The organism is Streptomyces fumanus (genome assembly GCF_014655295.1).
Taxonomy (GTDB): Bacteria; Actinomycetota; Actinomycetes; order Streptomycetales; family Streptomycetaceae; genus Streptomyces; species Streptomyces fumanus.
The window spans coordinates 398,992-514,334 of record NZ_BNBI01000004.1; the positions used below are offsets into that span (position 1 = coordinate 398,992).

Genomic DNA, 115,343 nt, shown 5'->3' on the forward strand with positions numbered 1-115,343 from the left:
CGGGACGGGGGCGGGACGACAGCTTTCGGTCTTGTCGCGGCTGTCTCACCGAGCGCCGGAATGTGTTCGTCCATCGACGACAACGCGGCCTGGTGGCAGGTGTAAGACGTGCCGCTTCATCCGGCGGTAACCATACTCGCTCCGCGGGTTCGTCCGTCCGGCTCTGTCCTGTCATCCCGCGGCGTGATGTCGACTCCCGCCACTGAGCTGCGTGTTCATGAAGAGCCGCGTCTCCCGGAGGCGTGGAAACCAGCACCGCAGGTTGCTGAAACTTACCGCAATACTTTTCATCCCCTGCTGGGCCCTCGTACTCTGAGGGCGTCCGTTCAGCAAGTGAAGGGGAGCACTCTGATGAAGCGGTTTGTGCGTTCAACTTTCGTTACCTGCGCGATGGCTCTGGCCCTGGCGACCCCCGCCACGGCGGCCCACGCCGAGTCCCAGGAGGGTGCGGAGAACCAGACCCCCGCACCCTCTTGCCTGACGTACAGCCCGGGATGGCGCTACACGTTCGTGATCAACGACTGCTCGACCGCCTACACGGTGAAGGTCCTTTACGGCGACGGAACGGACGTCCCCTGCCAGGAGGTGGCTCCGCGGAACTGGTTCACCTTCCCGGGCTACGGAACCGAGGGGAACACGGTCGAGGGCATCGTCCTGTGCGACCACGCCGACGGCGCCTGACCGCGGTCGCACAGCACAACGAGCGTGCGCTCCCGGCCGGCCGGGAGCGCACGCTGTCTGCACTTGTTCTCCGGGCCGGTCCGGCCCCTGTGAGCGCCGGAGAAGCGGTCGCCCAGATGAGACGACCGGCCGCCGGCCACGGATTGTCAGTGCCCTGTCTTACGCTCCCGCCTGGCCAGTTACGGGCAGGAGGGGTGCAGTGGAAGCTATTCGCCGGGGTGACAGAGGCAAGCAGAAGGCATGGGTGTGGCTGATGGTGCTGACCGCGCAACGTGGCCTGTGCGTCTATTGCGGCCGCTCCCCGTCCACCACACTGGACCACGAACGGCCGATCGCCGGGGCGGGCCACGACATCTGGTGGAACTTCGTCCCTGCCTGCAAGCCCTGCAACCTCCGGAAGAGCAAGCACGAGAGCGCCGCGCATTGGGCCGCGGACATGGACATCTGCCACCGGTATCCGGAGTTGACGCGCTCCAAGTGGAGGATGAGCCCGAGGGTCTTCGCCGGCATCACAAGGCGCGTGGAACGCGTCCAGCGAGAGATCGCCGACGCGGATCGCCGCGAGTGGTTCGAGCTGCACTACGGCGAGGAGAAGTGGGGGAACAAGACTGATCTGTTCAAGATCCTTGATCGCTGCAAGGCGGAACTCAAGAGGTACCCGCACTACCCATGGCGGACCCCGAAGGTCAGGGAGCTGGAGGGGTACTGCACACGTCTGATCTGCTGCGGTCACTTCCATCCGCAGGCGAGGCTTCTGCCCGCGTTCCTGGAGCGGGAGGAGGTCAGGGCCTTTCAGCGGGCCGTCTTCAACGAGCGCGCGCACGAGGGCGAAGTGCTCGGCCGCCTCATCCGGGAGTACCTCGCTGACAGGGGACGCGCTCTCGACGACGAGGCATAGCCGTGCAGGCGAGAGAAGAAGGCGGCACAGCACGTCGCCGCCACTGACCCGCACGAACACCAGGGTTGACTGGCCCTTCCTCGGAGCTGCCGCGTTCGACCTGTGAACCCCGTCGTGCGGGGACACGGTCGGGCAAGGAATACTGGCGGGCGCCGGGGCCGAGGGCTATCCATCACATAGTCCTCGGCCCCGGCGCCGGGCATCAGCGCCAGGTGTCGTTGACGGTCAGGGTGCCGGTGGACGGGGTGACGACGGTGCGATGGTCACCGTTCTCCCAGGTGACGGAGCCGTCGGGATTTTTCGTGAGGTACTTGTACTGCACGGTGGTGTTGGGCGGCAACTGATGGGCGCCGGTCCACAGCGGGTTGGTGGCGGAGTCGGTGGTGAGGGGAACGGCCTTGGCCGGGTCCCAGTTGCCGAGGTCGGGCAGGTTGCCGGCGACGTAGAGGTTCTGGCCCCAGGTGGTGGCGGCCGTTACGCGGAACGAGGCGGAGACGGGGCTGACGTTCCAGATGTCGTAGTTTCCCGGCGCGTCCGGCGAGACGGTCAGGGTGCGGTTGGGAATGCTCTCCCACGTCACTGTGCCGGTGGGAGAGCGCTTGAGGTACTTGTACTGCACGGTGGTGCCGACGGGGAGCTGGACACTGGTCGACCAGTTCGGATAGGAACTCGCGGTGGTGCCCAGGGGGACGGCTTTGGCCGGGTCCCAGGATCCGAGCTGCGGAACATCGCCGGTGACGAGGAGGGTCTCCCCTTCCGTGGTGGCCTGCACATGGAAGGTGACCGAAGTGTCCTGGGCCGTGGCCGCCCGGGCGTGAGCTGCCGTGCCGGCGAGCAGTCCGGCGAGGAGCACAGCGAGCGCGAGCAACGGCCGCAGGGCGGCGGGCACGCGGTGACGTATCGAAAGCATGACATCCCTTCGATGGAACGTGGCGGCGGATCCACGCCCGCCAACCGCGCACATCCCAACACAAGTTGAAGCCAAAGGGTGACTGCCTGCGCTCGAAGCGTTCAATCATGCATGTGATTCGGCCGCGATACCCGCCTCGCCTTGCGGCTTCCTTAAAGGTCTGAATGAACTCCCGGGTGCAGGGGCGACGAGCCGATCAAGCTGGTCGCGGAAGGAAGCGACCTCCTGCGGTCACCCGCGGCTTCACCCACAAGCCGCCTCACGTCGGTGACCAGGCATCCGCGTAGACCGCCCTGGCCTTGCGCAAGATGACGCAAAACTTTTCAAGCACACCGGACGGCCGTCGAGCCCCTTCGGTGGCCGGTTCGCCGTACACCGTGGCAGTTGTGCGCACGGCCCGCTCTCCATGTAGTCGGCGTAGGCGTGCCCCGGCCGGGGCCGTACGGGTCTTATGGTCCGTCACCCGGGCGGAGTTGACGTCGTTCTCGCGGGGAACGACGTCAACTCCCTGACGGGCCGGGCGCGGTCGCTGCAGCCGGCGGAAGAACGCCGCAAAAGTCACTCCAGGTTCGGCATCACGACCCGCTCCGAGCCCTCCTCGTCGCCACAGTGCTTCCCGGCACACCTCTGTCGCGGAACCCCCCGAACCGGCCGGGCGGTCCCGCGACAAGCCCTTGGTGATGCTCAGCAGGACGGTGAGTTCATGATCTTGATGGCGGTGACGACCCAGTCGTTGTTGTCGACGATGGTGTTCGGCGCCAGGCAGAGCGTCCCGCCGTGGGCGTAGTACAGCAACGCCCCGTCGTCGTTGCGCGAGTTGAACACCCACTCGGAGTTGCGGCTGCGCGCTCCGAGATTCTGGGGACTGCTCGTGATGTCCTTATAGGTCGCGGTGGGCTTCTTCGCATTCCAGTCGGCGTCGGTCAGGTAGAAGCAGACGCGCGGATAGGTACACCCATGGGCGGTGTTCGCGGAGGCCGTGGGAGCCGTGCTCAGGCCGACGGCGGCGAGCGAGGCCGCTGCCGCGCCGATGATGCCGATGCGCTTGATGACGTTCATGATTCCTCCTCGTCGTTACGGCACGCTACTGCCCGCTGCCGCCCGGGCGGGCCGGGTCGGTGGTGGGTTCACCCCGTCGAAGGAGCGGCTCCGGCGCACCGCGGCCGACGGCGCGCGGGACCTGTCGGAGTGATGGTCCTGGGGTGCCTGCTGGGGCTCGAGGTGGTCATGTGCGGGCGTGGTGGAGGAGTCGTCCGCCACAGGCGATGCCCCGGCGGGCCCGGGCGGTGTCGCCGAAGTCGGACAGGGGCCGACCGGCGTCGACGGAACGGCCCGTGCAAGCGGGGCTGGAAACCCGCAGCTCTACGGCGTCAGTCGCCACCTTCAGCACCCTCTGCGTGACCGAGGCGCGGGGCCGGGGCGAAGCCGGCGCCGGAGTCCACCGCGCCGCACTCATCCTCTGGCTCCGCTGACACCCGGTACTGCGAACAGCAGTCACTCTCGATGTGGGTGCTCGCCGCGTCGAAGGGTGCCGACTGGCCCGTGTTCAGCGGTCGGTGGACCGTGAAGCCCGAGCCGCCGCGACGCGGTCCGCGATGTGGTCGATGACCACGGTGACCGCGCGGCGGTACGGGGTGGCGTCCTGGTTCACCTGCGACAGGAGCATGCCGCCCTGGATCGCGGCCAGCAGCGCGACCGCGAGCGCCGTGACGTCCTCGTCGGCTCCGAGGTCGCCGCGCTCGCGCATGCGGGCGAGTCCGGACTCGATCGCCGCCTGCCACGCGGCGAACCCCGTCGCCAGGCCGAGGCGAGCCGAGGGGTCGATGTCCGACAACTCGCTCGCGAGCGAGCCGATCTCGCACCCTCCGGCGCAGTGCACCGCGTCCAGGCGGACGGCGGCGCGCTCGCACCACTCACGCAACGCTTCGATGCTGTCGAGGTGGTCGAGCAGGGGCCGCTGCTGTTCGAGCTTCACGGTGCTCTGGTACTCGATCACCGCCGCCGTGAGGCCCTTCTTGTCTCCGAAGTAGTGGTAGATCTGCGAGGCGCTCACCCGAGCCCGGCGCTGCACGTCGGGAATGCTCGTGCCGGCGACCCCCTGCTGGAACATCAGCTCGGCGGCGGCCTTCAGGATGCGCTCTCGCGTACGACGGCCGCCCTCCGTGCTCGCCGCCTTGACCCGGGTCTCGACACTGCGCGTCTGCATGGGAGTCACCCTACCAAAGATTGGAATTGACTTTCCAACTTCGTGATCCCTACGGTTGGAGCGTTCATTCCAAGATCGCTTCAGCGCCCGTGAAAGGGGCAGCTCATGGCCCTCGACCCGCAGATACAGACCGTGCTCGACAGCCTGGCCGCGACCCCGTCGCCCGCGGCCAACACCCTCACCGTGGCGGAGAACCGCGCCGCCGGCCGGGCGTTCGCCTCGTTCGCCGATGACGTCGTCCCGGTTCGTGCGGTCCGCGACACGGCCTTCCGCAACGGCGACCACGACGTCCCGATCCGCATCTACACACCCGAGACGATCCCGACGGGCTCGCCCGCTCCGGTGACCGTGTTCTTCCACGGCGGCGGCTGGGTGTTCGGGGACCTCGACAGCCAGGACCACTTCGCCAGGGTCGTCGCGACACGCTCGAGGACCGTCGTCGTCTCGGTCGGCTACCGGCTGGCGCCGGAGCACCGGTTCCCGGGGGCCGTCGAAGACAGCTACGCCGCGCTGCGGTGGGTCGAGCGGAACGCCGGTGCCTTCGGCGCCGATCCGCTGCGCATCGCCCTGTTCGGGGAGAGCGCGGGAGGCAACCTCGCCGCCGTCACCGCGCAGGAGGCGAAGCGGCGCAACGGACCGGCCGTCACCTTCCAGGCCCTCGCCTATCCCGCGACCGACCGCTTCGACGACAGCGCGTCGATGTACGACAACGCTGCCGGACCCCTGCTGACACGGCCTTGGCTCGAGTGGTTCTGGGGCGTCTACCTGAACACCCCCGACGAGGGCGCCGACCCCCGTGTGTCTCCGTTGCGCGCGGAAGACCTCACCGGGCTCCCGGCCGCGTTCATCGTCACCGCCGAGTACGACCCACTGCGCGACCAGGGCATCCGGTACGCGGACGCTCTCCGCGAGGCCGGCGTGCCGGTGACGCACCGCCCGGTCCGGGGAGTGCCGCACGCGTTCCTGTCCTTCACCCGTGACGTCCAGGTCGCGCGCGACGTACTGAACGAGATCGGCGACGCCATCGGCGCAGCCTTCGCGCACGGGGCAGGCGGCCCGACGGTGAGCACACCCACCTCGGTGTCGACGACACCGGCATCAGAGGAACGTGCCCAGTCGGCCCCCGCACCGGCCCGGACGATCCCTCGGCCCACCGTGCCGCCGACGGTGACCGGCGACACCTCACCCGTCAGCTCATAGACACACGCCCCGCTCGGCTCGCGGTCGCGGCCCGGCCGCGGAGGGAGGCGGATCGCCTTCGTGTCGCCCGTGCAGGGTGAGGTGTGTGCGCCAGTACGCGGCAACCATCGTCGCACTCGGGGCCTTCACTGAGGCCGAATGCGCAAGCTACGGAACCGTGAACAGCTAGAGTGCGGACGTGGCGCGATGAGGGGGGCACGGTGGCCAAGGTCAATATCAGTCTCGACGCCGAACTCGTAGTGGAAGTAATGGTGCTGGCGGGGATCGGTTCGCCCCAGGACGCGATCGAGGCGATCGTGCGGGACTACATCGCCCGTGGCCACCGCACGGAGGCCCGCACCGAGCTCAAGGACCAGAACCTGCGCGAGCTCGACGTCAAGCCGCAGGAGCCGCAAGGCTGAGCCCCGCCCGAGCTGCCGCTCGAACCGCCAGGCGACGCATCCAGGAGTCCGCCGGGGCAGACGGCGAACGGGGAGCCACGGGACAGCCCTGGCGCGAAGGCGGAGCCGAAGCGACACGGTTACGGTGCCCGGTTGCGCGGCGAGCGCCCGCGCGGTTGCGGGGCCGGGCCTTCCCGAGGGCTCGGGGAAGCCCAAGGCCGAGACCGCCGCCCGGTTCGCCGAGTGTGTGGCACGGCCGGGCATGAGTGTTGACCGGCGGGATACTCGCAGGTCATGACCGTGCTGACAGCGATTCGTGAGACAGACCGGAGCGTGTCCAAGCGGCTGGCTGCCAGTACCCCGCCCGCCCTCCACCGGACGCTGTCGGCAGTGGAGGAGGCGGCGGAGGGCACCAAGTTGTGGTGCGGCGCGGCCGTGGTGATGGCCTTGACGGGCGGCTGGCGCGGCCGCAAGGCCGCCGCCGCGGGCCTGACCGCTGTAGTGGCGGCACAGCTCATGGCCAACGGTGTGTGCAAGCAACTGGCCGACCGCCCCCGGCCTCCCGAGCAGTGGTTCCCGCACGACGAGACCGAGGACCGTCCCGACTCCTCCTCCTTCCCTTCCGGGCACACCGCCGCCGCCACCGCTTTCACCGCCGCGGTGGCCCTCACCTGGCCGGCGGCCGGTGCCCTGTGCGCGGTGCCGGCTGCCCTGGTGGCCGTCGAACGCGTACAGAGCGGAGCCCACTACCCCAGCGATGTCGCGGCTGGCGCCGTGGTCGGCCTGGCCGGTGCCTGGCTCACCCGCCGCGCCCCGCGTCTGATCGCGGGCCGCCGTCTGAAGCGGCCACTGCGCGAGGCCGTCCGCGTGGTGCACCCGTCCGGCCGCGGATGAGGCCCCCGCCGAGCAGGGCGTACGGTTTTAGCGGATCCAGTACCGTAGGTGCCCGCTCATGGGGCCGGACGGCCCGCAGCCCCGGTTCCGGCGCCGGGACCCCCGGCCGGGTTCGTGACTGCGTCCGGGTGGTCTGCGGCCTCGCATGGCGGGGGCGCGACGGCTCACACGGCGCTGGGCCGCACCATGTCCGCGTACGGGTTCCAAGGCTTGCGGAACCCGCGGGCCGTCACTCCGTCGGCCCGAGCACCTGCCGGGTACGTGCCGCACCGGCGGCAACGGCCGGTGTGCCCTCACGCGGAACACACAGGAAGGCATCTCCTCCATGCCGAAGGTCCAGCAGCCACTCACCGACGACAGCATCAAGGTGCGTCAGCTCAGCCACTACCAGTTCAGTTGGGTGGCCGGGGAACCCGGGAGGCGCGGCACGTTCACCCTGCAGCTCGTCCTGGACGAGGGTGCCTGGGAAGAGGTGCTCACCGTGGACGCCGAGGACGCCGACGTGCTGCAGGACCTGTTGGTGAACACCGGGACAGTGCATTACGACGTCTCGCGCCGCACGCTGATGTTCGGCGTCACCGCCACCGGTAGCTGACCCGACGCGAGCACCGGGCCCGGCCTCCGCGCGGCATCGCTCCGGACCGTCTGGCGGCTTCGCCGGCCGACCTCGACACGATGGCCGAAGCCCGGCGCGATCCGTCGGCGTGTACGGCCGGACGCAGGCACCGATCGCGATCACCCGCCGAGCACCGAGGGGCGGGCCTCGGTCCTGATCGACGGCTGATCACGCCTCGCCGTGGTCGAGGAAGCCGGTGATCCGGGGCCACAGGTCGGTCCAGAGTTCGCTGGTGTACTCGTTGTCGTGCCCCAGTCCGGCCACGGTCACCAGTCGCGCGTGCTCGGCGTGGTCGGCGACCTCCTGGGCCTGGGCAACGGGCACCACTTCGTCGATATCGCCGTGGATCAGCAACAGGGGCGTGCTCACCCCGGCCAGTGCCCGCAGCGGTTGCCGGGCCGGGTCGGCGAAGTAAGAGCGAAGGTCCGCCGGCTCGATGCCGGGATCGACCGGCAGCACCGTGTCCGGGGCGGGCCGGTAGAGCCCCATGATCAGCACGGCCCGCTGCCACAGCGCTGGCTCGCGGGCCACCGCCAGCAGGGCGGCGTACGCACCCCTGCTGGTGCCGGTGATGCTGACCCGGGACGCGTCGATCTCCGGCATGGCGGCGAGATAGCGGGCAGCCGCCAGGACATCGTCGACGTCCCGGCCGCCCATCTCCAGCCGGGCGGCGTGGTCCGGGCCGTGTCCCGGGGTGCCGCGATGGTCGACGGTGAAGACCGCGAAGCCCGCGGCCCGCAGCGGGGCATGTTCGCTGATCTGCGCGTAGCGGCCCTGGTCGTCCAGTGCCCCACCGGAACCGGAGGTGCACACGACCACCGCGGGGAACGGTCCGGGGCCCGCCGGCAGGCTGAGGTGGCCGTAGACGGTCAGGCCGTCCGACGAGACGAACTCGTGCGTGGTGAGGTCGGTCAGCGAGAGGGTGGGCCGGGACGCCGCCTGGCCCAGCTCGTTGGCGAGGATGGCGGTCAGCCCGTCCAGGGTCAGATTCCGTTGCAGGCGCACGGCCGGGACCGCCACCCCGAGTTCGTTCTGCAGCAGCACCCGCAACTCGACGCCCGCCAGCGAGTCGACGTCCACCGACTGTCCCGACCGGACCTGCTCCCCGGACAGACCGGTCACCTTCTCGACCAACGGTGTGACGAGGCCGGGCAGCAGGGTGACGCGTTCCTCCGGGGTGGCCTCCCGTAGCAGTTGCGGTACCGACGTGCTCTGGTCGCTGTCCAACGCTCCGGCCGGCACCAGGTTCTGGTAGCGCGGCAGATGACGGAGCTGGGGATTGGCCTGGGCCCAGCGCCGCCAGTCGATGCCCGCCACGGAGCCCTCCACGGTGCCGGTGCGCAGCAAGGTCTCCAGCTCGGCCATCACCCGCGTCGGCGGGATGCCCAGATGGCCGTTGATCCGCAGCACGTTCTCGACCGAGCTCCGGCTGGCCGCCGCCCCGACCTCGTCGACCATGCCCCAGTTCACGCTGGTGGCGGCCAGCCCTCGGCCGTGCCGGTAGCGCGCGAGGGCGTTGAGGAATTCGTTGGCCGTGGCGTAGGCGCCGGTGATCGCCGATCCGAGCTGCGAGGCGAACGAGGAGAACAGCACGAAGTGGTCGAGCTGGTCCGCCCGGGTCTCCAGGTGGAGGTTCCACGCCCCGTCGGCCTTCGGTCCGGTCGCCGTGATCAACCTGTCGGCGTCCAGATCGGACAGCAGCGCGTCGTCGAAGTCCGCCGCGGTGTGGAAGACGCCCTTGATCGGTGGCATGGTGGCCCGGACCTGGTCCAGGACCTCCCTGACCCGTCGGCGATCGACCACGTCGGCCCGCTCGACACGGACCTCCACGCCCCGCTCCTCCAGCTCGGTGACCGCCCGCCTGACCTCGTCGGTGGCGATGCCCCGCCGCCCGACGAGTACGAGATGCGCGGCCCCGTGGCCGGCCAGCCATCGGGCCGAGGCCAGGCCCAGTCCGCCGAGGCCGCCGGTGATCACGTAGGTGCCGTCGGTGTCGATCAGTGGGGTGGACACCGAACTGGCCGGCACGCGCACGGTCTCGCCGGTGAAGCGCACCACGATCTTGCCGATGTGTCCGCCGTGCGCCATCGCCCGGACCGCGTTCTCCACCTGCCCGGCCGGTACCTCGGTGACCGGCAGCGGGTCGAACAGGCGCTGGTCGTAGCAGTCCGCCAAGGCACGCATGCCGTCCTGGACCAGCTCCGGCCGCAGTCGCATCATCTGGTCGTAGTCGAAGGCGTGGAAGGAGAGTCCGCGCTGGAACGGCGCCAGCCGCAGTGACCGGCCGGCGGCGATGTCGGTCTTGCCCACCTCGACGAACCGGCCGAACGGCCGCAGCAGGTCCAGGCTCCGGTGCAGGAACTCGCCGGACAGCGAATTGATCACGACATCGACGCCCTCACCGCCGGTCAGCGCCAGGATGTCGTCGGCGAAGGAGGTGGACCGGGAATCGGCGACCCCGGCGACGCCTTCGGCGCGCAGGAAGTCCCGGCGCTCCGCACTGCCCGCCGTCGCGTACACCTCGGCCCTCAGCGACCGTGCGATCCGGACCGCCGCCAGGCCGACACCGCCGGTCCCCGCGTGCACCAGCACGCGCTCTCCCGGCCGCACGCCGGCCAGCCGCACCACCGCCTGGTACGCGGTGATCGCCGGGAACAGCGACGCCGCCTGGGCCAGGGACATCGTGTCCGGCCTGCGGGCCACTCGGACCTGGTCCAGGGTGACGTGCGAGCGGAACAGGTCCCGGCCGTGTGCGAAGACCTCGTCCCCGGCCTTCAGGTCCGACACGGCGGCGCCGACCCGCACGACGGTGCCCGAGCACTCCATGCCCAGGGTCTCCTGCGAGTAGCTGCCCTCCATCGCCTCGGCGGTGAGCAGTCCGGTGACCTTGAGGACGTCCTTGAAGTTGAGGCCGACATGGGAGACCTCGATCTCGACCTCGGTCGGTTCCGGGGCCCGCCGGTCGATCGCGGTGAAGCCGAGTCCCCCCGCACCCGTGTCGCGGGCGACCAGCCGTACCGGGACCCGTTCGGTCGGCACGGTCATATGGTGCAGCTCGGACCGGGCATCGGCGTGTTCGATCCGGCGGACGTGGCGGACCCCGCCGCGCAGAGCCACCTCTTCCCCGTCCTCCCTGGTCAGTTCGGCGACGAGCGCGTCGATGCCGGCCGGCGAGTCCAGGTCGATCAGCCGGCACCGCAACTGCGGGTACTCGGCGTCGACGACCCGGCCGAATCCCCACAGCGCCGCCGCGAACGGATCGGTGGTGGCGTCGTCGGCCGTGACGCTCTGGGCGCCGGAGGTGATGATGAACAGCGGCACCGGCGGCAGATTCTGCACCAGTCGCAGCGGGTGCGCGACGGCCGTGCAGGCAGCGCTGCCGGGGGTCTTGGGATCGTTGAAGTAGACCACGCCACGGCACGTCGGGTCGATCCCGTCGTACTCGGGCGACAGCAGGTGCAGGACGTCGCCGCCGTCCTCCCGGAGCGCGCGCACCAGATCGGCCGCCTCTGGTCGTGAGCCGATGACGACCCAGGTTCCCTCGGCGCTGCCGCGTTCGGCCGGTTCCGGTCGCCAGACGTGTTCGTAGTACAGGTCTTCCGATCGCAGCGGCTGCTCGGTCCGGTCGTCGGGCAGGGCCCGCGACCGCAGTCCGATCACTTCGGCGGCCACCTCGCCGTCGTCGGTGTAGAGCGTCACATCGCAGTCGAACTGTCCGGCGGCGGTGTCGAGCCGGCCTCGCCCGTGCAGCCACAGCCGGCGGCCCAGGACGCGGTGGAAGCGGAGTTCCGCCAGTCGGGCCGGTATGTAGGTGCGGCGGATGCTGTCGTCGATCGCCAGTGCGCCGACGAGCATGGCGTGCAGCGAGGCGTCGAGGGCGGCCGGGTGCAGCCGGTATCCCCGGCGGTCCAAGGAGGCGATGTCCAGTTCGGCGAAGACCTCCCCGGTCTCCGCTCGGAACCACAGCCGGCTGATCCTGCGGAACGCCGGGCCGTAGTCCAGCTCGGTCCGGTCGCGCAGCAACCGGTAGATCTCGTCGCGGCCGAGTTCCGGCAGCGAACGCGTGAGTCGCTCCAGCGTGCTGGTCTGCCGCCGCGGTGGGCGTGGCCGTACGACGTCCGGGTGGCGGGCCTGGGTGTGCAACGTCCACTCCGCGTCGTCCCGGTCACGGCTGTGCAGGGTGATCAGACGCTGCTCCGGGTCGTAGCCCGAACGCAAGGTGGCGATGGCCTGCGGGGCGAGGGCCAGCGGGTGGGGGAAGACGACGTCGGTGAGCACACACGGTTCCTCGTCGGGGAACAGCGCGAGCGCCGCCTCCAGGTAACCGGTGCCGGGGAAGACCGCCGTCGACCCGATGCGGTGGTCGACGAGGTACGGGAACGCGGCGGGCGACAGTTCGACGTCACGGACCAGGTTGGTCGCGCCGGTCGGCCGCCCGGCCAGCCGGGGGCCGTCGACGCCGAGCCGGGCCTGGCGGGAGGCCGTCGACTCGACCCAGTGGCGCTCGCGCTGCCAGGGATACAGCGGCAGGTCGAGGTGTTCACGCGGGCCGGGATGCACTCGTTCCCAGTCCGGGTCCACCCCGGCCGCGTACAGGCCACCGAGTGCTTCGCCGAGTTGCCGCCGCTGCGGCCGGCCGCGCAACTGGGCGGCCAGCCGTACGGCGTCGCTGCCGCGTTCGGTCAGTGCTTCGTCGATCGACGCGGCCAGTACCGGGTGCGGTCCGATCTCCATGATCGCGCCCGGGGACCGGGCCAGCAGCTTGTGCAGTGCGTCGGCGAAGCGCACCGGTTGCCGGACGTTGCGCCACCAGTAGTCGGCGTCCATCCCGGTTCCGTCGACCCGGTCGCCGAGCACCGTGGAGAACAGGGGGATCGTCGCCGTACGCGGTCGGATACCGTGCAGAGCCGCGAGCAGCGGTTCGTGTATCCGGTCCATCTGGTGGCTGTGATAGGCGACTTCGACGCGCAGCGGACGGACCGAGGCCCCCACCGCTCGCAGAGCCGCCGCCACCTGGTCCATCGCCTCCTGGTCGCCGGCCAGTGTCGTCGCGTTGGCACTGTTGATCGCCGCGATGCTCACGCCGTCGACCAGATGGGGCCCCACCGCGTCGGCGGACAGGTCGACGGCGGCCATGACACCGAGGCCGGCCAGGCCGGCCTGCAGACTCGCGCGCTGGACGCTGATCGTCAGCGCGTCCTGCAGTGTGTACACGCCGGCGGCGTAGGCGGCGGCCACCTCGCCGACGCTGTGACCGACGATCATCGTCGGCTCGATGCCCCAGTCGCGCCAGATCGCGGTCAGTCCGGTCTGCACGACGAAGTTCGCCACCTGCGCGTACAGCGTTTCGGTGAGCCGGGACTCGGCTTCCGACCGGAGCAGTTCCTCGGTGATCGACAGTCCGAAGGAGGCGAGGATCTCGTCGCACTCGGCGACCACCGCCGCGAATCGTGGGTCGTGGAGGAGCAGCTCACGCCCCATGCCCCACCACTGCGGCCCCATGCCGGTGTAGACGAACGCCAGCTCGTCGCACCGGTCACGGCGTCGGGCGTTAGCCACCAGGCGCAGCTTCCCCGCCGCCTCGGCCGGATCGGCGGCGACCACGAACGTCCGGACGGGATGGTGTTCGCGGTTGCGGGCAGCGGCCCGGGCCGTCCGACGCAGTGCGGGGGCATTTGGCTGGTCCATCAGGGACGCGTACGCCTCGGCCAGCGCCTGCAACGCCTCCGGGCTCCGGGCGGACAGCGGCAGCACCCGCGGCGAGCCGTCATCGGGGTCGGTGTCCTCGGCCATCTGTCCGGGGGCGTGTTCCAGCACGGCATGGGCGTTGGTGCCGCCGACGCCGAAGGAGTTGACACCCGCCCGGCGGGGACCGTCCTGCTCGGGGAAGGGCGTGAGCTCGGTGGGCACCCGCAGTGGCAGCCGGTCGAAGGGGATCTTCGGGTTCGGCCGCTCGAAGTGCAGGTTCGGCGGAACGGCCCCGTGGTGCAGGCAGAGCGTGGCCTTGATGACGCCGGCCACCCCGGCCGCCGCCTCGGTGTGACCGATGTTCGACTTCACCGAGCCGATCAGGTGCGTCCGGTCGGATCCGTTCAGTACGTCCCCGATCGCGGTGGCCTCGATCGGATCGCCGACGGCGGTGCCCGTGCCGTGCGCCTCGAAATACCGCACCGACAAGGGATCGACGCCACCGACGCGGCACGCCTGGCGGATCACCGCCCGCTGCGCTTCGCCGCTGGGCACCTGGATGCCCGGGGTGCGGCCGTCCTGGTTCACCGCGGTGCCACGGACCACCGCGTGGACGCGGTCGCCGTCACGCAACGCGGCAGCCAGTGGCTTGAGGACGACCAGTCCGGCGCCTTCGCTGCGGACGTACCCGTCGGCCCGGTGGTCGAACGACTTGCAGCGGCTGTCGGGCGACAGGAACTGGCCCTTGGCCATGAGGGTCGTCGTCGCGGGCACGCCCATCACGTTGACCCCGCCGGCCACCGCCAGGTCGCACTCACCGCGGGTGAGCGCGACACACGCCTGGTGGAACGCGACCAGTGACGACGAGCAGGCGGTGTCCATGGTCAGCGCCGGTCCGCGCCAGTCGAAGAAGTACGCCAGCCGGGCGGCCAGCATGGTCATGCTCACCCCGGTCGGTGTGGCCGGGCCGATCAGTTGGCGGTTGGCCTCGGACAGGTGCAGCATCGCCGCGTCGAAGGTGAAGCCGCCGATGTAGGTCCCGACCCGGTTCCCGGCCGTACGGGAAGGCGGGATCCCCGCGTTCTCCAGCGCCTCCCACGTGACCTCCAGCAGCAGCCGCTGCTGCGGGTCGAGCGCGGCGGCCTCCCGCGGCGAGATGCCGAAGAAGGCGGCGTCGAAGCGGTCGATCGGGTCGGTCAGGAACCCGCCCTGCCGGACGAACATCCTGGCCGGTGTCGCCGGGTCCGGGTCGTAGAAGGACTCGGCGTGCCACCGGTCGGCCGGGATGTCGACGATGGCGTCCCGGCCGGTGGCCAGCAGCTCCCAGAAACTCCGTGGATCGTGGACACCACCGGGATACCGGCAGCCGATACCGATGATCGCCAGCGGCGGGAGGAGAGCCGGTTCGGGCGAGGGAACGTCAGATGAATTCATAGAATCTTCCACCAGGTCCGCGCACGCGGATCTCCGACGGTTACCCGGGTTCGATCTCTACTGGGAGGGCCTCACTTCTTCGGCGGCGGCAGGGGGGACACCCTTGTCAACGTGTCCCGCTTCCGAGCGGTTCACCGTTGTGGCACCCCGACACGGGCGGACTCAGCCCATGTTGGCGAAGGTGAGCTCGGCCACGACCCAGAGGCCGAGGAGCTGGAGTCCCAGAGCGCCGGCCGCCGCTCCCAACGCGGCGCCGTTGGTGAGTCGGCGCCGCACCAACCGGTACACAGCGACCGTGACGGCTGCGACAACGAGGAGCAGAATTACGGAAAGGGGCATATCTACCTCTACGAACGGATTGCAGCTTGACCGTAAGAGCGCACCCGCACCACAGCGTCTGCGCGTCTCGCCCGTCTAGACGAAGTCGGTCGTGCATTGGTTCACCGGGTCTGGAGCGCATCGGGGGGGGAGAGAGAGCCGCAGCAGTACTCCGTTGCTTGAACGGGGGGCAGGTGGACCGGTGGGATCGGGTCGGACGGGTCGCGGCGTACGGGGCGGCACTGGCGCTCACGCCCTACCCGCTGATCAAGGTGTCGTGGGTGGTCGGTTCGCTCCTGGGGCTGCTGCCGGTCGGGACCGGGTTCGGCATGGCGGAGTGGGTGGTGCTGAACAGCGCCACGATCGGTACGGCAGGCATCAGGATCTCGGTAGCACTCGCGCTGGTGCGGCCGTGGGGGATGCGCCTACCAGGAGCGCCGCTGACTTTCTGCGCCTGGGTGGGAACGGGGTTCCTCGTCCCGGTGTTGCCGTACGCCGTTCTCAAGCTGCCGTTCACCTTGTACCTGGCGGTCGCGCGACCGGCCGATGCGGACCTGCCGGAGAACCTCCCGCTCGCGGCGGTCCTGCACCTCGCGGCGGTGGGAACGGGCGCCGCGATGCTGCGAGCGCTCGTCAGGGCCGCGCGGTCCTCGGGGCCGTCCTCTCGCGTGTCCGGGCCGGCCGGTGTCTGTCCGGGACACCGGCATCCTGGCTGGTAGCGAGGGGGTGGGCTGTCCCGGACAGGATGAGAGGTGCCGCTGTGCGGCCGCCGGCCCTACCTTCTCTCCGCATGGACACATCACGCAGAACGTTGCTCAAGGGCATGGCCGCGGCCCCACTGGCGGGCCTCGCGGGCGGACTGGTGGTTCCCGCGGCCGCGCACGCGGCGCCGCTGCCGACGTCGGGATACCGGCTCACGGGCCGCGACCATCCGCTGTTCGCACCCCAGTACCCCTACGAAGGAGTGATGCGGCGCCTCGCGCCCGACCTCGGGCCGGCCGTACCGCTCGCGGCAGTGGCGGCGGCGGCCAACCGGACCGCGGACCGCGTCACTCGGTGGCCCACCCCGTCCGGCGATCCGGGCCGGCCGTACCGCTTCGACGTGCCGCCGCAGCGGCGTCTGGCCGGCCACTCGTTCCGGTGGGACGCGGACGACTTCACGGACGAGCGCTGGCGGCCGCAGGGCATCACCCAGGACTACGACGGGGACGGCACGAGCCCCGCCAGAACACTGCTCGTGTCGTGGTACGCCCGTGGCAGCGCACGCGACCAGGGCGCCCGGCTCACCGTCGTCAACTGGTCGCCGACCGGCGCGATCACCTACCGCCACGTCCTGCTGGTCGAGCCGTTCACGGAACGGGACGACCAGGACGAACTGCGGGACGACATCGGCGCCACGGACATCCACGCCGGCGGCATCGCCTGGTACGGCGACCACCTGTACGTCGCCGACAGCGGCTATCTGGCGACGGGCAGCATGCGGGTGGGGATCAGGGTCTTCGACCTGCGGAGGTTCTTCAAGGTCACCCGGGGGCCCGGCATCGGTCGGCAGCCGGACGGGAAGACGTTCCACGCTCACCGCTACGAGTACGTCCTGCCGCAGATCTACGGCTACAACTGGAGCGGCACCGCACGGGACCTGACCTTCTCCCAGCTCTCCGTGGACCGCACGGCCAGCGGTCCCGGCCTGCTCGTCAGCGAGTACGCCACAACCGGCGCCCCCCGGCTGGTCCGCTGGCCCTTCCTGCCGGCGGGCGGTCTGCGGCCACGGGCGGAGTGGGCCGCCTCGGTACCGCGGGGCGTGCGCACCCAGGGAGCCGTCAAGGTCGGCTCCACCTACTACCTGACGACCAGCAACGGCTCCCGCAGGGCCGGTGCGCTGCGCACCTGGAGGAGCACCTCGGGCGCGACCGTCCGGCACAGGTCCCGGCTGAACATCGGCTGCGAGGACCTGAGCTACGACGGCAGCGGTTCCGGAGCGCTGTGGACGCTGGGGGAGTACGCGAACGACGTGGGCCCGGACGACCCCAGGGCTCCCTACAGCCGGTACGTGTACGCCGTACGGCCGTAGGCGCGGGCGGCGCCGGGACTCACTGCCAGCGACACCGAACCGAGTGACCGCACCCTCGTTCCTCACGCCTCGTCGAGGGTTTCGAGCAGGCGCTCGTAGGCCGGCTTCGGCCGCAGGGCCGCGTCCCACGGCAGGGAATCGGCCGTGCGCGGGGGATAGGTCCCGGTGTCGGCGGTGGAACCGTACCGGTCGGTGAACCCCCAGGTGGAGAACGATGTGCAGTTCGGCTCCTCCAGGCAGACCCGCAGCTTGCCCGCCATCTCGTCCGCCTGGATCCGCCGTCCGTCCTCCTCGTCCTCACCTATGGGGACGTCCATCTCCGACACCCGCGCCTGGACCCCGAGTTCCGCCAGATCCCGCAGATGGCCGCGGAAGGTCTCCGGGTCGACGCGGTCGCCGGGTGCGTACTCATGGTTCTGGAAACCGACGCCGTCGATCGGTACGCCGCGTTCCTTGAGCCGCCCGACCAGCTCGTAAAGGGCGTCCCACCGCTCGCCTTCCTCCTCGACCCCGTACTCGTTGAGGAACAGCCGTGCCGTCGGGTCGGCCCGGTGGGCGGCCCTGAACGCCTCGTCGATGTACTCCTCGCCCATGGCCTCGAACCACGGGCTCTGCTCGGAGCGCAGACCGAGATCGCCGTTGGTGTAGCTCTTCTCGTCGTCGGACATGGGCTCGTTGACCACATCCCATTCCGCGACCTTTCCCTTGAAGTGCCCGGCGACCGTGGCGATGTGCCGGAGCATGGTCCGGCGTACCTGCTCGGGGTCGTCGTCCTCCCGCATCCAGGTGGGCAGGGCCTCGTGCCAGACGAGGGTGTGCGCGTGCACCTTCATGCCGTTCGCGCGGGCGAAGCGTACGAGCAGGTCCGCGTCGCGGAAGTCGTAGACGCCCCGGCGCGGGTGGAGGAACTGTGGTTTGAACGCGTTCTCCGGAGTGAGCATGGAGAACTGGCTCCCCGCGAGCGCCCGGTAGCGTGAATCGGTGAGCAGCGGGTTCTCGGCCAGGGCGGTGCCGACGTCGAACGGCCGCCCCACGTCCGCGGCCCGCGCACGCAGCGAGTCGTCGGACTGCTCCTGGCGCAGCCGCGGCGCCTTGCTCACACGGAGCGAGTCACCGCTCTCCGCCCGCGCGGTCAACTGCGTCAGACGCCACCCTTCGCGGCGTTCGTCTTCGCCCGCGTCCGCTTCCAGACCGAACCAGACAGTGCCCTCGGCGAATACCCCCGGGTCCCGCACGGTTCCCAGCCGCCGCCCGTCGGCTGTCACACGGAAGGTGTCACCGATGCTCGACACGGCGAGCGTCACCGTCCCGGAGCAGCCGCAATCGAGAACCTTGGAGGTGGCCGGGTCATCGCCCTCGCCGTCCCATATCTGTACCTTCACTTGTCCGTCAGCGGTCACGCCGACGCGGAGTGAGGGCCGCTCCTGCCGCCACTCGTCGTAGATGACCGGTACCCGGCCGTACAGCCGCAGCCATGAGTCGCCGCCACCGTCACCCACACCGGACATGCGCGCGGTGACGGTGAAGTCGCCATCGGACCTGAGATGCGGGCCGGCCAGGTTCAGCGGGGGGTTGGGCCGGCCGCCGGAGGAGTCCTGCTCCACGATGTGCCGGTCCAGTGCGCTGACCCGCAGGACGCCGTTCCGCGCGGTGGTGCCCGGCATCCGCGTCCAGTCGTGGTGGCGCAGCAGGTCTTCGTCGTCTCCGCCTCCCGCGCCTTCGCCCTGCCCCGTGCACCCGGCGGCCACCGCCATGACGAGCACCACGGCGGTCAGCCGCTGCCACGTCCCCCCACCAAGGCCCACGGCCCCTCCCACTCCCTTGCTCAAGACGAAGACGAGATCAACGTCTCGGAACCGGGCCACAGTTCATCACACCTGAGGTGCGGGCGATGACGAACGGGCCGTGATCGGCGTCCGAGAGATGAACGCGGAGATGAGGTCGGATGTCTCGTCGGGGCGTTCCAGGGCGATCAGGTGCCCCGTATCGGGGAAGTGGACGAGTTCGGCGTTGGGCAGTGTGCTTGCCAGGTGCTCGGCGATCTGCTGGAAGTCGCCGACATCGCTGGTGCCGATACCGACCACGACGGGGACGTCAATCTTCGCCAGATCCTCGTCGACGGCGGGGTCGAGGTCTTCTTCGTACTCCTCGGCATGTTTCTGATGCGCCAGGGCCACCCGCATGGATTCCCGGACAGCCTCGGCATGCTCCCTCAGCCTGCCGTCCCAGGCCCGGTCGGGGCCACGGACCCACATGTCCATGCTGACCTGAACCGCGGCGCCGAGATCACCGGCTCCCAGGGCCGCCTCCTCCGCCTCGGCATAGCGTTCCATGGCCCCGGACCAGTCATGACCGGGCCGAGGAGGCGCGAGCAAGACCAGCCCCCGAACCCGCCCGGGACGCACAGCCGCCGCCTCCAGCGCCACCTTGCCCCCGTACGAGGCGCCCACCAGCACAGCCTCCTTCACCCCGCAGGCGTCCATGACCGTGAAGAGGTCATCGACATGCCGGAAAGGTCGGGTGGCCGGCGAGGACTCACCGAAGCCCCGAAGGTCATAGCGCACCACCCGGTGAGCACGCCCCAGAACCCCTGCAACCCCGTCCCACATCCGGTGATCGGTGACACCGGCATGAAGCAGCACCACCGCGCCCTCACCCACGCCGTCCTGCTGAACCCGCAGATGCCCACCGGGAACTTCAACACGTGTACTCGTCACACTTCTCCCCACACTGTTTCGCTCCGGCTGCTCCTGGCTGCTGCCGACGTGTCCTCGAGCGCCGCCTTCCGCCCGCTGCGGACCACCCCGGTCAGCGCCCCGTACGGAAGCGTCGGCGATGATACGGTCCTGCGCATCCGAGGTGTTCCGCACGCCCCGCAGGGCCGGGTGGGCGAGAGCGGTGGGCGTCAGGACGGGTCCTCCACCGGTGCGGTGTGACGCCATGCCGCGGTGACGGGGTGTCAGCTCGCGGGTGCTGCGCCCGGGTCCGCCGCCCGCACCGGCGCACGCGGCCGTCCGGTGGCAGCATGCTCCTCATGAAGGCAGCGTTCATCGAGCGATTCGGCCCGGCGGAATCCATCCGCTTCGCGTCCCTCCCCGACCCCGAACCGGGGCCCATGGAGGTACTGGTGGACATCGGCGCGACCACGGTCAACCCGGTCGACACCTTCATCCGCTCCGGTGCCTGGCGCACCCCGGTGACCTTTCCGTTCGTGGTCGGACGCGACCTGGTCGGCACGGTCGCCGCGGTCGGCGCGGGCACGGCCGGCTTCTCCGTCGGCGACCGGGTGTGGTGCAACAGCCTCGGGCACGGCGGGCGGCAGGGCGCGGCGGCCGAACGGGCCGCCGTCCCGGCCGACCGTCTCTACCACCTGCCCGACGGCGTGCCACCGGAGCAGGCGGTCGCCGTGGTGCACCCGGCGGCCACCGCCTACCTCGCGCTGTTCACCCACGGCGCCCTGCGGCCCGGTGAGACCGTCCTCGTCGTGGGGGCCGGCGGGAACGTGGGCAGCGCCGCGGTGACGCTGGCCGCCGAGGCCGGGGCGAGGGTGCTGGCCACGGCCCGCGCCGAGGACGAGGAGCACTGCCGGGCGCTCGGCGCGGAGGGCTTCGCCGACTACCGCGCCCCGGACCTGGCCGACCGTCTGCGGGCGGCGGCGCCGCACGGCGTCGACCTCGTCGTGGACGCCGCCGGGCGCAACGACCTGGAGGGCGCCGTCGACCTGCTCGCGCTGCGCGGCCGTGTCGTGGTGCTGGCCGGCCTCGACTCCCGTCCGCTGCTGCCGGTCGGGCCGCTGTACCTCAAGGACGGCACGGTCACCGGGTTCGTCATCTCCCGGGCCACCGTCGCCGAACTCGCCGAGGCGGCCCGCGCCCTCAACCGGCTCCTGGTACGCGGACGGCTGCGGGCCCGGGAGGTCGAGGAACGGCCGCTGAGCACCATGGCCGAGGCGCACGCCCGACTGGAACGCGGCGAACTCCACGGCAGACGGCTCGTCCTCCGCCCCGCCCTGGACACCTGACTCCGCACGCCCCGTCGCGCCGTGCCGTGGCTGCCGGAGGTCCTTCGCCGCGATTAGACGCCGTCCCGCCGTATCGGACCCGTCACCCCGCCGGGAGGCACCCTCGCGATCGGGTTGGGCCCGCTCCGGGCCGGGCGCGGGCCCGTGCGGGCCCATGGTTTGCGCCGGTGATCCGGACCGGGGCGCCACCGGCCCCGAGCCGGGCCGACCGGTCCGCCGCCGGCCGGCGTGCCGCCCCACCTGGCCGTACCGTGCCCGCGCGGGCCGCGGGGGCACGAACGGGCCCCGCCGCCCGAGCGTCGGATTCACGCCAACTGTTGCCCGCGGGCATGACCGTCCCCCCGCCGGGTATGTGGGCTCGCTGCCCGAGTCCCGGCTGCGCTCACGCCGCCGACGCGGCCGCCGGCCGGTGCCGTCCGAGGTGATTCGCCCAGGCCCGCCCATGCGGGGCCCGGCGAAAGGATTGCGCCGTGCGCGTCGGGACGGCCGCGCTCTGGCATATTCAGTCGGCGACCGTGCCCGAGTAGCCCCTACATTCCCGCCATCCCGGTCACCGGAGAGTGTCCGAAATTTTTCTCAGTGAGCGCTTGACGTTTTGCGAACGCCACGGGACGAATGCGGTAGAGGATCTTCCATTTTCTTCTGACGTGCCGGTTCGCGGCCCTATCAGGTTTTGGTTGCAGCGCTTGTCCGTGGACTGTTAAGCTCTCGTTGCCCTGGAACAATTGTCCGAAATTTATCGCACAAATGTCTTGTTCCGCGAGCTTCACGCGGGTAGGCGGTAGTCCACGGGGGTGGCCTTGAGCCGATCATTACTTCACTGCGGTACCAGGTGATCCACCTCCTGTTTTTCATGCCATTTCGTAAAGCTCTGGACTTGCACACAGGGGGATGGCTCATGAACGGTCAGCTCAAGGCTGACACCATCGATCTCATGGCGCGGCAGTCTGCCCAACTCGTTTCCCTCAGCGCGTTGACCCATTTCGTCTCCCCCCGGCTCTCCGGACCGGACAGCGCCCATGTCCGGCTCCTGGCCGAATCGGAAGCCGACCTGCCGCCCATACTCGTCAATCGCAGAACGATGCACGTCATCGACGGAATGCATCGCGTACACGCCGCGTATCTGCGCGGTCAGAGCACCATCGAAGCGGTTTTCTGCGATTGCGACGAAGCGGAGGCGTTCGTACTCGCCGTGAAGGCGAATGTCGCCCACGGACTTCCGCTTCCACGCTCCGACAGGAATGCCGCCGCCGAACGTATCATCAACTCCCACCCGGAATGGTCCGACCGGGCGATCGCCTCGGTGACCGGGCTGTCCCACAAGACGGTCGGCGCGATCCGGCGCCGTGCGAGTGGGGAAATTCCCCACTCGCCCACCCGGCTGGGGCGCGACGGCCGGGAACGACCGGTCGACGCCGCCGAGGGCCGCCTCCAGGCCGGCCGCATCCTCAGCGAGCGCCCCGGCGCCTCCCTGCGCGAGGTCGCCCGGGAGGCCGGGGTCAGTGCCGCCACCGTCCGGGACGTCCGGGACCGCCTGCGGCGGGGCGAGACACCGGTGGGCCCGGCCCGGCGCGGGGGCGGGGCGCCCGCCGGCGTCACCGGGTCCGAGGCGGCCGGCACGGCCCCGGTCCCGCCGCCGCGCGAGGTGGCCCGCATCCACGGCGGGTCCGACCCCGGACCCGACCTCGGTGAACTGGTGCACAGCCTGCGCAAGGACCCCTCGCTGCGGTTCTCCGAGTCCGGTCGCACCTTGCTCCGGCTGCTGGATGCCTGCACGGTGGGTCCGCAGGAGTGGACCCGCATCAGCGAGAACGTCCCGCCGCACCGCGTGGAGAGCATCGTCACGGCGGCACGCGAGTGCAGCCGGGCGTGGCAGGACTTCGCAGCCGAGCTGGAGCACCGCTCCGGCCGGCAGGCGTCCGGCTGACGCCGCCCCTCCCGTCCACTCCCACGGGCCCGGTGCCCGTACGCCCCGCGCGGTCCACGTCCCGGCGCTCAGGGAAGGCAGGCATGACGATCAGCACTGTGACGGACTCTCGCGAGGCGGACGCACGGGCCCTCCTCGCCTCGTTGCTGGTGCCCGACCCGCCCCCCTTCGCCCTGCTGCGCAGAGCGGGCGCGGGCACCGGCGAGGTGGAGGTGCTGACCGGCGAGGTGACACGGGTGACGGCCCTGGCCGACCTGCCGGCCCCCGCCGACGGCGGCGCGGACCCGGCGGACGTCCTGGCCGTCATCCCCTTCCGCCAGGTCACCGAGCGCGGCTACGCCTGCAACGACGACGGGGAACCGATCCTGGCGCTCACCGCCCGCCGGCGCGCCGCCCTACCCGCCACGCTCGCCCTGGACCTGCTGCCCGACGGGGAGGTCGGCCTCGCCGACGCCGGGTTCGACGTCGGCGACGACGACTACGAGAAGGTCGTGCAGAAGATCCTCGACCAGGAGATCCGGGCCGGCGAGGGCTCCAACTTCGTCATCCGGCGCTCCTTCCGGGCGACCGTGCGCGACTACCGGCCCGAACGCGCGCTCACCGTCTTCCGGCGGCTGCTGACCCTGGAGCCGGGCGCGTACTGGACGTTCGTCGTGCACACCGGCGACCGCACCTTCGTCGGCGCCTCCCCGGAACTGCACGTACGGGTCGCCGACGGGGTGGCCCGCATGAACCCCATCAGCGGCACCTACCGCTACCCGCCCCAGGGCCCGGACCTCCCGGGCGTCCTGAGCTTCCTCGACGACCGCAAGGAGACCGAGGAACTGTTCATGGTGGTCGACGAGGAGCTGAAGATGCTCGCCCGGGTCTGCGACGGCGGGGCCCGCGTGCACGGCCCCTACCTGCGCGAGATGGCCCGGCTGGCGCACACCGAGTACCTGCTGGAGGGCCCCACCACCCGCGACGTGCGCGAGGTGCTGCGCGAGACGATGTTCGCGCCCACCATCACCGGCAGCCCGCTGGAGAACGCCTGCCGGGTGATCGCCCGGCACGAGGAGAGCGGACGCGGCTACTACGGCGGCGCCCTGGCCCTGCTCGGCCGCGACCCGGCCGGCCGCGCCACCCTCGACTCGGCGATCCTCATCCGCACCGCCGAGATACGCCCCGGGGGCGACCTGCGCATCGACGTCGGCGCCACGCTGGTCCGGGACTCCCGCCCCGCCGCCGAGGTCGCCGAGACCTGGTCCAAGGCCGAGGCACTGCTGGCCGCCACCGGCCTGGAACGACCGGCCGGCACCGCGCCCCCCGCACCCCCGGGCGCCCCCGGCTCCCTGGCGCGCCACCCGCGGGTCGCCGCGGCCCTGGAGCGCCGCAACACCGGGCTGTCCGCCTTCTGGCTCGGCAAGGAGGACCACGGCGCCGGCGCCCGCCGGGTGCCGCGGGCCGGACGCATGCTGATCGTCGACGCCGAGGACACCTTCACCGACATGCTCGGCCACCAGGCCCGGGCGCTCGGCGCCCACGCCGTGGTCCGCCCCTGGACGCAGGTGCGCCCCGAGGACCTGGACGGGTACGACTGCGTGGTGCTCGGCCCCGGACCCGGTGACCCCCGGGCCGGACACGACCCCAAGGTCCGCCGGATCACCGACCTGACCACCCACCTCCTCGCCCGGGGCGTCCCCTTCGTCGGCGAGTGCCTGAGCCACCAGGTGCTCTGCGCCCTCCTCGGCCTCCCCCTCTTCCGCCGCGAACGCCCCCACCAGGGCACCCGGCGCCGCATCGACCTGTTCGGACGCGTGGAGACGGTCGGCTTCTACAACTCCTACGCCGCCCGCCACGACACCGGCCTGCTGCGCTCCCCGCTGGCCGACGGCCCGGTGGAGGTGTGCCGGGACGCCGCGAGCGGCGAGGTGCACGCGGTGCGCGGAACGCGGTTCGCCGCCACCCAGTTCCACCTGGAGTCGGTCCTGACCGAACACGGCACCGACCTCCTCGCCGACCTGCTGGACTGGGCCCTGCGCGACCCCGCGGCGACCACCGGAAGCGACGGCGAGCGGTGAGCGGCGACACCATGCGCGACACCCCCGGCCGGCCCTGGCTGCCCGGCGGCCCGGCCGCCCAGCAGCCCGACTGGGCCACGCACCCCGCCTACGCGGAGAGCTGCGCCGCCCTGGAGTCCGCGCCCGCCCTGGTCGACCCGGCGGACCTGGACCGCCTGCGCCGCACCCTCGCCGTGGTGGCCGGGGGAGGGGCGACCGTGCTGCAACTCGGCGACTGCGCGGAGAGCTTCGCGGAGACCGGCACCGACCACGTCCGGACCAAGACCGCCGTGCTGCACGCCCTGGCCGACGAGGTCGCGGCCGGCACCGGCGCCCCGGTGCTGCGCGTGGGCCGCATCGGCGGCCAGTTCGCCAAGCCCCGCTCGCACCCCTTCACCGAGGTCGGCGGGGTGCGCCTGCCGGTCTTCCGGGGCCACCTGGTCAACGGCGAGGGGCCGACCCACGAGGACCGCGCGCACGACCCGCGGCGCATGGTCCGCGCCTACCGGGCCAGCGCCCGGGTGCTGCGCGAACTGGACCGCGAGCGCAGCCGGCGCGCCGCCCGCGCCCCCGGCTTCGACGACGGGCCCTGGTCCAGCCACGACGCCCTGGTCATCGACTACGAGGCCCGGCTGGTGCGGACCGCGGACGGCCGGCGCTTCCTCGGCTCCACCCACCTGCCCTGGCTCGGCGACCGCACCAGGGCCCCGCACTCCGCCCACGTGCGGCTGCTGGCCGCCGTCGGCAACCCGGTCGCCCTCAAGCTCGGCCCGGGCACGGACCCCGCCGAACTGCGCGAGGTGTGCGCGCTGCTGGACCCCGAGCGCACCCCCGGGCGCCTCACCCTGATCGCCAGGATGGGCGCGGACCGGGTGACCGCCGCGCTCCCCCCGCTGGTGGCCGCCGTCCGCGACGCCGGACACCGCCCGGTCTGGCTGAGCGACCCGATGCACGGGAACACGGTGCGCGTGGCCGGGGTGAAGACCCGCCACCTGACCGACCTCGTGGACGAGGCGACCCGCTGCAAACACGTCCTGGAACAGGCCGGGGAACACCCCGCCGGACTGCACCTGGAAGTCGCCGCATCGGACGTCACCGAATGCCTGGGCGGAAAGGTCGACGGCGTGGAACGGCTGGCCGAGCGTTATACGACACTATGCGATCCGCGGCTGAATCCGGACCAGACCGCCGAATTGCTGCGCGCCTGGATCCGGGCTTAGGAATCCGTAGACTCGGTGCTGCCCGGCCGCGGCCGATTCGCCGACTCAGGCGGCACCCCCTTCTGTTCCGGAAGGCGAGAACCAATGATCGAAGACAAGGAATTCCCCTGTCGGGTCGCCCTGGTGACCGGAGCGGCCGGCGGAATAGGAAGCGCCATCGCGCGCGCCCTCGCCGCCCGGGGGACGGTGGTGGCGGTCGTGGACCGGGACGCCGCACGGCTGGCCGCGCTGACCGACGAACTCGCCGAGGACGGCCTCAAGGCCGCCGCGTTCCCCGCGGACGTCTCCGACGCCGACCAGGTCGAGCGGGCCGTCGACCGCATCGAGGTCGAACTCGGCCCGGTGGACCTCCTGGTGAACGCCGCCGGGGTGCTGCGCCCCGGCTCCGCGGTGACCATGACCGACGCCGACTGGCGGGCCGTCTTCGCGGTCAACCTCGACGGCGTCTTCCACTGCTGCCGGGCCGTCGCCGCCCGTATGAAGGAACGGGGCGAGGGCGCCATCGTCACCATCGCCTCCAACGCCGGCCGCGTGCCGCGGCTGCAGATGGCCGCCTACGGTGCCTCCAAGGCGGCCGCGTCCTCCTACACCAAGTCCCTCGGCCTGGAGCTGGCCCAGCACGGCATCCGCTGCAACGTCGTCTCGCCCGGCTCCACCGACACCCCCATGCTGCACGCGCTGTGGTCGGACCCGTCCGACCGGCAGCTCACCATCGAGGGGTCCAGCGCCGCCTACAAGACCGGCATCCCGCTGCGCCGCATCGCCGAGCCCGCCGACATCGCCGACGCCGTCCTCTTCCTCGCCTCCGCCCGTGCCCGGCACATCACCATGCAGGACCTGTGCGTCGACGGCGGCGCCGTCCTGGGAGCGTGAGGAGACCCATGGCCATCCCCGCCATCGCCCCCTACCCGATGCCCACCGCCTCCGACCTGCCGAAGAAGCAGGTGGACTGGGTGGCGGACCCGGCCCGCTGCGCACTGCTCCTGCACGACGTCCAGGCGTACTTCCTCGCGCCCTACGACCACGGCAGCGCCCTCTACACGGAGTTGCTGGCCAACCTCGTCGCCCTGCGGCGGCGCGCGGCCGAACTGGGCGTCCCGGTCGTCTACTCGGCGCAGCCCGGCGGCATGACCCCGCGGCAGCGCGGCCTGCTGCACGACTTCTGGGGACCGGGGATGTCCGCCGCCGCGTCCGACACGGCGATCGTCGAGGAGCTGCGGCCGGCCGAGGGCGACCTGGTCGTCACCAAGTGGCGCTACAGCGCCTTCGTCCGCTCGCCCCTGCGCGAGTTCCTCGCCGAGACCGGGCGCGACCAGCTCATCGTCGGCGGCGTCTACGCCCACGTCGGCTGCCTGATGACCTGCGTCGACGCCTACAGCTCCGACATCCGGCCGTTCCTCGCCGCCGACGCCGTCGCCGACTTCGGCGCCGAGGACCACCACCTCGCGCTCGACTACGCCGCCCGCTGCTGCGCGGCGGTCCACACCACCGCGCAGCTTCTCGACCAGCTCGCCGTCCCGTCCGCAGGGGAAACGCCATGAGTGCCACCGAGACCTTCCGCGTCGAGGCCGCCACCGCGGTCACGGCCGACCCCGCCACCGTGTTCGCCTACGTCAGCGACCTCTCCCGCAGCGCCGAGTGGAGCCCCGAGTGCCGGGGCGGCCGCTGGACCTCGGGCGAGCCGGCGGCCGTCGGCTCCGTCTTCACCGCGGTCAACCACCGCGACCCCGACGTGGTCGCCTGGGCGCCCGTGGCGCGCGGGGAGTGGACCACCGAGTGCGAGGTGGTCGAGTCCAGCCCGCCGCGGGTGTTCCGCTGGGCCATGCGGGACAGCGGCGGCCGCGCGCAGGAGAGCGTATGGTCGTTCACGGTCGCGCCGGAGGCGGACGGAAGCAGGCTCACCCATTCCTTCTGGATGGGCGAACTCACCGAAGGAATGCGGAAGATCACCGCCGGAATGAGCGAGGACGAGGTCCGCGCGTTCCTCGACGAGTGGGCGGAGAAAATCCACGGCGACATGCGGCAGACCCTCGACCGCATCAAGACGCATCTGGAAATCCCCACGACGCATTCCTGACGGCACCGGCGGCACGGCACGCCGAAAGGCGGCCGGCGCCGCGCGCGGACGCACGCGGAAGGTGACAGCACCGTGATCCTGCAACGCATCGGGAACAGAGGTCTGTTCCTGGGGTCTTTCTTCGACGGCGCCGCCGAGAAGAGCCCGTACCAGAGAATCACCCTCGACCACGAACTCGACGTCGCGCCGGAACTCGGCAGCGACCTCACCGCCTACGCCTGCGCGAACCTCGTCGCGGAGCTGGCCTGCGCGCTGCGCGACCTGCACGTGCGCCCCGGCGACAAGGTGGCGGTGTTCAAGCGGGACTGCTTCGACATCTTCCTGCTGATGTGCGCCGTCGCCCGCATCGGCGCGGTCCCCGTCGCGCTCTCGCCCAGCCTCAAGGGCGAGGTCGTGGCGCAGTTGCTGGAACGCTGCGACCGTCCCCACCTCATCACCGACGAGGAGACCTGGACGCGCGTGCTGCCCGCCGGCACGGCCAAGCGCTGCGCCCGCGTCTTCCTGGTGACCGGCCGGGCCGAGGGCACCACCGAGCTGCGGCGCGACCCCGGTGCCCGCCCGCGCCCCTTCGCCCGGACCCGCACCGACCGCCCCCAACTGCTCACCCACACCTCCGGCACCACCGACGTGCCCAAGCTGGTCGTGCACACCGCCCGGTCGCTGCGCGCCCGGTACCGGCCGCAGGCGCTCGGCGCCCGGCTGCTGATACGGGGCCGCGAGACCCTCGCCGTACGGGTCTCCTTCGTCCACTCGCGGCTGATCACCGCGCTCGCCATCGCGCTGGAACGGGGCTTCCCCGTCGTCATCACCAAGGACGCCGACCCCGGGCGGATCGCCGACATCTTCGCCCGGGTCAAGCCCGGCATCCTGGAGGCCCACCCCAACACCTTCGTGGAGTGGGAACCGCTCGCCGACGACCCGCGCGGCCCGCTCTCCAACGTGGTGGCGCTCAGCTCCACCTTCGACGCCATCCACCCGCGCACGGTGCGGCGGATCCTCGGCGCCTCCCGGCGCCGGCGCCCCTTCCACCTCCAGCTCTACGGGCAGAGCGAGATCGGCCCGACCGTGGGCCGGGCCACCTCCCGGCGGCGGGCGCTGTCCGTGGACGGGCGGTGCGTCGGCTGGCCGTTCCCCGGCATGACGGCGGTCCGGGTCGTCGACCGCGACGGCGTCCCCGCCGGCCCCGACAGCCCCGGCTACATCGAGGTGCGCTCCGACGGCCGCGCGCTCACCTACTTCGGCGAGGACGCGCGCTTCCGGGCCCAGCTCGACGACGGCTGGTGGCGGATGGGCGACGTCGGCTACCGCACCCGCTGGGGCTGTCTGCACGTCTCCGACCGCGAGGTCGACGTCATACCCGGCTTCGGCAGCGCCCTGGAGGCGGAGGACCTGCTGATGTCCAGGCTCGACACGCTGCTGGAGGTCGTGGTCGTGCCCGGCGAGGAAGGGGCGCCCACCCCGGTCGTCGTCACCCGCGACGGCTCCCCGCTGGACACCGCCCGCTGGGAGCGGGCCGCCGCCTCCCTGCCGCCCATGCGCCCGCCGGTGCAACTGAGCCTGGCGGAGCTGCCGCGCACCGCCACCGCCAAGGTGCAGCGGATCGAACTGGCCCGGCAGCTCCGGGCCGCCGGCCCCGCCCGGCCGACCACGTAAGGGGAAGGTCACCTTGTCGCAGCGTAAGACAGCCGACCACGAGCGCCTGTTCGGGTGGCTGGACGATCCCGTCGACGCGCGCGGGATACGGTTCCGGCTGGACGACGGCTCCTGGCAGCGGCTCACCTACCGGGAGCTGGCCCGGCGCACCCTGGGGGCCGGCGCCGCCCTCGCCGACGCCGGGGTGCGCCCCGGCGACGTGGTGCCGCTGGTGGTGCCCGGCGGAGAGGACTTCGTCACCCAGTTCTTCGGGCTGCTCGCCATCGGCGCCGTCCCCTCGGTGCTGCCGCTGCCGCTGGCGCTGCGGGCGGGGGAGGGCTACCAGGCTCAGTTGAAGGCCATCACCGCCCGCATCCACCCCCGCCACGTCGTCGCGGACCCGCGCTACCACGACGTCGTCGGCGAGAACGTGGCCCGGATCGGCGGCGGCACCGAGGTGCTGGCCCCGCAGTACGCCGACCGGCCCGAGGAGGCCCCGCGCGCCTGGGGCGACCTGGCGGTCCTCCAGTTCACCTCCGGCTCCCGCGGCTCACCGCGCGGACTGCGCATCTCCATCGCCAACATGGCCGCCAACCTGCGCATGATCCAGGGCTGGATCGACCCGGTCGGCCACGGTGCCGTCACCTGGCTGCCGCTCTACCACGACATGGGACTGGTCGGCGGCCTGCTGGGCGCGCTGACCCTCCAGGTCGAACACGCCCTGATGCGCCCGGAGCAGTTCGTCCGGGACACCCCGGGCTGGCTCACCGAGTACGGCCGCACCCCCTACACCAGCATGTGCATGCCCAACTTCGGGTTCGAGCGGGTCCTGGCCACCGTCCGGCCCGAGCACCTGGAGGGGCTGGACTTCTCCGCGCTGACCGGCGTCATCAGCGGCGCCGAGCGGATCGACCCCGCGGTGATCGCCCGGTTCGCCGCCCTGCTCGCCCCGCACGGCTTCCGGGCGCGGGCCCTGATGCCCGCCTACGGGCTGGCCGAGGGCACCCTGGCCGTCACCGGCGTCCCCAAGGCGCGGGCGCCCCGGCTGGCCCGGGTGCGCGGACTGGAGCGGCGCCTGGGCGAGAAGCTGGACGTCGCCGAGGTCGTCGAGCTCACCACCGAACCGGTCGACGAACCCTGGAACTGGCAGGTGAGCTGCGGCCCGCCGCTGGGCGACACCCGCGTGGAGATCCTCGACGAGGACGGCGTGGCACAGCCGGAGGGCGTCCTCGGCGAGATCTTCGTGCAGGGACCCGCGGTCGCCGAGGGCTACGTCGACGCCGCGCCCGAGGACCGGGAGAAGCTCGACGACGGCAAGCTGCGCACCGGCGACGCCGGATTCCTGCTCGACGGCGAGCTGTACGTGGTGGGCCGGCTCGGCGACAGCGTCAAGATCAACGGCCAGAGCGTCTTCGTCGAGGACATCGAACTGGAACTGGTCGCCTCCGGACTGGTCTCGCGCCGCTGGGCGACGGTCGTCGCCGGCGTGGTCCGGGGCGAGCCCAAGGTGCTGCTGGTCACCGAACGCCCCCTGGGGGAGCGGCAGGAGGAGGCGCTGTCCGTCATGGCCGCGTTCACCGGCGGCACCCGGCACGCCGAGGTGCTCTGCGTCAAGCGGGGCTCCATCCCGCTGACCTCCAGCCGCAAGCCCCGCCGCCGATCGCTGTGGCTCGCCTACCTGGCGGGTGAACTGAAGGAGCGTACGAACTCGTGAGTGTGGTGGCCGCACCGGCACAGATTTCCCGCCTGTTCACGGCCGGGCCGTTCGGCGAGCACGTGGACCGGGCCCGCGAACGCGTCGCGGCCCTGCTGCGGCGGACCTTCGACCCGGTCGCCGAACAGGCCGAGACCGAGGGCCGCTACCCCCGCGACGCCCTGCTCGGGCTGGGCGCCGCAGGGCTGTTCCGCGAGCGCTGGGCCGGGGCCGGGCCCGCCGAGCCCTACGGCGACCCCGGCCTCGGGGTGATCATCGCCGAGGAGAGCGGCCGGCTCGGGCACGCCAGCCTGTCCGTCGGGCTCAGCCTGCACTGCGAGACGGTGCTCTCCGTGCTGACCCGCTTCGGCGACACCCCGCTGCTCGCCGAGTACCGCGAACAGGCGCTGGAGGGACGGCTGGTGGGCTGCCTCGGCGCCTCCGAACCGACCGGCGGATCCGACCTGAACGGCGTACGCACGGTGGCCCGCCGCACCCCCGACGGCTGGCACGTCACGGGCGAGAAGAAGTACCTCTCCCTCGGCCTGGTCTGCGACATCGCCCTGCTGCTGTGCCGCCTGGACGAGGGCTCCGGACCGGTCGCCGGCCGGCTCGGCCTGCTGGCCGTGCCCCGCTCCGGGCTCACCCCCCGCAAGCGGCTCAGCAAGGCCGGCACCGCCGGCCTGGACACCACCTGGATGGCCGTCGACGCCCACGTCCCGCCCGAGGCACTGGTCGGACGGCCCGGCAGCGGACTGATCGTGGCCACCTGGGGCCTCAACCACGAGCGGCTCTCGATCGCCGCCCAGGCCGTCGGCGGCGCCGCCCACGCCATCGGCCTGGCCACCGCCCACCTGCACCGCCGGGAGCAGTTCGGCAGGCCCCTGTTCGAACAGCAGGCGCTGCGGCTGCGGCTGGCCGAGCTGTCCTCCCGGCTGCTCGCCCTGCGCTACGCCGTCTACACCGCCGCCCAGGGGGTCGCGGTGCCCGGTGCGACCGGCACCCGCGAGATCGCGGCGCTGAAGACCACCGCCGCCCGGTTCGTCGAGGAGGTGACCAGCGAATGCATGCACCTGTTCGGCGGCCCCGGCTACCTCCCCGACGAGACCCCGATGTCCCGCCTGTGGCGCGACTCCCGGCTCGCCCGGATCGGCGGCGGCACCGACGAGATGATGTGGGAGCTGGTCGCCGGCGGACTGGTGCCCGACCACGCCGCCTACGACGAAGGTGTCGACCTCGGATGAAGCTGCTGCTGACCGGAGTCACCGGACAACTCGGGACCGCCGTCGCCGGCCTCGCCCCGCAGCGCGGCGTGCGCGTCGTGCCGCTGGTGCGCCCCGCCCGCCCCGGACAGGTGCCCTTCGAGCGGGCCTTCCCCTCGCTGGCCGCCGACCGCGTCACCGGCGACGTCCGCCGACCGCTGTGGGGCCTGGAGGACGCCGTTCTGGACGAGCTGGCGGACAGCGTCGACGCTGTCGTCAACCTCGCCGGGGACACCAACTGGGCGGGCAGCGGACGCGACCTGTACGCGGTCAACGTGCTGGGCGCCCGCAACGGCCACGACCTCACCCGCGAGCTGCAACGCCGCTCCGGCCGCCGGATCGTCTACGCCTACGCGTCCTCGATCTTCGTCGCGGGCGGCACCCTCGGCCGGATCGCCGAGGCCCCGCTCGCCCCCGACCGCCACCGCACCGCCTACGAGCACAGCAAGTGGCTGGCCGAACGGGAGCTGGAGCGGCGCCACACCCCCGGCGAACCCGACGTCCTCATCGCCCGGATCGCCGCCCTGCTCGGCGACTCGGCGACCGGCGCCACCCGCCGCCGCAACTCCCTGTACCTGCTCGCCGAACGCTGGGACGAGCTGCCCGGCCGGGTGCTGCCCGCCATGCGCGGCGCCAAGGTCGACGTCCTGCCCCGTGACGTGGCGGCCGGCACCCTGCTGGACGCGGTGGCCGGGCTGCACCGCGGCGGGCCGCGCCCCGAGCCCGTCTTCGCCCATGTGTCGGCCGGTGAGCGGGCCCCCGGCATCCGCGGTCTGCTGGAGGTGGCCCGCGCCCTGTCGCCGGTCACCTTCGGCAAGTGGCTGCGGGTCGTGCCCGCCTCGGCCGAGCAGGTGCTGTGGCTCTCCGCCCACGCTGAACGGGTCCTGCCGCTCTCCCAGGCATGGCGCAACAGCCTCACCGGGCTGCGCTACATCGGGCTGGACCGCGTCATGGAGCGCGGGCGGCTCGCGGAACTCGTCGATGGGCCGCTGCCCGAACCGTCCACCGAAAAGCTCGCCCGGCTGCTGTTCGACATCCCCGAACCACCGCGGCCCCTGGCCCCCGCCGACAGCGGATTGTCGAGGTTCCTGGCATGAACGTGTTGATCCTGGGCGGCTCCGGATTCCTGGGCGCCGCCGTGGCGCAGGCGTGCGAACGCGCCGGCGCCGATGTCCGGGTGCTCTCCCGCTCCGGCCGTGCCCCCGCGGGCGAGGGACTGCGCGGCGACGTGCGGATGCCCCGCCTCGGCCTGTCCGCCGCCGACGCGGCCCGGGTCCGGCAGGAGACCACCCACGTGGTGCTTTGCTTCGGCTCGGTGTCCTGGACCTCCGGCCCCGGCGAGGTCCTGGAGACGCACAGCTCCGGCATGCGCTCCGCCCTGGCCTTCCTGCGCGAACTGCCCGCCCTGCGGCAGGCCGTGCACGTCTCCTCGCTGCTCGCCCTGGGCCGCGCCGAGGGCCGGGTCACCAACCGCGAGCTCTACACCGGCCAGCGCTTCCGCAACTGGTACGAGTACGGCAAGTACTGCGCCGAGCGCCTGGCCCGCGACGCCGACGACCTGCCGGTGGGCATCGTCCGCTTCGGCCCCGTGCTCGGGCCCGACCCGCGCGGCGGGCGCCCCGACACCCGGCACGGACTGCCGGTGGCCTTCCCGCACCTGCTGGCCGGCTACCCCGTGCACCTGGCCCGGCGCGGCGACTTCCCCTGCTGGGTCACCGACGTCTCCTCCGCCGCCGAGATCGTCCTGAAGGCGCTCGGCACGCCCATCGGCCGGGCCACCTGGAGCTGGTTCGACCCGGCGCTGCCCACCCTCGCCGACGTCTTCACCGAGGTCTGCCGGCCCTGGGGAGTCGTCCCGAAGATCGTGGAGGCCGGCCCGCTGGGCCGCTTCACCCGCCTGCTCGGCGAGCGCCTGGGCACCCCCCGGGAGCTGGTCGACTACACCGAGCCCTGGTTCGACCTGGACGTGGACGTGCTCAAGGAGATACCCGAACCCTGGCCGGTGCCCGACCCGGACTACCTCGCCGCCACCGGCCGGGCCCTGCGCGACGGCACCCGGAGGAGGGCTCTCGCATGACCCGGCCCGACCAGCCCCGGCCGACCGCGCCGGCCCCGTTCGTACCGGTCCAGCCGACCGCCTCCCAGCACCCGCCGGCGCCGCCGGCCGCGCCCGACCCGCGGCCCCCGTCGGTGGACACCGATCCCCACCCGTACTTCCGCGTCTACTCCGCGGGCAACTTCGGCGAGGTCGCCCCGCAGCGCCTGTCGCCGATGTCCTGGTCCCTGGTGGGCGACCCGATGGAGCGCGGCACCCGCGCCCTGGCCCGCCGGCTGTGGGGCCGGCCCGCCTGGGCCGAGGGCGGCCACTACGTCTTCGTCGGCTACTTCGGCTGCCGCCCGTACCACAACCTGGCCGCCTACTGCCATCTGTCGGCCTCCATCCCGGGGCTCAGCCCCAGCGACGTCACCGACGCCTACTTCGAGGGCATCGACTCCCCCGAGGAGGTCACCGCGCTGCGCTCCGGCCGGGCCCGCCAGTGGGCGGGCAGCGCCAAGCTGCTGGGCGAACTGCGCGACGTCGGGCCCCGGCTGCGCTCCCTGGAGGAGCGGGTCGCCGAGCTGGAGTGGGGGCTGCAGGCCGCGACCACCACCGACAGCCCGATCGCCCTGGCCGGCGTGCTCCGGGACGCCCTGCCGGTGCTGGAGGACGCCTGGGCGGCGCACATCCTGACCACCTCCGGACTGGTCCCGGTGCGCGCCCTGCAACGCCGGGTCTACGGGCGGCTGCTGCGGCACGGCGAGGAGATCGCCCACTGGCTGACCCGCCCCCGCGAACTGGTCTGGGACCGCCTGCACACCGCCGCCGCCACCCTGGACCCCTACGGCCCCGGCGACTTCCTCGCCTCCTCCTTCTACGAGGTCGCCGACGGGCAGGCGCCCTGGCAGGACTACGCCGTCCGGCACAAGCAGGTGGCGTCCGGCAGCGGCGAGGCCGGCATGGCCGCCGTCGACCCGGCCGAGGCGCTGGCCGGCATGGTCTCGCCGTGGCGCAGCCGCACCGTGCGGGCGCTGGCCACCGCCGTCGGCGAGATGATGGCCGGGCGCGAGCACTCCAAGTCGCTGGCCATGCGCACCCTGCACGTCTACCGCCGGCTGCTCCCGGCGCTGGCGACCTCGCTCGGCGGCGACGCCGACCTGTGGCCGTACCTGACCATCCGGGAGTTCACCGACCTGGCCACCCGGCCCGGCCTGGTCGAACGGGCCCGCCCGCGGGTCGAGGCATGCCGCGCGGCGCTCGCCACGCCGATGCCCGAACACCTCGACCTCAGCGGCGACGACGGCGTCATCCGGCCCTGGCTCAGCCGCACCCCCCAGGGGCAGCGCGGCGTCGCGCCGGGCATCGGCGTGGGCACCGTGATGACCCCGGAGAGCGAACCGCCGGACGAGCCGGTCATCATCATCTGCTCCTCGGCGGACGCGGACATCGCCCCGCTGCTGCCCTTCGCCGAGGGCGTGCTCAGCGAGCGCGGCAGCGACCTGTCGCACATCGCCATCCTGTCCCGCGAGTACGGCATCCCGTGCGTCGTGGGCTACCCCGGCGCGGCCTCGCTGCCGGCCGGCACCACCGTGTCCATCAACGGCAGTACCGGAGAGGTGACCATCCTTGACGCTCCCTGACCCCACCCCCGCGGCCCCCGCCACCGGCGGCAGCACCGACACCCTGACCGCCCTGGAGGAGGTCTACGCCCAGATCAAGCGGGTCCGGCGGGACCTGCGCCCCTCCGACCGGATCGTGCAGGACCTGGAGATCGACTCCCTGGCCACCCTGGAGATCCTCCTCGGCCTGGAGGAGCGCTTCGGCGTCTCCCTGGTGGACAACCCCCGGGCCGCCGGGGTCACCACCGTCGGCGACCTGGTCGCCCTCCTCGACGAACTGCGCGCCGCGCGCCCCTCCTGACCCACCGCACCCGGCGGACCACCCCCTCACTCACGACGGGAGATGACGTGCTTCCCGATGCCACCGCGTTCGACGCGCTGCACCTGCTGGCCCTCAAGGGCACGGCACCGGCCGACCTCCTCGCGGCGGGCCTGCGGCTCGGCGCCGAGGACGCCCGGGCCGAGCTGGAGAAGCTGCGCGCCGACGGGCTCGCCACCCACGTGGAACGGCGCGGTCTGTGGCGCGTCACCCCCGAGGGGCGGCAGCGGCACGCGGCGCTGCTCGACGAGGACCTCACCGGCGGCGCCCGGGACCGGCTGCGCCCGGGCTACGAACGCTTCCTGCCGGTCAACGACCGCTTCAAGGAGCTGTGCACCCGCTGGCAGTTGCGCGACGGCACCGCCAACGACCACACCGACCCCGGCTACGACGCGGCCCGCGTGGCCGAACTCGGCGCCGTGCACGAGGAGACCACGCCGATCGTCGCCGAACTGGCCGCCGTCCGCCCCCGCTTCGCCCGGTACGCGGACCGGCTGACCGGTGCGCTGGACCGGCTGCGGGGCGGCGAGACCAAGGCGTTCACCGGCGTGCTCTGCGACTCGTACCACGACGTCTGGATGGAGCTCCACCGCGATCTGCTGCTCTGCCTGCGCATCGAGCGGGAGGCCGAGGAGCGCGCCAGGGGCGCCCGGTGAGCGCCGGCGCCCCGGTGCGGCGGCTCACCGCCGCGGCCGGCGACGGGGACCGCGCCACGCTGGGCGGCAAGGCCGTCGGACTCGCCGCCCTGCTGCGGGCCGGCGTCCGCGTCCCCGACACCTGGGTGGTGCCGGTCGGTGCCGAACCGGCCGCCGCCGACCTCGCCACGGTCGCCGCGCACGCGCCGCGCTGGGCGGTGCGCAGCTCGGCCACGGTCGAGGACGGCACCGGCCTGAGCTACGCGGGCATGTTCCGCAGCGAACTCGACGTCCCCGCGGCCGGCCTGGCCGCCGCGGTCGCCGCCGTACGGGACTCGGCTCGCAGTCAGCGGGTCGCCGCCTACCGGGCGCGCAGCGCCGCGGCCGGCCCGGAGGCCGGCATGGCGGTGCTGCTCCAGCCGTTCCGCACCCCGGTGCGCAGCGGACTGTGGCTGGGCCGCGGACCCGGCCGGGGCCGCCTGGAGTGGACCGACGGCAGCGGCGAGGCACTGGTCTCCGGCGCCGTCACCCCGGCCTGGGAGGAATGGGCCGACGGCAGTCGCACCGCGGGCTCGGCGCCCACCGCGCTGAGCGACGCCGGCCGGCCGGTCGGCGCGGCCTGCGTCGCGCTCCAGGAACGGCTCGGCAGGCCCGCCGACCTGGAGTTCGCGCTGCTCGACGACGGGCTGGTGTGGCTCCAGTTCCGCCCGATGACCGCCGAGCTGGGCACCCCGTCCGAGCGGCCCGCCGGGGACGGCGCCGACCTGGTGCGCGGCACCGCCGCGGCCGCCGGCCGGGCCACCGCCCGCGGCCTGCGGCTGGACCACGCCGACGACCCGCGGTGGGAGCCCGGCGCGGTCCTGCTGGCCGAGCGGACCGACCCGGACTGGGTCCCGCTGATGGCCGAGGCGGCCGCGCTGGTCACCGCCGAGGGCGGCATGCTCTGCCACGCGGCCATCGTCGCCCGCGAACTGGGCGTGCCCTGCGTGACCGGGGTGGGCGCCGACGCGCTGGCCCGCCTGGCCTCCGGCCGGCCGCTGGAGGTCGACGGCACGGCGGGGACGGTGGCCGTCCGGTGACCGCGACCCGCACCGAGCTGGGCGACCTGGCCGAGGAGCAGCAGGACTTCGCCGCCCTGCTGCGCTCCCTCGCCGACGCCGACTGGCGCCGCCCCTCGGCCGCCGCGGGCTGGACCGTCGCCGACCAGGTGGCGCACCTGGCCGACACCGAAGAGGTCGCCGCCGACACCCTGACCGGCGGGGAGCGCGCCTTCGCCGTGGCCGTGCCGCGCCACCGCACCGCCGAGGAGTTCACCGCCGCCGGCTGCCGGCGCGGCGACGGGCTGGGCCCCGCCCGGCTGACCGCCTGGTGGGAGGAGTCCGCCGCCCGCACCCGCCGGCTGCTCGCCGCACGCGACCCCGGCGACCGGGTGGCCTGGGGCCTGGGCATGACCGCGCGGACCTTCGCCACCGCCCGCCAGATGGAGCACTGGGCGCACGGCCTGGACATCCGCGACGCGCTGGGCCGCCCGGTGGACGAGCCCGCACGGCTGCTGCGGATCGCCGCCCTCGGCCACTCCACCCTGCGGTACGCCCTGGCCCGCGAACGGGTGCCCTGGCCCCGGGGCCGCAGCCTGCGCCTGGAACTGACCGCCCGGGACGGCACCCGGCACACCGTCGGCCCGGCCGACGCCACCGACGTCCTGCACGGCCCGCTGCTCGCCTGGTGCCGCACCGCCACCCGGCGCTCACGCGCCGACCCGGCCGCCTGGCGGGCCGACGGCGAACTCGCCGCCCTGGCACTGCGGTACGCACGGGCCTATCTCTGACACGAGACGGTAAGGTGACCGAATGGTCAAGGTGGAAAAACAACTGACAATTGCCTGTACACCGGAAGCCTTTCTCGACTTCGTCATGGACGTCGAACGCTACATCGACGTCGACGACAAGATCGCCTCGATTTCCTGGGTGCGCCGGGACGGCAATCTCCTGGAGTTCAAGTTCCAGCCCAGACTGCCCGGTCTGCCGCTCCCGGAACCGAAAGCGGTCGCCCAAATGCGACTCACCCCGGGCAAGTGCATCGACATCGAACTGGCGCCGCTTCCGCAGAACAGATTCAACCACCGCATGGCCCGCTTCGCAGCCCGCTTCGCCTGCGAACCGGTGGACGGCGGCATCCGGGCCTCCCGCATGATCTCCTTCCAGTTCAACCCGTTCTCCCGCTGGCTGCTCGACCCCGTGCTGCGGCGCACCATGCCCGCCTCGGTCGAGCGTGAACTCCGGTTGAGCAAAGCGATTCTGGAAAACCGCCCGAGCGGCTAGCCTCTGGTGCGCGAGGCGCGCAGTCCGACGACAGGGAAAACCCATGGCGATATCGGCGAACCACAAAACACCGGACGCGGACGGGGAGCGGCACGCCCATGTCATCGTGATCGGCGCGGGGCTGTCGGGAATAGCCGCCGCGGTGAAACTGCGCCGCGGCGGCATCACGGACTTCCTGGTCCTGGAGAAAGCGGACCGCGTCGGCGGCACCTGGCGCGAGAACACCTATCCGGGCTGCGCCGTCGACATCCCCTCACCGGTGTACTCCTTCTCCTTCCACCCCAACCCCGGCTGGACCCGCAACTTCGTCGGCCAGCCCGAACTGCTCTCCTACATCGAGGACACCGTCGACCGGTTCCACCTGCGCCCGGCGCTGCGGCTCAACACCGAACTGCTCGAAGCCTCCTGGTCGGAGGAGCGCCGGCGCTGGGTGCTCCGCACCGACCGGGGACGCTACGTCGCCCAGCACGTCGTCTTCGCCTCCGGCCTGCTGCACGAACCGGTCGTCCCCGACCTGCCCGGACTGGACACCTTCCCCGGTGAGACCTTCCACTCGGCCCGCTGGAACCACGACGTCGACCTGACCGGCAAGCGGGTGGCCGTCATCGGCACGGGCTGCTCGGCCATCCAGCTCATCCCGGAGATACAGCCCCTGGTGGACGAGCTCCACGTCTTCCAGCGCACCGCCGCCTGGGTCCTGCCCCGGCTGGACTTCCCGGTGCCCCGGCCCGTGCGGGCCCTGTTCCGGGCCGTACCGCCCGCCCACCGCCTCTTCCGCGCCGTCTGCGCCGCCGTCATGAAGGGCCTCGGCCTCGTGGTGCGCCACCCCGGCGCGGCCCGGCTGCTCACCCCGCTCGCCAAGCTCTTCCTGCGGCGGCAGGTGCCCGACCCGGCGCTGCGGGCCCAGCTCACCCCCGACTTCACCATCGGCTGCAAGCGGCTGCTGCTGTCCAACACCTACCTGCCCGCGATGACCCGGCCCAACGTCCGGCTGCTGCCGCACGCCCTGACCGCGGTCGACGGCAACCAGTTGATCGCGGCCGACGGCCGGCGCGCCGAGGTGGACGTCATCGTCTTCGGCTCCGGCTTCGAGATGCGCCACCCGCCGATCGCCGAACGCATCCGCTGCCGCGACGGCCGCCTGCTCTCCGAGGTGTGGAAGACCCGCAGTCCGGAGGCGTACCGGGCCACCACCCTGCCCTCGGTGCCCAACGCCTACCTGCTGCTCGGCCCCAACATCGTCATGTACCACTCGCTGCTCGCGCTCGCCGAGGCCCAGCTCGACTACGTCGTCGACGCCATCCGCACCGCTCGCGCGCACCGCATCGACGCCCTGGAGATCCGGCCGCAGCCCTTCCGCGCGTACAACGACGAGGTGCAGCGCGGCCTGTCCACCACCGTCTACAACACCGGCGGCTGCAGCAGCGTCTACCTCGACGAGCACGGCAAGAACTTCGTCACCTGGCCCTGGACGGTCAAGAGGCTGCGCAGCGACCTGGCCCGGTTCGACATCGAGAACTACGACACCACTCCCGCGGAGCACTGAATGTACGACTACACGCAGTCCCTCAGGCGCAGTGACGCCAGCCGGGACAAGGTGCGGCAGCGGACCGAGATCGACCTGCGCGGCCGGCGGTGGACCCTGCTGCCCGACGTGTTCTCCCCGGCCGACACCAAGTCCAGCCTGGCCCATCTGGACCTGCTGAAGTTTCCGGTGGACGGCACCTTCCTGGAGGTCGGCTCCGGCACCGGGCTGATCGCCGTCAGCGCCGCCCTGGCCGGCTGCCGCGCCGTCTGGGCCACCGACCTCAACCCCGCGGCCGCCGAGAACACCGCGCTCAACGCCGCCCGCTTCGGGCTCGCCGACAAGGTGACCTCCGTCCACAGCGACCTCTTCGACGCGCTGCACGACGCCCCCGCGTTCGACGTCGTCTACTGGCACTCCAACAACGTGTGGGCGCCGCCGGACCTCGACTACTCCGTCCACCAGCGGGCCTACGTCGACCCCGGTTACGAGGCCCACCGCCGCTACTTCCGCGAGGCGCCGGATCACCTGGCGCCCGGCGGCCAGGTCCTGATCGCGCTCAGCAGCCGGGCCCGCCGCGCCGAGCTGGAGGAGCTGGCGGCCACCGAGTCCCGCCGCCTGGTCACCGTCGACTCCACCACCGTGCAGGAGCCGGAGGGCCCGGTCGTCTACGAACTCATGGAAGTCGTCACCCTCTGACGCACCGTCCGAGAAGAGGCCCCCCTGTGATCTTCGACAAGCTGCTGAGCCTGCCCGGCGACGCCGATCCCTGGATCGTCGACCACCAGCCGATCATCGTCGCCGCCGAGGACGAGCGGATCCCGCCCGGCGACGTCGCCGACGCGGCCGCCCGCACCGCCACCGCCCTGCGCGCGCACGGCATCGTCCCCGGCGAACGCTGCATCGTCTGGCTGGAGTCGCCGACCGACATCATCGTCGCCTACGCCGCGCTGACCGCGCTCGACGCCGTCCCCATCCTGCTCAGCCCCACCCTGCCCGGCCCGGTCGCCGCCTCCATGGTGCGCGGCGTCGACGGCATCACCGCCGTCATCGCCGCCGACGAGCTGCTCGCCACCGCCCGGGAGGCGTTCCCCGGCCTCGGCCGCGTCGTCGACTGGCGCGAACTGGCCGCCGAACTGCCCCGCCACCGCCGGCTTTCCCGGCGCCGCGAGACCGCCACCGACGCCCCCTACGTCGTCGTCCACACCTCCGGCACCACCGGCACCCCCAAGCTCGCCGAGTGCTCCAGCGCCAGCATCCGCTTCAACGCCCGGGTGCAGGCGGTCATCCACTTCCTGTCCCGCCTCGACGGCCACCTCGCCCTGGTCATCTCCCCGGTGCACGGCCGCACCGTGGTCGGCATCCTCGCCGCCCTGATGCGCAAGGCCCCGCTGATGCTGCTCCAGGACGACTCCCCGGAGAACGTGGACCGGATGCTCAAGCGGCACCGCCCGGTCTACCTGGAGACCCACCCGAACACCTTCCGCGCCTGGCAGCACCTGGCCCCGGGCGGCGCCTTCCGCTCGGTCCGCTTCTTCGGCGCCGGCTTCGACGTCATCCACCCCGACACCGTCGACGCCCTGCTGCGCGGCTCCGACCACCGCTTCGCCGTGTGCGTCGAGGTCTACGGGCAGAACGAGACCGGCCCGATCGCCATCCGCAGCCACCTCAAGGGCCTCCAGCGGCCCCTGCGCACCCTGCGCCGGCTGCGCAGCTCCCGGCTGCTGCGCGGCCACCCGGCCGGCGCGCACTTCCCGTTCTGCCGGATCCGCATCGTCGACGACTCCGGCCGCACCGTGCCGGCCGGCACCCCCGGACGCATGGTCGTCAAGACCCCCGGCGTCTTCTCCGGGTACATCAACCGCCCGGACCTCATGTCCAAGAACTTCCCCGACAACCGCTGGTGGGACACCGGCGACTGGGGCACCAAGTCCCGCACCGGCCGCATCACCCTGATCGACCGCCAGGTCGACAAGGTCTCCGGCGCCATCAGCGGCATCGGCATCGAGGACATCCTGCTGGAACGCTTCCCCGAGTTCCTGGAACTGGTCGTCCTGGAACGGGAGGGCCGCCTCCAGCCGGTCCTCTCGCTGCGCCCCGGCACCGAGTTCCGCAAGCAGGCATGGGAAGCCGCGGTGCGCCGGCTGCCGCCCATGACCGAACCCGTCGTCATCCCCGACGAGGACTTCCCCCGGACCGTCACCGGCAAGATCCAGCGCGACCAGCTCAAGCGGGCGCTGGCCGGCCGTGACCTGTCCATACGCCAGTGAGGGAGCGATCAGCATGACCGCCACCAGCGCCTCGCGGGCCGGCCGGAGCCCGCTCACCACCAAGGCCCTCGGCTACGCCCGGCTCGGCAAGGCGCGGATCTACCACCACGCCTACGGCTGGATCCTCGCCCTGCTCCTGCTGCGGCTGGACGGCCACGTCGGCGGTGACACGGCGGCCGCGCTCGCCCTGACCCTGCTGATGGTGCTGGCCACCCAGTGGGCGGGCGGCGCGGCCGACGACCTCGGCGGCTACCGCGACGGCAGCGACGCCCGCAACTACGCGGGCCGCCCCGCCACCACCGTCGCCAAGAAACCCCTGCTCACCGGGGCGCTGACCGAGTCGGAGGCGGTGCGCTTCGGCATCGTCATGTGGGTGATCGCGGTGGCCGCGGGACTCGCCGCCGTGGCCACCCTGGACGGCACCGCCCCGCCGGCCGCCGTGCTGGTGATGCTCGTGGGCCAGATCGCCTCGGTGCAGTACTCGATCGGCCTGAAGCTCAGCTACCTGCCGGGCGGCCTCGAAGTCACCATCTTCTACGTCATCGGCTGCATCGGCCTGGTGCCGTACTGGCTGATCGCCGGCCACGTCACCGCGGAGGCCCTGCTCACCGCCGCCCTGGTGGGCGTCTGGTTCCTGCTGATCGTCTCCTACGGCAACGCCTCGGACCGGGTGGGCGACTCCGAGGTCTCCCGGCACACCCTGGCCGTGCTGCTGCCGATGGGGGCGTTCAAGGTCTACCTGGCCCTGCTCTTCGCCCTCAGCGTCACCCTGCTGGCGCTGCTGTTCACCACCACCCGCTTCGACCTGGCGCTCGGTCTGACCGCGGTACCGGTCGTCGTCCTGCACGCCGTGCAGCTCTACTACGGCGCGGGCAAGGAGGAGTGGCGCAAGGCCAGGTTCATCGGGCTCAGCTCGGTCGACCTGGGCTGCCTCGGACTGGCGCTCGCCTTCCTGCTGGCCTGATGCCCGACGCCCGGGGCGCCGGGTCCCGGCGCCCGCGGGAGACACCCGAACGATCGAAGGGAGGGCGGCGCACGTGCCGCGTCTGCTGAGCAAGGAATGGTGGGAACAACGGGTCCTGCGCATGTACGACTCCTGGCGCGACCCGGTGACCTGGCACGTCACCGCGACCCCCGACGGCCCGGGCGACCTGCGGCAGTTCCGGCGCCGCCGGTTCGCGCTGCTGGTGACCTACAAGCGCAACGGCGACGCCGTGCCCTCGGCCATGTGGTTCGGGCTCCACGACGGCCGGGCCTACCTGCGCACCGGGCTGAACTCCTGGAAGGTGCGGCGCATGCGGAACAACCCGCAGGTGCTGTTCGCGCCGTCCAACATCCGGGGCAAGCCCAAGGGCGCGGTCATCGAGTGCACGGCCCGCATCCTGCCCGACGAGGAGAAGCCCCGCGCCGCGCGGATCATCGCGGACGCCTACGGCGCGGGCCGCAAGCTGTACGACCGCACGGTCGCTACGGTGTACGAGGAGGCCGCCTACATCGAGATCACGCCCAACGCCCTGCTGGAGGCGGAGGCACGGGCGAAGGCCGCCAAGGGACCGGCCACCGGCCGCGGGCCGGGTGCCCAGCCGGCCCGCGACTGAGCCGGCCCCGCGCACGGGCGGGCCCGGGGGACCATCCCCCGGGCCCGCCCGCGTCCGTACCCGCCCGAGCGCCCGTACGGAGACCTGGCGGCCCCCGGGCGAGTGCCGACGGGCGCGCCCCCTCACCCGTCGCCGGCGTCCTCGCGCAGCCCGACCTTGGCGTGCAGCGCCCGCAGCGGCCTCGGCGCCCACCAGTTGCCCTTGCCGACCAGCCGCATGAACGCCGGGACCAGGGCGCCCCGCACCAGCGTGGCGTCCATCAGCACGGCCAGCGCCAGCCCGATGCCGATCGCCTTCATGTAGACGATGCCGGACATCAGGAACCCCAGGAACACGATGGCGATCAGCAGCGCCGCCGCGGAGATCAGCGAGCCGGTGCGGGCCAGCCCGCGGGCGACCGCCGCCTCGTTGTCGCCGGTGCGGTCGTACTCCTCCTTGATGCGGGAGAGCAGGAACACCTCGTAGTCCATCGACAGCCCGAACGCGATGCAGAACAGCAGCACCGGCACGGTCCAGGTGATCGAGTCGGTGACCACGAAGTCGCCGACCACGCCGTCCAGGTGCCCATCCTGGAACCCCCACACCAGCACGCCGAGCGTGGCGCTCAGACTCAGGCAGTTGAGCACCAGGGCCTTCAGCGGCAGCAGCAGGCTCCCGGTGAACAGGAACAGCACCACGAAGGAGCTGGCCGCGATCACCCCCAGGGCGAGCGGCAGCCGCGCGTTCATCGAGTCGATGGAGTCGGTCAGTTCGGCCGCCGGCCCGCCCACCCGCACGTCGTACGGTGCCGGGCTGTCCCGCAGCCGCTCCACCAGCTCACGGCCCTCCTGCGACAGCGACTGGTCGCGCGGCACCACCGACAGGTACGTGCTGTCCTCGGCGCCGAAGCGCTCCGCGTACGGCGTCGGCGGCTGCACCAGCCGCCCCGCCGCGAAGGTCCCGGCCTCGCTGTCCACCCGGGCCACCCCCTCCAGTTGGGACAACCGCTCGGCGTACGGGGCCACGTCGCGCTCGCCGCGCGCCGGAGTGTCGCTGAGCACCACGTTGAGCGCCTGCGTCTCCTGGGCCCGGAAGGCGCCGCGGATCTCGTTGCCCACCTGCCGCGACTGACTGCCGGACGGCAGCACCCGCTCGTCGGGCAGGCTCAGCCGCAGATCGAGGAAGGGCGCCCCGAGCAGCAGCAGCACCGCCGTCACGGCACCCGCGACCAGCAGCGGCACCCGCATCACCCCGACGGCCAGCTTGTGCCAGAACCGCTCGCCGTCGCCGGCCGTCCCCGGCTGCGCCGACCGGCGCCGGCCCACCAGCCGCCCCTTCTCGATCCGGTGGTCCAGCACCTTCAGCAGGGCGGGCAGGAAGGTCAGCGAGGACAGCGCCGCCAGCAGCGCCGTCGGGATCCCGGCGTAGGCGAACGAACGCAGGAAGTAGAAGGGGAACACCAGCAGCGCGCCCAGCGCCAGCGTGACCGTCACCGCGGAGAACAGCACCGTGCGGCCGGCCGTGCGCAGGGTCCGCGCGATCGCCTCGTCGGTCCCCGCCCCCCGGCCCCGTTCCTCGCGGTACCGCTTGACCAGGATCAGGCTGTAGTCGATCGCCAGCCCCAGCCCGAGACCGGTGGCGACATTGCTCGCCAGCGCCGACACCTCGGTGAACAGCGTCAGCACCCGCAGCACCATCAGCACCGACAGGATCGTCAGCGCGCTCACCAGCAGCGGCACCAGGGCGGCCACCACACCGCGGAACACGAACAGCATCACGATCAGCAGCACCGGGAAGGTGACCGCCTCGATCTTGACCAGGTCGGTCTCGGTGGTCTCCGACATCTCCTTGTCGGCCAGCGCGTTGCCGCCCACCCGCACGTCCAGCCCCTGCGGCCGGTGCTCGTAGCGGCTCTCCAGCCGGGCGAAGGTCTCCTGGACCTGGTCCTCGTCCCCGGAGATCCGGGCCATCAGCAGCGCCTTGTCACCGTCCCGGGAGCGCAGCGGCTCGGCCCGGCCCAGCGACCAGTAGGAGACGGCCTGTTCCACCCCGCGCTCCCGGGCGACCTGCTCGGTCAGCCGGGCCCCCGCGGCGGCCACGGCGGGGGAGTCCACGCCCCGTTCGTCGGAGACCAGCAGGACCAGATCCGGGGCGCCCGCCCGGAAGGTGTCGTCCATCACCCGCGCGGTCCGCGCCGACTCCGTGGAGCCGTCGACGAACCCCCCGGCGGACAGTTCCTTGAACACGCCCCCGCCGACCGCACCCGCGATCACCAGCAGCGCACCGGACAGGTACAGCACGAGTTTGCCCCGGCGACAGGTGAACCGGGCCAGTGCGGCGAACAAGCGGCTAACCCCTCTCCCGCTGCGGCCCACCGGACCTGCCGGACCTGCCGGACTTCGAGAGGTTCACCCGCAGCGCGCGCAGCAGTGTGGACGGCGCCGACAGCGCACTGGGATGCGTGCGCATGTACGTCACCGAGTTGAACCGTACCGCCACCTCACGGTCGGTGATGGAGGCATTCGCTATCTGCTCGGCGAACCACTTCGTGACGCGGTAGCCCCGCGGGTAGGGGCCGTGCACGTCCGGCCGCGCCAGGTCCGCCGCGGTCGACACCTGCCAAGCGGCGTCCACCACGACCCGCTGGGCCGCGAAGAAGTCCCGGGCGGGCTGCCGCAGGTCCGGCGCCGACCGCAGGTACCGCGAGAGCGCGGACGCCTGCAGGGCCGCCGAGGACATGCCCTGCCCGTAGATCGGGTTGAACGAGGCCACCGCGTCCCCGACGCTGATCAGCCGGGCCGGCAGCCGCTTCAGCAGGTGGAACTCGCGGCGGCGGCTGTCGGCCTGGTGGTAGGTGGAGATCTCGCCGAGCTGCTCGCCGGTGACCGCCTCCCGGTACACCGGCGGCAGTTCGCCGCACAGCTCGCGGAACTCCGCGACGTCCCGGATGGGCGGCTGCTTGCCGTAGTTGGCCAGCGTGATCAGCCAGCGGTCGTCCTCGATGGAGGTGATGGCACCGCTGGCCACCCGCGGCGGCACCGCGGTGGGGGTGCGGTAGGCGATGGCCGCCGCCAGCTCCGGATCGCTCTGCGTGCGCCGGAAGTACCCGGTGGCGTAGTCGATGCCGATCAGCATCCGCCGCATCGCGGGCCGCTCCCAGCCGCCCTTCTCCAGCCAGTCGCCGAGCTTGCTCGCCCGCCCCATGGCGTCGACGACGAAGTCGGCCTCCTCCACCCACTCCTGCCCGCCCGCGTCCTCGCCGGCGGCCGGACCGCAGCGCACCCCGGTCACGGCGTCCCCGCGGAACTCCAGCCCCTTGGCCCGGCAGGTCAGCACCTTCACGTTGGGCAGCGCCAGTGTACGGCGGCGCACCAGCGCCTCCAGGAACGGCCGGCTGCACGACAGCAGCCCCATCCGCCCGTCACTGACCTTCGGCACCCCGTCGGCGTAGGCCCGGATGTTGTACGGCGAGGAGATGACCGCGCCCAGCGCCTCCGCGTCCGCCTCGAACCCCGGGAACATGCGCCGCAGTTGCACCCGCCCCCCGTGCATCAGCGTGTGCAACTGCCCGTCGTGCGGTGTGCCCGGGCGGGACGCCACGCCCTCGGGCAGGTCGTCCCGTTCGATGATGACGACGCTCTCCGCGTGGTCCGAGAGCACCCGCGCGGCCAGCAGGCCCGCCATGCTCCCGCCGAGCACCACGGCCCGGCCGAGCACGACCTCGGCCTGGGCGAGGGGCTCGTCGGTACTGAGTTGGGCGAAGACGCGAGCGGGTGACTCCAACACGAGGCCCTCCAGACCGGTGTACCTGCATCGTCCAGTCACTGCGGGGAGGGCACGGACCCGGTCCGACGAGGGGCGTCCCACCCCGGCACCCCATGCTTCACGGCCCCCGTGACCATCGCAAGTACCCACTCGCATGCGCCAGTTGCCCACCCGTTGCGCCCGCACCCCGGTACGCCGTACCGTGCCAGAGCGCCGCCCCCGCCGGGGGACGAGGCGGTAGCCTGCCGCGCAGCCGCCGTCCCTGAGCACGATGCCGGCTCACGGGGTCGCGGGTCGACCGGACGCGGCAGTCGACGGCCGCGGTGAGACTCACCGGCGAGACCACCCCCGACCGTCGCGGAACCTGACCCGGTACCGAGCACGAACCACCGGAACAAACGCTCAGCCGGCTGCCGGTGGGGAAAATGCGGTGCGTGCCGGCACCACGCTGGTCAGACTCGCTGACATGACTGAGAAGATCACTCGCATCAATCCCGAGCATCTGCATGAGACACCCGGCTACCACCACATCACCGTGGTGGAGACAGGCCGTACCGCCTATCTGGCAGGGCAGTGCCCGCTTGATCGCAACGGTGACCTCGTCGGTGTCGGATCCCTCGAGACACAGGTCGACCAGGTCGTCGCAAACGCGCTCGCTGCCCTGGCAGCGGTGAGTGCCCGGCCTGAACATGTGGTGCGGTCGGTGATCTACGTGCGGAGCGATGAGAGGGACGTTCTCGGAGCCGCATGGCGTCGACTCACCGAGTCCGCCCTGAGTCCGGCGTTCACTACCGCCAGCACACTCTTGGGCGTTGCCCAGCTAGGCTTTCAGGGACAGCTCGTCGAGGTGGACCTCACCGTGGCGCTGCCTGACTGACTTCGAACGACGCGTCGACTGGACAGCCCATGCCGGTCGCCGCCCACATGGAGTCCGTGCCCGGCCACGAAGACGAGCGGCTGCGGCGGCAGCTCACCAGGGAACCGGGCCGTGCTCGTCGAAGAAGCCGCCGGTCGGCCCGTCATCGGGCAGCGTGGCGAGCCGGACGACCACGACCGCCCCGTCGGCCGCGGTGCGGGTGAGGCCGGGGAACGCGGTGGTGAAGTCGGTCGCACACGGCCCCGGATCGGCGGCGTTGACCAGGATGTTGCGGCTGCGCAGTTCCTTGGCGTACTGGACGGTCAGCGAGTTGAGTGCGGTCTTGGACGGGACGTACGCGACCAACGGGGGCCGGGTGGTGAAGTAGTCCTCGGGATCGGTCATCCGGGCGATGGAGCCCAGTCCACTGCTGACATTGACGATCCGGGCGGCGGGGGAGCGGGTGAGCAGCGGCAGCATCGTGGTGGTCACGCTGATCACGCCGAACACGTTGGTCTCGAACACCTCGCGTACAGCGGTCAGTTCGGCACTGGCAGGGCTCTGGGCGGCGAGGTCGCCGGAGATGCCGGCGTTGTTGACCAGGACGTCCAGCCGGCCGAAGCGCTCCTCGATCCAGCGGGCGGCGGACAGGACGCTGGCGTGGTCGGTGACGTCCAGGGTGACCGGGTACACCCGCGGGCCCAGTTCGGCTGCGGCCGCCGCACCGCGGTGCGGGTCGCGCGAGGCCAGCAGGACGTTCATGCCGAGCGAGGCGAGCCGGGCCGCGACCTCGCGCCCGATGCCCTTGTTGGCGCCGGTGACCAGGGCAGTGGTGGTTTCTGTCATGCGTTCAGCCCACCACGGGGGCGGCCGGGAGATCCAACACCGACCAGGTACGCAGCGATACCGTGAGGGTATGGAAAGTCTGGAGGTCCGCGAGCTGGTCTACTTCACCGCTGTCGCCGAGGAACTGCACTTCGGTCGGGCGGCCGCCCGGCTGGGGATGACCCAACCGCCGCTCTCCCGTGCCATTCAGCAGCTCGAACGACGGCTGGGTGTAGCCCTGCTGCAACGCGGCAGCCGCCGGGTCGCACTGACCGAGGCGGGGGCCGTCCTGCTCCGCGAAAGCCGTACGGTGCTCGACGCCGCGTCGGCCGCGGCGCGCCGCACCCAGCGGGCCGGCCGCACCGACCCGCATCTGGTCCTGGTCATCAAGCCGGGCGGCGACGGCGGCCTGCTGCCCGCGATCCTCGACGCCTATCAGGCCGAGCCGGGTGCGCTGCCGGTCGAGCTGGTGTGCAGCTTCGGCGAGCGTGAGACCCTCCTGCGGGAGGGCCGTGCCGACGCCGCCCTGCTTCACCGCCCCCACCCCGACCTCACCGGCCTGGACACCCAGGACCTCCTGACCGAGACCCAACTTCTCGTGATACCCCGTTCGCATCGCCTCGCGGGCCGCACCCGGGTCAGCCTGAACGACCTAGCCGGGGAGCCCCTGCCGCGCTGGCCGGGCACACCTGAGGGCGGCTCACACGGACCCGAGGTCCACGACCTCGGGCAGCTTCTCCACCTCATCGCCTTGCGCCGCATGGTCGCCGTCCTCCCCTCCTCCATCCGCAACCAGCTCCGCGACGACCTGGTCGCTGTCCCCGTCGACGATGCCGAGCCCACCACGCTCGTCCTGGCCTGGCCCGAGCGCGCCACCTCCCCAGCCCTGGCCGCCTTCGTCCGCGCGGCCGCCGCCGTGGCGGCCAAGGCGACGGGCCACGACGGGTAGAACGGGAAGGCACGCGGGGTGGGAGACGCCCTCGCCCCTGCCCGCAGGCATGCGACCACTCCAGGACGCCCTCACGGCCACCGTCGAGCCGAACCAAGCCACTAGCTGATCCGCTCCCTCGTACGTGCCCCGGTCCTTCCCGGCGACCGGTCGGGGACTGCTTCGGTTCGACAGGTCGGCGCCCTGCTCGCGCTGGCCCTGCCCACCTCCGCCGGGGCCACCACACACGACGGGGCGCCGGCGGCCCGGCCGGTGCCGGTGACGTCCTCGTAGTCGTCGGTGAAGGTGTTCTCGTACGCCCCCCGGTCTCCGGGCCGGAGAGCGGGGCGACCGGGACGACGGTGCGCTTCATCGGCGTCGACGAGCAGCTCGGGCATCCGCGGTTCGGCGCCGGCGCGTCTGTGAGGACGGTGTGAGGTGGCGGGGCCGGCTCAGGGTGTGATGACGAGCTTGCCGCCTTTGGAACCAGTGCGGCGCTCGAACTCCGCGAGGGCCGGGATGGCACTGTCGAGTGGCACCACGCCGGCAACGGGGATCCGAAGGAATCCCTGTTCGGCAGCCCGCACCATCTGCTCGACATCGGCCCGGTCCGGGTTGGCGACCAGCACCTCGTAGGGCCCCGGCAGGGCGGCTCGTACGAATTTCGCCGGCGCGGGCCGGATGTCGACGATGTGGCCGCCTGGCTTGACCATCGTTTTGGCCGATTTGAGCGGCAACTGGCCCGAGGTGTCGAGAATGACGTCGAACTGCCGGGCGTAGCGGCTCGGATCGAAGTCGAACTCGACGATCGGAGAGAGCCCGAGGCCGTGAGCCTCCTGAACGGCGGTGTCACGGCAACTGCCGCCGACCGAGGCACCCAGCATCTTGGCGAGTTGGACGGCCGACCGGCCGACCGCGCCGAGCGCACCGGCGACGAAGACGGATTGCCCGGCCTTCAGCCGGCCGTTCTTGGTCAGCGCCAGGTACGCGGTGATGGCGGGCGTCGGGAGTGCGGCGGCCTCGTCCCATGACAGGTTCCTCGGCTTGCGCACGACCGACTTCTCCTCGACGAGGACCACCTCGGCAAACGCCCCGGCCGCCTTGATGCCCGCCGCCCCGATGACCTCGTCACCGGGGCGAACCTGGGTGACACCGTCGCCGACCGCCTCGACGATGCCCGCGAAGTCGTGCCGCAGTGCTCGAGGGAACTTGCGGCCGGTGACCAGTTTCAGTCTGCCCTGGCGGATGCCGATGTCCATCGGGTTGAGGGCCGCCGCCTTGACACGGACCAGGACCTCGCCTCTGCCGGGCCGAGCCGGCTGGAACTCCTCCAGTCGCATGACGTCGGGGCCGCCGTACTCGTGGTACTGGATGCGCTTCATGTCGCCGTCCTCCCCTGTTGATGTCCCTCAGTGACATCAAACTAGCGGCAGTACTGCGCCATGGCCATCGTCGACAACGTGATTAATGTCTCTGAGAGACATGGCTAGTGCGCGGCATTGAGTGCCCGTAGCGCGGCCGTCGTCTCGGTGATAATCAGCGGCAGGGACCGTGTCTCGCCGTCGGCCAGCCACTGCGTGAACGCCGTCCTGAAGATGAGGACGCCGGACTCGGCCGCGAGGGTGGCCGCGAGATCGGGGACGCCCCGTTCCCGCATCGCGTCGCCGACGCTGCGGGCGAGGACGGCGAACTTCTGGCGCTCTCGCTCCAGCAGCGCCGGCTCCGCATCGATGATCGCCTGACGCGCCCGCGCCTGCTCTCTCGGCAGATGCGTGAAGGTGTCGGCCGCGCGGGCCAGCGCCAGCCCGATGAGCCCCATCGGTGACTCGCCGGGGGGCGCCTCGGTCACCCCGGCGACCAGATCGGCTTCGATGCGGTCCTGACCGGCGAAGAAAACGTCCCTCTTGTCAGGGAAATGCCGGAAGAAAGTCCGGCGGTTCAGTCCGACGGCTTCCGCGATCTCCGCTGCCGTCGTCCGCTCGAAACCCTGCCGAGTGACCAGTTCCAGCGCCGCGTTCTGCAGGCGCGCCTGTGCGTCAGGTTCCCATCGAGCCACGTATTCCTCCACCCGACTTTGATGGCACTCCGAGACATCGTACGTCGGATCAAGATGTCCGCAGGTGAGCGCGTGCGGCACGAGGCCGGGCGGTGGGGTGCACGCGGCACCGAGTGTCGTTGGCACCTGACCCCGGGCGGACGGTGCCGGTATCAGCCAGGCACCGAGGTGGGCGCCCGTCCGGCCGTCACACGTCGCCGGAGCTATTCTGCAGCAGCCATGACACGACGGCTCGTACGGCACCCGAGACCGCCGCACCGAGCAGAGCGAGCGCTGCCTTGAGCGTGTACCTGCGGTTCATGGTCGTTCCCTTTCCGATGCGGGCGCGGGCCCGGAGCTGACCGGTGACGACCACGACTCTCCGGGCACCGGGCGGTGTTGCTCCAGGAGCTACGCGTTGTGAATCCTGTGGGACACGGCGCCGGCACGGCCGGGGGAGAGGGGAGCGGGGACGAGTGGAGCGTCAGGTACCGGCGGACGAGGAGTCCGGCGCGACGGTGCCGGGTGAACTGCTTCCGCACGACGACACGACGGATCGCGTCGGCGCGAGCATCGGCCTGCGCCCCCTCACGGCGGATCTCGGCCCCGAACGCCGCGCCCTGGCGATCGAGCTGCGCCGGTCCTTCACCGTCCTCGGGCTGTCTGTGCGCGCCTACGCCGCCGCACGGCATCACAGCGCCAGCAGCGTTAGCCGCTATCTGAGTGGTGAGACCGTCGCACCGGACCACTTCGTCGCCACGCTGATGGACGACGTCGGCCGGACACTGGGCCGCCCGATGTCGGTTCAGGCCCGCGCCCGGATGACCGGCCTGCAACGGACGGCGCTACGAGCGACGGACAGCCGTTCCTGGAAGGTGCAGGACCTCGAGGACCGACTCGCCGCTGCCCTGCAGGACGCCCAGGTCGCCAGGACCCAGGCCGACGCGGTGGCCACGCTGCTGCGTCTGGAGCGGGAACGGGCCGCGGGGCTGGAAGCGGAGCGGCAGGAACTCGCCGTGGCCGTGGCCGCCCATCAGGCGGAGGACACCGAGGTCGAGGTGGTGCGGGCGGAGCAACACCGGGTGCGCGCCGAGCGTGACGCACTGCTCCGCCGGGTCGCCGACCTGGAGGCCGCCCTCGATGCGGCCGAGCAATGTGTCGCGCGCACCGAGCAGCGCTGCGCGCGGAGGGAACGCGAACTCCTCGCCGCCGAGGCGGAGGCCGCCGCCGGACAGGACCGCGACCGGCAACGGCAGGAGGCCGGACACGTCCGGCTGCGCGCCGCCGCCGTACGGGACCGGGAAGCGGCGCCCGCGACGTCGTACGCGACCGGACGCGGTCTGGAAATGGCTCCTGCCGTCACCATCGTCGACGGCGACCCCGACCGGGGCTGGGCCGAGGAACTGAGCTCCACCTTCCAGACGCAGGGGCACTTCGTCACGGTCGTGCCGTGGAACCCGAGGGTGAAACGGAACCCCGGGCCGTTGCTGGAGCAGGTGATGGCAAGGCAGCCCGGACCGGTACTGCTGCTGCTGAACGCCATGCACCTCACCAGGGCGGAGATCACGGACGATCACTGGGACCAGGTCTTGTCCCGGTTCACCGCCGAGCAGCGCGTCCGTCTCGCTGTCGTGTGGGTAGGGCCCTCCGATTCCCTCCCCGCGCCCCTCGAGGCCCTGCGCGCGTGCCAGTTGACGGACGATCTCGCCAGGGACGATGTCCAGGCACGCGTACGAGCGCTCCTCGACCGGTCCGGGCAGGGCGCTTTCCGCGCGACCCCGCGCGTGTGGGGCGGCGTGCCGAACCGGAACGCCGCCTTCACCGGGCGCGATGCGCTCCTCGGCAACACCCGCCGGCTGCTCCGGGAGGCGCGCGTGGTCACGCTGTACGGCATGCCGGGCATCGGCAAGACGCAGATGGCCACTGAGTACGCCCACCGTTTCAGCGGCGAGTACGACATCGTGTGGTGGATCCCTGCGGGGCCGGGCAGCGCCGTGGGGCAGGGGTTCGCCGGACTCGCCCGGGCCCTCGCCCTCCGCGCCGGCGTGCGGTTCACCACGCAGGTGGCCGCCGCCCGGGACGCGCTGCGCGGCGGCGTGCCGTACCGGCGCTGGCTGCTGGTGCTGGACGGTGCGGACGAACCGGACGAGGTAGCGGGCATGGTGCCGGAGGGCCCCGGCCACGTACTGATCACCTCACGCAACCCGGAGTGGAGCGAGCACGGCAGCACCCTGCTGGACGTGTGCGGGTACAAGCGTGACGAGTCCGTGGCCTTCCTTCATCACCGGGCCCCGCACCTGCCCGGCACCGAGGCGGACAGGCTGGCCGACGCGGTGGGGGATCTGCCACTGCTGCTCGACCAGGCCGCCCTCCGGCTCCAGGAGTCGGGCCTGCCGGACGAGGAAAGCACGGAGCTCCTCGGTACCACGCTCGACCTCGGTGACCTGCCCGTCTCCTCCGGCTACCCGGTGCCCTTCGTCACCTTGTGGTCAGAAGTGCTGGACAGGCTCCGCACCACGGCCCCCGAAGCCCACGACCTGCTGCGCCTGTGCGCGTTCTTCGCTCCCGGCCCCGTCCCCGTGCATCTCCTCGATCAGATGCCCCGCCGCGAGCTGCCCGGAGGGATCGCCGCCCTGCTCGACGAACCGCGCCGGTGGAACAGGGCCGTCCACGCGCTGCGCCGGTGCTCCGCGGTCCGTACGGAGCCCGACGACACGACCGGCCGGACGATGTCCCTGCACCCCGTGGTGCAGCGCATCGTGCGCGACGCGATGCCGGAGGCGGAGCGGGACGGGCTCGCCGGCGTGGCACGGCGCGCGCTCGCTGCGGCGGACCCCGGCGAGCCCGCGGACATCACGACGTGGCCGCGGTACGCGGATGTCCTGCCCCATCTGCGCCACGCGGACGCTCACCTCGGCGACGGCTCCGACGAGCGGCGGCTGATCCGCAACTGCCTCGTCAACCTGAGACTGTCGGGGCGGTGGGCGGCCGGCGTCGAACTCGGCGAACAGGCCCTGCAGGCCCTGCGCGACCGAACCGGCGGCGATGACGATCCGGCCGTCTGGAACCTCATTCACCAGTACACGCCCTTGCTGTGCGCCCTCGGCGACTACCGCAGGGCCGAGGAGCTCGACCGCGCCGCCGCGGAGAGCGCCGCCCGCGTCGCGGGACTCCAGGACCCACGGTACGTCCAGGCGACGGCCCGCGTGAGCGCCGCTCTCCTCGGCAGCGGGGCCTACAGCGACGCCGTCCCCGGGCTGACGGCCGCAGCGGAGACTTTTGCCAGGCTCTTCGGCGAGACCGATCTCCGGACGGTGGACGCCCAGCTCCGCCTCGCTGTGGCGTACCGCGTGCTCGGCGACTACGGACGGGCCCTCCGACTGGACGGGAAATGCGTCGACGTGTACCGGCGGCAGGTGGGCCGGCACGACATGAGCTGCCTGGTGGCGGAGACGCACTACGCCGTCGACCTGCGGCTGCTGGGCCAGTACCCCGAGGCGACCTCCGTCCAGCGCCCAGTCGTGGATGCCGCCCGTCACCTCCTGGGCCGGGACCACCCCGTGACGCTGCGCGCCGAACACTCCCTCGGCCTGTGCCTGCTGGAGCAGGGGGACCGGACCGCAGCGGGTGGCCTGATGGCCGGCGCGCTGAGACGGGCCCGGGACACCGTGGGCGAGCAGAGCCCACTGGCGCTGGTGTTCGCGTCCAGCCTGAGCTGCTTCCAGCGGGCGTACGGCGACCTCGACATGGCCGCCGAACTGAGTGCCCGGGTCGTTGCCCACTGTGAGGCGCGGTTCGACGAGGGTCATCCCTGGATCGCCGGAGCCCGCGCCAACCACGGGCTCGTTCTGCTGGCGAGCGCAGACCTCACCAGGGCGCGGGCCCTGCTCGAGCAGGCGCTGAAGGACATGCGCGCAGCGGTGGGCGAGGACCATCCCTGGACGCTGGGCTGCGCGGTCGGCACTTCAGTGGTGCGCGACGAACTGGGGCGGAAAGAAGCCGCCGTCGCCCTGAGCCAGGACACCGCCGACCGGGCCGTCACGCTCCTGGGCAGCGGCCATCCGCTGAGCCTGCAGGCGCGCCTGGCCCACGCCGCCACGCTGCGCTCGTCTTCGCCAGGTGCGCCGAGTCACCAGCTCGAGAGGGAGACGCTCGCGGATCTCGCGGCCCTGTGGGGAGCCGACGACGAGCGGACCCTCGCCGCTCGCCGACGGGCCCGGGCGTACTGGAACTTCGAGCCGCAAGTCGTCTGAGGGCATGCGGGTGTCAGTTGGCGGTGACAGGACCGAGCCGGCGGAGCGCACGGTCGACTGCAAGATCACCGCAGGATCACAGAGCATTCCGACGGCATCGAGCGGGACGCGACGTCGTCGGTGACCCTGACCGAGCGGAGACATCAGCCACCGCGGCCAGGAGGGGGCGTGCCGTGGAAGCCGACCGCACCGGCCCGGTTCCGTACCCCTGCGCGTACGGGACCGGACCTCGCTGAGCGTGCCCGGACTCATGGGCTGTGTTTCTCGAGGTAGATGGAGGTGAACACGGCGACCTTGGCGCGCAGGGCCCAGGGGTCGAAGGGCTTGCTGATGTAGTCGACAGCGCCGGCCGCGTATCCCCGCGCGGAGTGTTCCGAGTCCACGCCCATGGCGGTCAGGAAGATGATGGGGACGTCCCGGGTCCGGGGCCGGCGCTTGATGTGGGCACAGGTCTCGTAGCCATCCATCTCCGGCATCTGTACGTCCATGATGATGACGGCGAAGTCGTCGTGGTCGAGCAACGCCTTGAGCGCCTCCCGGCCGGATGAGACGGTCACGAGCTCCTGGTCGAGCGTCGCGAGAACCGCGGTCATGGCGAGCAGGTTGTCCGGCTGGTCGTCCACGACGAGGATCTTGGGCATGCTCTGCGGCATGGCGGGCAGCCCGGCCGCCGTGGTTGCCTGCTCGACGGCGGCCAGTTGGCGTTCGAGCAGATCGCAGCGGCCCTCCGCCTCGGCACGTTGGGCCTGCGCCTCCCGAAGGTCCGAGCCGAGCCGCTCGACTTCCTGCTGGAGTTCGTCGCGTTCGGCGATGAGATCGGACACGTCCGGATGCGCCGACGCCAGTTCGTCCGCCCGTTTCTGTGCCGCGATGCGGTCGGCCTTCAAATGGTTGAGCCGTGTTTCGAGGTCGGCGATCCGCTGCGTCCGGTCCAGCAGAGCGTCGCCCAGGACATCACCGCGGACGCTGGAGCGCCGGGAGACCCGGTCGGCGTCGGCCAGTTGCTGCTCCAGGATCTCCACCGCGTGCTTGGGGGAGGAGGCCGCGTCCACGGCCGTTCCGTACAGACCGCGTACCAGTTCGATGGCCTCCGTGGTGACCGCCGTCCCGCGGTACTCGGCCACGTCCGCGAAAAGGTCGCTGATCACTTGCCAGGGAGGTAACCGGGTGCCGTTCAGGTAGCGCGAGACGGTGCCCGGGTCGAGCCTGCGCCGTGCCGCGTACCGCCGGACGGAGACCTGTAGTCCTTCGAACAGTTCTCGCAGAGCCTGGGCGAGTGCGCGTGAGGCGTCGTTGAGGTCGTCCCCCAGAGGCCGCAGCTCAGCCATTGTTCTCTCCCTCTCCGGCGCCGGGGTCCGAAGGCCCCGCGGGTCCGATCGCGGTGGCCTCGGAGTCGATGAGACGGTTGAAGAACGGGACCGCCAGCCCCGCGGCGGCGAGCCCCGCGAGCAGGCTGCGCGGCGTGTTGTCCCCCGCCAGTGCCGTCAGCCCGCCAGCGGCCGCGCCGGCCAGCACGGCGAGGAGGAACACCAGCGTCGATCTCAGCGACAGCAGAGAACGGTCCACCACACACTCCATTCGTTCGACTGCGGAACCTGTTCACCCTCCCAGCGGATTGTGGAAGGGGGGCATCCAGAATGAACGAACCTCAGGGTGTTGCGGCCGGCGATCGGGGAAAGTGAGCGCTGCGGGGTTCCGCTGCAACGACCCGCCACTCCGTTCATAGGACGTACCGGCTGGTCACGGAGCCGCTGTGATCGCACGTTGCCGAGTGTTGCTCTGCAACGCTGCTGAAGTCCGGCAACGCGGCGGGAGTCTCGACTTCACCCGAACGGTGACCGGTGCGGCATCCGATCGGAACGACTCACGCCGTCGGCGGCCGGGCGGAGGGTGCGGCACGGTCGACGCACCGGTCCAGGGTGTCCTCACCTCTTCATCGGTTCGAGATGCCTGACCGGTTCCACGCCTCGCACGAACGACCGCCCACCGAAGAGTGCCCATGGGCAACACGGTGAACGGTCGCTTCCGCTATCGCGGACTCAGGTGCGGGACAGCACGTTGAGCTGCCCCGGGAAATCGGTCCCGAAGCAGCTCCCGTGTCAATTGGTGCGTGCGGGGACCTGCTTCATGTCGTCGACCACGGCTCGCTGCAGGACAGCGCTGGTGAAGAGTACGGTTCCGGGCTTGATGAGCTTTTCGGGACCGCTGGCCTTGCTCACCTGGACGGACCGCTGGCCCAGGAAGACATGGGTGTGCTTGTCGAAGATCCATTCCTCGCGCTGGCCGCTTGTCTCGTCCAGCCGGGCGATCGCCACGCCACGCCGGCCGACCGCGTCGACGGCGTCGTTCACGGCGACGACGCCGGGAATCTTGGCCGCGGTCTTGAACAGCGCCTTGGCGAGGTCGGCTGGGGGGTAACTCTCGCCGAGCAGGTCGCCGATCGTGGCGAACGCCTCCTGCTCGGGTGAGTTGCCGTGCCCCTTGGTCTCCTTGTAGATCTTCGCAAGAAGGGTGTCGGGGTCGGTGGGCAGCTTGGTGAGGTAGTCGTAAGAAGGGTGATTCAGGCTGGCGACGGGTGTGTTGCCCTGCTCGTCGGGAAGGCTGAGGGTTTCCCCTTCGGACCTGTCGTTGACTGCGGGGTCGATCAGCCACCCCTTCGTACCGTCGGGGGAGTACCACACCTGGCGCTTGTGCAGGGCGTGGCTGGCGAGGCTGCTCTTGTCGTCGACGGTCTTGACGAACGTGTCGGCCACCTTCGACTCGATGTACACGTACTGGCCCGCCTCGACGGTGGGGTGGTCGTCCTTCGCCGCCACAAGGGAGACCTGGTCGAGCAGACGGCTCACCCCGTTCGGGCTGGCGGTACCGATCTGCGTGGTCAGGACCGGCCCGGTGGCGAGCTGGCGGCCTCCGTCCCCGTTCCCGTCCCCGCCGGTCATCGCTGTCCCGGCGATGACGGCCGCGGCCACGGCGGCGGCCAGGGCCGGCAGGGCGATCGCCGGGCGGACCGGCCGGAGCCGGCGCGTCCTCGCGGGACTCGGGGAGGTCTCCCGCGTGCGCTGTGCCTGCTCGATTCGTGCCATCAGAAGCTCCTTGTGGTACTCGTGACGGCCCACCGGCAGGTCGCGCGATATCTGGAACAGCAGCGTTGCGGCTTCCTCGGAATCACCCGGGCGGGGCCGGGGCATGTTCGCGCTCATCGGTTTCCTTCCTGTGCGGGCCGGACGGTGGTGATCCAATCACCTGTTATCTGTCGGCCGGCCGGTTCGACTTCCCGTCCTCCGCGGACTTCTTCGGATCGGTCCGCCGGACCGGTGTGCGTCGCGTGAGGAAGCGGGCCGCCCCGGGTGTCGATGGCATCCGTCGCCGGAGCAGCGGGCTGCAGCAGTTCGACGTCCGCGAGGGAGCGCAGCTTCTTACGGGCCCGGAACAACCGGGAGGCGACCGTGCCCACCGGGATGTCCAGCACCTTCGCCGCGGACTCGTAGTCCAGTCCTTCTCCCACGCACAGCGCGATGACCTCACGTTCGGGTCTGCGCAGCCTGGCGAGCGCTCGGAGGGCCACGGCCAGCCTGCGCTGGTCGTCGACCTGCTCGGTCACCTCCTCCGCGTGATCCGGCACGTTCAGTTCGGCGGCAGCGGTGGCGAGCACCGCCCGTCGGTAACGCCGGTTGCTCCGGTACTGGTTTCGCGCCGTGTTGGTGGCGATGCCCAGCAGCCAGGGCCGCAGTGAGCCGCCTTCCGCGTCGATCCTGTGACGCAGCCGCCACGCCTCCATGAAGGTGGTGGCCATGACGTCCTCGGCCGTCGACCAGTCGGCGGTCAGACGGAAAGCGTGGTTGTACACGGCACGTGCGTAACTGTCGAACAACTCGGCGAATGCGGCCGGTTCCCCCGCCCGTAGCCGGGAGCGCATGTCAATGCTCATTTCTGGGACCTGTCGGATTCGCGGCTCCACTTCCCGTGACCTGCGTCACGTTCAGGGCGCGGTACGGTACGCGGCGGCCGGACGACGTACGGCATGCCGCGTTGTGGAAAAGGGTGTCCGCGCACCGCACGGCCCGGTCACCGGCCGTGGCCCGGCGCTGCAACGCCCGGTTGAGCTTCTTCGTCACATCGCGCAGGAAAGCGAAGTCACCCCTGGCGAACGGAACCTCCGCGCAGCCGACACCAGTGTCGGGGAAGAGGGCAGGGTGCCGACCACGATCACGTCGGCGTCGGGACTGAGCCGTCTGATGTCGGCAAGAGCGTCACGGACACGGCCCTCGGCACTGTTCCCGCGGTGGTGCGGTCGCCCGTGGCGTCCGTGACTCCGGGAAGTCCGGCGCCGAGGCTAGGAGTCACCGAGGGCTACGTAGTCCGGGCCGTCCGTCGAGGACGCGGCCGGCGTCCGGGCGAAGGCGGAGGGGGCAACTCCGGGCCGCAGCGCGGCCCCGGCCACGGTGATCGCGGCGAGGGTTCGGTATGCGGGCGGCAACCGGTGGGTGAATGGCGTCATGACGCCTCCTGGTGGTGTGGACGGTGGGGGCAGCGTCACGGCCCGGGCCGACCGAGGGTGTTGCCATCGCCGTACGGGCCAGTCCCTGGCATACGGCGTGCTCCTGCTCGCTGACAACGGTCATGTGCTGGGCCCGGTTCACCGGCAGCCGGGCATCAGGAGCGCAGATGCCCCCTCCTGTCCCATCGGACGTGGCAGCAGCCGCCACGACGGGCGGGCCGGTACGGCGGCCCCTCGTCCTGCTCGCGGTTCCCATCGCCGCAGGACGGAGCACGGGCCGCTAGGGCATGGCCGTGCCGCCTCCGGCGAGGCCGGTGCGCCATGCCCAGGCAGCGATCTCCACGCGGTTTCTGGCGGCGAGTTTGGCCTGGATGTTGGCGAGGTGGGTTTTGACCGTGCCGCTCGTGATGGACAGGGCCGCGGCGATCTCGGCGTTGGTCATGCCCTCGGCGAGCAGCATGACAACGTCCTTCTCGCGCGGGGACAGCCGGGTGGCGGGCGCCGCCCGGGAGGAGGAGGTACGAAGCTGCTTCAGGAGCCGCACGGTGATCGATGGGCTGACCATGGCATCACCGGCCGCGGCCGCGCGGACCGCTTCGGCGAGCAGGCGTGGCCCGGAGTCCTTGAGGATGAATCCGCAAGCCCCCGCTTCCACCGCACGGGTCAGGTAGTCCTCGTCGTCGAAGGTCGTCACCATGACGACCTGCGGCCGGTGCGCCATGTGGGGCCGGGTGAGCTGACGCAGCGCGTCGAGGCCGTCCAGCCGGGGCATCCGGATGTCCATGAGGACCACGTCCGGCCGGTGCAGTGCGCTCATCTCCAGGGCTTGGAGGCCGTCCTGGGCGTGCGCGACGACCTCGATGTCGCTCTCGGCGGAGAGGATCATGGCCATGCCGGTGCGGACGATCTCCTGGTCGTCGGCGAGAAGTACCTGGATCACGGAAGATCCCTCCACACGCTGCTGAAGGGAATGCGGGCCCTCACCCGCCATTGTCCCTGGCTGTCGGGGCCCGCTTGGAAGGTGCCGCCTTCGGCCGCGACGCGTTCTCCGAGCCCGATGAGACCGTACCCCGCCGTGTCTCCGCCCGGGCCGGGCCGGTCGTTGACGATGTCGAGCGCGGCGGTCCCCGAGTGGACACTGAGCGTCACGGACACCTTCCGGGAACCCGGTGCGTGCTTGCGTACATTGGTCAGCGACTCCATGACGACCCGGTGCACCACCGCCATGGCCGCCGCGGGCAGACTGTCGACCGGCCCTTCCTGCAGCAGCCGGGCCCGCCCGCCGCCGGGCAGGACGAAATCAGCCACAAGAGAGCGTAGCTGCTCGATGTCTCCCGCCGGTACGAGCCCGGCCTCGGTCCGAAGCCCGCTCACCATGTGCCGCAGAGCCCTGAGAGCCTCCGCGGCGGTCCGTTCGATCTGGCCCAGCGCCGAGGTGGTCATCTCCGGCCTGGACGCCGCGACCACCTGGGCCCCCTGCGCTTGCACGACGATGCCCGTCACATGGTGGGCCACGAAGTCGTGCAGATCACGGGCGAAGGCGAGCCGCTGCTCCAGACGCACCTGCTCGGTGTGACGCCGACGCTCGACAGCCACCAGCCGGGCCACGAGGGCCCCGACCAGTGCGGTACCCACGGCGAACGCGCAGAACAACGTCACGAGGAGGCTGTTCTCGCTCACCTCGACGGCCACCGGCCGCACGACCACCGCCGCGCACAGCACAACAGCCGCCACGGCAGCCGGCCAGGCAGCGCCGTGCCGGACGGTGACGGCCAGTACCACGATGAGCGCACTGACCTCGAACAGGGTGTATGCGTCGGCACGCCCGGCCGACGATCCCCGCTGTCCCGCCGTGATGTGCATCCACGTACTGCATCCGAGAGACACGGCACCCGCGATCCCTCCGGCCACCGCCAACACCCACGGCCCCACTCGCGACCGGCGCAGCACCCGGACCGGCGCCACCAGGAACGGCGCCGCGGCGGAGAGCCGTACCTGCGGCGCGAGAGCGGACCGGAAAACGCCGCTGCGGTAGTCGGCAGCGAGCGCCAGCACCAGGACGGCTCCCACGGCACCTGTGCCGAGACAGACCAGCGCGCCACGCACCCAGGAGGAGCGTCGGCCGAGAAGGAGGGAATGCATGCCCGCAGCCTACGGAACCGGCCGCTCAGGCCCCTCTGCCGAAAGTCGTAGTGACACAGCGGGTTTCCCTCCTCCGACAGATCCGGAGCGGCACCCCGCACGGACACCATCGGTCAGGACGATCCGCACACGCTTCGCCGCAGAAGGAATGAAACATGAACTTCCAGACACAGATACCCACAGCCGCCGTCCTCGGCCCGGCGCTCCTGATCTTCGCTCTGTTCGCCCTCGCACGCCGACGAGGCAACGCCCCTGGGTGGCGCGGCGGGCCGCTGGTGCTCCGGGTGGTCCTGGCGCTCTACGTGGGAGCGGTCCTCTCCATCACGATCTTCCCCCTTTGGATCTACGGCGGCATTTACCGCAACGAGGCGCCCTGGACGAACCAGATTCAATTGATCCCGCTGCTCATGGCGGACGTCACCATGATCCCCAATGTCGTCATGTTCGTCCCGCTCGGCTTCCTCCTGCCCTTGCTCTGCCACCGTCTTACCGGTGCTCGCACCGTCGCGTTCTGTGCCCTCGCCAGCCTCGGGATCGAGCTGGCACAACTGTTGCAGTACATCGCGCTCGGCAACGGACGCGCCGTCGACATCAACGACCTGATCGCCAACACCTTCGGTGGTCTCCTCGGCTACGCGGCCCTGCGCACCGTGCGGCGCACCGCCGCCGCACGCGCCGCACTGAAGAAGTCGTCCCGATCGCCCAGCACCGGACTGTGAAGCCTCGGTCCCGAGGACCGGGGGCCCGGGCAGAGCCGGCCGCGAGGCACAACAGGAACTCCACAGCCGGCTCCACGCGCGCGCCCGCGCCGAGTGCGGGCGGCTCGCTCGCAACGCCGCCAAGCTCCAGGACGGCCGAAGCAAGGGACGGCGACCCTCTGGAATGCGGACGAGAATCCCTCGGTCACCTCACCGAAGCCCGAGCGGGCCGAGCACTTGGTCAAGGCCGCCGGTACGGGACAAGTGGCCGTCCTCGTCGGGTTGGTGTCTCGGGAGCGGCAGCCGGGCAGCCTCGTTGACCTCTGCGAGGGCCTGGGCGTCTGCTGCCGTCAGGCCAGTGCAGGGGCAGCCACGGACAACGGGCCGAACCACGGCCCCCGTCACGGGCATTGTCAGTGCCTGTTGGTAGAACTGCGGTCACAGCGGAACGTCCCGTCCCCTTCACTCTTCACAGGAGCAGCCGCATGACCATCGGTTCCCACCTCGACGCGTTGTACCGGCTGCCCGCCCACACCTTCCCCGGCCCCGACGAGCGGACGGACGACCTCCCCGAGGCGGACTCGGTCGCATGGCGCATCACCAGCGACGTCTACGGCTCCGACGAGGCATGGACCAATGCCTTCGCCCGGTTCCGCGCCACCGTCGACACCACACGCGTGCGGGCGCTCATCGTGGGCGCCTGGCAGGAGGCGTATGAATACGACCCGTCCGACGTCATCGAGGCGCTGGTGGCCGCACGGGACGACTTCCCCGCGCTGCGGGCCCTGTTCCTCGGTGACATGGTGATGGAGGAATGCGAGATCTCCTGGATCAACCAGACCGACGTCTCACCGCTGCTCAGCGCCTTCCCCGAGCTGGAGGAGTTCGGCGTCCGCGGCGGGACCGGACTGCGGTTCCCCGCCCTGAGCCACTCGGCACTGCGCAAGCTGACCCTGGAGTCCGGCGGGCTGCCCGCCGAGGTCGTCCGCGGAGTCGCCCACAGCGACCTGCCCGCTCTGGAGGTACTCGACCTGTGGCTGGGCATGCCCCACTACGGCGGTGACAGCGAGGCCGGCGACCTGGAGCCCATCCTCTCCGGCGCCCGGCTCCCGCGCCTGCGCCACCTGGCCCTGTGCAACAGCGAGATGCAGGACGCCGTCGCCGCGGCGGTCGCCTCCGCCCCCGTCGTCGCCCGCCTGGAAGTGCTGGACCTGTCCATGGGTGTCCTGACCGACGACGGAGCCGCCGCCCTCCTCGCCGGGCAGCCGCTCACCCACCTCAAGGAACTCGACCTGCACCACCACTACATCAGCGAACCGCTCCTCGAGCGCCTGCGGCAGACGCTCGAACCCGCTGGCGTCACCTTGGACCTGGACCGCGACGACGCCGACGAGCACCAGGACGGCGACGGCACGGTGTGGCGGTACGTCGCCGTGGGCGAATGAGCACCATGGGCGAGCACTCCGGCCGTGCCCCCGGCCGCCGCTTCGCGGTCGTGGGCAATCCGGACAACCGCCGGGTCACGCTGTTCGCCGAGGCGGTGCGCGCGGCCGGACTGCCGGCTTCACGCGTCGTTCCCTGGGCGAACGTACTGCGCGCCGGGGGAGCCGAGTTCGACGCGGGGGAGATCGTCCGTATCGACTCCCCCGGGGAGGACGCCGACGTCGACCGGATGCTCCGCGGCGTCGAGGATCCCACCCGGGTCGAGGGGGCGGCCCGGTGGTACGCCGGGTTCACCGCCGCGCTGCGTACCCTGCGCGGCGGCATACGACTCGACGACCCCGACGACCTGGCCGTGCTCTTCGACAAGCGGCGCTGCCACGCCGTCCTCGACGCCGCGGGCGTGCCGGTCCCCGCCTCGCCCACGTCGGGGCCGGGGGCCGCGCCGGTCCGCGGCTGGGACGACGTACGGACGCTGATGCGGGAGCACCGGATGCCCCGGCTGTTCGTCAAACCCGCGCATGGCTCATCCGCGTCGGGCGTGCTGGCGGTGGAATCGGCGGGAGGCGGGCGCATCCGGGCCACCACCTCGGTGGAACTCGCGGCGGACGGGCGGCTCTTCAACTCGCTGAAGGTGCGCCGCTACGAGCGCGAGGAGGACATCGCGGCCATCATCGACACGCTCGCTCCCGACGGCCTGCACCTGGAACGCTGGCTGCCGAAGGCGTCGCAGCAGGGCCGCGCCGCGGACCTGAGAGTCGTCGTGGTGGCCGGCCGAGCCACCCACGCGGTGGTGCGCACCAGCCGTTGGCCGCTGACCAACCTCCACCTCGGCGGCAGCCGGGGCGACCTCGACACGGCCCGGCAGGCCGTCGAGGCGGCAGGCGCCCGCTGGACCGACCTGCTGGACGTGTGCGAGCGGGCCGCGGCCTGCTTCCCGCGCACCCTGTCCGTGGGCGTCGACCTGTTGCCGGCCGTCGGATGGCGCAGAGCCGCCGTCGGCGAGGTCAACGCCTTCGGCGATCTGCTGCCCCGGCTCACCGGCCTGCCCGGCAGCGGAGCGGAAGGACTCGACACGTATGCCACCCAGGTCGCGGCCGCCCTGCTCGCTCACGGCGGCCGCCCCGCCGAGTGACCACGGACACCGCCACCCCGACGAGCACGGCCGGCCCAACCGCAACCGCAGCCGGCACGACCGGCACAGCCGGCAGACCAGCACGACAGCACGCCGACAGAAGAGGAACCAGCGCCCATGCCGTCGCCCGCACCGACCCCCGAGCCGCTCCCGCCCACGCCGGAAGCGGGCGAACCGGACATGAACGAGATCGTCGGCAGCCACGACCTGCTCCTCGTCACCCTCGACACCCTGCGCTACGACGTCGCCGCCGAACTCGCCGCCGCGGGACGCCTACCGAACCTGACCCGCCACCTGCCCGGCGGCCGATGGGAGAAGCGGCACGCCCCGGGCAGCTTCACCTACGCCTCGCACCAGGCGATCTTCGCGGGCTTCCTGCCCACCCCGGCCGCGCCCGGACCGCATCCGAGACTGTTCGCGGCGAGCTTCGCGGGCAGCGAGACCACCGCCCCGAAGACCTTCGTCTACGACACCCCCGACCTCGTCTCCGGACTGGCGAAGGCGGGCTACCACACCGTCTGCGTCGGAGGGGTGGGCTTCTTCAACAAGCAGGGCCCGCTCGGCTCGGTCCTGCCCGGGCTCTTCGAGGAGTCGCACTGGGAGCCGGAGTTCGGCGTCACCTCACCCGCGTCCTTCGAGAACCAGGTGGCTCGCGCGGAACGCGTCATCAGCGAACTCCCGGCGGAGCGACGGCTGTTCCTCTTCGTCAACGTGTCCGCCCTGCACCAGCCGAACTGGTTCTACCGGCCCGGCTCGGCCCGGGAGGACGGCGACACCCGCGAGACGCACGCCGCCGCGCTGGAGTACGTCGACCAGCACATCGGGCGACTGTTCGCCGCGGCGAGCAGCAGGCGCCGCTGCTTCGCGATCGTCTGCTCCGACCACGGCACCGCCTACGGTGACGACGGCTACACCGGCCACCGTCTCGGGCACGACTGCGGCTGGACCGTGCCCTACGGCCACTTCGTCCTCGAACCCGCACCTTCCACGACCGCATCCGCGACGCACCCCGACACCCGCCCGACCGAGGCCGCCCGATGACCACCACCACCGCACCTCCGACAGCCGCGACCCGAACCGGGGCCACCCCCTACCAGAGCTACGTCTACGCCTACCCGCACAAGACGGCCTACCGCCCCCTTCCCCACCGCCCCACGCTCGACTCCCTGTGGGCCGCCGAACCGAAGGACGCCGTCTCCCTCTACCTGCACATCCCCTTCTGCGAGGTCCGCTGCGGCTTCTGCAACCTCTTCACCCGCATCGGCGCCCCGGACGGCCTGACCGGCGCCTACCTGGACGCCCTGGAACGCCAGGCGGACGCCGTACGCGAGGCGCTCGGGGACGGTGACGAGGTCCGCTTCGCCACCGCGGCGTTCGGCGGCGGCACCCCCACCTTCCTCACCACCGCCGAGCTGGAACGCCTCTGCGACATCGCCGAGCACCGCATGGGCGCCGATCTGCGCGCCGTTCCTCTGTCGGTCGAGGCGTCGCCCGCCACCGCCACCGCCGACCGACTGGCCGTACTGGCCGCCCGGGGCGCCACCCGTCTCAGCCTGGGCGTGCAGAGCTTCGTCGACTCCGAGGCCCGCGCCGCCGTACGCCCGCAACGCCGCGCCGACGTGGAGTCCGCCCTCGGGCGCGTCCGCGACGCGCGCATCCCGGTGCTCAACATCGACTTGATCTACGGCATCGACGGCCAGACGGAGGCCACCTGGCGCCGGTCCCTGGACGCGGCCCTGGCCTGGCAGCCCGAGGAGCTGTACCTCTACCCCCTGTACGTGCGCCCCCTCACGGGCCTCAGCCGCCGCGGCGGCGGCCCCGACCCCGCATGGGACGAGCAGCGGCTCCGGTTGTACCGCGCCGGCCGGGACCACCTTCTCGCGCACGGCTACACCCAGCATTCCATGCGCATGTTCCGTCGCGCCGATGCCCCGCCGCATGGCGCCGACGACTACGCGTGCCAGACGGACGGCATGATCGGCCTCGGCTGCGGTGCCCGCTCCTACACCGCCGCCCTGCACTACTCCTTCGACTACGCCGTGGGCATGCAGGAGATCCGCGCCATCATCGACGATTACGTGGGCGCCACCGACTTCTCCCGCGCCGAGGTCGGCTACTCCATGGACGCGTACGAGGCCCGCCGCCGTCACCTGCTGCAGTCGCTGCTCCAGGCCGAGGGACTGCGCCTCGACGACTACCGGGCCCGCTTCGGTGGTTCCCCCGCCGACGACTTCGCTCCCGAACTGACCGCGTTCGGCGCACTGGGCTGGCTGGCTGACGGCGACCCGGAGACCCTCCGGCTCAGCCCGGAAGGACTCGCCCACTCCGATGCGGTCGGCCCCGCCCTGTTCTCCCCGGCCGTGCGCGCCGCCATGGCCGCGTACGAGAGGAAGTGACCGGTCGGCATGGACCTCACCCTCCTCTATCGCGGCCCGCTCGCCTCCTGCGACTACGACTGTCCCTACTGCCCGTTCGCCAAGCGCCGCGACACCGGTGCCCAACTGCGGGCCGACCGCGCCGCCCTGCGACGTTTCGCCGCCTGGGCCGCCGACCGGACCGAGGACAGCCTGTCCCTGCTGTTCACCCCCTGGGGCGAGGGTCTGGTGCGCTCCTGGTACCGGCGCGCCCTCGCGGACCTCTCCCGTCTGCCGCACATCCGGCGGGTGGCGATCCAGACCAACCTGAGCTGCCGCACCGACTGGCTCGCCGAGGCCGATCCCGAGACCATCGCCCTGTGGTGCACCTATCATCCGGGCCAGACCCCCTACGACCGCTTCCTGACCAAGTGCCGCGACCTGGCGGCACGCGGCATCCGGTTCAGCGTCGGCATCGTGGGACTGCCCCAGCACCTGGAGGCGGCTCGCCGGCTGCGCGCCGACCTGCCGGAGCATGTCTACCTGTGGGTCAACGCCGCCGAAGGCCACTGCTACACGGACGCCGAAGCGGACCTGTGGACGGCGCTGGACCCGCTCTTCCCGTACAGCCGTCACCCGCACACCAGCGCCGGTCTGCCGTGCCGCACCGGCGACTCCGTGATCTCGGTCGACGGTGACGGCACCGTCCGCCGCTGCCACTTCGTACCCACCCCGCTGGGCAACCTCTACGACGGCTCCTACCGCGCCGCCCTGCGCCCGCGTGCCTGCCCGCTCGCCGTCTGCGACTGCCACATCGGCTATGTGCACCTGGAGACGCTGCCGTTGTACGACGTCTTCGCCGGCGGAGTGCTGGAACGGATCCCCGCGCGGGGCCCGGAGTCCGGGCCCGCTTCGGGACCGTCAGCGATGCGTCCACCGACACCTGCGGTGCCCCAGCGGACGTGACACTCTCCGAGCTCGCGGTGGAAGCATTCATCCGGATGGATAGTCTCTCGGGCCGGTGCTGACCGTGGGTGCGAGGTCGAGGCGCTCGGGCGTCCGCTCCGGCTGTAAGGGGGAGACCAAATATATTCCTTGACACGAATATTCGTTGTCGTGAATACTGCTGCCATGGACGAACTCCTCCACGCGCTGGCCGACCCGGCCCGCTGGCGCCTCGTGAGCCTGCTGGCCGAGCGCCCCCGCTCGGTCGGGGTGCTAGCCCAGCTCGCCGGAGCACGCCAGCCGCAGACGACCAAACATCTGCAGACCCTTGAGCGCGCGGGCGTCGTCACCTCCCAGCGCACGGGCCAGCGGCGCATCTACGCGCTCCGGTCCGCTCCCCTGCGGGACCTGGCGGGTACGCTCAGCCGGCTCGCCGACACCGCGGACCAGGCGGACGGCCCGCAGGCAACCTATGACCGCTACGGGCGCAGCCTGCGCACGGAGCGGCTCGCCGCGCAGGAGTCGGGGTGGGCCGACGGCCGCTCGTTCACGTTCCACCGGTCACTGGCCGGACGCCCCGAGCTGATCTGGCGTTTCCTGACCGAGACCGCTCTGCTCGCCCGCTGGTGGACGCCCGACGACCTGCGTATTTCCGAGCTGGTCTTCGAAGCCCGAGCGGGTGGGCGGATCGTCCAGGAGTACCGCGATGCCGAGGACTCCGACGGCTCGGACCCGGTCGCCGGGCGCGCGGAGGGAGTCGTCGTCGACGCACGCCCCTGTGAGCGCCTCGCCTACCGGCTCTCCCCACAGCTTCCCGACGGCACTCTCGCCTTCACCGCCCACGTCGATCTGGCTCTGAGGCCGACGAACACCGGCACGGACCTCGACGTCCACTGGCGGATCACCGACAGCACGGTCGATTCCGCGGACTTCATCGCAGGCATCGAGGTCGGCTTCGGCCAGAGCCTCGACAAGCTCGCGGTGAACCTCGCCGCCCACTCGCACGACATCATCGGCACCGACCCCGCCACAAGGAGCACGACGTGACACAGCAGACCGCCGGCCGCCGGGTCGTCACCAACATGAGCCTGTCCCTCGACGGCCACTATGCCAAGCCGGGCAACCCGCTGGACATGGGCTGGGTGATGCCGTACGCGGTCACCGACATCGCCCGCGACCATCTGACGAGCCTTTGTGAACCGGCGACGACGGCCCTGCTCGGGCGGGTCAACGCCGAGGGATTCCTCGGATTCTGGCCCACCGTCATCGGCATGCAGGGCGCCGACCCGCGCGACGAGAAGTTCGCGCATTGGCTCGTCGACACCGACAAGGTGGTCCTCTCCTCCACCCTCGACCAGGCGCCGTGGGAGCGGACCACGCTCGTCGACAGGCCGACCGCCGAGGTGGTCGCGGACCTCAAGGCCACCGAAGGCGGCGACATCCTCGTGCTCTCCAGCGCAAGCGTCATCAAGGCACTCCTGGCGGCCGGCCAGGTCGACCGACTGGCTCTCACGATCTTCCCGGTCTTCCTCGGCGGCGGGCCACGCCTCTTCGACGACGGCCTTCCCACCGGACAGTGGACGCTCGTCAGCCAGGCCGCCGGCGAGCACGGCACCCTGGCCCTCGTCTACGACAGAGTCCGCTGACCCAGCCGCACAGCGCCGCGACCGGTGATCTCATCAACAAGGTGGCGTGGAAGGAGTCCCGTCAGCCTCGGGGCCGGTGCTCACCGCATCGAGAGGCCCACGGGGCGGCCTTGGGCGCATGACCGGTCCCACGTCCACGTGTCGCCGGTGGAGCTGGTTCCCGTACCAGCCCGACGAAGCCTGCCGGTGGAGCACTTCGGAGAAGCCTCCTGAGCGAGCACGGGCCAGGTCCTGCCCCAGCGTCGATCGTCGTCTGGGCGAAGAAGCTCTCGGACGAAGACTGGCGCGGCCTGACCGCGCTGTTCTGGTCCAACGTCGACCCGTACGGCACCTTGCGCCTGGACTTGGACAAGCGCCGCGACCTGGGGTCGTCCGCCGCCGTGCCCGGCTCTCGCACTCCAGCGGACGCCCCCGTCCGATCAGCCCAGGATCTCGATACTTGCCCTCACCGACCCGCTGTCGGCTCTCCCCGCATCGCCGGCTGCGCCTCGTCGGCCCCGCCGGAGCCCGCCGCCACGTCGGCGCCGCCGTGCTGCCCGTGCTTCCTCCGTCCGCCCAGCAGCACCAGGGAGAGCCCGGCCAGAGCCCAGGCGCTGAGCGTGAGCATCGGTCCGCTCGCCGCGTTGCCGTCGAAGAAGGCGACGGAGCGCAGGAGTTGTCCGCCCGAGCCCACCGGCAGCCACTGGCCCAGCACACCGACCGGCTCCGGCAGCAGCTCGGGCGCGGAAGTGACGCCGGAGAACGGGTTGCCGAGGAAGACGTTGAGCACAGTCCCCAGGCCGATCCCCGAGACGCCGAGCACGGCTGCCAGCCCGGCCACCGTCGCGCTGCCTGCCAGCGCCGTCAGCGCGAAGGTCCCGGCCTCCGCCCACCAGTTGCCGCCGAGGATGCCGAGCCAGTCGTCCGTGATCGCGGTGCCGACGAGGCCGATGCCGGTCGCCGTGCCGACGAGGGTGATGACGGCACGCGAACCGCGCAGTCCCAGCAAGGTGACCCCGGCGCCGGCCATCACGCCGGCCAGGGCCAGCGGCAGGACGCTGGAGCCGAGCGCGGAGCCGCGCGGGTCCTCTTTCGGCGCTGCCACCACGTCATCGGTGACGGGCTCTGCACCGGAGGGGGCGTTCTCTGCCGCGGCCGTGGTGAGGAGTTGAGCCACCACCGGGCTCGCGGCGCTGGCAGTCAGGACCTTCAGGCCGTTGGGGGTGAGCACGAAGGCGCCGTAGATGTCTCGCTCCTCGATGGCCGTACGGGCTGCGCTCTCGGTGGCGTAGGTGGTCACATCGAAGGCGCCTTCGCGTTCACCGAGCCGCTGCGCAAGCTGAGCGGTGGCGTTCGGCGGGCCGGCCGCGCCGATCGGCAGCTCGCGGGGCTGCAGGCGGGCGTTGGGCCAGACGAACGCCATGATGGCGAGAGCGATGACCACCGGGATCAGGACGATCGCCGCAACGGTCTTCCGGTTCTGGGCGTCAGGCATGACGCGGACCTCTCATGCGACATCTCGAAGAAGGATCGTTCGTTTTAATCATGCCGCCACCGTCCTCCAGGCCATCCACCTTGTCAAGAAGGAACGTTCGCTTTACGTTGGGGTCATGGCACGTGTACCCCAGTCCCACCTCGACGCAAGACGCCGTCAGATCCTGGACGGCGCCAAGCGCAGCTTCACCCGCAACGGCTTCCACGCCACCTCCATGCAAGACGTGCTGACGGAGACCGGCTTGTCCGCCGGCGCCGTGTACCGCTACTTCCGCGGCAAGGACGAACTCATCGAAGCCGTCGCCTCGGAGGCATTCGCCGACGTCAGCGCGGCCTTCGAGACGGCCGTGCACGGTGCACCACTACGGCCGCTGCACGAAGTCCTCACCGGGGTACTCGATGCCGCCCTCCGGGAACAGGGCGAGAAGGCGGGCGCCACCGACCCGCAGGCATTCCCCCGCCTGGTGATCCAGGTCTGGGGCGAAGCAGCACGCAACGAACCCCTGCGCAAAACCCTCAGCGACGGGTACAGCCGGATGCGCGGCATCTGGGGCGAGCTGATCAAGGACTATCAGGAGGCGGGGCAACTGCGCACCGACGTCCCGACGGACCACATCGTGCGTACGCTGCTGGCCGTGATCCAGGGCTTCATCATCCAGCGAGCCCTGTTCAACGAGGACGCGGGCGAGGTCATCGGCGATGGACTGCGGGCACTGACAACCATGCAGGCCAAGGAGTGACCTACCCCATCGCCCGGGCCGACGCCCTCGGCCTACGGGTCCGGACGGAAACTGATGTCGGGCCGACGTCGGACGGAGTACGTCGACACCCTCACGCTTTACCAGGCCAGGGCCGACCGTGCGTGGCTCCGGGGCGGCGTTTCATGGGTGGTCGCTCGTGAAACACCCCACCGTTTGCCGGGCCACCTGCGGCAATCATGTTTCATGAGTTGTTGCAGACAACTGGACGCCTGTAAGTCCATATAAGAAGCTCAGCGGTCGTCAGTGACGATTTCAAGCGCGTGGAATTGCACGACTGCCCGATGTCCACCTGCGTCTACGGAGGCGTGGCCTGCCAAAGAGCTGTTCCGCAAATGATCTACGGCGTGCGGACTGACCAGCCCGTTTCTCCGTTATCCGGCCAGGGTGAGGTTGTGCAGGCGGGCGATGCCGAGCATGGCGTGGTGGACGCCGTCGCCTTTCAGGCGGCAGTCGCGGAGGATCTTCCACGCCTTCACGCGGGCCAAGAAGTGCTCGACGCGGGAGCGGACCTTGTGGTGGGCGCGTTGTGTTCGCCCCCTCAGGAGGGGAGTTCGGCCTGGCCGCGCTCACGGCGGTTGAGATGGCCAGGCTGGTGCCCCGGTAGCTGCCGTCTGCGATAACCGTGGTCCTGCCCACGGCATCCTTCGCGCCGGGCAGCTCCCATGCCTTGCAGTCATTGCGGTTGCCGGGCAGCGGCCGGCCGACAGCGACCACGAGTCGGGGGTCGGCATCGACGACGACTTGGTAATTGGTCGAGTACCGGTAGTTTTTCGACTGCTCGGCGATGGTGTGGTCGCGGGTAGGGACCAGGGTTCCGTCCACGATCAGTACGGTGTCCTTGCGAAACCGCTTGCGCGGCAGGAGCGCGAGCGACGGGCCGAGATGGTTGATGATGCGGTCAGATGCAGACTTCGCAATGCCGAACAGCGGACCGAGCTGCCGCAAGGTTAGATTCGTCGGCCCTTTGCGGACCGGATCCGCGCCCTCTCGACGTAGCGCAGTGAGCAGCTCGCCGAAGTGACATGGGCTGAGCCCGGTGAATGGGGCTGTCCAGGACGGCTCGGACGCCGTGATCACACCAGGCACAGCGAGGTCGTCTCAACGATCGATGCTGTGGAACGATGATCGGCATGGCAGGTCAGGTCTGGGTGTCACTCATATCGTTGGGCGGCGTTGTCCTCGGCGGCGTGTTGTCCTACCTCGTTCAGCACAGGACTCAGCTATCAGCGGAACGTGCTGAACAGCAGCGGCAGCGGATCGCGTTGTCGGAGACCCGACGCGCGGAACGGCTGGCGCTGCTGGAGCGGTTCATCGAGGTATCAGCAGAGGCGGAACGCTGCGCCTACACCCGGCCGTCCGAGTGGGAGGACACCGATGACTGGTACCTCACGACCCGGGACGTCATGTACAGGTTGTGGGTCGCTGATCGACTCCTTCGCATCCAGTTCCCCCTGACCGTGCATGACGCCGCACACGCGCACTTTCTCGACCTCAACAGGACGGTGTGGCGCGGTTTGCCTGACGGTGAGAGCGTGCGGGACTACCTGGAGGGCAACCGGTCGGCGTTTCTCGACGCGGCCCGCGAGGTCATGGGGTAGCGCACCGCTGACTCCCGGAGATCCTTTGCGGGACAGCCCTAGGGTTACCCGGAACTGGCGCCGCCCGACGGTGACGAGCAGCGCCTGGAGGATGCCTGGAGCGTCCTCGTCCGACGGCACGACATGCTGCGGGCAGGGGTCTCGGCCGACGGGTACCAGCGGGTGCTGCCCGAGGTGCCGCGTTATGCGACACGGCGTGCGGAGGCGCGCGGAGCCGACGACGAGCGGGCGCGGCGGCTCGTCGAGGAGATCCGCGCGGAGATGTCCCACCGGGTGCGGCCGACGGACCAGTGGCCGCTGTTCGAACTGCGTACCACCCGCACCGCCGACGGACTGCTCCTGCACCTCGCGGTCGACCTGCTCATCTGCGACTACGGCAGCATCCGGATGCTCCTCGGTGAACTGCACGAGTTGTGCACCGGTCCCGGCTCCTCAGAGGCGGACGGAGTGGAGGCCGGCGAAGCGGCTCCGACGTGCCGTGACTACGTGCTGGCGGCGCGCGCCGCCCGCCAGGGCACCCGTCACCAGCGCGACAGGGACTACTAATGGAGCCGGTATCGACGATCTGCCTGCCCGCCCCCGAACTGCCCCTGCGCACCGAATCCCTGAACGCGCCGCCGCGATTGCGTCGGCTCGGCACGCGGCTGACGACACCTCAGTGGACGGCCCTGAACCGACAGGCAGCCCGCGCGGGTGCGACCGCCTCAGGAGTGCTCGTGCAGGCGTTCGCGCAATCCGTGGGGCCCTGGAGCCGCAGACCGCCTTTTCACCGGGACGTCCGGGAGGGACCGATCCCCGACGACGTGGTCGAGGACATGTTCGGCGCGTTCGCCGCCCTGGTCACGGAGCTGGCCGACGGCGACGGCGTCCGGCAGGGGATGGATCCGGTGGAGCTGCCCGCCCACCAGCGCGAGCGCCTCGCCCGGGTCAACGCGACCGAGGACCCGCGTTCTGCCGACCCGTGCACGCCGAGGTCATGGCCCAGGCAGAGCGTACCCCCGGGCACCAAGCCGTCATCACCCCCGGACGCACGCTCGACTACGCCGAACTGGCCGCCCGGACGCGTGCCGTCGTATCGGCGCTGACTCGCTCCCGCACCGTCAGCGAGGTACCGGCGGCCGTCGTCATGGACAAGGGCTGGGAGCAGGTGGTCGCCGTCCTCGGCGTGCTCCTCGCCCGCGGCGCCTACCTGCCCGTCGACACCACCCAGCCGGCGCTGCGCCGGGACACCGTGCTCCGGGACGCCGGGGTGCGCCGGGTCCTCACGCAGTCCTGGCTGGCGCCCACCCTCGGTCTGCCACCGGGGACGGCGGTCCTCTCGGTCGACACCGTGGAGCCGGCCGTATCGGACGCGACGGCGGTGGATTCACCGGCGGCAGCCCCGGACGACCTCGCCTACGTCATCTACACCTCGGGTTCGACCGGCACCCCGAAAGGCGTGATGATCAGTCATGGCGCGGCCCACAACGCCGTGGACGAGATCAACTCCCGCTTCGGCGTGGACCCGGACGATCGGGTGCTGGGGCTGGCCCAGATGGGCTTCGACCTGTCGGTGTACGACATCTTCGGCCCCCTGTCGGTCGGCGGCGCCCTCGTCCTGCCCGAGGCCGGGCCCCGCGGGGCATGCCTCTGTTCAAGCACTGCTGACGCGGGGCGTTGGTGGCGCCCCATAGGAGGGCGTCACGGATGTCACGGTCCTGAGTTGCCTGGGTCAGCTTGTTAGGACCACGAGGCGCGCCGGAGGGGCCCGAAGCGAACGAGGTACATCGCTCGGAGAAGTTCGCGTCGCTGGAGACCACGAATTCGGTGAGGGCCATGCAGCCATGGCACATGGGCACTGACGAAATCCACCATGTCCCCGCTGTCCGGGAGCCCATCCGGACAAGGCGCTGATCAGCCCGGACAGTGCGGGACTGTCCGGGACAGCCGGTTGCCGTTGTTCCTCCGTGCCCGACCACGCACAGTCGTTCCACCCGGTCCGCCTACCCCTTCCGAGGGATGACGAGGAGAAGTCATATGCGCAGGACGATCACAGCTTCGGTCACGAGAAGGAGCCGGAGGATGCTGTACCTGCTCGCCGCTACGGGGTCAGCTATGGCGCTGGCACTGACTCCCACCGCCGCGCAGGCGCGGGCGGCAAGCACCGTCGCGGGCTTCAGCTACGGCGACTGTTACGAGGCCGGCGGCTGGTACGAGTACACGGCCGACGGACAGGCCGGGGGCTACCCGAAATACGACACCGACGGATCTATCGAGGTCATCCAGTACGAAGACTGCAACTGGATCGACAAGGGGATCCTTCAGTACTCCGGTAAGAAGTGGCAGAACGGAGCATGGACGACCATCAGTTGGAGGCAGGTCCCCGACCCCTGGGTGGGGGGAGACGGTGGAGGACCCGGGGAGATCGACTACTTCGTCGACTTCAACGACGTGCGTGATGTCCGCTTCCGTGTCTGCAATGTCCACGACGGCATCGTGGACGGATGTGGCACCGTATCCTAAGCCAGCCTTCCGGCAGGTAGTCACGGACACTGAGGGGAAGGGCCCGGCGCGTGCTTGTGCCGGGCCCTTTCTCGCGTCCGAGTGGTGGCGGAGAAGCCCAAATCTCGCGATCGTCGGCACTGCGGCCCCTGCCACCCCGGCAACGACTCGCACTGACCGCCCCGCAACAGTGAGCTCCTCGGGTGCCAGCCGCACGGCTGGGGCCCGAGAGCACGCCCGGGTGAGATGTCAGCGAACCGGTCCGCGGCCCGGTTGCGGCCGCCAGGATGAGGCGAGTGACCACCAGCACCGCAGACCTCTGACACCCCTACCGCCGCGCCCGTGCCACCAGTGACCGTGCCCTTCCCGATACCTGCTACTGGAGTTGGACCCAGGACGCCGGGGCCCGGCCCTGAGGCCCTCGGTGACCTGACCGGCTGCTGCGTGGGCGACCTCAGCGCCGGCGCAGCCCGGCACGCGGCACATCTGGCGGTCCACCACTAGCCCGCCCAGGTCACCGCCGTCGATGGCTCACCCGCCCAGCACGCCATGGCAACCGATCTCTCGCCCACCTCACCCCGCGCCTGCGCATCGTGCAGTCCGGCGCGGTGTTCGCCGGCGAGCCTGGCCGCGACGGATGCCCAGCGTCCCGCTCCTGGCTTCCGGGTGGGCCGCGACGCTTGATCCCTGCCTACCCCCATGGGTCTTCGCCGCCAGTAGTTCCAGCAGCGCGAGGGGCGCCTGGCTGGGGGCGGCGGAGCGGTCTTGGCGAAGACCGTCTTGAGGCGCCGGTGTGCGTCGACTTCGGCCTCGCACTTGGGGCACGTCGCCACGTGCGTGGTACCCGCGCGCGGGCGTCCGGTCCGAGTTCTCCGTCCACGAGTACGGCCAGACGGCCGCCCAAGTGCCGCAGTACTTCAGCTTGTCTTTTGACCTCTGTGCGCTTGTACCTGCGGGGTGCCTCTCCGTGTGGCGCGTTTTTGATCACGCGGAAGGAAAGAGCTGTTCGCGCACCCACCCGGGATCGGGGTTGGTGTGTGGCTGGCCCGCCACGATGACGGTCGGCACGGTCTCGTTGCCGTCGTTGGCTGCTCTCAGCACTGCGGCTCCTGCCGGGTCGCGCCAGATGTTGGCCCAGTGCAACTGGCGGGTGCTGCGGCCCAGTCGGATGCGCAGTCGGATGCAGTACTTGCAGCCCGACCGCCAGAAGACGACCGGTCGGCCGTCGGCCGCGCTGCGGTGTTGTGCCTCCCGCGCGTCGATCGACCTCGGGGAAATGATGGGTGAGTACATGCCTGCGAACGCCAGGAAAGCTAGCAGGAGTGCTGCGGCTGTGCGGGGGCTCCCCGTAAGAAACTGCCCAGTCGCGACGGCTGAGCCGCTGAGCACAAGCACTATGGGCAGGATCCAAGTGCGCATCATGGTGATGCAGGCTATCGATGAGTCGAAATGCTCCTCGAACTAGGTCGCTCACCTAGGTGTTCGTCGGACGCTGAGGCGGCCTTCGTCTGATTCTGTGCTCCGGCCAAGGATGCACGTGACCACGACGAAAGCCGTGAAGGTGAGTTTGCTGCCTGATCACGCCCCGGGGGGAAGCGTTCGCGAAAGCGTCACGCTTCCGGCAGCACTTACTCGACTGTCTGACCGCTCGCGGGGATGAACTGTCGGCCTCACGGATGCGCTGCCGTATGCGGACGGGTCGGTGAGGGGGGCCTAATACTGTCGGCTTAGTACCGGCGGGGAGACGGCGCCATGTACGACGCCCTGAACAAGGGGAACATCGACGTATCCCGCCTGCGACAGGTGCTGGCCGTCCTGCCCATGCCGCAGGCCGCCGACGGCCGCTTGGTGCTCGTGGTCGACGTCAGCGACTGGCCCCGCCCCGTTGCTCCCACTCGCGCCGACTGCCTGTTCTGCCATGTCTACGGCCAGCCGGGCACGGACTGGTCCGAGGACCGTCCGTGCCCGGCTGGCCGTACTGGTTCGTCGCTGCCCTGGAAGGCCGGACGTCTGGTCCCAGTTGCTGGACACCGTGCGTCTCAGCCAGGCAGACGATGTCGCCGAGGTCACCGCCGATCAGGTCCGCCGGGTGGTCGTAGATCTGATCGAGATGGGCCGCTGGCACCCCGGCCGGCCGCGACATCCTGATCGTCTTCGACGCCAGCTACGACACCCCTCACATGGCCCACCTCCTGGCCGGCGTGCCCGTGAAAGTCTTGGGTCGGATGCGCACGGACCGGGTGATGCGCAAGCCCGTCCCGGTTCCGTGGATCTCCCCGCCTCAGGGCGGTCGGCCGCCGGAGCACGGCAAGGAGTTCCGCTTCGCCAAGCCGGAGACCCAGGGCGAGCCGGACGCGGCCACGGTGCAAGTCGCCGACAGGTACGGCACCGCCCGCGCGATGGCCTGGGCCCGCATCCACCCCCACCTGACCGCCCGCTCCGCCCATCAACGCGGGATGACCCCGGTCGGCCAGGAGCTGCGCGCAGCCCGCACTGCACGCCTCGACCGCCGACCGGGACGCCGCCCGTGTCCTGCTGCCAGCGGCCAAGGACCGTTTCGGGCGGTTTGGCAGCGCACCTGGCACCACACCCGCCACACTCGCGGCGGAATCCCGACCGGTGAACCTCTGCGTCGCCTCTTTCCGCCGCCGTCAGTCAGATCCAGTGGAGAGCAGGGCCGGGCGGCGGAAGCCGGGGCGGCGGCATCGGTGAGGTGTTGGCCGGGCGGTCGGTCCTGCGGCAGCCACCCGTTCCGAGGGGTACGCGCAGACAGCCGATCCAGCTCGCCGGTCCGCCGGCAGCCACGGCCATGCCCGCCGCCGGAGGCCGTGCTTCTCGTCTGGCGGTATCACGGTGCGCGGTGTCCGGCGGGGACCGACAGTGGAGACGCGGGTCAGGTGTGGTCCGCGCTGTTTCGGCTCCCTGCCTGGCCGTGCGGGAGCCTCTGTCGGCAGAGGAGACACTGATGGCCGCAGTTCGTACTGCTGATGTCGTGATCGTGGGCAATGGTGTGCTCGGGCTGTCCGTGGCGGTGGAGATCGCGCGCCGGGCACCCGAGACGCAGATCGTCGTGGTGGGTCCGCCGCAGCGGCCCATGTCCGCCACCGCCGCGGCCGGTGCCATGCTCAACTGCTTCGCCGAGGTCACCCGCTACACCGCCCGCCACCCGGCCGCCGTGGCCCGCTTCACCCTGGCCCGGCAGGCCCTCGACATGTGGCCGCAGTGGCTCAAGGAACTGGAGCAGGACGCCGGTCCGGAGGCAGGCGCCGCCGTACGGGCCTCGCACCGGCCGGGCACCTTCGTGGTGATCAGCGGCAGATCAGGGACGATCGCGGCGGAGAACTTCCAGGCGATCCGTGACGCGGCGGTCCAGCACGGCGAAGCCCACGATCTCGTCGACCCTCATGACGTCCAGGGGTACGCCCCCGCGCTGGACGCGCGGCCCTGGCAGGTGCTGCACCTGCCGCGCGAGGGCTCCGTGGACGCTCGCGCCCACCTGACGGCGCTGGAGGCCGCAGCCGACGCACTCGGCATCCGGACCGTGCCGGACACGGTCCGGTCGGTGCTGACCGACGGCGATGCCGTCGACGGAGTACTGCTCCAGGACGGCAGCACGCTGGCCACCCGCACCGTCGTACTCTCCGCCGGAGCCGCCTCCGGCAGGCTGGCCGCCGACATCCTGCCGCCCGGCGCCGTCCCCCCGATGCTGCACGGAACCGGCGCGTCCCTGGTGGTCAGACGCACCCGCACGACCGGCCCCGGTGCCCAGCACGTACTGCGCACCCCCAACCGCGCCGCTACCTGCGGTCTGCACCTGGTGCCCCAGGCCACCCCCGGCGAACAGTACGTCGGCGCCACCAACCTGATCACCTGCGACCCCATCAGCGGCGCCGAGTACGGTTCCACCCACGCCCTGATGCGCGAGGTCGCCGAACAGTTCGACCCCGAGCTGAGGTTCTCCCACATTCAGCGCTGGATGGTGGGAGCCAGGCCCATCACCCTGGACTGCTTCCCCCTCATCGGTACCTGCTCGCTGCGCGGACTGATCCTCGCCACCGGCACCTACCGCGACGGCTTCCACTGCTCCCCGGCCATCGCCCGCCACCTGGCCGCCACCGTCCTGGACACTCCGGACGACACCGGCACGGACCTCACCTGGTTCGCCCCCGAACGCCCGCCCATCCAGACCGTCCCCGCCGAGGACGCCGCCGCCGAGGCCGCCGAGCACATGTACGACGTGATGTACGAGCAGGGGTTGTCCGTCGCCTACTTCGGCGGGGCCCCCTTGCGGGAATGGGCCCAGAGGCGCACCCAGGAACTCCACGACCGGCTCGGTGAGCCCGTCGCCCTCGCACCCGAGATCATCATCCCGCAGTTCCTCACACCGAAAGCCAGCGACTGCCCCGACGACGGTGTCACCGCACTGAAGACCTACCTGCATGCGGCTCGCGCCCACCACGGCCCGTGGAGGAGCCAGGACAGCCAGGACGCCGTCCCGCACGAACAGGACGGCGCGTCAGCCCAGTAGGCGTGTCACAACGGCGGTGGCGCGGTCCGTCATCGGCAGGCCGACGCCAGCGCGCCGGTCGAGGGGATCGTCCCTTTCTCGTGCCGACAGGTGACGGGCGGACCGGACCTGGTGCGCGGCCAGGAGGTGTCGTGCTCTGGCCCGTCGTGGGTGAGACGGCCATGTCCGCAGCAGGGGTGCTCGGCAGTGTGTCCCAGCAGCGCTATGAGGCGATCGTGGCCGAGGTGCGCGAAGTGGTCGCACAGCAGTCGAAGGGGCAGTTCCGGATCGGGGACTGTGCGCTGGAGGTGGAACCGATACGCTCGCGCGGCGGTGATACCGGCGATGCGCAGTTCACGGTGCGGCAGTCGCTGATGGGGCTGGCTGAGGACATCGGGGTGCCGTTCAGCACCGTGAAGCACGCGCGGTGGACGGCGTCGCGGTGGCCCAAGGAGTACCGGGAGCCAGTGGTCTCCTGGACGGTGCACCGCATCCTGGGCGGGATCGAGGACGGACAGGAGCGGTTAGCCGCGATCAGGACGCCGCCCGCGGGCCGGGGGCGATGAACGCCGGACGAGGCCAACCGGCGGATGGGCCGCCGGGTGGACAATCCCGTCTCGCCGCAGCAGAAGGTCACCGCGATCCACTCGCTGGCGCGGGACGACCAGGTCGCTGCCCAGGTGACCGGGGATCTGCTGCGGCGCCCGCAGGTGGCGACCAAAGTCCCCGTGGTGGACAAGGTCCGGGTGGTGGAGGAGTTCACCCGGGATGAGGGGATCGCCGCCCAGGTGACCACGGGCCTGCTGCGTCGCCAACCTCACCCCAAGCCAGGTCCGCGCCGGGCTGGGGATGCTGCGCGACGTCATCGCCGAACGCGGCTGGCCCGCGCTGATCCACACCCGCACGGACGGCTACCAGTTCACCGCCGACTGGGAGGAGCTGGAGGCGTATGAGGTGGCGGTGATCCGCGAGACGCTCACCGCGGTTCGCCGTCTGATCACCGGCACCGTCGCCCCGTACACCGCCCTGCACCCCGGCGACGAACGGGTGCGGCACATCATTGCTCAGCTCAACTCGGTCGAGTCCACCCTCAGCCTCCTCGCCTGACCCACGGCCGGAAGGAAGGACGCACCCATGCGGAGCCGGTGCTACCCCTCGGACACCGGACGCCGAGTGGGCGCTGATCAACCCGCTGCTGCCGGTGTCGGCCTGCCGCACGCCACGCGGCGGCCGGCCGGATAAGCATCCGCGCCGCGAGATCGTGGACGCCCTGTTCTACGTGCTGGACTCGGGCTGCAAGTGGCGGGCCCTGCCCGCCGACTTCCCCCCGTTTCAGACCGTCTACGCCTTCTTCGCCCGCTGGTCGGCCGCCGGGATCTGGGAGAAGGTCCGCGACCATCTGCGGCGCCACGTGCGACGGGCCCTGCACCGGCCACCGCACGCGGTGGCCGCCATCGTCGACTCCCAGAGCGTGAAGGGAGCCGACACCGTCGGCCGCCACAGCCGCGGCTACAACCCGGCCAAAAGGATCAACGGCCGCACACGGCACATCGCCGTGGATCTGCGCGGCCTGCCCCTGTCGGTGATGGTCACCCCGGCCGATGTCAGCGACCGGGACGCCGGACGCGAAGTCCTGGTCCGGCTGCGCGCGCAGCACCCGCAGATCACCATCGTGTGGACCGGCTCCGCCTACGCCGGCACCCTCGTGTCGTGGGCGAAGTCGGCCCTGCACCTGACGGTCGAAACCGTGCACCGCCCCAGGGACGCGGTCGGCTTCGTGCTCCTGCCGCGCCGCTGGATCGTGGAGCGCAGCCTGACATGGATCATGCACTCGCGGCGGCTGGTCCGCGACTACGAACGCCTGCCCCGCCACCCCGAAGCCATGATCACCCGCTCCGCCATCAGGCTCATGCTGCACCGCCTCACCCGACGGTCACCGCACCCCCCCGGCCGCCCATCCGCGGCCGGGAGAGGCACTGCGACCGGCCTGAGCAACTGCCGCTCGAACCACACCAGACCAAGCCTCCGACGACCTGGACGCCATCTCTGCCCGGACAGGCCGAGCGGACGGCACGAAGGACGGCGTGCAGCACTCATCCGAGCAGGTCTCACACACGTCCACCGTCATGTGCGGCCCGGCCGCCACCATGACAGCGCCCACAGAGCGCAGGGCCGGACGCGCCACGCTTTCCGGTACTTGCGGTGCCGTTGGATCGGGGAGGAACCGATCCAACGCCACCGCTGGTGCACGCGCGGGCGGCTGGTCCGCGACTATGAGTACCTGGCCCGCCATGCCGAAGCGGCGGGGCACCAATCTGTGTGCGTCGGTGAAGTTCTCGAGGACTCAATCAAGAGTGGGCAAGAATTCTGCCGAAGCCGCCATCTTCGGCCCGAGCTCTCCCACAGTGTCGGTGACAGGTTCGGCGTGGGCAGCGGCAGCCGTACTGAGGCAGACGGCGAGGCCGGTGGCGCCCAGGACGCCGAACCGTACGAGCCACGTGCCGCTGCGGCGGGCGAGGTCGGTCTCACGAGAGGGGTGAAGCTGTTGCATCAGGTTCCTTTCAGACATTGTTGCTGGCCAGACGGCCCGGGATTGATCAGGTGACGTTGAGCAGGCCCAGGACCGTGGTCGGGGACGGGTGGTTGGCCTGATCCACGACGCCGCACTGCCGGTGGCTGTTGTCCTGGGGGCCGATGTTGTAGGTCGGGGACAGCACGGCGGCGGCCCCGTAGCTGTTGCTGCGGCAGTCGATCTTCGGCTGAACCGTGTGGCTGTTGTCGCTGGTGCCCGCAGAAGCGACACCGGACGCCCCCGCCACCGCCGCCAGGCTCAGCGTCGTCAGGGCCATCACGTTGCGGATCTTGCCGCTCATCACACACTCCGTTGTCCCGATTACTGGTACGCCTGGAGTAGCGGACGCCTTAAATCAGAAGACACGCTCCGTCGGAGAGATCGACCGTACTGCGGACCTGACGAATACTCACGCGTATATGCCTCCATCACCCCCAAGCCAGGGCTGCTCCGCACCCCCCGGGGTGTCCGTCCGGGGCACACCCGTGTGCAGCACGTAGACGATCGCGTGCAGAGCCGTACGGTCGTCGCCGGCAGCCAGCCTGGATGCCGCCGGTGCCGCGGCGCGGGGCAGGGGAGCGGCACGGTCCCCGGGCAGTCCAGTTCGAGATCGGTGATGGTCAGTGCCCTCGCCGAGCGGGTCTCCGCGTCATCCCTGCGGTGATGAGGATGCGGGTATCGCGTGGAACGCTTGCGTGCCGGTGAACGGCAGTATCGTCGATACCTGCGAGCCCCCGTACGGACGCTGCGCGGGTGGTACGGACCCGCGCTGTGGACGCGGACTCGGGCGGCCACGGCCAGCACCTCCTGTTCCGGTGCGGCCAGTTGGGAGCCGCGTCCGCTCGCGGGCGAGGAGTCGCCGGATGAGGCAGCGGGGCGGCTCACGTGTCCAGGAGATCCCACCACCAGCGGATGGACGGGTAGGGCAGCGGCTGGTGGTTGGTGGGTTCGGAGCGCTCGGCCGTGAGTCCGCCGTGACCGAAGGTGTAGGACAGGGCGTGGGGATCCTGGTCTGGTTCGATGGAGTCGGTCTTGCGGTGGTAGGTGGTGTGGGGTGTGAGGAGGTATTCGGCGTACCCGCGGATCATCTGGCCGAGATCGGCTACGTAGGTGCGGACGTCGTCTCGGGCGGTGGGCAGGTACTTTTCGCTCAGCCGCACGAACAGGCACATGACCTGGTCGCGGAGCCGCACGGCCTGATCGAACGCCTCGGGCAGGGTGCAGTGGTGCTCACGCAGCAGGAGATCGACCAGGTTGACGGGCGCTCGCCGGGGGGCCTCGTCCGGGTGCGGTGGCCGGCCCAGGGCGTGTTCGCGGGCGTACGAGAAGATGTCGTTGTCCCAGCCGATGAGCAGTGTCGCTGCCTGGGACAAGGCCCGCAGCTCGGGCACGGTCAGCAGCGGTGTGGACAGATCGGGCTCCCGTGTCATTTCGACCAGCAGAGGGATGAGGGGGCCGCCTGCGCTGTCGCTGCGCATCAGCACGTAGTGGTCCAGGGTCGGCTGGGCTCCCGCCAGTGAATAGGCGGTGTGCCGTAGGTGTCCGAGCCATCCGTGGCGGTGCGCGTTGACCCAGCGGGCGGACAGCAGGGGCCCGAGACAGGCTTGGACACGGTGGGCGAGGTCGGTCCACATCGCCAGGAAGGGCGGTTCCTCTGCCGATTCGCCGGCCGGGCGCTGCGGGACGGAGCCGTCCATCGCCTGCAGGGTTCGGGCGATCGCATCGGATGCCAGCATGAGGTCGCCGGCGACCGGGTCGGCCTCCAGCACCAGCATGTCGAAGTACCCGTGCAGGATCGCGTTCTGCGCAGCGAGGGCGAAGCGGTCGCTGCCGGATGTGGTGGGCAGGGCGAGGCAGGCCATCGCGGGCAGGTTGTAGTCGGTGAGCATGGACCGCTGGTGGGGGATGAGACGGGGGCCGAGGTCATCGAGCCAGGTGCCGATCCGGGCGGTGAGGATGTCGTAGTCGGGGTGCGGGGTGGTCGCGTAGGGGATGTACAGCGGTGGGATGTCCAGTCGGATCGGCGAGGGCGTGGTCCGTCCGGTCACCGGTGCCTCCTTGCCGAGGCGGTCGCGGTCGTGGAGGGGGTGCCGGTCGCGGTGTCCTGGATGGAGTGCAGGGCGTGGGTCAGGCCGCGGAGGATGAGTGCGGCGGTGACACTCTTGACCTCGATGGGGAACATGCGTGGTGAGGAGCCGTCCAGACAGGCGGGGATGTTCCCGTCGGGGTCTTGCCGCGCGCACAGGTAGGAGGCGCCTTCGTGCAGTCCGGTCCTGATGCCGGCCATGGCCAGGGCTGTCAGGGCGAAGCCGGTGCTGACGGGGTTGCTCATGTCGGTCGGGGTGTAGCCCCACCCGCCGTCCTGGTGGCGGGTGTCGATGAGCCGCTTGACGGTGCGCTGGATGACGTTACGTGCCGCGTGCGCGGTGCGGTCGGGCAGGACGCGCGCCTCCAGCGCATCTTCGAGGGCGTGCACCGCGCGCATCATGGAGGCGGCCTCGCTGAGGTGCCAGTCCACGTCGAAGGTCCCGTCCCGCTGCTGGCTGTCCATGAGGAACCGGGCACCCCGGGTGATCCGTGCGGCGTACCGGCCGGGGTCGTGCTGGGCGAGCACACTGAGCGCTTCACCGGTTTGCGCGACGGCTGAGGGGTTGCCGTAATTGTAGATCGGGTAGCCGCCGTCAGGGTTCTGCAGCGACTCCAGGTACGCGCAGCCCCGGGTGAGGTGGTGGGCGTAGCGGTGCCGATCGATGCGCAGCAGTGTCTCCAGTGAGAGTGCGGTGGTCTCCACGTCGGTCTGCTCGGTCAGGGGGTTGTAGGTCCAGCCGCCGCTGGGAGTCTGCGTGGACACCAGCCATCGGCCCATGCGCGCCTGCAGTTCGCTCTCCACTCCGGCTTCGACCAGGGACATGCCGCCGAACCCGGTGCACTCGATGCCGGGGGTCAGGCTGAAGCCGCCGTCGGGCCGCTGGGCGGCCAGTAGCGGGGGCAGACCGTTGCGGATGTGCTGTCGGTAGCCGGGATACCGGCGGAGCGCGTGCAGGGCCATGAGGTGGACGAGCAGATTGCCTTCCCAGAGCCGGCCGGTGCCGACCGCCGTGGCCAGGGTGGTCAGCTCCTCCTCGGTCACCCGCTCCGGGTGCCCGAGTCCGTGCAGGATGAGGCACTTGCCGGCAGTCATCTCCACCTGTTTCCAGGACTGGAACTGCCGTGCTTCCAGCGCCGAGTCCTGCGGGAGGACTACTGTGTCGATCGCTTCGGCGGCGTAGAGGATGCTCTGCAGCAGCACGCGTTTGCGTGCGGCGGTGAAGTGATGGAACCCGTTCATCAGCCCGTCGACGACCTCGGGCCCGAGCGGTGGGCGCCGGTCGAGCACAGCGGCCAGCAGGAGCTGGTCCACCGCTGAGAGCCTCGCGGTGGCCCGAGATCCGGCCAGGAACCCTCGGATCCTGGCCTGCACGGCGGGTTCCGTCCGCTCGGCTTCCAGCAGCCGTAGCATCAGCGCCGATTCCAGGACCCGGCTCTCGCAGTGGCTGAAGACTTCTCCCTCCGCGGTGACCATGGTCGCCAGGTGATCGGTCAGACGACGGTGCGAGCGGCGGATCTCAGCGATCGGCTTCAGCGGCAACGGGCTGGCCTGCATCGTCACGTCCCTTTCGTTCTTCGCATAGGCGGTGGGGGCGCGCGTGTCCGGGTTCTGCCAGGTCACGCGTGCGGGGCAGAGGCTGGGGGTGGGCCACGGCGCTGCCCCGGTCGTGGCCGGTGACCGCCTGGCTCAGGGGGTACTGCCGCGGGGAGGCCCGTCGGCAGACGGTGCGCCGTGTGTCGCCTGGGCGGGCGGGGCTTTGACCGAGTGCCAGTAACCGATGACGAACCAGCGCGCGCGGCCTGCCCTGGCCAGGGCTTCGCAGGACTGGCGTACGTATTCCTCGCCGGCGGTGAGGGTGGGGCGGTTGGCCAGTGCCTGGGCCCGTGCGGCGAAGATGTCCCAGTTGCGGGAGGTGCCTTCGAGTTCGCCGATGGCCGTCACCCTCAGCCCTGCCTGCTCCAGGTGGTGCTCGAGTTCTCCGAGGGTGATCAGGTTCGGCAGTGCGTAGGTGCGGCACATGGGTTCGATGTACTGGGCGTAGTCCTCGCTGGTGATGCCGTCCCGGCACAGCCAGTCATTGCCCAGGAACACCCCGCCCGGTTTGAGGACCCGGGCGATTTCCCGGTGCACGGCGGCCTTGTCCGGGGCGTGGCACATGGCCTGCAGGTTGTAGGCGGCGTCGAACTCCTCGTCGTCGAAGGGCATGTCCATCGCGTCTCCGTGCACGAACCGCACGGCCTCCGACAGGCCCTGTTGTGCGGTGAGTTCGCGTGCGATGTCCACCTGGGGCGCGGCGATGGTGATACCGGTGACCTGTGCCCCCGAGCAGGCGGCGATCGTGCGGGCGGGCCGGCCGATCCCGCATCCGACATCCAGAACCTTCCAGCCGGGGCGGAATCCGCCCTCCTCCGCCAGTCGGTGTTCCAGCCGCTGTGTGGCCTCCGCGACGCTTTCCTGCCCCTGGAACGGAGGCAGATGAAACGAATCGGACCACGATTCCCGGTACAGCGGCGTGGCGATCGTGTAGTAGTCCGGCACCATTTCCGCGTAGCTCGCTGTGCGCGTCGCGCGGGTCTGGGTCCTTTGCAGAAAACGGCCGAAGTCCATGGCGCTTCCCTCCACAGCGGGTGTCGGCCTGGTGTCCGGTGTGCTGTTTCACGCCGGGCGGATGCGGTTCATGAGGTTCCTTGGATGGCGGCGTCGGTGATCTGGCGCAGGATCTTCAGCGCGGGAGGCGGTAAGGGGGCTGTCCGGCCGCCCCAGGAGAAGGCTGGAGATACGCCGGGAGACGTCTTGATGGTGGCTGGCCTTCCGGCGCATCTCCTCTCCGCTCTCCGGCGAAAACCCACCACAGATGATGCGCGGCAGCCTCCGGTGCTGGCTCGCTCACCAGCTCCGGCCTTCACTCATCGGTCACCGTCCGTGCCCACGGTCGCCCGCGCGCCTGCCCGATCCCGCGGACTCTGGAGACAGTCATCGGGCACCCTCCGGTCGTCACGGCCCGGGCAGCAGCTCTGCCCTCTGGGCTGCACCAGCTTGACAAACACCCATCAGCCGCCAAAAGGGCGCATTCCCGGCCTCCTGTGCGAACAGGCGATTCCGAGCCACGTCAGATTTCCCCCACCCTCCGCACCGTCCGAGACATATGTCCCAGTGGGCCGGGGTGTCCCGAATGTGCGCCCCTCCGTCTGCTCACACGGCTCATCCGGCACCCTTGGCATCCCGTGTGCGCAGTACGCGCCCGGTCCCGTCTGCCGAAAGACGGCGGGAACTCTCAACCTCCCCGCCGGTGTTCGGCAAAAAGGGCTCCTGGCGGCCGGTCAGTACGGCGAGGGTTCCGGGCTCGGGTACTGGCGAGCTCGCGCAATCATCCGTCGCCAGTTGTCCGTGGAATCCAGCCTGCTGGTGACCGTGTGTGGCGGTGCTGGGACAGTATCTGTGCACCGCCGCAGGTGCTGGATATCTGCTTACTCCTTTCGCTACGAGCTTCTCGACGTGTCGGCTTGTGTTTCATGCGTTGCCGACCGTCCCCATGGGATGACCGAACTGCGCCCCCCGTATGCGCCATTTACCTACTCCCACCTCTTCGCTCACCTGTGCGCTCCCGTAGCTCCTGCGGAGTCGGGCACGCTGCTTACAAGACTGTCTGCTCACCTGCACCGGACTCCGCTGGCCTCGTTGAGGTGGTCTGTATGTGCCCTGTTGCCCCCACGGCTGGGCTTTCTGGCGGCGAAGGAGAAAAGAGACTGGATCCGGACTGGGTCCGGTCGGCTGTCGATGCCGTCCTGACCGCTTTCCTTCAGGCAAGAGCAGGCAAGGAGATCGAAGGAAGCCGCCATCCAGATCTCGGTACGCCGCTGCTGGACTTCGTGCAGGCCGGCGGAAAGCGTCTGAGGCCCTTCTTGACCATGCTGGGCTGGCATGCGGTCGGTGCGCGTGGGACAGAGCGAGCGGCGCTGTATCTGGCTGCCTCTCTCGAGTTGTTCCATGTCTTCGCACTCATTCACGACGACGTCATGGACGGATCGGAAACCCGGCGAGGTCACCCCTCGCTCCACCGAGCGCAAGGCCGGCGTTTCGCGAGTCTGCTGGCTTGCGCCGGTCACACACGTCCCGTCAAGGACGTCACGCGCCGCCTGGGGGAGGGAGCGGCCATCTTGATCGGGGACGCTGCTCTGGCATGGTCCGAGGAGTTGTTCTGGCGCGGTGATCCTGCCCCTGAGCAGTGCGCCCGGGTGGTTCCGTTGCTGTGCCGCATGCGCACCGAACTCGTGCACGGGCAGTACCTCGACCTGGAAGCGTCTGCACGTGCCATGGTCACGGTGGAGGAGGCATTGACGATCGCACGGTACAAATCGGCGAAGTACAGCGTCGAGCATCCCCTGCACTTGGGGGCTGCGCTCGGTGGAGCTACCCCTCAAGTACTCGAGGCCCTGTCCGCCTACGCACTACCGGCCGGTGAAGCCTTCCAACTACGAGATGACCTGTTAGGGGTCTATGGCGATCCGCGCCAAACCGGCAAGTCGGCCTTGGACGATCTGCGCGAGGGCAAGAAGACCGTACTGGTCTGTCTGGCACGGCAGGCGGCCGACGCTGAGCAGCACCGCGTGCTGGACACGCTGCTGGGTCGTGGCGACCTGGACGAGGAAGGTGCTGATCGGCTCCGGGCCGTCTTGGAGGACACCGGGGCTCGCATGCGGACGGAGAGCATGATCGCGGACCGGGCACGGCAGGCAAAGGCCGCTCTGCGGCAACTGCCCGCCAATGCGGCAGTGCGGGCGTCTCTGCATACGCTGATCACGCGTCTTGTCCAGCGCGATGTCTGAACGGGTACTGCGGCCAGGGCAGGGCACGACGGGCGGGAAGTCGCCACCGGAGCCTTCCGCCAGCCGACGCGGTCAGGGAAAGAAAGGACGAAGTGGCAACTGAGGGTCCGAGTGGGAAGTTCGGTGTCAGCCCGGTACGTCTGTTCTCCGTGCCGCTTACCCGCGGGGTCAGCCCGGACCTGGTAGATGCGCGCTCATCATCACGCGTGGATGAGGAGGACGGGGCTGTGCCTGACGGCACGCGCCGCCCAAGGGGTGGCTTCATGGGAAGCGCACCGAGCTGCCACGGTCACGGATCGAGGGGGCAGGTCCTTGACGCTGCCGTCGGAGGCGCGGCGGACCCAGGGGTGCCCGCCGAAACCGGTTGCGGGGTAGAAGCAGACATAGCCGTCCGGACAGGCGATCTGGACCTGGGCGGCGCGGGATTCGCTGGAGGCGGAGGCCGGGACGGTCGGTGGCGGGAGGGCGGCGGCCGCAGCATGTATCAGGTTCTTCAGCACGTCCTACAGGTACTGCCTGCGGCCGCCCGGGTGGGTCGGGCCGGCAGCGGGTTCACCCCGGGAGAGCGCCTCCAGCGCACGATGACAGAGCCGTCGCCACGCAGAGCCTGCTGCTGATACGAGATGCGCGGGGTGCCATTCCGGTCTCCGGGTGCTCACCGGTCGGCGGAAGGAGCGCATCAGGTCGTCGCACACCGCGCCGGCCACACCCCGGCCAGGCTCCCCTATGACGACCTCCCCCTGAGCATCGACCGCATCGCCGCAACCGATCCCGCCCGGGTCACCGAGCTCCGGGTCGCCGCCCGCCGAACCCCCAGCCACTGGACCCCGCCCTGCACCACGGAGTCCGTTGGAACTCGATATATCCCGATTGTCCGCGAGGATGAGTGCGGCGACGCATATGACCGAACGGTCACTGGCTTGCGTACGTTCCCTCATGCCACGTTCGTGGAGGTAGAGAACCGGTTACGGGAGCTGAGAATGCTGGTGACAGAGTTCAGCACCGAGAGGGTGGCAGCCCCAGAGCGATTCGATCTGTTCGTTGATATCACTGACCGCTCTCACATGGCCAACTGGCTGCACAGCGAGGATCAGGACGACTTCCGGGCGAGGATGAGGAGCCTGGATTTGGGAGAGTTACAGGTCTCCACGATGTCATTTTCTCATCTGGGGATCACGCGGAGCGCGAAGCTGATCCGGCAGTCCGACCCCGAGGCATACCAGATCAACTATTTCCTGCGTCAAAAAGGATCTCTCTCCGCAGCCGGAGCCGATACGGTGCTGCATGAAGGTGATCTGGTGATGATGGACTCCAGCCATCCCTACCGTGGAGATGTCCGCGCCACCGGGGAGAGCTGGTCGCATGTGACCGTGCAGTTCGCCCGAAGGCTGATGCCGTTCCCGGAGAAGGCGGTGCGGCGCCTACTCGGTGTCCCGATCAGCGGGCGTCACGGGATGGGCGGGGTGTTCACCCGTTGGTTGTCCGACCTGAACGTACGGGCTGACGAGTTCACTCCGGCCGACGTTCCCACCCTCGCCTCGGTCACCCTGGACCTCCTGGCCTCCACCATCGCCCGCTCTCTGGGGTCTGAGGATGCACTGAGTCCGGAGACTCGCAGGAACGCTCTGCGCGTCCGAATAAACGCGTTTGTCGAGCAGCACCTCGATGATCTGAACATGACCCCTCAGGTCATTGCTGACGCCCACCACATCTCCCTGCGCCAGCTCCAGCAGTTGCTCGCCGAGGTCGACGTTTCGCCGGCGGCATGGATACGCCACCGCCGTCTGGAACGTTGCCGCCTGGATCTGGCCGACCCCCACCTGAGCACCCGCCCGATCCAGGTCATTGCCGCCCGCTGGGGCTTCACCGATCCGCCGCACTTCAGCCGTCTGTTTCGGAGCGTTTACGGGATGTCACCGCGGGACTACAGGAACGCGTCTTCCAGGATGTGCGCGAATCGCCAACATCCCTGCGCGGAATGACAAGGTCTGACGTTGCCGGCCTGGGCATCCTGAACGTCAACGATCCGAACGGCCCTCAGTCGGCCCTTGTCCGAGCGGCCCAGAGCGTCGGTGCCGGACCAGACCTCATGAGGACGTGTCCTCCGCTCAACTCACGGCGTCGGCTGCTGCGGCGAGCCCGCTGTTGCACCCGCCCATCGGCACAGCAGTCAGAGCCGTCCACGCCCTGCTCACCTGCACATACCCAGGGTGAAAACGATTCAGTAGGAATTGACCAATCAAGGGAGAACAGTGGGACAGACACGATGGGTTCTAGCCTTCGATGGGGCATGTAGCACCTGCTCGGCCATCTCCGCGTCCGTGTCAGAGGCGTGCGCGGACAAGCTGGAGGTGATGCCACTGGAACATGACGACGTCCAACGGTGGCGACAGAGCAGCATGGGTGCCGACCCGAAATGGGCGCCCACACTGCTGCGCGTGAACGGGGACGAAGCAAAAGCCTGGACAGGCCCCGCCATGTCCTTCACGCTGGCCAGGCATCTCGGTCCGCAGGCGACAGTACGGGTTCTGCGGGCACTGGGAAGACTGCGCCATGGAACCAGCGAGAAATCTTCGGAAGTCGCTGGGCCCGGAATTGGGCGTAAGCGTTTCCTTCAGATGAGTGGTGGCTTGGGCGTCGCCATTGGGCTGACCCTGACCGGCCGGACTCCCGCCTTCGCGCGATCCGATCGCACTGCAGCCGACTCCTGGGTTGCGGCGAACTTGGACCGTCTGCCGCGCACGTACGAGGAGATCGTCCGGCACACGGTGCCCTACCGGAAAGCGATCGTAAAAGCGCTGTCTCCCGAAGAGCGCACCGCAGTCTGGCTCGCGAACATCGATCGCTACCGCCAAGATCATCCCCACGCCACAGCCGCTCAGATCCAGGTCATGGATGACGCTTCCACCCTGGCTGCTCGCGTCTTCGTGTCACCCGGAGACCACACCGAGGAGATGCGCAAATTCAGTGAGCGGGCCAAGGAGGCACTAGGTTTGCGGGAAGCCGAAGCCATGGCCATGAGCATCGGTCCCGCCGACCCGCCCGCGATCCAGGCCCGGTCTGCCGATTGTTCTTGCTCAACTCAGGACTGCACGTGCTGTGCCGGTGGCTACTACTGTCTGCGCGGCGGTTGCACCGTTATCCCGTCGGATTGCGGTCTGTTCTGGTTGTTCGATTGCAATGGCCGGTGCGGCTGAGCGGCCGCCTAAGGCCGGGGAGTTACTGAGCCCTTTTCATCGCGGCGTCTGAGGAGCAAAAACAGGCTGGTCAGCGTGGTGGTGACGTGACGAAGCCCTTCGTCGTTGGTGTGGTGATCTCACTCAGCACGCCGACCGCCGGGGGGCTTCGTTGGTTCCGTACCCTTCCCTGCTCGACGTCCCGTACAAGCTGGTCGAGCATGTCTCCTAGCTCGTCCATATCCGAAGGTGTGAGCTCTGCTCAGGTTCTGCCAGTGCTGGTCCGTCTGCGCTGGAATGTGAAGCTGTCTCAGCTTGTGGCGGGATGCATGGTTCTTGTGTCGACTGCGACGCCACGGTCGAGATCGGCAACGGCTGGTCGTCCTGCGCCACCATCCACGATGTCCGCGACGAAGCCTCCTCCGGACCCGGCACCGCCGCCCTCGCCGAGGTCGAGCGGCACCGCGCCAGCGAGCTGTTCGCCGACGCGGTCGGCGAGTACGCCCAGGTCCTCGCCGCCGGCGTCACCTTCACCCGCCCGAAGACACCGTGCCGTAACCCGCTCGCCCGGAAGGCACGTGCGGCCTGATGAGCCGGGACGGCTGCACCTGCAGACGCCGCCTCACCAAGCGCGGCATCCACAACCTCAACTAGGTGCAGCAGCGTTGTCAGTGACGTCGGGCATGATCGGCGCGTCAGTTCTTCTCAGAGGGCGGGGCACTATGCCGATCACGGACCAGCAGGTGGCGGAGCATGCGTTTTTGCGGCAGTTGTACGCGGACTCATACTTCCCCGATCACGTTGTCGACAAGGGCCGGGTGATCTTGCTGCGGCTGTGTGAGCGGATTGAGGCTGAGCGGCCGTCGGATCTGTCGGCTCTGTATGCACTCACCCAGGCCGCTACGGAGGAGTTCAACCTCTTGGAGGCGGAGTTCGAAGCAGCCGGGAGTGAGATCGAGACGGTCGCGCGGGAAGTGATCGCTGAGGACTTCTGGTTCGTCGCGTCCGCCTACGGGTTCACGGACGCGGACGTAGAGGAACTGATCGCTACCCGGGACTGGTGAGCAACGTTCGGAAGCGATCCAGCCGCTGGTCAGAGCCATTCGTTGAGGGCCGCGATCAGCAGGGTCGCTTCGCAGCGGACGGCGAACCTGTCATACCTCGTGGCCACGGTCCGGTGGCGCTTGAGGCGGTTGATCCCGCACTCGACGCGGCATGCCGCTCGCGGTAGTCGGCCCTGTCGAACTTCGGTGGCCGACCGCCTCGCGAGCCGAGTCTGCGACGGTGGCGGACGCGGTCCGCGAGGCACCGAGATGGTCGCCTCGATACCGCGTCGTCGCAGGTAGGAACGGTTACGGCGGGAGCCGTAGACATCGGCGGCCCGCACCCGGTCGGGTCGTCGGCGAGGCCGACCGCGTCCCAGCCGGGGAACCCGGATCGCTTCCAGAACGGGCTCGAACTGCGGGGAATCGCCCCGTTGCCCGGCGCTGATCAGCACGGACAGCGGCTTCTGCCCCTGTCATTCGCTGAGGGTCCAGTTGGCTGTGAGGGAAGAAGCACTCCCCAGGCGAAGAGGCGTCCGCATGTCCGCCTCGAGGGCGGCAGCCGGTCGGTGGCCTCCCAGGCCGGGGCCGTGCTGGTGGTGGAGACGGTCCGGCCCTGGCCCTGGGCGCCAGGATGCGGACGTTCCTTCCGGACGATCGGCCGCATGCCCTTTGGCCAGCCGGCCAGGCAGTCGCTGCCGGCGTCGATCTCCGCGCCCTGGGCGCCGTCGCGGATGCCGCCGTCGGGTTCCACGGCCGGCGTCCAGGCCGAGGCCGGCACCTTCAGGACGGCCTGATGGAGGGCATCGGTGATGGCCGTGCCGACCGAGTACGACAGCCACGACCCGCGCTTGGTGAGCCAGGCGACGAGGGTGTGGGTGCCGCCGTCGGAGTCGGCGCGGATCAGCGTCTTCCGTCCCCGCCGGTACTGTTTCGCGGGCTGGGAAGGCCGAGGCCGAGGCCGACGTGCCGCGGAGTCGGAGGAGGAGCGGACGACTCCTTCGCTTCAGGCTGCTTCCCCGCGCGCGTGCCGCAGCGCCTCGTCCTCGACCGTCACGTCCACGACGACCGGCTTGCCGCCGGAGATCCGGTACTCACCGTGCACCGGTTCGCCCCCGTCTCCGTACGTCCGGGGCGACAGCGGGAGAAGCCGTGCCGTTCCCGGCAGTTCGCGGTCCCGTCGCCCGGTGTCCACGTGGTGGTATTTATCGATTGCGGGCGACCTGTCGGCAAGATGTTCGGAGGACAGTGGTTTCTGGCTACATTTTCGTCGTTCCCATATTCGCGTGGGAGGGCATCTGCCGGTGCCGCGGAACGATGCTGGTGATAGGGCGATAGTGTTCCGCTCCAGCGGCTGGGGGGACGCGAAACCTCCCGTGCGAAATTGCGAACAGGGCATGTGGGGGGCATGGAGAAATTTCTCGGTTCATCGCGTCGTTCGTTCGACATCTGGAGTGAACTCCCCCCGTCCTTCCGGGAAAGCGTCCTGGCCCGCCCGGCCGCCGACGTGCGGAGCGTCCATGACGGGATCAGCGGCTCCAAGGGGACCTGGCGCCCCGTGCGCCCGAGTTTCGTCGACCGGACCCACTTCGATGAACTGGGACGCGTTTCCGCACGTCTCATGCGGTTGATCCTCGATGCCTGCCGCCGCCGGGCCGCCACGGTCGGCGAGCTCCAGGACGTGCTGGGCGTGGACGAGACCGACACCCCGCTCCTGTCCCGGGCGGAACCGCTGGGCGAGCACCTGCTCGTCGCGGCGCGCCCCGACATCGTCTACCGGTCCGGCGTCCCCTATTTCGTGGAATTCAATATCGACGGGGCGCTCGGCGGCACACTCCAGGCCGACCTCCTTGCCGCGCGATTTCGCGCTCTCTATCACCGGCTTCCCGGCGGGCACCGCATAGACGCCCCGCCGTCCGCCGTGGATTCCCGTTTCGCCGAAATCCGTACGTCACTGGGACTTCCGGAAGGCTCCCGGGTCGCCATTCCCGTGTTCAGCAAAGGCGCGGCGCCCGGACTCGAAGACCCCGACGCCTTCCTCGCCTGGCTGGCCCCCATGTGCGAGAGCGGCCGACGGCACGGCATGGACACCGTCGCCTGCACGATGGACCGGCTGGAGACCGGTGCGGACGACGTCCTGCTGCTCGACGGGCAACCGGTGGACGCGGTACTCCGGCTCTTCCTCAGCGCCGACCAGCCGCCGAGCCCGGGCCTGGACGCCCTGCTGCGCGCCGTGCGCGCCGGCCGGGTGCGGATGCACACGTCCGAGGCCACCTGGCTGCTCAGCGACAAGTCCACGATGGCCTGGCTCTGGACCGACAAGGAATTCCTCCCGGAGGACGACCGGCGGCTGGTCGAGCGGCACCTGCCCTGGACGGCCCTGTTCCCCGGCCACGGCCGCCAGGGCGACGAACTGCTGCGGTACGCCCTGGCCCACCGCACGGAGCTGGTCCTCAAACCCACCGGCGGCTACGGCGGCGGTGGTGTGGTCCTCGGCCCCGAGACCGGCGACGAGGAGTGGCGGGAGGCGCTCGACCACGCCCGGTGGGCCGGACGCCACATCCTGCAAACCCACGTGACGCCGGACCGGCTGGCGCTGGACTTCCAGGACCAGGAGACCGGTGCCGTGGAACACGCCCAGGTGCCCTTCGTCGTCGGCCCGTTCATGTTCGGCCAGGCCCCCTCGGGCGTACTGGTCCGGCACGGCGTCCCCGGCGGCGGACCCGTCCTCAACGCGCACCACGGCGCCCTGATGAGCTCCGCGGTCCTGGTGGACCGATGTTGAAAGTCCTCCGGAGGGGACGGGACACCCCGGGGAACGAGCGGCTGGGTCCCACCTTCCGGCTCTTCCAGTCCGCCGTGGTCTCCTCGGACCTCGCGGACGGCATCTACAAGATCGCGGTTCCGCTGCTGGCCCTCGGGATCAGCCGCTCCGCGCTCGCGGTCAGCGCGGTGGGCCTCGCCGTCCGGCTGCCCTGGCTCATCGCCACCCTGCCCGCGGGGGTGCTCGCCGACCGGTACCCGCCCCGGACCGTGATGCGCTGGGCGTCGGCGCTCCGGCTGCCGCTGGTGGCCGTCATGTGCGTCCTGGCGGCGACCGACCGGCTGCCCCTGTGGGTCCTGATCGTCACCGCCTTCCTCATCGGCTGCGCCGGCACCTTCGTCGACGTGGCCGCCCAGTCCCAGTTGCCCCGGCTCGTGCCGGTGGGGCAACTGCGCAAGGCCAACGCCTCCCTGCAGTCCACCCAGATGTTCCTCGCGCAGCTCATCGGTCCCGCCCTCGGCGGCTATGTGGTGGCCCTGGGCTCGGGCGGCGGACTCGCCGTGGTGGTCGCCCTGTACGTGGTCACCGTCTGGGCGCTCGGGCTGCTGCCCGCGGCCGTCGAGCGGGCGACGGCGAGCCACGCCCGCCAGACGCCCGCACCGGTCCCCGAGGACGGACGCCGATCGTCGCTCGGCTCGCTGATCGCCGAACTCGGCGACGGCCTGCGCTACTTCCGCGGCCGCAAGGACCTCGCCAGGCTCGCGACGGCCGCCGCCGTCAACAACCTCTCCTACTCCATGTGCCTGACCATGCTGCCGCTGTGGGCGGTGCGGCCCGGACGGCTCGGACTCTCCGAGACCGGCTACGGGCTGCTGCTCACCTGTCTCGCGGTCGGCAGCATCCTCGCCGGACTGGTGGCCGGAAGGGTCCTGAAGGCGGTCGGTGACGCACCGGTCATGCGGTTCGGCGCACCGGTCCTCGGCGTCTGCTTCCTCGCCCTGGCCGTGCCCGCCGTGCCCGTCGTCGCCCTGGGCCTCTTCGTCTACGGGCTGGTCTCCATGGTCTGGAACGTGGCGGTGACCTCCTACCGCCAGGCCACCGTGCCCCTGCCCCTGTTCGGACGGGTGAACGCCGCGTACCGCTGGCTGACCTGGGGGGTCATTCCGTTCGGTTCGCTGGCGGGCGGCACCCTGTCCGCCACGGCCGGCCTCACCTGGGTCTTCCTGACCGCGGGCGCCCTGCCCCTGATCGCGGGGGCCCTGCTGCCCCCGCCCCGGCCACAGGCGGCACCCGCACCCCCGGACACCACCGCGCCGACGGCTCCGCCCGCCTCCGAGCCCTCCCGGGCGGGGGAGCGCGTCACCGAGCTCGCGCGGCCCGGAGAACGTGCCGCCGAGCCCACTCGGCCCGGTGAGCGAGTCACCCAGCCCATCCGGCCCGGGGAACGCGTCACCGAGCCCGCGCTGCCCGGGGAGCGCGCCGCCGAGCCCACCCGGCCCGGGGAACGCGCCGCCGAGCCCACTCGGCCCGGAGAGCGCGTCACCCAGCCCACTCGACCCGGGGAACGCACCGCCGAGCCCACGCAGCCCGGAGAGCGCGCCGCCGCCTCGGCGGACGCCCCCGCCGACGCCCCCACCGAGACGTCCGGTCACGCTCCGGGCCCGGTGCGCGCCGGCCGTCCGGACCCGGGGCGCCGGGAACCATCGCCCGCCGACGCCCAGGACACAGCGCCCGCCGACCGGGCCTAGGCGTCCCGCGCGGCGGGGGACCGACCCGTCCACCGGACGTTCCCGCGCCCGCTCACCTCTCGTCCCGCTCCAGTACCGCAGTCCGCCCCGCCCCGCACCGACCACACGGAAATGGTGTCCCCGCATGTCGTTCCTGCATGACCTGCTCACGGCGCAGGCCACCTCGGCCCCCACCCGCACCGCCGCTCTCCTCGGAGACTCGTCGGCCACCTACGCCCAGGTGGAGGCGGAGGCGGACCGGATCGCCGCGGCCCTCGCCACCCGGGGGGTCCGCCCCGGCGACCGTGTCGGACTGCACATGTCGCGCTCCCTCGCGCTGCTGCCCGCGCTCTTCGGCATCCTCCGCGCCGGTGGCGTCTGCGTCCCGGTCGACCCGGAGGACCCCGCCGAGCGCCGCTCCGCCATCCTGGAGTACTCGGGCGCCGCGACCATCCTCACCGAGCGCGCCCTGCTGGACGGGCCCGCCCCCGCCGGCACCCGGCAGACCGCCGTCGAGGACCTGCTCGACGCCGCCGTGGAACCGCTCCCCGGTCCGGTCGCACTCGCCCCGGACGCGCTGGCGTTCATCTTCTACACCTCCGGTTCCACCGGCGCGCCCAAGGGCGTGATGCTCTCCCACCGGGCCCTGCTCAGCGGCCAGCGCTGGCTCCAGCGCACCTTCCCGCTCGAGCCCGGCGACCGCCAGTTGCTGCGCACCACCCTCAGCATCACCAACCTGGTCCGCGAGGTGTTCTGGCCGGTGCTCTCCGGCGGCACCGTGGTCATCGTCCCGCCGGGCGACCACAAGGACCCCGACCGGCTGGTCGAGCTGATCGGCAGCGGTTCCGTGACGACCCTGATGGTCGTCCCGGCGCTGCTCTCCGGCATCCTGGAGAACCCCGGCTTCGCCGCGAACACCTCGCTGAAGTACGTCTTCTGCAGCAGCGACGTGATGCCCGGCGCCCTTCCGGAGAAGTACTTCGCCACCGGCCCGTCCGCCCGGCTGTTCAACGTCTACGGACTCACCGAGGCCCTCTACAGCACCTACTGGGAGTGCCTGCCCGGTGCCGAGTACGACGGCTTCGTGCCGGTCGGCCACCCGGCCGAGCTGACCCCCAGGGTCCTCGACGCCGACCTCGCCCCGGTCCCGCCGGGCGAGACGGGCGAACTCTGCCTGGCCGGCGTGGGCATGGCCGAGGGCTACGACCGGCTGCCCCAGCTCACCGCCGCCAAGTTCGCCGAGACCGGCGGCGGCCGGGTGTTCCGCACCGGCGACCTGGCGCGGCAGTCCGAGGACGGCCGCATCGAACTCCTCGGCAGGATGGACGACCAGGTCAAGATCGCCGGCTACCGGGTGGAGCTGGGCGAGGTCGAGGCGCGGCTGCTGGAGGTCCCCGGTGTCACCGGCGCCGTCGTCTCCGGGCTGCGCGGCGCGGGCGGACACCAGCGGCTGGTCGCCCACCTGACCTGCGGGCAGGAACCGCCCACCGCCGCCGCGATCCGCGCCCACCTGGCCGACCGGCTGCCGTACTACATGGTCCCGGCCGCCTTCACCGTCATCGACACGATCCCGCTCACCCACAACGGCAAGGTGGACCGCCGTTCCCTGCACGAACTGCCGGGCGCCCACCTGGAACTGGCCGAGGAGTACACGGCCGCGCGCAACGAGCTGGAGAGCTACCTGTGCGCGCTGTGGGCCGAGATCCTGGAACGGCCCGCCGTCGGCATCCACGACAACTTCTTCGCGCTGGGCGGCGACTCCATCCAGGGCTTCCTGGTCAGCGCCAAGGCCAACCGCGACGGCATCCGTCTGAGCGCCACCCAGGTCTTCGCCACCCCCACCATCGCCGAGACCGCCGCCCTGATCGAGGCCCAGGGCGGCTCCGGCCCCGCGCCGTCCAACTCCTTCGAACCGCGGGGCTTCACCCTCGCGGCCGACGACCTGGCCGCGGTGCGCGCGGCCGCGGCCGACCCCGACGGCATCGAGACGGTGTACCCGCTCACCGAGATGCAGAAGGGCATGCTCTTCCACTCGCTGCTCGACCCGGACTCCGGGGTGTACTTCGAGCAGTTCCTGTACGCGGTCGACGGCGAGGTCGACCTCGACGCGTATCACCGGGCCTGGCAGCGGGTCGTCGACCGGCACGAGATCCTGCGGGTCTGGATCGCGACCAAGGGCCTGTCCGAGCCGCTCCAGGCGGTGCAGCGCACCGCCGAGCTGGAGTGGACCGTGCTCGACTGGTCCGACCGCACCGAGGCCGAGCAGGCCGCGCTGCTGGAGCGTTACCTCGACGAGGACCGGCACCGCGGCTTCGCGTACGACCGGGCGCCGCTGTTCCGGCTGACCATGGTGCGACTGGGAGCCACGACGTACAAGCTGGTGATGAGTTACCACCACCTGATCCTCGACGCGTGGTCGCTCTTCGTCCTGCTGCGCGACTCCCTGGAGATCTACCACTCCGGTCTCGAGGGACGGCTGCCCGAGCTGCGTCCGACGCGTTCCTTCGGCGACTACGTGTCCTTCCTGGAACAGGAGGACATCAAGGGGGCCCGGGACTACTGGCTGGAGCGGCTGGCGGGCTTCCGCCGCCCGACCGTCATCGGCCGTTCCGCGCGGCTCGGCCTCTCCGCCAGCTCCCAGGAGATGCACGCCGAGGCCCGCCTCGACCTCGGCGAGGAACTGACCGAGCGGCTGCTCGCCTACGGCCGCGCCCACCAGTTGACCCTCAACTCCCTGGTGCAGGGCGCCTGGGCCGTGGTCGTGGGCGGGTGCAGCGGCCAGGACGACGTCTGCTTCGGCATCACCATCACCCACCGCCCGGTGGGGCTGGCCGGGGTCGAGGACATCGTCGGCATCTTCATCAACAGCCTCCCGATGCGGGTGAACCTGGAGCCCGAGCAGCCCATCGGCCACTGGCTCCAGCAGATCCAGCGCACCCAGGTCGCCGCCCGCTCCCACGACCACTACCCGCTGCCGCTGATCCAGCAGCGCACCGACCTGCCCAGCGGACAGCCCCTGTTCGAGTCGCTGCTGATCTTCGAGAACTTCCCCCGGGGCACCGGCTGGACCGGCCGGGGCGGGCTGGACGTGCGCCAAGAGCGCTACGTCGGCTGGACCAACTACCCATTCGCCATCGAGGCGATGCCCGAGGAACAGTTGTTCTTCCAGGTCAAGTACGACCTGGCGTTCTTCGACGCGGAGTCGGTGGACCGGGTCCTGGGCGCCTTCCGCGGTGTCCTGGAAGCCATCGCCGACGGCGGTACGACCACGGTGGGCAAGCTCGCCGAGCACATCGCGGCGAGCCGGCCCGCCCCGGCGGCCGGTCCCGGGACCGCGGACGCCGGCGCGCCGGCGCCGTTCCCGGCCCGCGGCACCGCCGCGACCGCGGGGATCACCACGGCCCCCTCCACCGAGGACGAGACCGCGCTGGCCGCGATCTGGGCGCAGGTGCTCCAGGTCGAGCAGGTCGACGTCCACACCCCGTTCCTGGCGCTGGGCGGCAGTTCGCTGGCGGCCATGCGGCTCGTGGCGCTCGCCCAGGCCGAGGGCTTCGACTTCGAACTGAGCGAGCTGTTCGCCGAGGACGGCACCGTCCACCGGCTCGCCGCGGACGAGGACGGCGACGGGCGGTAACGGCACCGGGGGAAGCGGTGGCCCCGGCACGGGCGGGGCCACCACGGGCGCGACGACGGCCACGGGCCGGAAGGGTACGGCGAGGTGGAAGACACACAGCGGGGCACGGGGGAGCGGGACACGCCCGGGCTCCTTCGGGAACTGGCCGAGTACGGCGTCATGGTGCGCTCGCGCCGCGGCAGGCTGTCCGTCGACGCGCCGCCGGACGCCCCTCGGCAACTCCTGGACCGCCTCACCGCCGCCGGCCGGCCGGTCCTCGACACCATCGCCGCCCACTCCGGTCTGCCCGGCCCCGCGGTCCCGGCGGCGGGGACCCGGCCGGCCGGGTCCCCGTTCCCGACCACCGATCTGCAGAGCGCTTACCAGGTCGGCGAGTCGGACTTCCCCGAGCTGGCCACCGCGGCCTACGTCGCACACGGCTTCGAGGTCCCGGACCTCGACCCCGTACGCTGGCGCGACGCGCTGCGCGCGGTCCTCACCCGGCACGAGATGCTCCGCGCGGCGGTCGGCCCGGACGGCCTCCAACGGGTCGTACCGCTCGACGACGACTGGGGTCCGGTCCGGGTCGACTGGACTCACCTCGACGCCGCCGACGCCCGCGCGGCCTTTCCCGGGGAACGGCGGACGGCGGCCGCGCTGCTGCCCGGCCTGGCCGACGGACCCCAACTGGGCTGCGCCGTCTACTCCGCCCGGGGCACCACCCTCGTCCTGCTCTGCCTGCGGCTGTTCGTCCTGGACGCCCGCTCGATCGGGCTGATCTGCCGGGACCTGGCCGACGCCTACGCGGGCCGGGCCTTCGCCGGCCCGGCCGCACCGCCCGGGTACTTCGCCCGGTACGCCGAGGCCCTCGCCGCCCACCGGGACAGCCAGGCGTACCGCAACGCGGTCGCGCACTGGCAGCGCCGGATACCCACCCTGCCGGGACCGCCGGCCCTGCCCGTCCTGTCCCGTCCCGCGCGGGCCCGGTTCGCCCGGGTCCGCCACCGGCTGCCCGCGCCGGTGTGGGACAGGCTGCGCGAACGGGCCCGTGGTGCGGGCCTGTCGGCCAACACCGTGCTCTGCGCCGCCTATGCCGAGGTGCTGCGCCGCTGGTCGGGCCGGCGTTCCTTCACCCTCACCGTCCTCGTCGCCACCCGCGCCATGCTGGCGGCGGACCCGGCGGGCACCGATGCGCACCGGACGCGTGCGTGGGCAACTTCGGCAGCACGCTGCTGCTGGAGTGCGACGGCACGGCTGACACCTTCGCCGAGCGCGCCGGGGCCCTGCAGCGGCGGCTGATGGCGGACCTGCCGCACACCTGGCTCTCCGGGGTGGAGCTGGCCCGGCGCGCCCGCCGCGGTCGTCCCGGTGCCACGGTGGGCAGCCCGTTCGTCTTCGCCTCCGGACTCGACGACGCGGCGTCCGACGCGCTGCCCCCGCACCTGTCGGCCGAGGGGTGGGAGCTGGTCTTCAAGTCCATGCACACCCCGCAGGTCCTCCTCGACCACCAGGTCTCCGAGGAGGACGGGGAACTCGTCTGCACCTTCGACCACGTGGCCGACGCCTTCCCCGAGGGCCTGGTCGAGGAACTGGCGACCGCCCACGCCGACCTGCTGGGCCGGCTGGCCGGGGACGCCACGTCCTGGTCGGCCCCGCACCCGCCCCCGCTGCCCGAGGCGCTGCTGGCCGCGCGCACCGCCGCCAACCGCACCGCGCGCCGCTTCCCGGGCGGCGGGGTCCTGGACGGGCTGCGTGAGGGTGCCGCGCGCCACCCGGACCGCATCGCGTTCCACGGCACGGACGGGAAGACCACGTACCGGCAGGCCGCCGACCGCGTGGCCCGCACCGCCGCGGCGCTGCACGCCTGCGGGACGGCCCCCGGCGAACCGGTCGGCGTACTGGCGCGCAAGAGCCCCGGCCAGTACCTCGCCGCCCTCTCGGTCGTCGCGGCCGGCGGCGCCTACGTGCCGCTCGGCGTCGACTGGCCGCCCGCCCGGCTCGACGACCTGCTCACCCGGCACGGCATCGGCAGGGTGCTGGCCGACGCGGAGGGGGCACGGCTCCTCACGGAGCTGCGACGGCCGGTCGACGTGCTCGCCCTCGACGCCGCCGGACGGCGGGACGCGCCGGCGCCCCTGCCCGTTCCCGCCCCCGACGACCTCGCGTACGTCATCTTCACCTCGGGCTCCACCGGTACCCCCAAGGGCGTCGCGATCCCGCACGGCGGCCTGCTCAACACCGTCCAGGACATGGTCGAGCGGTTCGGTGTCGGTCCCGACGACCGGCTGCTGTCGCTGTCCGAGCTGCACTTCGACCTCTCGGCCTTCGACCTGTTCGGCGGCGTGTACGCCGGCGGCACCGTCGTCGTCCCGCCCAGCGGCCCCCGCCCCGACCCCGACCTGTGGGCGCACTGGGTGCGGCACAGCGGCGCCACCGTCTGGAACACCGTTCCCGCGCTGCTCGAAATGCTCCTCGACCACCTCGGCGAGGAGCGCGCCGCCGAGGTCCTGGGCGGGCTGCGGCTGGTCCTGCTCAGCGGCGACTGGATTCCGCTCGGCCTGCCCGACCGGGTCCGGCGGGCCGCGCCCGAGGCCGAGGTGGTCGCGCTGGGCGGGGCCACCGAGGCGTCCATCTGGTCCAACTACCACGTCGTGGACCGGATCGACCCGTCCTGGAAGTCCGTGCCGTACGGGCTGCCCCTCGCCAACCAGCGCTACCACGTCCTCGACGCGGACTTCGCGGACGTGCCCCACTGGGTGCCCGGCGAGCTGTTCATCGCCGGCGACGGACTGGCCACGGGGTACTACGGGCAGCCCGAGCTGACCGCCGCCCGCTTCCCCACCCACCCCCGCACCGGCGAGCGCCTGTACCGCACCGGCGACCACGCCCGCTACCGGCCCGACGGCACCCTGGAGTTCCTCGGCCGCCTCGACAGCCAGGTCAAGGTGCGCGGCTACCGGGTGGACCTCCTGGAGGTCGAGCAGAAGCTGGCGGAGCAGCCCGGCGTCCGGGCCGCGGCCTGCGTCGTCACCGGCACCGGTGCCGCCGCCCGTCTGATCGCCTTCCTCGTCACCGAGGACCCGGGCGACGGGAGCACGGACGCCGCACGGACCCCGGGTCCGGCCGCGCTGCGGACCCGGCTGGGCACCACCCTGCCCTCGTACGCGGTACCCAGCGCCTTCCACACCGTCCCCGCCCTCCCGCTGACCGCCAACGGCAAGCGCGACGCCCGCGCCCTGCTCGCCCTCGCCGAGGCGCAGGCGGCGGGCGACGGGGGCTCCGGCCCGGCCGCCGCCCCCGGGCGCGCGCCGCGCACCGAGCGGGAGTCGGCACTCGTCCGGCTCTGGCGGGAGGTGTGCGGGACGGCCGTCCACTCGGTCGACGACGACTTCTTCGCCTGCGGCGGCAGTTCGGTCTCCGCGGTCCGCCTGGTCCGCCGGATCGAGGAGGAGTTCGGCGTCCGGCTGCCGCTGTCCAGCCTCTTCGAGGCGAGCACCGTCGCACAGCAGAGCGCGCTGCTCGACCAGCGCGCCGACGGGCTGCTCGTGCCGATCCGACCGGGCGACGGAGCCGCGGTGGTCCTCGTCCACCCGGTGGGCGGACACCTCCTCGGCTACCGCGCCCTGATCGACGCGCTGCCCGCCTCGTACGCCGTGTACGGTCTGCAGGCCCCGCCCGCGGACCGGCTCCCCGCCACCCTGCCCGAACTGGCGGAGGAGTACGCGAGGGCGACCGCGGCCCTGGGCCGCCCCGTCCACCTGCTGGGCTGGTCGATGGGCGGCGTCCTGGCGGCGGAGACCGCCCGCCGCACCGACCTCGTCCGGCCCCTCTCGCTGACCCTGGTCGACAGCTTCGTGTCCGCGGCGCCGGGCGGGGACCTGGACGAACGGGCCGCCGCGGCGGGCTTCTTCACCGACTACCTCGGGCAGCGGGACGGCGCCGCGGAGATCTCCGTACCCGCCGGCCACCCGGACCCGTTCGGACACCTCGCCGCGGCCCACCTGCCCCAGGAGCCGCCCGGCGCCCTGCGCGGCCTGTACGGCCAGTACCGCGCCCTGTACCGGCTGCTGCTCGACCACCGCCCGCGGCGCCTGCCGCGGGACTGCCCGCTCCTGGTCGTACCGGCCGAACGGGAGCGGCCCGACGCCTTCCGGGGCCTGACGCCGCTGCACCGGCACCCGGCCGGTCTCGTCCCGCCCGGCGCGCGGATCCGCCCCCTGCCCGAGACTCACTACTCCGTGGTCCGCGAGAAGGCCGCCCGGCGGCTCGCGGAACTCTTCCACGCCCGCACAGCGAAGGAATCGGCATGACCAGCAGAACGATCAAGGACATCGTGGTCCTCGGCGAGTCCGAGCCGGAGAACGTGCGCCAGGTGCGCAAGGGCCCGGACCGCTGGATCTCCGGCGAACTGGCCATCACCAACACCCTGCACTTCACCAGCCCCGACGGCGCCTTCACCTCGGGCATCTGGGAGAGCACCCCGGGCACGTTCCGCGCGGTGTACGAGGAGGACGAGTTCTACCACATGCTCCACGGCCGGGTGGTGATCTCCGACGACGACGGCAACGCCCGCACCTTCGTCCCCGGGGACACCATCGTCGTCCCCGCCGGATTCACCGGCACCTGGGAAGTCCTGGAGCCCACCAAGAAGTTCTACGCCCACTACCGGCCGGTGGAGGACGGCCGGACCGGCCCCGCCGTCCAGGCCGGCTGACCCGGAGGAAAGGAACACCATGACCACTGCCCCGGGCGGGGGACACCCGCACCACCGGCTCCTCGGTATCGGCTTCGGCCCCTCGCACCTGTCCATGAGCGCGCTGCACGCCACGGCCGGGCCGGCCGCCGCCGGGACGGGCCTGCACTTCCTGGAGTCGAGGAACGCCTTCTCCTGGCACCCCGACATGCTGCTGCCCGGCGCCCGCATGCAGGTCGCCTTCCTCAAGGACCTGGTGACGCCGAGGGATCCGACCAGCCCGTACAGCTTCGTCAACTACCTGGTGTCCAAGGGGAGACTGGAACCCTTCCTCAACCTGGGCACGCTCAACCCGACGCGGCGCGAGTACGTCGACTACTTCCGCTGGGCGGCCGGCCGGCTCGCCCACTACGTCACCTACGGCAGCACCGCCGAGGCGATCCGCCCGGTGACCGGCCCCGACGGGCGGGTCACCCGCCTGGAGGTGGACCATCGGGGCCCGGACGGCACCCGGCGCACCGTCTCCGCCGACCATGTGTCCCTGGCACCCGGCGGTACACCGGTCGTCCCGCCCGGCGTCGAGGCGCGCACCCTGCAGGACGGCACCGTCTTCCACAGCAGTGCCTTCCTGGCCGGTGTCCGGTCCTTCCACGACCGCGGTCGTGAACTGCCCTACCGCTTCCTCGTCGTGGGTGCCGGCCAGAGCGCCGCGGAGATCTTCCGGTATCTGGCCGGCGAGTTCCCGGCCGCCGAAGTCACCCTGGCGCACCGCGGGTTCGCGCTCATGCCCGCCAACAGCAGCGCCTTGGCCAACGCCATCTTCGACCCGGCCTCCGTCGACCTGTTCCACGGCGCCGGCGCCGTGCGCCGCCGGAGCATCCTGACCGAGCTGCGGGGCACCAACTACGCCGCCGTCGACGACGAGGACATCACCGCCGTCGCCGGACTCCTCTACGACCAGGAGGTGCACGGCGGGCAGCGGCTGAAGCTGCGCCGGTTCACCGAGCTGACCGCGGCCCGCACGGAGGGCGGCCTGGTCACCGCCGCCCTGCGCGACCTGCTCACCGGCACCACGCGCGGCGAGCGCTACGACGCCGTCGTGCTGGCCACCGGCTACGACTTCCGGGAGGCGCGGGGCCTGCTGGCCGGCGTCGACCCGTACCTGCTCCGCGACGAGGACGGCGAACTGCTCGTCGACCGCGACTACTCGGCACGCACCGACGCGTCCTTCGCACCGCGTATCTTCCTGCACGGCGCCGCCGAACACACCCACGGCCTGACCAGCACGCTGCTGTCCCTGCTCGCCCACCGCGCCGGAGACATCCTCGACGCGGTCCTCGACACCCCGGCCGCCGGCCACCAGCACCTCACCACCCCACGGCTCGAAGGAGTCCACGTATGAGCGACATCCGTATCCAGCGGCGGGCCGACGCCCTCGTCAAGGAGGAGTACGGCTGCGCCTTCCGGCGCATCCTGCCCTGGGAGTCCAGCGGACCCTCGGACACCGGCATGGGCGTCTGTACCGTCGCGCCCGGTACGGCCACCACCCCGCACTCCCACGAGGACCACGAGCACTTCTACGTCGTGCGCGGCAGCGGCCACGCCGAGGTCGACGGGGCCCGCACGGAGATCGCCGCCGGTGACGCCCTGGTGGTGGGAGCCCACCAGCGGCACCACTTCGAGAACGCCTCGGACACCGAGGAACTGGAGATGGTGTCGGTCTGGTCCCTCGGCCCCTTCGGCGCCGGTCCCGCCCCCGAGCAGCCCGCCGGGGAGGACCGGTGACCCGGACCCCGCGCCGCTTCCTCGTCACCGCCACGCCCCCCACCACCAACGGCGACCTGCACGTCGGCCACCTCTCGGGCCCCTACCTGGGCGCCGACGTGTTCAGCCGCGCTCAGCGCATGCTGGGACACACCGTCCTGTACGCGTCCGGCGGCGACGACCACCAGACGTACGTGGTCACCACGGCGCAGCGGCTGGGCCTCGACCCGGCCGAACTGGCGGCGCGGTGCAACCGCGAGATCGTCGGCACGCTGGAACTCGCCGGCATCGACATCGACGCGTTCACCAGCCCCGACGACGCCTACCGGGCCGGGATACGGGAGTTCTTCACCGGCCTGCACCGCGCGGGCAGGCTGAAGACCCGCACCTGGACGTTCCCGTACTGCGGGCGGACCGGCCGCTACCTGCTGGAGGCGTTCGCCACCGGGTACTGCCCCGAGTGCCTGGTCGGCACCTGCGGCGCGATCTGCGAGAACTGCGGACACCCCAACGACGTCGACTCGCTACTCTTCCCCACGAGCACCGGCGCCGAACCGGACACCGCCACCGAGCCGCGCGAGGTGGAGATCCTGGTCCTGCCCCTGGAGGAGTACCGGGAGCGGTTCACGGAGTTCTACCGCACCCGGCGCGCCACGATGCGCCCGCACGTGCTGCGCTTCGTCGACGAGATGCTGTCCCGGCCGCTGCCCGACTTCCCGGTCAGCTACCCGGCCGACTGGGGCATCCCGGTCGGCATCGACGGCTTCGACGGCCAGGTCTTCAACGTCTGGGCCGAGATGCTGCCGGGCCTGAGGCACATGGCGGAGGCCGCGCGGGCCCGTCGCAGCCCGGGGACGCCCCCGGACGTGTGGGCCGCGGACTCGGGGTTCGAACTCGTACAGTTCCTCGGCTACGACAACACGTTCTACTTCTCCTTCGCCCATCTCGGGCTCACCTTCGCGCACGGCGGCCTGACCGAACCGGCCGCGATCGTGACCAACGAGTTCTACCACCTGGACGGAGCCAAGTTCTCCACCAGCCGGCGCCATCTCGTCTGGGCCCGTGACCTGGTGGGGAAGTACGGCTCGGACAACGTGCGCTTCCACCTCGCGCTCGGCAATCCGGAGCACCAGCCGGCCAACTTCACCGAGGCGGACTTCCTCGACACCGTACGCACCCGGCTGCACACGCCGCTGCGGGCCATCGCCGCGGCCCTGGCCCCGCACACCGGGCGTCCCGTGGCGGCCGCGCCGGGGACCGAGGCGCTCCTGGACCGCTACCGCGACCGGATGCGGCGTGCCTACACGCTGGAGTCCTTCTCGATGCGGCAGGCCGCCGAGACCACCGCGAACCTGCTCGCGCTGCTCGCCGCCCGGGCACCGGACGATCCCGGGTTCGCCGTCGCGGGCCTGCGCGCCCTGGCCACCGAGGCCGCACCCCTGGTGCCGGGCCTCGCCGCCGCCGTCGAGGCCCGCTGCACGGCCGCGGCACCGGGCACCGTGCCGGAACTGACGGACGTCCTCCCCGTCCCGCTCTGAACCTCCGACCGGCCCGCGCCGCACCGGACCTCCCCCCTCCACGACCCCTAGGCAGAACCCATGCACATCGCGTTCGTCGACTCCAACCCCGCCGCGCTGGAGGCGATCCGGCTGGCCAAGGAGGCCGGTCACCGGGTGACCTACCTCCAGTCCGCCGACCCGTTCTATCCGCCCACCGAGAAGAACCTGCGGATCGTCGGCTCCGTGGACCACCTGGTCGACGGCCTGGTCACCACCGACGCCGAGACCGTCACCCGGGCGCTGGCCGCCCGGCACGCGGTCGACCCCATCGACGTGGTCACCGCCCAACTGGAGCTGAGCGCCGAGGCCGTCGCCGTCGCCTGCCGGGAACTGGGCCTGCGGGGCACGGCGACCGACGGCGTCCTCACCGCCCGCCGCAAGGACCGGTGCCGGGCCGTCCTGGAGAAGGCCGGGCTCGCCTCCGCGCGCCACGCCCTCGCCGAGACCGAGGAGGCGGTCCTGGCCGCGGCCGAGGAGATCGGCTACCCGGTGATCCTCAAGCCGCCGTCGGGCGCGGACAGCCTGCTCTCCTACGTGGCCGCGAACGCCGACGAGGCCGCCGCCGGATGCCGTGGGGTGCTGACCGGACTGGACGCGGTGCCGGTGCAGTGGCATGAGCAGTTCACCCGCGGCGTCCTCGTCGAGGAGTACCTGGTCGGCACCCTGGTCTCGGTGGAACTGGGCGTCCGGGACGGGGAGTTCTTCCCCTTCGCGGTGTCGGGCAGGTTCCGCTGGGCCGAGGACGAGGTGGTGGAACTGGGCTCCTACATCCCCGCGGCGCTCTCCGCGCAGCAGCACGACGCCTGTGTCGCGTACGCCGTCGACGTGTGCCGGGCGATCGGTCTGGACCTGGGCGTGTTCCATCTGGAGATCATGGTGACCGCGCGCGGGCCGGTCCTGGTCGAGGTCAACCCCCGTGTGATGGGCGGTGCCCTGCCCACCATCTACCGGCACGCCACCGGCACGGACATCTTCTCCGCACTGCTGAGCATCCTGGAGCCCGGTGCCGAGGTGAGCCTGCCCGGCCCGCTCGAGGGCTGCGTCGGCGGGCGCAAGGTGATGGCCCGCGACGGCGGCACCCTGGCCCCCGGTGCCTCGCTGGAGTGGATCGCCGACCAGCCGGGCGTCCTGGAGGTCGTCGGCTTCGACAGCTACGGCACCGGGCCGGGCCGGACGGTCGCCGCGGGCCAGATCGTGGCCCGCTTCATGCTGCGCGGCCCGGACCATCCGTCCGTGGTGCGGACGGCCGAGCGGATCCTGCGCCGGTTGGAAGAAGATCTCGGTATTGCCCTGATGATCGGTGAGAAGGACTGACCATGACCTCCCCATCCTCCCCCTCCGCCACGGCACCGGCCCCGTCCGACGCCGGGGGACCGCCCGGCCTGCCGGGCGCGCTGGACGGCCCCCGGCTGGCGGCCGCGGCCGCCGAGTACGGCACCCCGCTGTGGGCGTACGACGCCGGGACGATCCGCGGGCAGATCGACCGGCTGCGCCGCTTCGACGTCATCCGCTACGCCCAGAAGGCATGCTCGAACCTGCACATCCTGCGTCTGATGCGCGAGGAGGGCGTCCACGTCGACGCCGTGTCGGAGGGCGAGATCGAGCGGGCGCTCGCGGCCGGATATCAGGTCGGCGGAGCCGACGAACCGATCGTCTTCACCGCCGACCTGCTGAACCGCTCCACGCTGCGCCGGGTCGTCGAGCTG

At 71.3% G+C, this 115,343-nt stretch carries 93 protein-coding genes and 6 pseudogenes (1 of these 99 running past the window's edge); 69 read left to right on the forward strand and 30 right to left on the reverse strand.

Annotated features, from left to right (window positions below; all coding sequences use genetic code 11):
* The first annotated feature begins 390 nt into the window (after positions 1-390).
* A complete protein-coding gene (locus tag IE316_RS11215; protein WP_190204066.1) occupies positions 391-681 on the forward strand; it encodes an alpha-amylase inhibitor in 291 nt (96 codons plus the stop codon).
* A 253-nt stretch (positions 682-934) separates the two neighbouring features.
* Complete coding sequence (locus IE316_RS11220) at positions 935-1,579, forward strand: HNH endonuclease (RefSeq protein ID WP_190204067.1); 645 nt, start codon at positions 935-937, stop codon at positions 1,577-1,579.
* Positions 1,580-1,781: 202 nt separating this feature from the next.
* Here the strand turns inward: IE316_RS11220 and IE316_RS11225 are convergent, their stop codons facing one another.
* From IE316_RS11225 to IE316_RS11235, 3 genes are all read right to left on the reverse strand, one after another.
* Positions 1,782-2,489: a CBM20 domain-containing protein gene (locus IE316_RS11225; RefSeq protein ID WP_190204068.1), complete on the reverse strand. Its 708-nt coding sequence runs from the start codon at positions 2,487-2,489 to the stop codon at positions 1,782-1,784.
* Between the two features lie 684 nt (positions 2,490-3,173).
* On the reverse strand, positions 3,174-3,548 hold the full coding sequence (locus IE316_RS11230; RefSeq protein ID WP_190204069.1) for a hypothetical protein: 375 nt from the start codon (positions 3,546-3,548) through the stop codon (positions 3,174-3,176).
* A 487-nt stretch (positions 3,549-4,035) separates the two neighbouring features.
* Positions 4,036-4,695 carry a TetR/AcrR family transcriptional regulator gene (locus tag IE316_RS11235; protein ID WP_190204070.1) on the reverse strand — a complete coding sequence of 220 codons (660 nt, stop codon included), beginning with the start codon at positions 4,693-4,695 and terminating at the stop codon, positions 4,036-4,038.
* 105 nt (positions 4,696-4,800) lie between these two features.
* Between IE316_RS11235 and lipP1 the strand changes: the two genes are divergently transcribed.
* From lipP1 to IE316_RS11255, 4 genes are all read left to right on the forward strand, one after another.
* Complete coding sequence (gene lipP1 / locus IE316_RS11240; protein WP_190204071.1) at positions 4,801-5,895, forward strand: LipP1 family hormone-sensitive lipase; 1,095 nt, start codon at positions 4,801-4,803, stop codon at positions 5,893-5,895.
* A 200-nt stretch (positions 5,896-6,095) separates the two neighbouring features.
* Positions 6,096-6,296 carry a type II toxin-antitoxin system VapB family antitoxin gene (locus IE316_RS11245; protein ID WP_190204072.1) on the forward strand — a complete coding sequence of 67 codons (201 nt, stop codon included), beginning with the start codon at positions 6,096-6,098 and terminating at the stop codon, positions 6,294-6,296.
* A 312-nt stretch (positions 6,297-6,608) separates the two neighbouring features.
* A complete protein-coding gene (locus tag IE316_RS11250) occupies positions 6,609-7,169 on the forward strand; it encodes a phosphatase PAP2 family protein (protein ID WP_308438911.1) in 561 nt (186 codons plus the stop codon).
* Between the two features lie 325 nt (positions 7,170-7,494).
* Complete coding sequence (locus tag IE316_RS11255) at positions 7,495-7,764, forward strand: hypothetical protein (RefSeq protein ID WP_190204074.1); 270 nt, start codon at positions 7,495-7,497, stop codon at positions 7,762-7,764.
* 189 nt (positions 7,765-7,953) lie between these two features.
* Here the strand turns inward: IE316_RS11255 and IE316_RS11260 are convergent, their stop codons facing one another.
* The gene (locus IE316_RS11260; protein ID WP_190204075.1) at positions 7,954-14,907 is read right to left on the reverse strand and encodes a type I polyketide synthase; all 6,954 of its coding nucleotides are present in this window, start codon (positions 14,905-14,907) and stop codon (positions 7,954-7,956) included.
* 512 nt (positions 14,908-15,419) lie between these two features.
* Here IE316_RS11260 and IE316_RS36195 point away from each other — a divergent pair.
* Together IE316_RS36195 and IE316_RS11270 are read left to right on the forward strand one after the other, a co-directional pair.
* Positions 15,420-15,728: pseudogene (locus tag IE316_RS36195) on the forward strand (hypothetical protein); the annotation flags it as partial.
* 287 nt (positions 15,729-16,015) lie between these two features.
* Entirely contained in the window at positions 16,016-17,296 is a 1,281-nt protein-coding gene (locus IE316_RS11270) for a hypothetical protein (RefSeq protein WP_190204076.1), read from the forward strand.
* A 62-nt stretch (positions 17,297-17,358) separates the two neighbouring features.
* Here IE316_RS11270 and IE316_RS11275 read toward each other — a convergent pair whose 3' ends face one another.
* The gene (locus IE316_RS11275) at positions 17,359-19,101 is read right to left on the reverse strand and encodes an endo-1,4-beta-xylanase (protein ID WP_190204077.1); all 1,743 of its coding nucleotides are present in this window, start codon (positions 19,099-19,101) and stop codon (positions 17,359-17,361) included.
* A gap of 66 nt (positions 19,102-19,167) precedes the next feature.
* The gene (locus IE316_RS11280) at positions 19,168-20,013 is read right to left on the reverse strand and encodes an alpha/beta fold hydrolase (RefSeq protein ID WP_229910332.1); all 846 of its coding nucleotides are present in this window, start codon (positions 20,011-20,013) and stop codon (positions 19,168-19,170) included.
* A gap of 317 nt (positions 20,014-20,330) precedes the next feature.
* Between IE316_RS11280 and IE316_RS11285 the strand changes: the two genes are divergently transcribed.
* Positions 20,331-21,317 carry an NADPH:quinone reductase gene (locus tag IE316_RS11285; RefSeq protein ID WP_190204079.1) on the forward strand — a complete coding sequence of 329 codons (987 nt, stop codon included), beginning with the start codon at positions 20,331-20,333 and terminating at the stop codon, positions 21,315-21,317.
* Positions 21,318-22,134: 817 nt separating this feature from the next.
* Here the strand turns inward: IE316_RS11285 and IE316_RS35460 are convergent.
* Positions 22,135-22,530 carry a hypothetical protein gene (locus IE316_RS35460; protein WP_229910333.1) on the reverse strand — a complete coding sequence of 132 codons (396 nt, stop codon included), beginning with the start codon at positions 22,528-22,530 and terminating at the stop codon, positions 22,135-22,137.
* A gap of 90 nt (positions 22,531-22,620) precedes the next feature.
* Between IE316_RS35460 and IE316_RS35465 the strand changes: the two genes are divergently transcribed.
* From IE316_RS35465 to IE316_RS11395, 22 genes are all read left to right on the forward strand, one after another.
* Complete coding sequence (locus IE316_RS35465; RefSeq protein ID WP_229910334.1) at positions 22,621-23,244, forward strand: hypothetical protein; 624 nt, start codon at positions 22,621-22,623, stop codon at positions 23,242-23,244.
* 83 nt (positions 23,245-23,327) lie between these two features.
* On the forward strand, positions 23,328-25,304 hold the full coding sequence (locus tag IE316_RS11295) for an anthranilate synthase family protein (protein ID WP_190204081.1): 1,977 nt from the start codon (positions 23,328-23,330) through the stop codon (positions 25,302-25,304).
* 11 nt (positions 25,305-25,315) lie between these two features.
* Positions 25,316-26,503 (forward strand): 3-deoxy-7-phosphoheptulonate synthase, encoded by a 1,188-nt coding sequence (locus IE316_RS11300; RefSeq protein WP_190204082.1) that lies wholly within the window; start codon positions 25,316-25,318, stop codon positions 26,501-26,503.
* An 84-nt stretch (positions 26,504-26,587) separates the two neighbouring features.
* On the forward strand, positions 26,588-27,376 hold the full coding sequence (locus IE316_RS11305; protein WP_190204083.1) for a 2,3-dihydro-2,3-dihydroxybenzoate dehydrogenase: 789 nt from the start codon (positions 26,588-26,590) through the stop codon (positions 27,374-27,376).
* Between the two features lie 8 nt (positions 27,377-27,384).
* A complete protein-coding gene (locus IE316_RS11310) occupies positions 27,385-28,044 on the forward strand; it encodes an isochorismatase family protein (RefSeq protein ID WP_190204084.1) in 660 nt (219 codons plus the stop codon).
* Positions 28,041-28,580: an SRPBCC family protein gene (locus IE316_RS11315; protein WP_190204085.1), complete on the forward strand. Its 540-nt coding sequence runs from the start codon at positions 28,041-28,043 to the stop codon at positions 28,578-28,580. The genes IE316_RS11310 and IE316_RS11315 overlap by 4 nt, the downstream gene beginning before the upstream one ends.
* Before the next feature lie 72 nt (positions 28,581-28,652).
* Positions 28,653-30,233: a class I adenylate-forming enzyme family protein gene (locus IE316_RS11320; RefSeq protein ID WP_190204086.1), complete on the forward strand. Its 1,581-nt coding sequence runs from the start codon at positions 28,653-28,655 to the stop codon at positions 30,231-30,233.
* A 13-nt stretch (positions 30,234-30,246) separates the two neighbouring features.
* Entirely contained in the window at positions 30,247-31,926 is a 1,680-nt protein-coding gene (locus tag IE316_RS11325; protein WP_190204087.1) for an AMP-binding protein, read from the forward strand.
* The gene (locus IE316_RS11330) at positions 31,923-33,149 is read left to right on the forward strand and encodes an acyl-CoA dehydrogenase family protein (protein WP_190204088.1); all 1,227 of its coding nucleotides are present in this window, start codon (positions 31,923-31,925) and stop codon (positions 33,147-33,149) included. Before IE316_RS11325 ends, IE316_RS11330 begins: the two co-directional genes overlap by 4 nt.
* Positions 33,146-34,264 (forward strand): SDR family oxidoreductase, encoded by a 1,119-nt coding sequence (locus IE316_RS11335; RefSeq protein WP_190204089.1) that lies wholly within the window; start codon positions 33,146-33,148, stop codon positions 34,262-34,264. The genes IE316_RS11330 and IE316_RS11335 overlap by 4 nt, the downstream gene beginning before the upstream one ends.
* The gene (locus tag IE316_RS11340; RefSeq protein WP_190204090.1) at positions 34,261-35,244 is read left to right on the forward strand and encodes an SDR family oxidoreductase; all 984 of its coding nucleotides are present in this window, start codon (positions 34,261-34,263) and stop codon (positions 35,242-35,244) included. Before IE316_RS11335 ends, IE316_RS11340 begins: the two co-directional genes overlap by 4 nt.
* Entirely contained in the window at positions 35,241-36,845 is a 1,605-nt protein-coding gene (locus IE316_RS11345) for a PEP-utilizing enzyme (RefSeq protein ID WP_190204091.1), read from the forward strand. Before IE316_RS11340 ends, IE316_RS11345 begins: the two co-directional genes overlap by 4 nt.
* Positions 36,832-37,125, forward strand: a complete 294-nt coding sequence (locus tag IE316_RS11350) for an acyl carrier protein (RefSeq protein WP_190204092.1) — start codon at positions 36,832-36,834, stop codon at positions 37,123-37,125. The genes IE316_RS11345 and IE316_RS11350 overlap by 14 nt, the downstream gene beginning before the upstream one ends.
* A 47-nt stretch (positions 37,126-37,172) precedes the next feature.
* Positions 37,173-37,799: a MarR family transcriptional regulator gene (locus IE316_RS11355; RefSeq protein ID WP_190204093.1), complete on the forward strand. Its 627-nt coding sequence runs from the start codon at positions 37,173-37,175 to the stop codon at positions 37,797-37,799.
* Complete coding sequence (locus IE316_RS11360) at positions 37,796-38,857, forward strand: PEP-utilizing enzyme (protein ID WP_190204094.1); 1,062 nt, start codon at positions 37,796-37,798, stop codon at positions 38,855-38,857. The genes IE316_RS11355 and IE316_RS11360 overlap by 4 nt, the downstream gene beginning before the upstream one ends.
* Entirely contained in the window at positions 38,854-39,606 is a 753-nt protein-coding gene (locus tag IE316_RS11365) for a maleylpyruvate isomerase family mycothiol-dependent enzyme (RefSeq protein ID WP_190204095.1), read from the forward strand. Before IE316_RS11360 ends, IE316_RS11365 begins: the two co-directional genes overlap by 4 nt.
* Before the next feature lie 22 nt (positions 39,607-39,628).
* The gene (locus IE316_RS11370; protein ID WP_190204096.1) at positions 39,629-40,099 is read left to right on the forward strand and encodes an SRPBCC family protein; all 471 of its coding nucleotides are present in this window, start codon (positions 39,629-39,631) and stop codon (positions 40,097-40,099) included.
* Positions 40,100-40,142: 43 nt separating this feature from the next.
* Positions 40,143-41,645: a flavin-containing monooxygenase gene (locus IE316_RS11375; protein ID WP_190204097.1), complete on the forward strand. Its 1,503-nt coding sequence runs from the start codon at positions 40,143-40,145 to the stop codon at positions 41,643-41,645.
* Positions 41,646-42,323, forward strand: coding sequence for a methyltransferase domain-containing protein (locus IE316_RS11380; RefSeq protein WP_190204098.1), 678 nt, complete (start codon positions 41,646-41,648; stop codon positions 42,321-42,323).
* Positions 42,324-42,349: 26 nt separating this feature from the next.
* Positions 42,350-43,894 (forward strand): class I adenylate-forming enzyme family protein, encoded by a 1,545-nt coding sequence (locus tag IE316_RS11385; RefSeq protein WP_190204099.1) that lies wholly within the window; start codon positions 42,350-42,352, stop codon positions 43,892-43,894.
* A 13-nt stretch (positions 43,895-43,907) separates the two neighbouring features.
* Positions 43,908-44,858: a UbiA family prenyltransferase gene (locus tag IE316_RS11390; protein ID WP_190204100.1), complete on the forward strand. Its 951-nt coding sequence runs from the start codon at positions 43,908-43,910 to the stop codon at positions 44,856-44,858.
* A gap of 73 nt (positions 44,859-44,931) precedes the next feature.
* Entirely contained in the window at positions 44,932-45,492 is a 561-nt protein-coding gene (locus IE316_RS11395; RefSeq protein WP_190204101.1) for a PPOX class F420-dependent oxidoreductase, read from the forward strand.
* 122 nt (positions 45,493-45,614) lie between these two features.
* On the opposite strand, the gene IE316_RS11400 is transcribed toward IE316_RS11395, so the two are convergent.
* Together IE316_RS11400 and IE316_RS11405 are read right to left on the reverse strand one after the other, a co-directional pair.
* Positions 45,615-47,816 carry an MMPL family transporter gene (locus IE316_RS11400; protein ID WP_190204102.1) on the reverse strand — a complete coding sequence of 734 codons (2,202 nt, stop codon included), beginning with the start codon at positions 47,814-47,816 and terminating at the stop codon, positions 45,615-45,617.
* A 4-nt stretch (positions 47,817-47,820) separates the two neighbouring features.
* Positions 47,821-49,257, reverse strand: a complete 1,437-nt coding sequence (locus tag IE316_RS11405; RefSeq protein ID WP_190204103.1) for an FAD-dependent oxidoreductase — start codon at positions 49,255-49,257, stop codon at positions 47,821-47,823.
* A gap of 445 nt (positions 49,258-49,702) precedes the next feature.
* Here IE316_RS11405 and IE316_RS11410 point away from each other — a divergent pair, with 445 nt between their 5' ends.
* Positions 49,703-50,113: a RidA family protein gene (locus tag IE316_RS11410; protein ID WP_190204104.1), complete on the forward strand. Its 411-nt coding sequence runs from the start codon at positions 49,703-49,705 to the stop codon at positions 50,111-50,113.
* A gap of 93 nt (positions 50,114-50,206) precedes the next feature.
* Here IE316_RS11410 and IE316_RS11415 read toward each other — a convergent pair whose 3' ends face one another.
* Positions 50,207-50,938: an SDR family oxidoreductase gene (locus IE316_RS11415; RefSeq protein WP_190204105.1), complete on the reverse strand. Its 732-nt coding sequence runs from the start codon at positions 50,936-50,938 to the stop codon at positions 50,207-50,209.
* Positions 50,939-51,008: 70 nt separating this feature from the next.
* Here IE316_RS11415 and IE316_RS11420 point away from each other — a divergent pair, with 70 nt between their 5' ends.
* Positions 51,009-51,866, forward strand: coding sequence for a LysR family transcriptional regulator (locus IE316_RS11420; protein ID WP_190204106.1), 858 nt, complete (start codon positions 51,009-51,011; stop codon positions 51,864-51,866).
* 431 nt (positions 51,867-52,297) lie between these two features.
* On the opposite strand, the gene IE316_RS11425 is transcribed toward IE316_RS11420, so the two are convergent.
* Together IE316_RS11425 and IE316_RS11430 are read right to left on the reverse strand one after the other, a co-directional pair.
* The gene (locus IE316_RS11425; protein WP_190204107.1) at positions 52,298-53,227 is read right to left on the reverse strand and encodes an NADP-dependent oxidoreductase; all 930 of its coding nucleotides are present in this window, start codon (positions 53,225-53,227) and stop codon (positions 52,298-52,300) included.
* Positions 53,228-53,331: 104 nt separating this feature from the next.
* Positions 53,332-53,913 carry a TetR family transcriptional regulator gene (locus IE316_RS11430; RefSeq protein ID WP_229910335.1) on the reverse strand — a complete coding sequence of 194 codons (582 nt, stop codon included), beginning with the start codon at positions 53,911-53,913 and terminating at the stop codon, positions 53,332-53,334.
* Positions 53,914-54,356: 443 nt separating this feature from the next.
* Here IE316_RS11430 and fxsT point away from each other — a divergent pair, with 443 nt between their 5' ends.
* Positions 54,357-58,133 (forward strand): FxSxx-COOH system tetratricopeptide repeat protein, encoded by a 3,777-nt coding sequence (fxsT, locus tag IE316_RS11435; RefSeq protein ID WP_190204108.1) that lies wholly within the window; start codon positions 54,357-54,359, stop codon positions 58,131-58,133.
* A gap of 248 nt (positions 58,134-58,381) precedes the next feature.
* On the opposite strand, the gene IE316_RS11440 is transcribed toward fxsT, so the two are convergent.
* From IE316_RS11440 to IE316_RS11470, 7 genes are all read right to left on the reverse strand, one after another.
* A complete protein-coding gene (locus IE316_RS11440) occupies positions 58,382-59,461 on the reverse strand; it encodes a response regulator (RefSeq protein ID WP_190204109.1) in 1,080 nt (359 codons plus the stop codon).
* Positions 59,454-59,699, reverse strand: a complete 246-nt coding sequence (locus IE316_RS11445; RefSeq protein ID WP_229910336.1) for a hypothetical protein — start codon at positions 59,697-59,699, stop codon at positions 59,454-59,456. Before IE316_RS11445 ends, IE316_RS11440 begins: the two co-directional genes overlap by 8 nt.
* Positions 59,700-60,232: 533 nt before the next feature.
* Positions 60,233-61,333: a CU044_5270 family protein gene (locus tag IE316_RS11450; RefSeq protein WP_190204111.1), complete on the reverse strand. Its 1,101-nt coding sequence runs from the start codon at positions 61,331-61,333 to the stop codon at positions 60,233-60,235.
* Complete coding sequence (locus IE316_RS11455) at positions 61,330-62,049, reverse strand: RNA polymerase sigma factor (protein ID WP_373311160.1); 720 nt, start codon at positions 62,047-62,049, stop codon at positions 61,330-61,332. Before IE316_RS11455 ends, IE316_RS11450 begins: the two co-directional genes overlap by 4 nt.
* A 417-nt stretch (positions 62,050-62,466) precedes the next feature.
* Positions 62,467-62,631 carry a hypothetical protein gene (locus IE316_RS11460; RefSeq protein ID WP_190204113.1) on the reverse strand — a complete coding sequence of 55 codons (165 nt, stop codon included), beginning with the start codon at positions 62,629-62,631 and terminating at the stop codon, positions 62,467-62,469.
* 280 nt (positions 62,632-62,911) lie between these two features.
* Entirely contained in the window at positions 62,912-63,622 is a 711-nt protein-coding gene (locus IE316_RS11465) for a response regulator (protein ID WP_190204114.1), read from the reverse strand.
* Positions 63,568-64,773 carry a sensor histidine kinase gene (locus IE316_RS11470; RefSeq protein ID WP_190204115.1) on the reverse strand — a complete coding sequence of 402 codons (1,206 nt, stop codon included), beginning with the start codon at positions 64,771-64,773 and terminating at the stop codon, positions 63,568-63,570. The genes IE316_RS11465 and IE316_RS11470 overlap by 55 nt, the downstream gene beginning before the upstream one ends.
* A 155-nt stretch (positions 64,774-64,928) precedes the next feature.
* Between IE316_RS11470 and IE316_RS11475 the strand changes: the two genes are divergently transcribed.
* The 8 genes from IE316_RS11475 to IE316_RS11510 all read left to right on the forward strand — a co-directional run bounded on the left by IE316_RS11475 (position 64,929) and on the right by IE316_RS11510 (position 72,991).
* Positions 64,929-65,492 carry a VanZ family protein gene (locus IE316_RS11475; protein WP_190204116.1) on the forward strand — a complete coding sequence of 188 codons (564 nt, stop codon included), beginning with the start codon at positions 64,929-64,931 and terminating at the stop codon, positions 65,490-65,492.
* 464 nt (positions 65,493-65,956) lie between these two features.
* Entirely contained in the window at positions 65,957-66,916 is a 960-nt protein-coding gene (locus IE316_RS11480) for an STM4015 family protein (protein WP_190204117.1), read from the forward strand.
* Positions 66,917-66,921: 5 nt separating this feature from the next.
* Positions 66,922-68,046, forward strand: coding sequence for an STM4014 family protein (locus IE316_RS11485; RefSeq protein ID WP_190204118.1), 1,125 nt, complete (start codon positions 66,922-66,924; stop codon positions 68,044-68,046).
* A 180-nt stretch (positions 68,047-68,226) separates the two neighbouring features.
* The gene (locus IE316_RS11490) at positions 68,227-69,087 is read left to right on the forward strand and encodes an STM4013/SEN3800 family hydrolase (RefSeq protein ID WP_190204212.1); all 861 of its coding nucleotides are present in this window, start codon (positions 68,227-68,229) and stop codon (positions 69,085-69,087) included.
* Positions 69,084-70,442: an STM4012 family radical SAM protein gene (locus IE316_RS11495; protein WP_190204119.1), complete on the forward strand. Its 1,359-nt coding sequence runs from the start codon at positions 69,084-69,086 to the stop codon at positions 70,440-70,442. The genes IE316_RS11490 and IE316_RS11495 overlap by 4 nt, the downstream gene beginning before the upstream one ends.
* Positions 70,443-70,451: 9 nt before the next feature.
* The gene (locus IE316_RS11500) at positions 70,452-71,366 is read left to right on the forward strand and encodes an STM4011 family radical SAM protein (RefSeq protein WP_190204120.1); all 915 of its coding nucleotides are present in this window, start codon (positions 70,452-70,454) and stop codon (positions 71,364-71,366) included.
* Between the two features lie 165 nt (positions 71,367-71,531).
* Positions 71,532-72,392 (forward strand): metalloregulator ArsR/SmtB family transcription factor, encoded by an 861-nt coding sequence (locus tag IE316_RS11505; protein ID WP_190204121.1) that lies wholly within the window; start codon positions 71,532-71,534, stop codon positions 72,390-72,392.
* Positions 72,389-72,991, forward strand: coding sequence for a dihydrofolate reductase family protein (locus IE316_RS11510; protein ID WP_190204122.1), 603 nt, complete (start codon positions 72,389-72,391; stop codon positions 72,989-72,991). The genes IE316_RS11505 and IE316_RS11510 overlap by 4 nt, the downstream gene beginning before the upstream one ends.
* 445 nt (positions 72,992-73,436) lie before the next feature.
* Here IE316_RS11510 and IE316_RS11515 read toward each other — a convergent pair whose 3' ends face one another.
* Positions 73,437-74,465, reverse strand: coding sequence for an ABC transporter permease (locus IE316_RS11515; protein ID WP_190204123.1), 1,029 nt, complete (start codon positions 74,463-74,465; stop codon positions 73,437-73,439).
* Positions 74,466-74,580: 115 nt separating this feature from the next.
* Between IE316_RS11515 and IE316_RS11520 the strand changes: the two genes are divergently transcribed.
* Positions 74,581-75,204, forward strand: coding sequence for a TetR/AcrR family transcriptional regulator (locus IE316_RS11520; protein WP_190204124.1), 624 nt, complete (start codon positions 74,581-74,583; stop codon positions 75,202-75,204).
* A 392-nt stretch (positions 75,205-75,596) separates the two neighbouring features.
* Here the strand turns inward: IE316_RS11520 and IE316_RS11525 are convergent.
* Positions 75,597-76,311, reverse strand: a pseudogene (locus IE316_RS11525) (transposase).
* A gap of 35 nt (positions 76,312-76,346) precedes the next feature.
* Between IE316_RS11525 and IE316_RS11530 the strand changes: the two are divergent.
* The 5 genes from IE316_RS11530 (at position 76,347) to IE316_RS11550 (ending at position 79,325) form a co-directional block, all read left to right on the forward strand.
* Positions 76,347-76,823, forward strand: a complete 477-nt coding sequence (locus IE316_RS11530; RefSeq protein ID WP_190204125.1) for a hypothetical protein — start codon at positions 76,347-76,349, stop codon at positions 76,821-76,823.
* 123 nt (positions 76,824-76,946) lie between these two features.
* Complete coding sequence (locus IE316_RS11535) at positions 76,947-77,369, forward strand: condensation domain-containing protein (RefSeq protein WP_190204126.1); 423 nt, start codon at positions 76,947-76,949, stop codon at positions 77,367-77,369.
* Positions 77,369-77,908, forward strand: a complete 540-nt coding sequence (locus tag IE316_RS11540) for a hypothetical protein (protein ID WP_190204127.1) — start codon at positions 77,369-77,371, stop codon at positions 77,906-77,908. The genes IE316_RS11535 and IE316_RS11540 overlap by 1 nt, the downstream gene beginning before the upstream one ends.
* Entirely contained in the window at positions 77,800-78,546 is a 747-nt protein-coding gene (locus IE316_RS11545; RefSeq protein ID WP_190204128.1) for an AMP-binding protein, read from the forward strand. The genes IE316_RS11540 and IE316_RS11545 overlap by 109 nt, the downstream gene beginning before the upstream one ends.
* Before the next feature lie 338 nt (positions 78,547-78,884).
* The gene (locus IE316_RS11550; protein ID WP_190204129.1) at positions 78,885-79,325 is read left to right on the forward strand and encodes a hypothetical protein; all 441 of its coding nucleotides are present in this window, start codon (positions 78,885-78,887) and stop codon (positions 79,323-79,325) included.
* 963 nt (positions 79,326-80,288) lie between these two features.
* Here IE316_RS11550 and IE316_RS11555 read toward each other — a convergent pair.
* The gene (locus tag IE316_RS11555; protein WP_190204130.1) at positions 80,289-80,726 is read right to left on the reverse strand and encodes a glutaredoxin domain-containing protein; all 438 of its coding nucleotides are present in this window, start codon (positions 80,724-80,726) and stop codon (positions 80,289-80,291) included.
* Between the two features lie 152 nt (positions 80,727-80,878).
* Between IE316_RS11555 and IE316_RS36085 the strand changes: the two are divergent.
* The 5 genes and pseudogenes from IE316_RS36085 to IE316_RS11580 form a co-directional block, all read left to right on the forward strand.
* A pseudogene (locus tag IE316_RS36085) lies at positions 80,879-81,823 on the forward strand (transposase); the annotation flags it as partial.
* 446 nt (positions 81,824-82,269) lie between these two features.
* Complete coding sequence (locus IE316_RS11565) at positions 82,270-83,832, forward strand: NAD(P)/FAD-dependent oxidoreductase (RefSeq protein ID WP_190204131.1); 1,563 nt, start codon at positions 82,270-82,272, stop codon at positions 83,830-83,832.
* A 161-nt stretch (positions 83,833-83,993) separates the two neighbouring features.
* Positions 83,994-84,764 (forward strand): annotated as a pseudogene (locus IE316_RS35485) (DUF6192 family protein).
* Positions 84,661-84,918, forward strand: a complete 258-nt coding sequence (locus IE316_RS11575) for a RacP protein (protein WP_190204133.1) — start codon at positions 84,661-84,663, stop codon at positions 84,916-84,918. Before IE316_RS35485 ends, IE316_RS11575 begins: the two are co-directional and overlap by 104 nt.
* Positions 84,919-84,945: 27 nt before the next feature.
* Positions 84,946-85,750 (forward strand): annotated as a pseudogene (locus IE316_RS11580) (IS5 family transposase); the annotation flags it as partial.
* 658 nt (positions 85,751-86,408) lie between these two features.
* On the opposite strand, the gene IE316_RS11585 reads toward IE316_RS11580, so the two are convergent.
* From IE316_RS11585 to IE316_RS11600, 4 genes are all read right to left on the reverse strand, one after another.
* Positions 86,409-86,684, reverse strand: a complete 276-nt coding sequence (locus IE316_RS11585; protein WP_190204134.1) for a hypothetical protein — start codon at positions 86,682-86,684, stop codon at positions 86,409-86,411.
* A gap of 580 nt (positions 86,685-87,264) precedes the next feature.
* Complete coding sequence (locus tag IE316_RS11590; protein WP_190204135.1) at positions 87,265-88,431, reverse strand: terpene synthase family protein; 1,167 nt, start codon at positions 88,429-88,431, stop codon at positions 87,265-87,267.
* Positions 88,428-90,092, reverse strand: a complete 1,665-nt coding sequence (locus IE316_RS11595; protein ID WP_190204136.1) for a prenyltransferase/squalene oxidase repeat-containing protein — start codon at positions 90,090-90,092, stop codon at positions 88,428-88,430. Before IE316_RS11595 ends, IE316_RS11590 begins: the two co-directional genes overlap by 4 nt.
* 66 nt (positions 90,093-90,158) lie before the next feature.
* Complete coding sequence (locus IE316_RS11600; protein WP_190204137.1) at positions 90,159-91,079, reverse strand: SAM-dependent methyltransferase; 921 nt, start codon at positions 91,077-91,079, stop codon at positions 90,159-90,161.
* Positions 91,080-92,164: 1,085 nt separating this feature from the next.
* Between IE316_RS11600 and IE316_RS11605 the strand changes: the two genes are divergently transcribed.
* Positions 92,165-93,298 (forward strand): polyprenyl synthetase family protein, encoded by a 1,134-nt coding sequence (locus IE316_RS11605; RefSeq protein WP_190204138.1) that lies wholly within the window; start codon positions 92,165-92,167, stop codon positions 93,296-93,298.
* Positions 93,299-93,498: 200 nt separating this feature from the next.
* On the opposite strand, the gene IE316_RS11610 is transcribed toward IE316_RS11605, so the two are convergent.
* On the reverse strand, positions 93,499-93,798 hold the full coding sequence (locus IE316_RS11610) for a peptidase inhibitor family I36 protein (protein ID WP_190204139.1): 300 nt from the start codon (positions 93,796-93,798) through the stop codon (positions 93,499-93,501).
* Between the two features lie 480 nt (positions 93,799-94,278).
* On the opposite strand from IE316_RS11610, the gene IE316_RS11615 reads away from it, so the two are divergent.
* The 4 genes from IE316_RS11615 to IE316_RS11630 all read left to right on the forward strand — a co-directional run bounded on the left by IE316_RS11615 (position 94,279) and on the right by IE316_RS11630 (position 97,538).
* Positions 94,279-95,280: an AraC-like ligand-binding domain-containing protein gene (locus IE316_RS11615; protein WP_190204140.1), complete on the forward strand. Its 1,002-nt coding sequence runs from the start codon at positions 94,279-94,281 to the stop codon at positions 95,278-95,280.
* 456 nt (positions 95,281-95,736) lie between these two features.
* Positions 95,737-96,495, forward strand: coding sequence for a bacteriocin fulvocin C-related protein (locus IE316_RS11620; protein ID WP_190204141.1), 759 nt, complete (start codon positions 95,737-95,739; stop codon positions 96,493-96,495).
* Positions 96,496-96,799: 304 nt separating this feature from the next.
* Positions 96,800-97,063, forward strand: a complete 264-nt coding sequence (locus IE316_RS11625; RefSeq protein WP_190204142.1) for a hypothetical protein — start codon at positions 96,800-96,802, stop codon at positions 97,061-97,063.
* Positions 97,064-97,196: 133 nt separating this feature from the next.
* Entirely contained in the window at positions 97,197-97,538 is a 342-nt protein-coding gene (locus tag IE316_RS11630; RefSeq protein WP_189858056.1) for a DUF5713 family protein, read from the forward strand.
* 29 nt (positions 97,539-97,567) lie between these two features.
* On the opposite strand, the gene IE316_RS36200 is transcribed toward IE316_RS11630, so the two are convergent.
* The 3 genes and pseudogenes from IE316_RS36200 to IE316_RS11645 form a co-directional block, all read right to left on the reverse strand.
* The gene (locus IE316_RS36200; protein ID WP_351055159.1) at positions 97,568-97,978 is read right to left on the reverse strand and encodes a hypothetical protein; all 411 of its coding nucleotides are present in this window, start codon (positions 97,976-97,978) and stop codon (positions 97,568-97,570) included.
* Positions 97,979-98,139: 161 nt separating this feature from the next.
* Positions 98,140-98,463, reverse strand: a pseudogene (locus tag IE316_RS11640) (transposase); the annotation flags it as partial.
* Between the two features lie 60 nt (positions 98,464-98,523).
* Positions 98,524-98,712, reverse strand: a complete 189-nt coding sequence (locus IE316_RS11645; protein WP_190204216.1) for a hypothetical protein — start codon at positions 98,710-98,712, stop codon at positions 98,524-98,526.
* A 426-nt stretch (positions 98,713-99,138) separates the two neighbouring features.
* Between IE316_RS11645 and IE316_RS11650 the strand changes: the two genes are divergently transcribed.
* The 11 genes from IE316_RS11650 to lysA form a co-directional block, all read left to right on the forward strand.
* Positions 99,139-100,302, forward strand: a complete 1,164-nt coding sequence (locus tag IE316_RS11650; RefSeq protein WP_229910339.1) for a hypothetical protein — start codon at positions 99,139-99,141, stop codon at positions 100,300-100,302.
* Positions 100,296-102,029: an MFS transporter gene (locus IE316_RS11655; RefSeq protein ID WP_190204145.1), complete on the forward strand. Its 1,734-nt coding sequence runs from the start codon at positions 100,296-100,298 to the stop codon at positions 102,027-102,029. The genes IE316_RS11650 and IE316_RS11655 overlap by 7 nt, the downstream gene beginning before the upstream one ends.
* A gap of 124 nt (positions 102,030-102,153) precedes the next feature.
* Complete coding sequence (locus tag IE316_RS11660; RefSeq protein WP_190204146.1) at positions 102,154-105,642, forward strand: non-ribosomal peptide synthetase; 3,489 nt, start codon at positions 102,154-102,156, stop codon at positions 105,640-105,642.
* Positions 105,643-105,726: 84 nt separating this feature from the next.
* Positions 105,727-106,920: a condensation domain-containing protein gene (locus IE316_RS11665; RefSeq protein ID WP_190204147.1), complete on the forward strand. Its 1,194-nt coding sequence runs from the start codon at positions 105,727-105,729 to the stop codon at positions 106,918-106,920.
* Positions 106,830-109,931 carry an amino acid adenylation domain-containing protein gene (locus IE316_RS11670; RefSeq protein WP_190204148.1) on the forward strand — a complete coding sequence of 1,034 codons (3,102 nt, stop codon included), beginning with the start codon at positions 106,830-106,832 and terminating at the stop codon, positions 109,929-109,931. The genes IE316_RS11665 and IE316_RS11670 overlap by 91 nt, the downstream gene beginning before the upstream one ends.
* Positions 109,928-110,335, forward strand: coding sequence for a cupin domain-containing protein (locus tag IE316_RS11675; RefSeq protein WP_190204149.1), 408 nt, complete (start codon positions 109,928-109,930; stop codon positions 110,333-110,335). Before IE316_RS11670 ends, IE316_RS11675 begins: the two co-directional genes overlap by 4 nt.
* 19 nt (positions 110,336-110,354) lie before the next feature.
* Positions 110,355-111,716, forward strand: a complete 1,362-nt coding sequence (locus IE316_RS11680) for a lysine N(6)-hydroxylase/L-ornithine N(5)-oxygenase family protein (RefSeq protein WP_190204150.1) — start codon at positions 110,355-110,357, stop codon at positions 111,714-111,716.
* On the forward strand, positions 111,713-112,099 hold the full coding sequence (locus tag IE316_RS11685; RefSeq protein WP_190204151.1) for a cupin domain-containing protein: 387 nt from the start codon (positions 111,713-111,715) through the stop codon (positions 112,097-112,099). The genes IE316_RS11680 and IE316_RS11685 overlap by 4 nt, the downstream gene beginning before the upstream one ends.
* Positions 112,096-113,616 carry a class I tRNA ligase family protein gene (locus IE316_RS11690; RefSeq protein WP_190204152.1) on the forward strand — a complete coding sequence of 507 codons (1,521 nt, stop codon included), beginning with the start codon at positions 112,096-112,098 and terminating at the stop codon, positions 113,614-113,616. The genes IE316_RS11685 and IE316_RS11690 overlap by 4 nt, the downstream gene beginning before the upstream one ends.
* A gap of 60 nt (positions 113,617-113,676) precedes the next feature.
* Positions 113,677-114,951 (forward strand): ATP-grasp domain-containing protein, encoded by a 1,275-nt coding sequence (locus IE316_RS11695; protein ID WP_190204153.1) that lies wholly within the window; start codon positions 113,677-113,679, stop codon positions 114,949-114,951.
* Between the two features lie 2 nt (positions 114,952-114,953).
* Positions 114,954-115,343, forward strand: the start of a protein-coding gene (gene lysA / locus IE316_RS11700) for a diaminopimelate decarboxylase (protein ID WP_190204154.1). The gene runs 957 nt beyond the window's last position; only the first 390 of its 1,347 coding nucleotides appear in the window; its start codon is at positions 114,954-114,956; the stop codon falls past the right edge of the window.

Bases quoted from the DNA above. Each gene is read 5' to 3' on its own strand.
- IE316_RS11300 (WP_190204082.1), top strand. From the start codon at position 25,316: ATGCGCGACACCCCCGGCCGGCCCTGGCTGCCCGGCGGCCCGGCCGCC.
- IE316_RS11540 (WP_190204127.1), top strand. From the start codon at position 77,369: ATGGAGCCGGTATCGACGATCTGCCTGCCCGCCCCCGAACTGCCCCTG.
- IE316_RS11555 (WP_190204130.1), bottom strand. From the start codon at position 80,726: ATGATGCGCACTTGGATCCTGCCCATAGTGCTTGTGCTCAGCGGCTCA.
- IE316_RS11520 (WP_190204124.1), top strand. From the start codon at position 74,581: ATGGCACGTGTACCCCAGTCCCACCTCGACGCAAGACGCCGTCAGATC.
- IE316_RS11535 (WP_190204126.1), top strand. From the start codon at position 76,947: ATGCTGCGGGCAGGGGTCTCGGCCGACGGGTACCAGCGGGTGCTGCCC.
- IE316_RS11660 (WP_190204146.1), top strand. From the start codon at position 102,154: ATGTCGTTCCTGCATGACCTGCTCACGGCGCAGGCCACCTCGGCCCCC.
- IE316_RS11450 (WP_190204111.1), bottom strand. From the start codon at position 61,333: ATGAGCGCGAACATGCCCCGGCCCCGCCCGGGTGATTCCGAGGAAGCC.
- IE316_RS11235 (WP_190204070.1), bottom strand. From the start codon at position 4,695: ATGCAGACGCGCAGTGTCGAGACCCGGGTCAAGGCGGCGAGCACGGAG.
- IE316_RS11650 (WP_229910339.1), top strand. From the start codon at position 99,139: ATGCGGTTGATCCTCGATGCCTGCCGCCGCCGGGCCGCCACGGTCGGC.
- IE316_RS11315 (WP_190204085.1), top strand. From the start codon at position 28,041: ATGAGTGCCACCGAGACCTTCCGCGTCGAGGCCGCCACCGCGGTCACG.
- IE316_RS11340 (WP_190204090.1), top strand. From the start codon at position 34,261: ATGAACGTGTTGATCCTGGGCGGCTCCGGATTCCTGGGCGCCGCCGTG.
- IE316_RS11375 (WP_190204097.1), top strand. From the start codon at position 40,143: ATGGCGATATCGGCGAACCACAAAACACCGGACGCGGACGGGGAGCGG.
- IE316_RS11630 (WP_189858056.1), top strand. From the start codon at position 97,197: ATGCCGATCACGGACCAGCAGGTGGCGGAGCATGCGTTTTTGCGGCAG.
- IE316_RS11345 (WP_190204091.1), top strand. From the start codon at position 35,241: ATGACCCGGCCCGACCAGCCCCGGCCGACCGCGCCGGCCCCGTTCGTA.
- IE316_RS11655 (WP_190204145.1), top strand. From the start codon at position 100,296: ATGTTGAAAGTCCTCCGGAGGGGACGGGACACCCCGGGGAACGAGCGG.
- IE316_RS11410 (WP_190204104.1), top strand. From the start codon at position 49,703: ATGACTGAGAAGATCACTCGCATCAATCCCGAGCATCTGCATGAGACA.
- IE316_RS11550 (WP_190204129.1), top strand. From the start codon at position 78,885: ATGCTGTACCTGCTCGCCGCTACGGGGTCAGCTATGGCGCTGGCACTG.
- IE316_RS11625 (WP_190204142.1), top strand. From the start codon at position 96,800: ATGCATGGTTCTTGTGTCGACTGCGACGCCACGGTCGAGATCGGCAAC.
- IE316_RS11420 (WP_190204106.1), top strand. From the start codon at position 51,009: ATGGAAAGTCTGGAGGTCCGCGAGCTGGTCTACTTCACCGCTGTCGCC.
- IE316_RS11685 (WP_190204151.1), top strand. From the start codon at position 111,713: ATGAGCGACATCCGTATCCAGCGGCGGGCCGACGCCCTCGTCAAGGAG.
- IE316_RS11470 (WP_190204115.1), bottom strand. From the start codon at position 64,773: ATGCATTCCCTCCTTCTCGGCCGACGCTCCTCCTGGGTGCGTGGCGCG.
- IE316_RS11585 (WP_190204134.1), bottom strand. From the start codon at position 86,684: ATGAGCGGCAAGATCCGCAACGTGATGGCCCTGACGACGCTGAGCCTG.
- IE316_RS11455 (WP_373311160.1), bottom strand. From the start codon at position 62,049: ATGCGCTCCCGGCTACGGGCGGGGGAACCGGCCGCATTCGCCGAGTTG.
- IE316_RS11545 (WP_190204128.1), top strand. From the start codon at position 77,800: ATGGCCCAGGCAGAGCGTACCCCCGGGCACCAAGCCGTCATCACCCCC.
- IE316_RS11500 (WP_190204120.1), top strand. From the start codon at position 70,452: ATGGACCTCACCCTCCTCTATCGCGGCCCGCTCGCCTCCTGCGACTAC.
- IE316_RS11270 (WP_190204076.1), top strand. From the start codon at position 16,016: ATGGACACATCACGCAGAACGTTGCTCAAGGGCATGGCCGCGGCCCCA.
- IE316_RS11575 (WP_190204133.1), top strand. From the start codon at position 84,661: ATGCTGCGCGACGTCATCGCCGAACGCGGCTGGCCCGCGCTGATCCAC.
- IE316_RS11225 (WP_190204068.1), bottom strand. From the start codon at position 2,489: ATGCTTTCGATACGTCACCGCGTGCCCGCCGCCCTGCGGCCGTTGCTC.
- IE316_RS11215 (WP_190204066.1), top strand. From the start codon at position 391: ATGGCTCTGGCCCTGGCGACCCCCGCCACGGCGGCCCACGCCGAGTCC.
- IE316_RS11530 (WP_190204125.1), top strand. From the start codon at position 76,347: ATGATCGGCATGGCAGGTCAGGTCTGGGTGTCACTCATATCGTTGGGC.
- IE316_RS11565 (WP_190204131.1), top strand. From the start codon at position 82,270: ATGGCCGCAGTTCGTACTGCTGATGTCGTGATCGTGGGCAATGGTGTG.
- IE316_RS11505 (WP_190204121.1), top strand. From the start codon at position 71,532: ATGGACGAACTCCTCCACGCGCTGGCCGACCCGGCCCGCTGGCGCCTC.
- IE316_RS11305 (WP_190204083.1), top strand. From the start codon at position 26,588: ATGATCGAAGACAAGGAATTCCCCTGTCGGGTCGCCCTGGTGACCGGA.
- IE316_RS11515 (WP_190204123.1), bottom strand. From the start codon at position 74,465: ATGCCTGACGCCCAGAACCGGAAGACCGTTGCGGCGATCGTCCTGATC.
- IE316_RS11605 (WP_190204138.1), top strand. From the start codon at position 92,165: ATGTGCCCTGTTGCCCCCACGGCTGGGCTTTCTGGCGGCGAAGGAGAA.
- IE316_RS11335 (WP_190204089.1), top strand. From the start codon at position 33,146: ATGAAGCTGCTGCTGACCGGAGTCACCGGACAACTCGGGACCGCCGTC.
- IE316_RS11615 (WP_190204140.1), top strand. From the start codon at position 94,279: ATGCTGGTGACAGAGTTCAGCACCGAGAGGGTGGCAGCCCCAGAGCGA.
- IE316_RS11390 (WP_190204100.1), top strand. From the start codon at position 43,908: ATGACCGCCACCAGCGCCTCGCGGGCCGGCCGGAGCCCGCTCACCACC.
- IE316_RS11230 (WP_190204069.1), bottom strand. From the start codon at position 3,548: ATGAACGTCATCAAGCGCATCGGCATCATCGGCGCGGCAGCGGCCTCG.
- IE316_RS11465 (WP_190204114.1), bottom strand. From the start codon at position 63,622: ATGGCGGGTGAGGGCCCGCATTCCCTTCAGCAGCGTGTGGAGGGATCT.
- IE316_RS11695 (WP_190204153.1), top strand. From the start codon at position 113,677: ATGCACATCGCGTTCGTCGACTCCAACCCCGCCGCGCTGGAGGCGATC.
- IE316_RS11475 (WP_190204116.1), top strand. From the start codon at position 64,929: ATGAACTTCCAGACACAGATACCCACAGCCGCCGTCCTCGGCCCGGCG.
- IE316_RS11440 (WP_190204109.1), bottom strand. From the start codon at position 59,461: ATGGCTGAGCTGCGGCCTCTGGGGGACGACCTCAACGACGCCTCACGC.
- IE316_RS11415 (WP_190204105.1), bottom strand. From the start codon at position 50,938: ATGACAGAAACCACCACTGCCCTGGTCACCGGCGCCAACAAGGGCATC.
- IE316_RS11285 (WP_190204079.1), top strand. From the start codon at position 20,331: ATGAAGGCAGCGTTCATCGAGCGATTCGGCCCGGCGGAATCCATCCGC.
- IE316_RS11675 (WP_190204149.1), top strand. From the start codon at position 109,928: ATGACCAGCAGAACGATCAAGGACATCGTGGTCCTCGGCGAGTCCGAG.
- IE316_RS11380 (WP_190204098.1), top strand. From the start codon at position 41,646: ATGTACGACTACACGCAGTCCCTCAGGCGCAGTGACGCCAGCCGGGAC.
- IE316_RS11490 (WP_190204212.1), top strand. From the start codon at position 68,227: ATGAACGAGATCGTCGGCAGCCACGACCTGCTCCTCGTCACCCTCGAC.
- IE316_RS11460 (WP_190204113.1), bottom strand. From the start codon at position 62,631: ATGACGCCATTCACCCACCGGTTGCCGCCCGCATACCGAACCCTCGCC.
- IE316_RS11495 (WP_190204119.1), top strand. From the start codon at position 69,084: ATGACCACCACCACCGCACCTCCGACAGCCGCGACCCGAACCGGGGCC.
- IE316_RS11220 (WP_190204067.1), top strand. From the start codon at position 935: ATGGTGCTGACCGCGCAACGTGGCCTGTGCGTCTATTGCGGCCGCTCC.
- IE316_RS11600 (WP_190204137.1), bottom strand. From the start codon at position 91,079: ATGGACTTCGGCCGTTTTCTGCAAAGGACCCAGACCCGCGCGACGCGC.
- lipP1 (WP_190204071.1), top strand. From the start codon at position 4,801: ATGGCCCTCGACCCGCAGATACAGACCGTGCTCGACAGCCTGGCCGCG.
- IE316_RS11260 (WP_190204075.1), bottom strand. From the start codon at position 14,907: ATGAATTCATCTGACGTTCCCTCGCCCGAACCGGCTCTCCTCCCGCCG.
- IE316_RS11310 (WP_190204084.1), top strand. From the start codon at position 27,385: ATGGCCATCCCCGCCATCGCCCCCTACCCGATGCCCACCGCCTCCGAC.
- IE316_RS11255 (WP_190204074.1), top strand. From the start codon at position 7,495: ATGCCGAAGGTCCAGCAGCCACTCACCGACGACAGCATCAAGGTGCGT.
- IE316_RS11295 (WP_190204081.1), top strand. From the start codon at position 23,328: ATGACGATCAGCACTGTGACGGACTCTCGCGAGGCGGACGCACGGGCC.
- IE316_RS11370 (WP_190204096.1), top strand. From the start codon at position 39,629: ATGGTCAAGGTGGAAAAACAACTGACAATTGCCTGTACACCGGAAGCC.
- IE316_RS11680 (WP_190204150.1), top strand. From the start codon at position 110,355: ATGACCACTGCCCCGGGCGGGGGACACCCGCACCACCGGCTCCTCGGT.
- IE316_RS11425 (WP_190204107.1), bottom strand. From the start codon at position 53,227: ATGAAGCGCATCCAGTACCACGAGTACGGCGGCCCCGACGTCATGCGA.
- IE316_RS11480 (WP_190204117.1), top strand. From the start codon at position 65,957: ATGACCATCGGTTCCCACCTCGACGCGTTGTACCGGCTGCCCGCCCAC.
- IE316_RS11485 (WP_190204118.1), top strand. From the start codon at position 66,922: ATGGGCGAGCACTCCGGCCGTGCCCCCGGCCGCCGCTTCGCGGTCGTG.